General features: G+C 71.5%; 86 protein-coding genes, 1 tRNA gene and 3 pseudogenes (1 of these 90 running past the window's edge). 54 read left to right on the top strand and 36 right to left on the bottom strand.

Annotated elements, in window-relative coordinates; all coding sequences use genetic code 11:
* Both ACFZAM_RS00450 and ACFZAM_RS00445 read left to right on the top strand, forming a co-directional pair.
* Window positions 1-532 carry the 3' portion of a polymorphic toxin-type HINT domain-containing protein gene (locus ACFZAM_RS00450; protein WP_391041615.1) on the top strand. 38 nt of this gene lie to the left of the window's left edge, so only the last 532 of its 570 coding nucleotides appear in the window; the start codon falls outside the window, past its left edge; it ends in the stop codon at window positions 530-532.
* Window positions 529-789 carry a hypothetical protein gene (locus ACFZAM_RS00445; RefSeq protein ID WP_391041614.1) on the top strand — a complete coding sequence of 87 codons (261 nt, stop codon included), beginning with the start codon at window positions 529-531 and terminating at the stop codon, window positions 787-789. The genes ACFZAM_RS00450 and ACFZAM_RS00445 overlap by 4 nt, the downstream gene beginning before the upstream one ends.
* A 108-nt stretch (window positions 790-897) precedes the next feature.
* Here ACFZAM_RS00445 and ACFZAM_RS00440 read toward each other — a convergent pair.
* The 3 genes and pseudogenes from ACFZAM_RS00440 to ACFZAM_RS00430 form a co-directional block, all read right to left on the bottom strand.
* Window positions 898-2,236, bottom strand: a pseudogene (locus ACFZAM_RS00440) (tyrosine-type recombinase/integrase).
* Window positions 2,236-2,421, bottom strand: a complete 186-nt coding sequence (locus tag ACFZAM_RS00435; RefSeq protein ID WP_391041612.1) for a helix-turn-helix domain-containing protein — start codon at window positions 2,419-2,421, stop codon at window positions 2,236-2,238. The pseudogene ACFZAM_RS00440 and the gene ACFZAM_RS00435 overlap by 1 nt, the downstream one beginning before the upstream one ends.
* Window positions 2,418-4,088: a replication initiator gene (locus ACFZAM_RS00430; protein WP_391041610.1), complete on the bottom strand. Its 1,671-nt coding sequence runs from the start codon at window positions 4,086-4,088 to the stop codon at window positions 2,418-2,420. The genes ACFZAM_RS00435 and ACFZAM_RS00430 overlap by 4 nt, the downstream gene beginning before the upstream one ends.
* A gap of 350 nt (window positions 4,089-4,438) precedes the next feature.
* Here ACFZAM_RS00430 and ACFZAM_RS00425 point away from each other — a divergent pair, with 350 nt between their 5' ends.
* From ACFZAM_RS00425 to ACFZAM_RS00395, 7 genes are all read left to right on the top strand, one after another.
* The gene (locus ACFZAM_RS00425; RefSeq protein WP_391041609.1) at window positions 4,439-4,825 is read left to right on the top strand and encodes a GntR family transcriptional regulator; all 387 of its coding nucleotides are present in this window, start codon (window positions 4,439-4,441) and stop codon (window positions 4,823-4,825) included.
* Between the two features lie 1,080 nt (window positions 4,826-5,905).
* A complete protein-coding gene (locus tag ACFZAM_RS00420; RefSeq protein WP_391041607.1) occupies window positions 5,906-6,658 on the top strand; it encodes a hypothetical protein in 753 nt (250 codons plus the stop codon).
* A gap of 56 nt (window positions 6,659-6,714) precedes the next feature.
* Window positions 6,715-7,284, top strand: a complete 570-nt coding sequence (locus tag ACFZAM_RS00415) for a hypothetical protein (RefSeq protein WP_391041606.1) — start codon at window positions 6,715-6,717, stop codon at window positions 7,282-7,284.
* Between the two features lie 225 nt (window positions 7,285-7,509).
* Entirely contained in the window at window positions 7,510-12,108 is a 4,599-nt protein-coding gene (locus tag ACFZAM_RS00410) for an RHS repeat-associated core domain-containing protein (protein ID WP_391041604.1), read from the top strand.
* Between the two features lie 77 nt (window positions 12,109-12,185).
* Window positions 12,186-12,593 carry a hypothetical protein gene (locus ACFZAM_RS00405; RefSeq protein ID WP_391041602.1) on the top strand — a complete coding sequence of 136 codons (408 nt, stop codon included), beginning with the start codon at window positions 12,186-12,188 and terminating at the stop codon, window positions 12,591-12,593.
* Window positions 12,594-13,018: 425 nt separating this feature from the next.
* Window positions 13,019-17,770: a ricin-type beta-trefoil lectin domain protein gene (locus ACFZAM_RS00400; protein ID WP_391041600.1), complete on the top strand. Its 4,752-nt coding sequence runs from the start codon at window positions 13,019-13,021 to the stop codon at window positions 17,768-17,770.
* 80 nt (window positions 17,771-17,850) lie between these two features.
* Window positions 17,851-18,318 carry a hypothetical protein gene (locus ACFZAM_RS00395; RefSeq protein WP_391041598.1) on the top strand — a complete coding sequence of 156 codons (468 nt, stop codon included), beginning with the start codon at window positions 17,851-17,853 and terminating at the stop codon, window positions 18,316-18,318.
* Between the two features lie 89 nt (window positions 18,319-18,407).
* Here ACFZAM_RS00395 and ACFZAM_RS00390 read toward each other — a convergent pair.
* Window positions 18,408-18,481 (bottom strand) — tRNA-Gly (locus tag ACFZAM_RS00390).
* Between the two features lie 406 nt (window positions 18,482-18,887).
* On the opposite strand from ACFZAM_RS00390, the gene dcd reads away from it, so the two are divergent.
* A complete protein-coding gene (gene dcd, locus ACFZAM_RS00385) occupies window positions 18,888-19,463 on the top strand; it encodes a dCTP deaminase (protein WP_355346279.1) in 576 nt (191 codons plus the stop codon).
* Between the two features lie 14 nt (window positions 19,464-19,477).
* On the opposite strand, the gene ACFZAM_RS00380 is transcribed toward dcd, so the two are convergent.
* The 3 genes from ACFZAM_RS00380 to ACFZAM_RS00370 all read right to left on the bottom strand — a co-directional run bounded on the left by ACFZAM_RS00380 (window position 19,478) and on the right by ACFZAM_RS00370 (window position 24,446).
* Window positions 19,478-20,485, bottom strand: a complete 1,008-nt coding sequence (locus ACFZAM_RS00380; RefSeq protein WP_391041596.1) for a YIP1 family protein — start codon at window positions 20,483-20,485, stop codon at window positions 19,478-19,480.
* Window positions 20,486-20,639: 154 nt separating this feature from the next.
* Complete coding sequence (locus tag ACFZAM_RS00375; RefSeq protein WP_391041594.1) at window positions 20,640-22,910, bottom strand: heterodisulfide reductase-related iron-sulfur binding cluster; 2,271 nt, start codon at window positions 22,908-22,910, stop codon at window positions 20,640-20,642.
* 297 nt (window positions 22,911-23,207) lie between these two features.
* Window positions 23,208-24,446, bottom strand: a complete 1,239-nt coding sequence (locus ACFZAM_RS00370) for a nucleotide sugar dehydrogenase (protein ID WP_391041592.1) — start codon at window positions 24,444-24,446, stop codon at window positions 23,208-23,210.
* Window positions 24,447-24,572: 126 nt separating this feature from the next.
* Here ACFZAM_RS00370 and ACFZAM_RS00365 point away from each other — a divergent pair, with 126 nt between their 5' ends.
* The 5 genes from ACFZAM_RS00365 (at window position 24,573) to ACFZAM_RS00345 (ending at window position 29,918) form a co-directional block, all read left to right on the top strand.
* Window positions 24,573-25,448, top strand: a complete 876-nt coding sequence (locus tag ACFZAM_RS00365) for an LCP family protein (protein WP_391041590.1) — start codon at window positions 24,573-24,575, stop codon at window positions 25,446-25,448.
* A 170-nt stretch (window positions 25,449-25,618) separates the two neighbouring features.
* Entirely contained in the window at window positions 25,619-27,496 is a 1,878-nt protein-coding gene (gene dnaK / locus ACFZAM_RS00360; RefSeq protein ID WP_355346264.1) for a molecular chaperone DnaK, read from the top strand.
* Entirely contained in the window at window positions 27,493-28,164 is a 672-nt protein-coding gene (grpE, locus tag ACFZAM_RS00355; RefSeq protein ID WP_355346261.1) for a nucleotide exchange factor GrpE, read from the top strand. Before dnaK ends, grpE begins: the two co-directional genes overlap by 4 nt.
* Before the next feature lie 81 nt (window positions 28,165-28,245).
* The gene (dnaJ, locus tag ACFZAM_RS00350) at window positions 28,246-29,445 is read left to right on the top strand and encodes a molecular chaperone DnaJ (RefSeq protein WP_355346258.1); all 1,200 of its coding nucleotides are present in this window, start codon (window positions 28,246-28,248) and stop codon (window positions 29,443-29,445) included.
* A gap of 5 nt (window positions 29,446-29,450) precedes the next feature.
* Window positions 29,451-29,918 carry a heat shock protein transcriptional repressor HspR gene (locus ACFZAM_RS00345; protein ID WP_391041587.1) on the top strand — a complete coding sequence of 156 codons (468 nt, stop codon included), beginning with the start codon at window positions 29,451-29,453 and terminating at the stop codon, window positions 29,916-29,918.
* A gap of 105 nt (window positions 29,919-30,023) precedes the next feature.
* Here ACFZAM_RS00345 and ACFZAM_RS00340 read toward each other — a convergent pair whose 3' ends face one another.
* The 3 genes from ACFZAM_RS00340 to ACFZAM_RS00330 all read right to left on the bottom strand — a co-directional run bounded on the left by ACFZAM_RS00340 (window position 30,024) and on the right by ACFZAM_RS00330 (window position 33,685).
* A complete protein-coding gene (locus ACFZAM_RS00340) occupies window positions 30,024-31,670 on the bottom strand; it encodes a phosphodiester glycosidase family protein (RefSeq protein WP_391041585.1) in 1,647 nt (548 codons plus the stop codon).
* Window positions 31,671-31,884: 214 nt separating this feature from the next.
* A complete protein-coding gene (locus ACFZAM_RS00335; RefSeq protein ID WP_355346252.1) occupies window positions 31,885-32,289 on the bottom strand; it encodes a TIGR03618 family F420-dependent PPOX class oxidoreductase in 405 nt (134 codons plus the stop codon).
* Window positions 32,290-32,416: 127 nt separating this feature from the next.
* On the bottom strand, window positions 32,417-33,685 hold the full coding sequence (locus ACFZAM_RS00330) for a cytochrome P450 (protein ID WP_391041583.1): 1,269 nt from the start codon (window positions 33,683-33,685) through the stop codon (window positions 32,417-32,419).
* A gap of 368 nt (window positions 33,686-34,053) precedes the next feature.
* Here ACFZAM_RS00330 and clpB point away from each other — a divergent pair, with 368 nt between their 5' ends.
* Window positions 34,054-36,669: an ATP-dependent chaperone ClpB gene (gene clpB / locus ACFZAM_RS00325; protein ID WP_391041582.1), complete on the top strand. Its 2,616-nt coding sequence runs from the start codon at window positions 34,054-34,056 to the stop codon at window positions 36,667-36,669.
* Window positions 36,670-36,876: 207 nt separating this feature from the next.
* On the top strand, window positions 36,877-37,422 hold the full coding sequence (locus tag ACFZAM_RS00320; RefSeq protein WP_355346246.1) for a YbjN domain-containing protein: 546 nt from the start codon (window positions 36,877-36,879) through the stop codon (window positions 37,420-37,422).
* Window positions 37,423-37,456: 34 nt separating this feature from the next.
* On the opposite strand, the gene ACFZAM_RS00315 is transcribed toward ACFZAM_RS00320, so the two are convergent.
* On the bottom strand, window positions 37,457-38,611 hold the full coding sequence (locus ACFZAM_RS00315) for a hypothetical protein (RefSeq protein WP_355346243.1): 1,155 nt from the start codon (window positions 38,609-38,611) through the stop codon (window positions 37,457-37,459).
* A gap of 365 nt (window positions 38,612-38,976) precedes the next feature.
* Between ACFZAM_RS00315 and ACFZAM_RS00310 the strand changes: the two genes are divergently transcribed.
* Entirely contained in the window at window positions 38,977-39,576 is a 600-nt protein-coding gene (locus tag ACFZAM_RS00310) for a GNAT family N-acetyltransferase (RefSeq protein ID WP_391041579.1), read from the top strand.
* Window positions 39,577-39,632: 56 nt separating this feature from the next.
* Here ACFZAM_RS00310 and ACFZAM_RS00305 read toward each other — a convergent pair whose 3' ends face one another.
* The 10 genes and pseudogenes from ACFZAM_RS00305 to ACFZAM_RS00260 all read right to left on the bottom strand — a co-directional run bounded on the left by ACFZAM_RS00305 (window position 39,633) and on the right by ACFZAM_RS00260 (window position 47,329).
* Complete coding sequence (locus ACFZAM_RS00305; protein ID WP_355346237.1) at window positions 39,633-40,010, bottom strand: VOC family protein; 378 nt, start codon at window positions 40,008-40,010, stop codon at window positions 39,633-39,635.
* 101 nt (window positions 40,011-40,111) lie between these two features.
* Complete coding sequence (locus tag ACFZAM_RS00300; RefSeq protein WP_355346234.1) at window positions 40,112-40,372, bottom strand: Txe/YoeB family addiction module toxin; 261 nt, start codon at window positions 40,370-40,372, stop codon at window positions 40,112-40,114.
* Window positions 40,373-40,381: 9 nt separating this feature from the next.
* Window positions 40,382-40,648 (bottom strand): type II toxin-antitoxin system prevent-host-death family antitoxin, encoded by a 267-nt coding sequence (locus ACFZAM_RS00295; protein WP_391041576.1) that lies wholly within the window; start codon window positions 40,646-40,648, stop codon window positions 40,382-40,384.
* A 96-nt stretch (window positions 40,649-40,744) separates the two neighbouring features.
* On the bottom strand, window positions 40,745-42,835 hold the full coding sequence (locus tag ACFZAM_RS00290) for a Fe(3+)-hydroxamate ABC transporter permease FhuB (protein ID WP_391041574.1): 2,091 nt from the start codon (window positions 42,833-42,835) through the stop codon (window positions 40,745-40,747).
* Window positions 42,836-42,855: 20 nt separating this feature from the next.
* Window positions 42,856-43,860, bottom strand: a complete 1,005-nt coding sequence (locus ACFZAM_RS00285) for an ABC transporter substrate-binding protein (RefSeq protein ID WP_391041572.1) — start codon at window positions 43,858-43,860, stop codon at window positions 42,856-42,858.
* Entirely contained in the window at window positions 43,857-44,786 is a 930-nt protein-coding gene (locus tag ACFZAM_RS00280) for an ATP-binding cassette domain-containing protein (protein ID WP_391043459.1), read from the bottom strand. The genes ACFZAM_RS00285 and ACFZAM_RS00280 overlap by 4 nt, the downstream gene beginning before the upstream one ends.
* Before the next feature lie 129 nt (window positions 44,787-44,915).
* Window positions 44,916-45,110: pseudogene (locus ACFZAM_RS00275) on the bottom strand (aminotransferase); the annotation flags it as partial.
* Window positions 45,111-45,128: 18 nt separating this feature from the next.
* Window positions 45,129-45,572, bottom strand: a complete 444-nt coding sequence (locus ACFZAM_RS00270; protein ID WP_391041571.1) for a PIN domain-containing protein — start codon at window positions 45,570-45,572, stop codon at window positions 45,129-45,131.
* Complete coding sequence (locus ACFZAM_RS00265) at window positions 45,569-45,829, bottom strand: ribbon-helix-helix protein, CopG family (protein ID WP_391041569.1); 261 nt, start codon at window positions 45,827-45,829, stop codon at window positions 45,569-45,571. The genes ACFZAM_RS00270 and ACFZAM_RS00265 overlap by 4 nt, the downstream gene beginning before the upstream one ends.
* A 324-nt stretch (window positions 45,830-46,153) precedes the next feature.
* Window positions 46,154-47,329, bottom strand: a complete 1,176-nt coding sequence (locus ACFZAM_RS00260) for a pyridoxal phosphate-dependent aminotransferase (protein WP_391041567.1) — start codon at window positions 47,327-47,329, stop codon at window positions 46,154-46,156.
* Window positions 47,330-47,755: 426 nt separating this feature from the next.
* On the opposite strand from ACFZAM_RS00260, the gene ACFZAM_RS00255 reads away from it, so the two are divergent.
* From ACFZAM_RS00255 to ACFZAM_RS00205, 11 genes are all read left to right on the top strand, one after another.
* The gene (locus ACFZAM_RS00255; RefSeq protein WP_355346222.1) at window positions 47,756-48,280 is read left to right on the top strand and encodes a DUF2617 family protein; all 525 of its coding nucleotides are present in this window, start codon (window positions 47,756-47,758) and stop codon (window positions 48,278-48,280) included.
* Window positions 48,281-48,568: 288 nt separating this feature from the next.
* Complete coding sequence (locus tag ACFZAM_RS00250) at window positions 48,569-50,173, top strand: polyamine aminopropyltransferase (protein WP_391041565.1); 1,605 nt, start codon at window positions 48,569-48,571, stop codon at window positions 50,171-50,173.
* Window positions 50,174-50,490: 317 nt separating this feature from the next.
* Window positions 50,491-51,684, top strand: coding sequence for a CoxG family protein (locus ACFZAM_RS00245; RefSeq protein WP_391041563.1), 1,194 nt, complete (start codon window positions 50,491-50,493; stop codon window positions 51,682-51,684).
* A 23-nt stretch (window positions 51,685-51,707) separates the two neighbouring features.
* Window positions 51,708-52,511 carry an aldose 1-epimerase gene (locus ACFZAM_RS00240; protein WP_355346213.1) on the top strand — a complete coding sequence of 268 codons (804 nt, stop codon included), beginning with the start codon at window positions 51,708-51,710 and terminating at the stop codon, window positions 52,509-52,511.
* Window positions 52,512-52,540: 29 nt separating this feature from the next.
* Window positions 52,541-53,083, top strand: a complete 543-nt coding sequence (gene pyrE / locus ACFZAM_RS00235; RefSeq protein ID WP_391041562.1) for an orotate phosphoribosyltransferase — start codon at window positions 52,541-52,543, stop codon at window positions 53,081-53,083.
* Between the two features lie 336 nt (window positions 53,084-53,419).
* Window positions 53,420-54,442, top strand: coding sequence for a class II fructose-bisphosphate aldolase (gene fbaA, locus ACFZAM_RS00230; protein ID WP_355346207.1), 1,023 nt, complete (start codon window positions 53,420-53,422; stop codon window positions 54,440-54,442).
* Between the two features lie 247 nt (window positions 54,443-54,689).
* On the top strand, window positions 54,690-55,103 hold the full coding sequence (locus ACFZAM_RS00225; protein WP_355346204.1) for a DUF3151 domain-containing protein: 414 nt from the start codon (window positions 54,690-54,692) through the stop codon (window positions 55,101-55,103).
* A gap of 290 nt (window positions 55,104-55,393) precedes the next feature.
* Window positions 55,394-56,152, top strand: coding sequence for a DUF3152 domain-containing protein (locus ACFZAM_RS00220; protein ID WP_391041560.1), 759 nt, complete (start codon window positions 55,394-55,396; stop codon window positions 56,150-56,152).
* A gap of 336 nt (window positions 56,153-56,488) precedes the next feature.
* Window positions 56,489-57,325, top strand: coding sequence for a tryptophan 2,3-dioxygenase family protein (locus ACFZAM_RS00215; protein ID WP_355346201.1), 837 nt, complete (start codon window positions 56,489-56,491; stop codon window positions 57,323-57,325).
* Entirely contained in the window at window positions 57,318-58,610 is a 1,293-nt protein-coding gene (gene kynU / locus ACFZAM_RS00210; protein WP_391041558.1) for a kynureninase, read from the top strand. The genes ACFZAM_RS00215 and kynU overlap by 8 nt, the downstream gene beginning before the upstream one ends.
* A 3-nt stretch (window positions 58,611-58,613) precedes the next feature.
* Entirely contained in the window at window positions 58,614-59,573 is a 960-nt protein-coding gene (locus ACFZAM_RS00205) for an alpha/beta hydrolase fold domain-containing protein (protein ID WP_391041556.1), read from the top strand.
* 80 nt (window positions 59,574-59,653) lie between these two features.
* Here the strand turns inward: ACFZAM_RS00205 and ACFZAM_RS00200 are convergent, their stop codons facing one another.
* Together ACFZAM_RS00200 and ACFZAM_RS00195 are read right to left on the bottom strand one after the other, a co-directional pair.
* Window positions 59,654-60,328 carry a Crp/Fnr family transcriptional regulator gene (locus tag ACFZAM_RS00200; protein WP_033174884.1) on the bottom strand — a complete coding sequence of 225 codons (675 nt, stop codon included), beginning with the start codon at window positions 60,326-60,328 and terminating at the stop codon, window positions 59,654-59,656.
* Between the two features lie 322 nt (window positions 60,329-60,650).
* Window positions 60,651-61,214: a MarR family transcriptional regulator gene (locus tag ACFZAM_RS00195; RefSeq protein ID WP_391041553.1), complete on the bottom strand. Its 564-nt coding sequence runs from the start codon at window positions 61,212-61,214 to the stop codon at window positions 60,651-60,653.
* Between the two features lie 190 nt (window positions 61,215-61,404).
* Between ACFZAM_RS00195 and ACFZAM_RS00190 the strand changes: the two genes are divergently transcribed.
* The 4 genes from ACFZAM_RS00190 to ACFZAM_RS00175 all read left to right on the top strand — a co-directional run bounded on the left by ACFZAM_RS00190 (window position 61,405) and on the right by ACFZAM_RS00175 (window position 66,911).
* Window positions 61,405-63,831, top strand: a complete 2,427-nt coding sequence (locus ACFZAM_RS00190; protein WP_391041551.1) for an FUSC family protein — start codon at window positions 61,405-61,407, stop codon at window positions 63,829-63,831.
* A 79-nt stretch (window positions 63,832-63,910) separates the two neighbouring features.
* Window positions 63,911-64,723, top strand: a complete 813-nt coding sequence (gene nth, locus ACFZAM_RS00185; protein WP_391041550.1) for an endonuclease III — start codon at window positions 63,911-63,913, stop codon at window positions 64,721-64,723.
* A complete protein-coding gene (locus tag ACFZAM_RS00180; RefSeq protein ID WP_391041548.1) occupies window positions 64,720-65,514 on the top strand; it encodes an NUDIX domain-containing protein in 795 nt (264 codons plus the stop codon). The genes nth and ACFZAM_RS00180 overlap by 4 nt, the downstream gene beginning before the upstream one ends.
* Before the next feature lie 197 nt (window positions 65,515-65,711).
* A complete protein-coding gene (locus tag ACFZAM_RS00175) occupies window positions 65,712-66,911 on the top strand; it encodes a MarP family serine protease (protein ID WP_391041546.1) in 1,200 nt (399 codons plus the stop codon).
* Between the two features lie 57 nt (window positions 66,912-66,968).
* On the opposite strand, the gene ACFZAM_RS00170 is transcribed toward ACFZAM_RS00175, so the two are convergent.
* From ACFZAM_RS00170 to ACFZAM_RS00145, 6 genes are all read right to left on the bottom strand, one after another.
* Window positions 66,969-67,151: a hypothetical protein gene (locus tag ACFZAM_RS00170; protein ID WP_223187240.1), complete on the bottom strand. Its 183-nt coding sequence runs from the start codon at window positions 67,149-67,151 to the stop codon at window positions 66,969-66,971.
* Between the two features lie 234 nt (window positions 67,152-67,385).
* Window positions 67,386-68,414, bottom strand: a complete 1,029-nt coding sequence (locus ACFZAM_RS00165; protein WP_391041544.1) for an alpha/beta fold hydrolase — start codon at window positions 68,412-68,414, stop codon at window positions 67,386-67,388.
* A 13-nt stretch (window positions 68,415-68,427) separates the two neighbouring features.
* Window positions 68,428-68,991: a phage holin family protein gene (locus tag ACFZAM_RS00160; protein WP_355346170.1), complete on the bottom strand. Its 564-nt coding sequence runs from the start codon at window positions 68,989-68,991 to the stop codon at window positions 68,428-68,430.
* Window positions 68,992-69,036: 45 nt separating this feature from the next.
* The gene (gene nhaA / locus ACFZAM_RS00155) at window positions 69,037-70,428 is read right to left on the bottom strand and encodes a Na+/H+ antiporter NhaA (protein ID WP_391041542.1); all 1,392 of its coding nucleotides are present in this window, start codon (window positions 70,426-70,428) and stop codon (window positions 69,037-69,039) included.
* Between the two features lie 238 nt (window positions 70,429-70,666).
* Window positions 70,667-72,625, bottom strand: a complete 1,959-nt coding sequence (gene acs, locus ACFZAM_RS00150; RefSeq protein WP_355346164.1) for an acetate--CoA ligase — start codon at window positions 72,623-72,625, stop codon at window positions 70,667-70,669.
* An 87-nt stretch (window positions 72,626-72,712) separates the two neighbouring features.
* Window positions 72,713-74,941 carry a SulP family inorganic anion transporter gene (locus ACFZAM_RS00145; RefSeq protein WP_391041539.1) on the bottom strand — a complete coding sequence of 743 codons (2,229 nt, stop codon included), beginning with the start codon at window positions 74,939-74,941 and terminating at the stop codon, window positions 72,713-72,715.
* A gap of 242 nt (window positions 74,942-75,183) precedes the next feature.
* Between ACFZAM_RS00145 and ACFZAM_RS00140 the strand changes: the two genes are divergently transcribed.
* Window positions 75,184-76,506 (top strand): hypothetical protein, encoded by a 1,323-nt coding sequence (locus ACFZAM_RS00140; protein WP_391041537.1) that lies wholly within the window; start codon window positions 75,184-75,186, stop codon window positions 76,504-76,506.
* Here the strand turns inward: ACFZAM_RS00140 and ACFZAM_RS00135 are convergent.
* Window positions 76,487-77,554: an ATP-binding protein gene (locus ACFZAM_RS00135; protein WP_391041535.1), complete on the bottom strand. Its 1,068-nt coding sequence runs from the start codon at window positions 77,552-77,554 to the stop codon at window positions 76,487-76,489. The two genes, ACFZAM_RS00140 and ACFZAM_RS00135, sit on opposite strands and share 20 nt — an antisense overlap.
* A gap of 106 nt (window positions 77,555-77,660) precedes the next feature.
* Between ACFZAM_RS00135 and ACFZAM_RS00130 the strand changes: the two genes are divergently transcribed.
* The gene (locus ACFZAM_RS00130; protein WP_391041533.1) at window positions 77,661-78,518 is read left to right on the top strand and encodes an oxidoreductase; all 858 of its coding nucleotides are present in this window, start codon (window positions 77,661-77,663) and stop codon (window positions 78,516-78,518) included.
* A 327-nt stretch (window positions 78,519-78,845) separates the two neighbouring features.
* On the opposite strand, the gene ACFZAM_RS00125 is transcribed toward ACFZAM_RS00130, so the two are convergent.
* A complete protein-coding gene (locus ACFZAM_RS00125; RefSeq protein ID WP_391041531.1) occupies window positions 78,846-79,691 on the bottom strand; it encodes an HAD-IB family hydrolase in 846 nt (281 codons plus the stop codon).
* Between the two features lie 438 nt (window positions 79,692-80,129).
* Between ACFZAM_RS00125 and ssd the strand changes: the two genes are divergently transcribed.
* The 7 genes and pseudogenes from ssd to ACFZAM_RS00090 form a co-directional block, all read left to right on the top strand.
* Window positions 80,130-81,239 (top strand): septum site-determining protein Ssd, encoded by a 1,110-nt coding sequence (gene ssd / locus ACFZAM_RS00120; protein WP_391041529.1) that lies wholly within the window; start codon window positions 80,130-80,132, stop codon window positions 81,237-81,239.
* Window positions 81,236-82,390: a TadA family conjugal transfer-associated ATPase gene (locus ACFZAM_RS00115; RefSeq protein ID WP_391041527.1), complete on the top strand. Its 1,155-nt coding sequence runs from the start codon at window positions 81,236-81,238 to the stop codon at window positions 82,388-82,390. The genes ssd and ACFZAM_RS00115 overlap by 4 nt, the downstream gene beginning before the upstream one ends.
* Before the next feature lie 334 nt (window positions 82,391-82,724).
* Window positions 82,725-83,888: a type II secretion system F family protein gene (locus ACFZAM_RS00110; protein WP_391041525.1), complete on the top strand. Its 1,164-nt coding sequence runs from the start codon at window positions 82,725-82,727 to the stop codon at window positions 83,886-83,888.
* 35 nt (window positions 83,889-83,923) lie between these two features.
* Entirely contained in the window at window positions 83,924-84,688 is a 765-nt protein-coding gene (locus tag ACFZAM_RS00105; RefSeq protein ID WP_391041523.1) for a type II secretion system F family protein, read from the top strand.
* A gap of 138 nt (window positions 84,689-84,826) precedes the next feature.
* Window positions 84,827-85,210: a DUF4244 domain-containing protein gene (locus tag ACFZAM_RS00100; RefSeq protein ID WP_391041521.1), complete on the top strand. Its 384-nt coding sequence runs from the start codon at window positions 84,827-84,829 to the stop codon at window positions 85,208-85,210.
* The gene (locus tag ACFZAM_RS00095) at window positions 85,197-85,568 is read left to right on the top strand and encodes a TadE family type IV pilus minor pilin (protein WP_355346137.1); all 372 of its coding nucleotides are present in this window, start codon (window positions 85,197-85,199) and stop codon (window positions 85,566-85,568) included. The genes ACFZAM_RS00100 and ACFZAM_RS00095 overlap by 14 nt, the downstream gene beginning before the upstream one ends.
* Window positions 85,565-85,816: pseudogene (locus ACFZAM_RS00090) on the top strand (Rv3654c family TadE-like protein); the annotation flags it as partial. The gene ACFZAM_RS00095 and the pseudogene ACFZAM_RS00090, both read left to right, overlap by 4 nt.
* 72 nt (window positions 85,817-85,888) lie before the next feature.
* Here the strand turns inward: ACFZAM_RS00090 and ACFZAM_RS00085 are convergent.
* Window positions 85,889-88,375, bottom strand: a complete 2,487-nt coding sequence (locus tag ACFZAM_RS00085; RefSeq protein ID WP_391041519.1) for a DEAD/DEAH box helicase — start codon at window positions 88,373-88,375, stop codon at window positions 85,889-85,891.
* A 160-nt stretch (window positions 88,376-88,535) separates the two neighbouring features.
* Here ACFZAM_RS00085 and bldG point away from each other — a divergent pair, with 160 nt between their 5' ends.
* The 5 genes from bldG (at window position 88,536) to ACFZAM_RS00060 (ending at window position 94,626) form a co-directional block, all read left to right on the top strand.
* The gene (gene bldG / locus ACFZAM_RS00080; RefSeq protein WP_031520166.1) at window positions 88,536-88,877 is read left to right on the top strand and encodes an anti-sigma factor antagonist BldG; all 342 of its coding nucleotides are present in this window, start codon (window positions 88,536-88,538) and stop codon (window positions 88,875-88,877) included.
* Between the two features lie 79 nt (window positions 88,878-88,956).
* Window positions 88,957-89,370 carry an ATP-binding protein gene (locus ACFZAM_RS00075; protein ID WP_355346130.1) on the top strand — a complete coding sequence of 138 codons (414 nt, stop codon included), beginning with the start codon at window positions 88,957-88,959 and terminating at the stop codon, window positions 89,368-89,370.
* 366 nt (window positions 89,371-89,736) lie between these two features.
* Window positions 89,737-92,124 carry a sodium-translocating pyrophosphatase gene (locus ACFZAM_RS00070; RefSeq protein ID WP_355346127.1) on the top strand — a complete coding sequence of 796 codons (2,388 nt, stop codon included), beginning with the start codon at window positions 89,737-89,739 and terminating at the stop codon, window positions 92,122-92,124.
* Between the two features lie 212 nt (window positions 92,125-92,336).
* A complete protein-coding gene (locus ACFZAM_RS00065; protein WP_355346124.1) occupies window positions 92,337-92,912 on the top strand; it encodes a small secreted protein in 576 nt (191 codons plus the stop codon).
* 169 nt (window positions 92,913-93,081) lie between these two features.
* Window positions 93,082-94,626: a methyltransferase gene (locus tag ACFZAM_RS00060; protein ID WP_391041515.1), complete on the top strand. Its 1,545-nt coding sequence runs from the start codon at window positions 93,082-93,084 to the stop codon at window positions 94,624-94,626.
* A gap of 97 nt (window positions 94,627-94,723) precedes the next feature.
* Here the strand turns inward: ACFZAM_RS00060 and ACFZAM_RS00055 are convergent, their stop codons facing one another.
* Both ACFZAM_RS00055 and ACFZAM_RS00050 read right to left on the bottom strand, forming a co-directional pair.
* Complete coding sequence (locus ACFZAM_RS00055; RefSeq protein ID WP_391041513.1) at window positions 94,724-95,173, bottom strand: DUF2752 domain-containing protein; 450 nt, start codon at window positions 95,171-95,173, stop codon at window positions 94,724-94,726.
* Entirely contained in the window at window positions 95,166-95,648 is a 483-nt protein-coding gene (locus tag ACFZAM_RS00050) for a TM2 domain-containing protein (RefSeq protein ID WP_355346118.1), read from the bottom strand. Before ACFZAM_RS00050 ends, ACFZAM_RS00055 begins: the two co-directional genes overlap by 8 nt.
* A gap of 203 nt (window positions 95,649-95,851) precedes the next feature.
* Between ACFZAM_RS00050 and ACFZAM_RS00045 the strand changes: the two genes are divergently transcribed.
* The 5 genes from ACFZAM_RS00045 (at window position 95,852) to ACFZAM_RS00025 (ending at window position 107,817) form a co-directional block, all read left to right on the top strand.
* The gene (locus tag ACFZAM_RS00045; protein ID WP_355346115.1) at window positions 95,852-96,046 is read left to right on the top strand and encodes a hypothetical protein; all 195 of its coding nucleotides are present in this window, start codon (window positions 95,852-95,854) and stop codon (window positions 96,044-96,046) included.
* A gap of 235 nt (window positions 96,047-96,281) precedes the next feature.
* Window positions 96,282-99,116 carry a type I DNA topoisomerase gene (topA, locus tag ACFZAM_RS00040; protein ID WP_391041510.1) on the top strand — a complete coding sequence of 945 codons (2,835 nt, stop codon included), beginning with the start codon at window positions 96,282-96,284 and terminating at the stop codon, window positions 99,114-99,116.
* Between the two features lie 314 nt (window positions 99,117-99,430).
* Complete coding sequence (gene tmk, locus ACFZAM_RS00035; protein ID WP_391041508.1) at window positions 99,431-102,739, top strand: dTMP kinase; 3,309 nt, start codon at window positions 99,431-99,433, stop codon at window positions 102,737-102,739.
* A gap of 951 nt (window positions 102,740-103,690) precedes the next feature.
* The gene (locus tag ACFZAM_RS00030; RefSeq protein WP_391041506.1) at window positions 103,691-106,945 is read left to right on the top strand and encodes a BTAD domain-containing putative transcriptional regulator; all 3,255 of its coding nucleotides are present in this window, start codon (window positions 103,691-103,693) and stop codon (window positions 106,943-106,945) included.
* A 122-nt stretch (window positions 106,946-107,067) separates the two neighbouring features.
* Window positions 107,068-107,817 (top strand): DsbA family protein, encoded by a 750-nt coding sequence (locus ACFZAM_RS00025; protein ID WP_391041504.1) that lies wholly within the window; start codon window positions 107,068-107,070, stop codon window positions 107,815-107,817.
* Between the two features lie 170 nt (window positions 107,818-107,987).
* On the opposite strand, the gene ACFZAM_RS00020 is transcribed toward ACFZAM_RS00025, so the two are convergent.
* Window positions 107,988-110,132 carry a sigma-70 family RNA polymerase sigma factor gene (locus ACFZAM_RS00020; RefSeq protein ID WP_391041502.1) on the bottom strand — a complete coding sequence of 715 codons (2,145 nt, stop codon included), beginning with the start codon at window positions 110,130-110,132 and terminating at the stop codon, window positions 107,988-107,990.
* A gap of 292 nt (window positions 110,133-110,424) precedes the next feature.
* On the bottom strand, window positions 110,425-111,372 hold the full coding sequence (locus tag ACFZAM_RS00015; protein WP_391041500.1) for a TetR family transcriptional regulator: 948 nt from the start codon (window positions 111,370-111,372) through the stop codon (window positions 110,425-110,427).
* 309 nt (window positions 111,373-111,681) lie between these two features.
* Between ACFZAM_RS00015 and ACFZAM_RS00010 the strand changes: the two genes are divergently transcribed.
* Window positions 111,682-113,049 carry an FAD-dependent oxidoreductase gene (locus tag ACFZAM_RS00010; protein ID WP_391041498.1) on the top strand — a complete coding sequence of 456 codons (1,368 nt, stop codon included), beginning with the start codon at window positions 111,682-111,684 and terminating at the stop codon, window positions 113,047-113,049.
* A gap of 113 nt (window positions 113,050-113,162) precedes the next feature.
* The gene (locus ACFZAM_RS00005) at window positions 113,163-114,923 is read left to right on the top strand and encodes a SpoIIE family protein phosphatase (protein WP_391041496.1); all 1,761 of its coding nucleotides are present in this window, start codon (window positions 113,163-113,165) and stop codon (window positions 114,921-114,923) included.
* Window positions 114,924-115,343: the final 420 nt, after the last annotated feature.

Raw genomic sequence — 115,343 nt, 5'->3', positions numbered from 1 at the left:
GAGCGTCACCACCTCCCAGTGGACCGACGCCTCCCACCTCACCCCCGGCACCCACCTCCGCCAGTCCGACGGCACCACCGCCGTCGTCACCGCGGTCCGCAATTACCACACGACGGCAGTGACGTACGACCTCACGGTCGCGAACCTGCACTCGTACTATGTACTCGCCGGTAGCACGCCGGTGCTGGTGCACAATTGCAACGGGACAATCGACCCGAGCTTGGTGAGGTTTTCGCAGGATACTGTCAGCCCACGTTTCGGCAGTGGAGAGACGATTGAGCAGACGGCGGCCGGTCTGCGATCTGGATATATCAAGCCAGAAGATCTTCCCACGGTGAGACTTCAGTACAAGGATGGAAATCTCTTCTCGTTGGACAATCGGCGGCTCGTTGCATTTCAGAAGGCTGGGATTCAGATGCCGTTCCGGATGGCGACTCCCGAAGAAATCGCAGGGGAGGCGTGGAAGTTCACCACTAAAAATGACGGGGCGTCGATCTTGATTCAGCACTTCGACCCAGTGGAGTGGCCGTGAACTGGCCGGACCCAGCATTGAACGTAATCAACACGCGCGAGGATCTCGCCAAATACCTGCAAGGTCTGGCAATCCTTCTGCGCGATGGAAAATTGGAACTGCAGAATCCATCCACCTCGGACTTTGTGGACGCCTCCGCGCGTTGGACTGAATCGATGGACGGATTCTTTAAGAATGTCATCGGCGAGCCGGTTCCTGAGGTGCCCGACTGGGCGTTGATTGCAGCAATCTTTCGTGCGGCAGTCGTGTACGAGTAGAACGCGTTCGAGACTGTCAAGATAGTACTGAGCGGAATTGCAGCGGCCCCACTGGTTTTTTCCAGTGGGGCCGCTGAGGGTCTCTGACAGCAGTAGTTGACGGCAACGTCAGCGGACGGGTGCTGCACAAGTGGGTGGTTCGTCGCTGTCGTCGCATCCAGCGGCGGGCTGGGCGGGGTGGCGGAGGGCGTTGCCGAGGAGGTCGATGGCGTCGCGCTGGAGGCGGAGCCGGACGTGGGCGTATACCGTGGCGGTCACCCCGATGTGGGCATGACCGAGGAGCTCCTTGATCACGACGAGTTCGACGCCCTGCTCCAGGAGGAGGGTGGCTGCTGAGTGTCGGAGGTCGTGGAACCTGATGCGTCGCAGGGCGGCTCGGCGAAGGAGGGCGTTGAAGTGGCGGGTGAGGGTGGTGCCCTCGATCGGGCTGCCGTCGGGCCGGGTGAAGACGTAGCCGCTCGCCTTCCAGCCCGCCCCTGCCGCTTCGCGCTCCTGGCGCTGCCGGTCGCGGTGCTGTTCGAGGGAGTGCAGGCATTCGGTGGGTAGGGCGATGCGCCGTTCCGAGCTCTGGGTCTTGGTCGGCAGTGCGGTCAGGCCGCCGGAGTTGGTGCGCTGCAAGGTGCGGCGGATGCTGGCGGTTCCGCCAGCAAGGTCGAGGTCTTCCCAGCGCAGGCCGAGGAGTTCGCCCTTGCGCAGTCCGGTGCGCAGGGCGAGTTCGAACAGTGCGCTGAGTCGGTGTCCGTCGACGGCGGCGAGGAACGCTCGGGCTTCCTCTGTGGTGAGGGGTTCGAAGCGGCGGGGTCGGGGTGTGCCCATGCGGACGTTGCGGGCGACGTTGCGGGGGATCTCCTCTTCGCGGACGGCGTGCTCCAGGGCGGACTTGAGCACGGAGTGCACGTAGGCCAGCGTCAGCGGGGAGAGCCGCTTGCGGCAGCAGGTCCCGGCCGCGCAGCACTGGGGCTGGTCGCGGGCGGTGTCCAGGCCGCGTGTGCAGCACTGGCAGGTGGTGCGGAGGTGGTCGAGCCAGGTGCGGACGTCCTTGGCGGTGAGCTTGGCGAGCTTCCTCCTGCCGAGACCGGGGATGACGTACAGGCGCACGCAGGCGGTGTAGCGGGTGTGGGTGTTTCTCCCGGAGCCGGTGGACCGCGACGGTCTCCAGCCAGTAGGTGAGGAACGCCGCTACGCTGCCCTGCGCCGAGGGGGCGGCGATGCCGCGGTTGCTGGTGGCGACCTTCTCCGTCAGCAGAGCCAGCGCCTCCTTCCTCGTGCTCCCGTAGACGTGGATGCGCTTGCGGGTGTCGCCTGCGGCGAGGACGTATCCGGCGGCTTCCCAGCGGCCGTCCTTGCGCTGGTAGACGGTGCCGTCGCCGTTAGCGCGGACCCTGCGCGAGCCGGTGCCGGTGCCGGTGCCGGTGCTGCTGGTGGTGTTGGTGTTGGGGTTGGTCATCAGGCTGCCTGTTCGAGTTGGTGGTGGACGAGGGCGTCAAGGGCGTGGGTGGGGATGCGGCGGGCGCGGCCGATGGTGAGGGAGGCGAGCTGGCGGGTGCGGATGAGGTCGTAGACGGTGGAGCGGCTGATCTTCAGGCGCGCCATGACCTCGGGCACAGTGAGGAGCTCGGCGTCGGCGGTCACCCGGTCACCGCACTCCGGACAGGGGCGGTCAGCGGGGCGCCGGAGTGACCGGCCCGGTCACCGGGGCGTCGCGCCTGCCGGGGGCGGGCAGCTTGCTCAGGTGGGGGCTTCGGGGCAGCGCCCAGGAGGTCGGCGAGGTGGGCGAGTTCGGGCAGGAGGCCGCTGCCGGTGTACTGCCAGTGCGAGATCACCAGGGTGGTGTCCGTGCCGGCGCGTCGCCCGCTCTGCGCGTGGTGACCGCTGGGGTGACCGGCGTCGGGGTCGGTGTGACCGGCGGTCAGGTCAGCGCGGTCACTGCGCTGGTCAGTGACCGGCCCGCCCTCACCTGCCCGCTCCTGGGCATCGTTTTGGCGGGTGCGCCAGGCGCTGCGATCGGCTCGGAGCTGGGTGAGAGTGGTGGAGTAGTGGCGGGTGCGGGTGGAGAAGTGGCCTCGGAATCCGAGCATGTGGGCCCACTGCCGCAGGCGCAGGTGGGCATGCCGGAGCTGGGCTCCGAGGTGCCAGGCGGTGTGGATCATGCGGCGCGCATGGTCGGTGAGGTCGTGCTGGGCGAGTTCGGCCAGGAACCGCAGTTGGCGGTCGAGGGTGCCGGTGGTGGTCTCGGCTCCCTTGGTGGCGTACTTGGCGATATAGGCGGCGACGTGCCGGTCGGTGGGGGTTCCGTCGCCGGTGAAGTCGGTACTGCGGATCGCCCGGACGTCGATCTGCTGCCCGAATCGGAACACCGAAGGCTCCGAACCCTGTGCCAGGTCGGCCCTCCCTGCCTGGGAGGGCCGTTGAGGCTGAACGCGGCTGCGCTTTGCGGCGGCGCGGACGGCGTGGTCGAGGAGCCCGGTGGTGGCCCAGGCGGGTGGGGTGCTGGTGGGGCCGGTGGGTCCGTCGATGCGGATGACGGTGTGGAAGTGGATCTGGCCGCGCTTCTGGTACTCGGCGACCTTGGCGTAGGACAGGGGCGCGTGGTGGCGCAGGGGGCGCTGGGTGAGTCCGGCGGCGTGGGCGATCTCGCGCCGGAGGTGGGTGGTGAAGCGGGCCCACAGGGCGGGGGCGTGGGCGTTCCACAGCACCGCGCCGGTGTTGTCGTACCGCTGCGGGTCTAGCGGCGTGCCGAGCAGCGGGTCGCCGTCGGTGTGCCGGGTGCCGCAGGTGCACGGGGACGCGCCGGGTTGGTTGTGGACGGGGCCGAAGCCGGGGGCGGTGAGGGTGGCGAAGACGCGTGGGTGGGTGGAGACGGTGGCCGGGACGGCCTTGCCGCCGCGTAGTCCGGCGGCGATGAGCTGGTAGGTGTCGTAGCGGTAGACGTGCGAACAGGAGGGGCAGCGGGTGGCGCGGCGGTTGCCGCAGCGCAGCAGGAGTTCCCCGGCTGGGAGGCGGCGAGTGTCGAGGTGGTCGAGGATCTGGCCGGTGGCGGCGTCCAGACGGGTGCGGTGCCCGGTCATCCGGATGGGGCGGGCGCAGCCGCCCAGCGAGCCGACCTGCCGGGCCAGGGGTGCGAGGTGTCCGGCGGCAGCGAGCTTGGCCAGCCGGGCGGTCAGCCGCGCCCGGCGTTCCAGCGCCGAGTTCCTGTTCGCTGACGTGTCGGGGCTGGTGGTGCGCGCCGGTGCGGCGAACGCCGTGCTGGCGGGAGTGAAGGTGGTTGCGGGGGTGGGGAGTTGGAGCTGTGCGGGCATGGGGACAGACCTCCGGCAGGAGTCGGGAGAAGAGGAGAGGCGATTGAGGGGCGACCCGGGTGGTCGGCGCACGTGGGCGCGGTGCGCGTATGGCGGGCGCGGATGGTGGGCCGGGGACGTCTGGCCTGGTCAGCGGTGCTGTTCTGCGGCGGTGCGTGAAGGTAGCGTCGCTTCAAGCGCGCATTCAAGTACATCCCTCCTCATCTGTTTCGGTGGTCGGTGGGGACGCGGGTACTGTGGCCCCGGTCTTCCGTTTTGGACGGGCCGGATTTCGGTGGTAGTGGCGCAGAGAGGGCGGGTGACCTGCGGTGACAGTGGGGCGGCGCGGGCGTAGACCGGCTGGCGGCACGGTGTTGCTGACGTTCGAGGTCATCGCCGAGGCCCTGCGGGAGCGGATCCGCTCCGGGGAGCTGAAGCCCGGGGACGCGCTGCCGACGCAGGCCGTGTTGATGGCGGAGTACGGGGCCTCCAGCCTGTCCGTGCAGAAGGCCATGGCCCTGCTGAAGCAGGACGGCTACGCGATCTCCCGCCCTGGCAAGGGAGCCTTCGTCGCCCACCCCGACGACGGCATCGACGGCGACTCAGGTGACGGGGAGGCGGGGAGCACGCCCGTCGGCGGGACGGCGGCGCGCGTCGAGGCACTGGAGCTGGCACTGGCCGAGACGATTGATCAGCTCACCGCCCTGCGTGCCCGCGTCGAAGCCCTTGAAGCGGGCGGCACCGAGCGAGGCTGCTGATCTGTCGGCCGCAGGACGTGCCAGGGGCCGGGGTGCGTCCAGATTTTCTCTACGAGGTTCGAGGTTCAAGGCGGGCCCTGTCCGCCGGAGCTCGCCGACCGTCGCCGACCGACTCGTCACTGGGCAAGCACCCGACGCCCGACGCGGGGTGTCGGCGGAGACCGGGCCCGCGCCGAGGGTGCGGTCCCGACCGATGCCCGCAGGCAGCAAGTTGTGGCGTAAGGACTCCTTGCCCCGTGGCGGAGCAAGTTGTCGCCTGCGACCGTCCTACGGCCGGACCGCAGACAGAGGGCCAGCCAGGGGGCCGACCCTCACGTCCGTCGCCGCGGTCACCGAGGGCGGTGGCCGAGGCTGCCTCCAGCGGGGAGCGAAGCTCCCGACAACCCGCCGTCGCCCGACCCCTCCGCCCCGGGTTGCCCGACCATCGGGGCGCGAGGCAAGCCGTTCGCCCAACGGGGGCCTCGACGGCCAAGCCGCCGAGGCCCCCGGATCACGTGACTGGTCTACACCACCGACGGCAGTAGTGACGGCAACAACCACGAACAACCCCGGCCGACCCCGTACCCCAGCGAGACACCGAAAGTCGCTCTACCTGCGAAAACGCAGGTAGAGAGGGGTCGCATAGCACTCGTACTATGTGCTGGCGGGGGCCACACCAGTCCTGGTCCACAACTGCGACGTAGAGATCACTCAGGAGCAATCGGATACCCTTTCCGTCGGACCCCATGCGAGCGTCGAAGGAATTTCTACGACGGAACCGGACCCCTTGCCCCAAGAAATTCGAGACGCAGTTCAAGATGATGTCTGCCACACCTGCGGCGATACGCAGCCCGGTGCCGGTCCGGTGAAGATTGGCGATCACCAGCCGCCTGTCAGTGTCAGTCCCGTCGGCTTCAGCTACCGCGTTTTCAGTCATTGCTCTGTGTGCAGCGGAATCCAGAGCAGGGCGGTGCAAGTTCTGGCTCGCATCGGAAGAAACCACCAGATCTACGAACCGAAGGGGAACTACGAAGAGTTGATGGAGCTTGCGCGTTCACACGTTTCGGGTGGATAGGCGGAGGAATTGACTGGGAGAAGAATATGAAAATCGGCGAAATCGAGGTGGTCCTGAATCATGGCCTTCTGGTGATTGGGTCAGGCGAGGATCCGGAGTTCGACCTATTGGTGGACTCTCCTCCGGTGAGTGATCAAAGGCATGTCATGGTCGCTACTCGTGCTCAGATCGCACCGGTGAGGGTAGGAGTGTGGCGTGGGACTTCACCAGTCGCACCCCGACCGGTCTTCACCAGTCGGCTGCTCCTCGCTACCGGATATCTGACGTTCAGAGAGAGCTCGGAACAGCCGTTTTTCGCATGGCCGGCCGTGAGTTCGGGGTCCTCGACCCTGGTGTCGGTCGGTACCGACGCGTGGGACGCGGCAACGGACGTGACGGTCGTCATCGATCCGAGCCAGGAGAGCTGGCCGGACCTGAGAAGTCGAGAGGGATTCGTGGCTTCATCAGCCGAGGTTTCCTCCATTTCGCAGATCGACCGGGTACTTGACGGGCACAATTACCCGGAGGAGCGCCTCGCGGCGGCGTTGAGAATTCTGTCCATGGCATCGTCGGAAGACGTCTCGGCGGCGCGTATTCGATATGGAGTTGAATCCGTCAAAGAATGGATGAAGTGGCTGCACCCGGCCATTTCCGCGAACTCCTTCGGTGGGGTTCCGGAGATCATTGAAGACACCGTCACCGGGACGAAAAGCGTGGAGGCGGGTGCGCGAGCTGTCATGATGAGTATTTCGACCGCCATCGGTATTACCATTGATGAGTTGGTTTTGGCTCACCGGTAGGGGCAACTCGCCGATTTGAGGTCGGCCACTGTGTGGTCGAATGGAGAACGTCCCGTTTGGCGCTCTCGAAGAGCGGGATCGAAGACTATGCTGCCGTTCCAATCGATGACCCCAAGCGAGCCTCCCGTGTTGACCTGGTGCTCGACGGAGGCGGCGACGAAATCGAGATCGGCACCGTGGCGGAGTTGCCGATTCCTCGGACCGGCGGTGTCACGGGTACCGTCGATCCCGATGCTGCGCTTCATCTGATGTTGAGCGAGCACGGCCTCCCCCTTCACCGACTGGCCAACGCTCTCGATCTCATCCTCAGAGAGTCGGTGAGCAGTTTGAGCGGTGCGTCACCTCGAGCGGGAGCGCTGAGGTCCGCACGCCTTACCCGACTCGTCCAATGGCTGCACGGGCAAGCTCCATGGGCTTCGCCCAGCACCCTTCTTAATGTCAGGACTTCGACAGAAGAACGGATCGTACAGGCTGGCCGAAGAGGCCTTGAAGATTTCGATGCCGCTGGCACCGCGACCGAGATCATCCGGCTTCTCCAACAAGACCGCTTCCGACGCATCGTGCCAGAATTCGGACCTGGGGCCCTATCAATGGAGCGGATGACGGGAATCGAACCCGCGCTCTGAGGGAGCGATCTCGAACATGGCCCAGTTCGGTGCGAAGGGGATGTGTGGCGATCGCTGTTCGCGAGAGCGGTTGAGATGTTGCGGGTCCGGTCCGCATGGGACCAGATCGTAGGCGGGTTGCTCACGTACCTCTGCTGTCACAGACCTCGGGTGGAACAATGGCTGTTCGCCGAGGCTGACGACGGGGGTGCTGGCGGGGTGACGGGGCGTCCGACGGATTGGGATGTGCTGGATCTGGACCGGGATCCGGTGCCGGGTGATCCGTTCGAGGTGAAGGAACTCGCGCGGAAGCTGGGGGATTTCGCTGATGATGTCGCCTCGGCGCTGCGGTCGGTGCGGGGTCTGAGCGGTGACTCCGTGGTGCAGGAGTGGGCGGGGCTGTCGGGTGACGCGTACCGGCGGCAGTTCGGGGATCTGCCGGGTGAGCTGGACAAGCTGGAGCGGTCCTACCGTCTGGCGTCGGGTGCTCTGGATGATTACTGGCCGAAGCTGGAGACCGCGCAGGGTGACGCGGACCGGGCGCTGGCGCAGGGGCGCACGGCGCGGCAGGAGCTGGACACCGCCAAGTCACAGCTCACGAACGCCGATGCGTGGGTGAAGCGCGCCCAGGACAAGTCCAGGCAGTATCAGGAGGACCCGAAGCCGGACGTGCCGCCGCCGTCGGCGGAGGAGGTGCGTGCGGCGGCCCGTAATGCCACGGACGCTCAGAGCGCCCACACCACCGCCTCGACGGCTGTCCACAGCGCGCAGGCGAAGCTGGACGCGGCCAAGCAGCTGGCCGCCGACGCGGCCCAGCTCAGGGACGACGCGGCGTCGACGGCGCAGCACGCGCTGCATGAGGCGTCGGATGCGGGGATCAGGAACAAGCACTGGTGGGAGAAGGCGGTCGACTGGGTCGCGGACCACTGGGACGACATCATCGCGGTCTGCAAGGTGATCGTCGCGGTGCTGGGCATCGTGGTGCTGATCATCGGCGGCCCGCTGGCGTGGCTGGTCCTGGCCGCCGCTGTCCTGGTCCTGGCCGACACCGTCATGAAGTACCTCAAGGGCCAGGCCAGTTTGTGGGATGTGCTGTTCGCGGCGCTGGACTGCATCCCGATGTTCAAGGGCCTCACCACCGCCGGCGGCCTGTTGAAGATGGCCCGCGAACTCCCCGCCCTCCTCAAATCCGGCAAGGCCCTGGAGAACATCGCCAACAGCATCCGCAAAGGCGGCGCCGCCCTGCGGGACATGCGCGAGACCGCAGTCCGCATGTTCAGACGCTTCAGGTGCGGCGATCCGATCGACATCGCGACCGGCGAAATGGTCATGTCCGCGGTGGACATGCAGTTGCCCGGAGTTCTTCCGCTGGTGCTGGAACGGCACCATGTGTCGTCCTATCGTGCGGGCCGGTGGTTCGGCACGTCGTGGGCTTCCGGCCTGGATCAGCGTCTCGTCCTGGACGATCAGGGAGCGCAGTACACATCCGAGGACGGAATGGTCCTCTATTACCCGATTCCGAACCCGGATTGGGACGTCTTCCCGGCGGAGGGGCCTCGCTGGCCTCTGCGTTGGGACGGTGTTCCGGGCGGGGAGATGCGCATCACGCGCCCGGGTCAGGGCCAGATCCTTGGCTTCCGGGCGCTGCCGGGCGGCCCCCCGGCGGAACTCGTGCTCACGTCCGTCGCGGACCGCAATGGGAACGTCATCGATGTCCTCCACACGGCGGAAGGCGTCCCCCACGAGATCCGGCACAGCGCTGGCTATCGCGTCGGTCTGACGACGCAGAACCGGCGAATAACCGAGCTCAGGCTGCTGAGCGACGCCGACCGGCCGGTTGTGCTCCGCTATGGATACGACGAGCGTGGCGACCTCACCGAGATCATCGACTCCTCCACTCTGCCGTTCCGCCTGAGCTACGACGACCATCATCGTGTCACCGGCTGGGAGGACCGCGGCGGCACGAGGTACCGGTACGAGTACGACACGGAAGGCCGCTGTGTCCGTACGGCCGGCTCGGAAAACGTGCTCGCCTACGACTACGCCTACGACACCGCGAACCGCACCACACGCGTCACCGATTCGCTCGGGCACACCACGACGTACGAGTTCAACGAGCTGGGCCAGCTCGTCCGTACGACCGATCCCCTCGGCAACGCCACCGTCCGGACATGGGACCGCCGGGACAATCTGCTGTCCCGCACCGACGCCCTGGGCCGCAGCACCGGCTACGCCCACGACGAGGCCGGCCGCCTGACCCGCTTCACCCGGCCCGACGGCGCCGTCACCACGGTCAGGTACAGCCCGCTGGGGCTGCCGGAGACGGTCACGCTGCCTGACGGCGCCGAGTGGCGCCACGAATACGACGAGCGCGGCAATCTGATCCGTACGGTCGACCCGCTGGGCGCTGTCACCGGACGCGACTACGACACGCGCGGTCGGCTCGTCCGGATCACCGACGCCCTGGGGGGCGTTCGCGAGATGACGCCGAACGGCGCGGGCCTGCCGACGGCCACCACCGACGTCGACGGCGCGGTGACGGGCTACAGCTACGACGCGTTCGGCCGGATCATCGGGATCGTCGACGCCCTCGGCGCGGAATCGACGCTCAACTGGACGCCGGAAGGCAAGCTTCGCGGCCGGACCCGTCCCGACGGGACGACGGAAGAGTGGATTCACGACGCCGACGGCAATCTCGTCCGGCACACCGATCCGCAGGGGACTGTGACGCGCTTCGACGTCGGGTCCTTCGACCGTCTGATGACGAAGACCCTCGCCGACGGCACGACCCTGCGTTTCGCCTACGACACCGAACTGCGGCTGACCTCGGTCACAAACGCCACCGGCCGGCAGTGGACCTACGACTACGATCCGCGCGGTGTACTCCGCGGCGAAACGGACTTCAACGGCCGGACGGTCCGGTACGTCCACGATGCCGCGGGCCAGCTCGTCGAGCGGATCAACGGCGCCGGTGAGGCTACGCGTTACGTCAGGGATGCCGCCGGACGCGCCGTCGAGTGGCACGACGGCGACAGCGTCACGTACATGGAGTACGACCCGATCGACCGGCTCACTCGTGCCGTCAACGCGGACACGGAACTGCTGCTCGAACACGACGCCCTTGGACGGGCGGTTCGGCAGACCGTCAACGGCCGCACGCTGACCAACACGTACGACCGGCTCGGCCGTCGGACCGAGCGCCGCACCCCGAGCGGCGCGGTGAGCACGTGGGAGTGGGACACGGGGATGCGTCCCACGGCCCTGCGCGCCTCCGGCCGGCACATAACGTTCGGATATGACGTGGGCGGCGTGGAGACCGAACGGGTCCTCGACGGCGGCCTGGTGAGGATCCGGCAGGAGTGGGACAGCAACCGTCGCCTCGCCTCCCTGACTGTGAGCCGCGGGGGCTCGTCGGACGGGCCGGGGACGCCGGCCGCCCGGCGTACGTACGCATACGGGGCGGACGACCACGTCATCCGCGTCACGGACGCGGCGGGCGGACGCGGATTCACCCTCGACGCGATGGGCCGGGTCACCGCGGTGTCCGCCGAGAGCTGGACCGAGCGATACGCGTACGACGCGCTGGGCAACGTCGTGGTCGGTCAGTGGGACACCGGGCGGCTCGGGGACAGCAGCCCGAACGGTGCCGCGGAAGCCTCCGCCGTGACCGGCGACCGTGTGTACGACGGCACGCTGATCAGGCGCGCGGGCCGGACCTCGTACGCGCACGACGCGCAGGGCCGGGTGATCCGCCGCGTGCGCAGGACGCTCTCGGGGACCACGACCGCCTGGCGGTTCCTCTGGAACGCCGAGGACCGGCTCGTCGAGGTGCGCACGCCCGACGGGATCCGCTGGAGGTATCTGTACGACCCCCTGGGGCGCCGTACGGCGAAGCTCGGGATCGGCGAGGACGGCACGGTCGTCAGCAGGACTGACTTCGTCTGGGACGGTATGCAGCTGGCCGAGCAGATCGTCTCCACCGGCTCTGGCTCTGGCTCCGGCTCTGGCGACGGCACGGTCGCCGTCACGACCTGGGACGCCCTGCCCGGCAGTCATCAACCGGTCTGCCAAACCGAGCGGGTTCTGACCGCCGACTCGCCGCAGAGCGACATCGACGCACGTTTCTACGCGATCGTCACCGATCTGGTCGGTTCACCGACCGAATTGGTCGACCCGGACGGCGATGTGGTCTGGCGGGCCCGCGGCACGCTCTACGGCGTCCGCCCGCCCGACGCCGCCGACGGTGTCCAGTGCCCGTTGCGCTTCCCCGGCCAGTACTTCGACGCGGAGACGGGCCTCCATTACAACGTCTTCCGCTACTACGACCCGGAAGTCGGCGGTTACTTCAGCCCGGATCCGCTCGGGCTCGATCCCGGACCCAACCATTACGCGTACGTGCCGAATCCCCTGTCATGGTGCGATCCCCTGGGGCTGAAATGCCTGGAGTTCTTCTCCGTCCAGGGACTCGACGACGCGGCGCGGCTGCGCGGCACGGGTGAGCCCTGGCCGCTGGAAATGCATCGCGCTCACTTCGGTCCGGGCGTCTACTCCTGGGGGTCGCGTGCCGAAGCGGAGAAGTACCTGGCGCTCAAACTCCGGAGGTCGGAGAACGCCGATCTCGAACTCATGCGGTTTACCATCCACGAGAAGGACTTCGCCAAGCTCAAGAAGGTCGACATCTCACAGATGACCGACGACGAGGCGCAGGCGTTCCTCGACCGCTACAGCCTGATGTCCGACACCGGGAAAACGGACCACGGGCTGGAGTACATCACCCGGCCGACCGGCATGGGCCCCGAGCACTTCTTCGACAAATCCGTCTTCGGCCACCTCACATTCGACTAGGGGCCGACCGCCTTGACGAGTTGCGACCAGCCGTGTGACCAGTCATGACCAGCACATCCGACAAGCCTGGAGTTCCGTTGAGTCCCAGCCCCTTCGTCTACCGCAAGATCCTCGGTCCCTGGGCGCTGTACGCCGAACTCTCCGCCGCCGTCTCGACGCCGCCGACGCCGCCCGACGGCGCACGCCGGGTCACCGATCACGTGTGGCTGCACGTCCTCGACGACGCGGCCACCGAAGAGGACGTGACCCAGCTTGAGTTCGGCCTCCGTCAGGTGGCCGCGCAAATCGAGGGCTCACACCAGAGCGACCTCGTCGTCATCGAGGTCAACACGCTCGACTACATGCCGACCGACTACCAGCCGGAGGCCGCCGCCGCGGCCGTCGCCGAATGGAGCGCCCGCGAATTCGGCTTTCCGCCCCCGGCCGTCGAAGTGACCTTCGACCGCGCCACCGGCTACACCCTCACCTGGCCGCCATCCCACTGAAAACACCCTGCGGATCACTTCGGCGCCCCCGCCATGACGTCGCCTCCGGACACGCTTCTGGGGCGCAATTGACGCAGTGGCCGACGACGGAGCGCGTCGCGGTCGAGCGCGCTCACGAGGCGTTGCTGGCATTCGGAGTGAGCGATGGTCGGCCCATGTGGGAGGTCACCGACCTCATCGAGGGAATCGCACATGCAATGGGCGGCCTGGAACAGCGGCTTGTTCATCAGGGCGCGCTACGCGGTCCGGGGTCGGACGTGGAATGAAGGACAACGAGAAAAAGCCCCAGGCGATAAAGCCGGGGCTTTAGTAATGGAGCGGATGACAGGAATCGAACCCGCGCGCTGAGCTTGGGAATCACAGGGGCGCGGCCGGCGAAGCTGCAGGTCGCGACCTATCGGCGGGCGGGCGGTTGCTTGTCGGGTGTGCGGAGCCTGACCGTGGTTGGCCGAGCCGTACCTGTGCGTCTGGCGCGATGTGGTGCGCGGCTCGACCAGAGCGGCACCTCGGCTGTCGGCCGGATCTCGGCCGTGCGTAGTTCCACCGGATACAACGGCAGTACCGAGAACTGGCAGACGGACATGGCGACGGTGTACGACGGCGCCGGCCGCGCCGTCGATGCGCTCGACATCACCGGCCAGGACACTCATACCGACTTCACACCGGCCTGGACCTCCGCAGGCGGAAACACCAACGCCGTCGGCATCACCACCTACAACGCGCAACGGTGGAAGGAGGTCTCCACACTCGATCCGCTGCGCGGTGTGCCGACCGAGGACATCGACGCCAACAACCGCGTCACGGACATCAGTTACGACGCACTTGGCCGACGCACTGCGGTCTGGCTACCAGGCCGTGACAAGGACGGCGGACAGAGCGCGGACATGACGTTCGCCTACTCGATCAACCCGGGCGCGGTGGCCGCCCCGGGGGGCACGATCACCTCTCCGGGTGCCCCGTCCACGGTGACCACGAAAACGCTGCGCGAGGACGGCACCTACGCAACGTCCATCGCGATCTACGACGGGATGCTCCAGTCCCGCCAGACGCAGAGCACCGCTGCCGGAGACAGCAACTCCGGCCGGATCATCTCCGACACCTTCTACGACTCCCACGGCTGGCCGACGGTGTCGTACGCCCCGTACTCCGAACCCACCGCGGTCCCCGGCACCACACTGTGGGCCGCCAACGAGAACGAAGTCCCTTCGGAGACCACCACCGAATACGACGGCGAAGGCCGCGCGGTCACCAGCACGCTGTGGCACCAGGCCGTCCAGCAGTGGCACACCGCCACCACCTATCGCGGTGCCGACGAGACCGACACCACCGCACCCGTGGGCGGCCGCACCACAGCCAGCTTCACCAACGCGCTGGGGCAGATCACCAGCAACGTGGTGAAGAACACCGGTGCGACCGTCACTCTCGCCGCCGGCCAGACCATCCCGTCCGGCACCTCGCTCACCTCCGACAGCGTACGGCTGACGATGCAGGCGGACGGAAACCTGGTCCTCAGCGCATTGGCCACCGGGACGACCATCTGGTCCAGCGGCACGAGCGGCAACCCCGGCGCCTTCGCTCAGTTCGGCACTGACGGAAACCTCGTCGTCCGCACCACGGCGGGCACGTCCAAGTGGACCACCGGTCTCACCGCCACCACTGGCGCAACCTTCCAGGTGCGCAACGACTCCACTGCGGCCGTCGTCTCCAGCGCAGGCGGCACGCTCTGGCACCAGGGAACCGCGGACGCCGTCCGGGCTGCCGACGCCACCACCCGCTACACCTACACACCCGACGGCCAGGTCGAGTCCGTCAAGGACACCGCCGGCAACACCTGGTCCTACGGATACGACTTCCTTGGCCGCCCGACGACCCGGACCGACCCCAACGTCGGGCCGAGCAGTCTCGACAAATACGACATCGCCGGAAATCTGTTGCAAAGCACGGATTCCCGCGGCCAGGTCATGTCGTATAGCTACGACTGGGACAACCGCGTCACAGCCGAGTACAGCGGCGCCTGGTCGGCCACGCCCGACGCCACGAAGGAACAGGCGTCCTGGGTCTACGACACGCTGGCCAAGGGGTACCCGACCTCCGCTACCCGCTACCTCAACGGTGCCACGGGGACGACGAGCAAGGCGTACACCCAGGCTGTGACCGGCTACAACGCCGCCTATCAGCCGTCAGGTTCCACGGTGACCGTGCCCGCCGCGGACGGGTTTGCCGCCGCCGGGCAGAGCCAGCCTCCCGCGAGCGGCACTGTCACGTACAGCACCACCAACGCGTACACGCCGACCGTCGGTCTGCTGTCGACCGTTAAATACCAGGCAGACGGCAAGCTCCCGGCCGAGGACATCGACTTCGGATATACGCAGCAGGGAAACCTCGACGGCATCGGCGGGTTCATCAGCAGTTCCAACACGCCGTCCTACCTCGACACCGCGGTCCACGACCCGTTCGGGCGAGTGCTGCAGACCAACTACGGCCCCACCGGCAAGGAATTGGCGACCTTTGCCCAGTACGACGTCACCACCGGCCGCACCACACAGACATCAACGATGGTGCAGACCTCAGTCACCGCCCTTGATGTCGTCAACTACCGCTACGACCAGTCGGGTCAGCTCACCGCTGCCGACGACCTGCAGAACAACACCACGCACGACACCCAGTGCTTCAGCTACGACTCGTTCCAGCGGCTGACCGCTGCTTGGACCGACACCGCGGGAATCACGAACCCGAGCAGCGCCCCGGTCGGCAGCGTCGGCCGCTGCAACACCGCTTCCGTGCAGACGAGCACCACCACACCCGTCAAGACGACGACCGTCGGCGGCCCGGCACCGTACTGGCAGAGCTACAGCTACGACCTGCTCGGCGACCGTACGGGCATGGTCGACCACGACTCCACCGGCAACGCAGCCGGCGACTCCACTCAAGCCACCTCCTACACCGGCGCCAACGGCACGACCAGCGTGGCATTGCCCGACCAGGCGGGCGCCACCACTACGACAAACCCGACCACCGGCACCGCGACCTCGACGCCCGCGTACACCGACCCGACGCACGGCGGTGTCAACGCGGGCGACACGACCAATCGCAAGGTGGCCTCGACCGGACCGCTGATCAGCGGATTCGCCCTGAGCGGCGGCGGCAGGAAATGCGTCGAGGACGCCGCGTCCTCCACCACGCCCGGCGCCAAGGTACAGATCAACACCTGCGGTACCGCCAACGCCCAGAAGTTGTCGGTCGGCATCGACGGCACCATCCGGGTGATGGGTCTGTGCCTGGACACCACCGGTAACGCCACCACGTCGGGCACAAAGATCGTCATCGACACCTGCTCTGCAGATGTCACCCAGAAGTGGAAGATCACCAGTGCCAACACGGTTGTCAGCGCAGCTGCCACCACGATGTGCCTCACCGACCCGGCGGCCAGCGCCACCAACGCCACCCAGCTGACGCTGGCGGCCTGCGGAAGCAGTGGACAGACCTGGACCAACGCCGCGGTCGGAGCCGTGTCCGCCGGCCAGACGCAGACCTTCACCTATGACGCCGAGGGTCGTACCGCGAGCGTAGCCACCGGTAGCGGAGCACACACCAACACGAGCAAGTACCTCTACGACGCTGACGGCAGCCTGCTGGAGCAGACCGCGGCAGTCGACAGCACCGACACCACCCGGGTCCTCTACCTCTTCGGTGGCACCGAGCAGATCACCCTGAACGTCGCCAACAGCACACTGACCGGCCTGCGCAACATCACCGGACCTGACGGCACCACCGTCACCCGTTCCAGCACCGGCACGGTCACCTACCAGGTCGCCACCGTTCAGGGCACCGCCACCACCGCCGTCGACGCCACCACACTGGCGGTCACCCGCCGTTTCTACGACCCCTACGGCAATCCGCGCGGCGCCAAGCCGACGACCTGGGTGGCTCCGGACGAGAATCGCGGCTTCCTGGGACAACCCACGGACGCGGCCACCGGACTCGACCTGCTCGGCGCCCGCAACTACGACTCCGCTCAGGGCCGTTTCCTGACAGCGGACCCGCTCTTCCAGGCGGGCGACCCCAACCAGATGGGCGGCTACGCCTACGCCGCCGACAACCCGGCCAGTGGTTCCGACCCCACCGGATACGACGACTGGTACAACGAGCCGTCGATGAACACGTGCGCCATCGATTGCGGCCCGCCCCCCGGCAATCCTGACGCGGGTAGCACCTCCACCTCCTCCACCACCTCCAGCGGGAGCACTTCGAGTACTGGCAAGAAGAGCGGTGGTGGCGGTTGCCACAGCTTCTGGAGCTGTGCGGGCCACGTCGTTGAGAAGGCCGCACCATACGTGGCCGTGGCCACGGTCGCAGTTGTCGCAGTGACGGCTGTCGGGGTTTGTACCGGGGAGTCTCTCGGTGTTGCTGGACCAGCTTGTGCTGAGGCCGGAACCGCAGCGGTCGTTTCCTCATGTGCCGCCCTCATGGGCGACTGCGGCCCCGGTGTGGGAGGCGACCCCACCAGCGAGGACTCCGGCGAGGATTCAGGCGCGGCCAAGTCCGCGGAGACCGACGGCGGCAAGGCCAAAACGCCCACGGCCGGCACGAAGGCCTTCGAGGACGCAGCTGGTGATGGCCACCCGGCCCCCGCCGACAACTGGGAAGCGGACCCCGCCCAGAACAGGGCCGTAGCCGAGCCGAGCGATCCGGCTACGGGCACTGAAAAGCCCAGCCCACGGGGAACCACCTCACGCGGACCGCGCGGCGCGAAGTCTCGTCCCGCGTACCTGCACAAGGAAGCAGCCCCCGCAGACTGGTCACCGGCCGAGCGAACCGACCGAGGTGATAATCTCGCCCGTTCCGCGGCCGTCGACAACCGCGTCTCGAAACTCGCCACTCGATCGTATGTCTCGGGTTATCACACCGAGACTGGCGAGATGGCAGTTGCCTCGTCCGGTCCGGATGTCTTGGGCTGCGAAGCCACCTATTGCGCAGAAGGGAATGTGGTCCGCGCACTGGGCGGGGACTGGACGAAGGTGCGTCTTGGCATCGCCTACACAACGAAGGCTGTGACAGGGTCGGATCCAAGAGAATATGAGCCGGCTGCGAAGAGCGTCTGCATAAAGTGTCAACTTGATTATCCACCCAGTGCCTTCGGTCCGGGTGTCGAGGGCGAGCCGGGTGGAGTATGGTGATGTGGCCTTGAGTAAATAGTAAAGTAAGTCGGGTGCTCCAGTACGGCTTGCTCCCATCCTAGTTCGAGGAGCTGAATTAATTGAGTCTTGCGCGAAGAGAACTAGGTCGGCAGGACTGGGATGCGGTGGAGTGTGGTTGCGGAGAATCGGCGGTACATCTGATCGCGCTGCTGGAATCCGCGATCGACGGGAACCCGGGTGTGCTGCGCGCTTTGGACGGGCATGTGTTCATCCAGTCGATCCTGATGCCCCCTGCGCCTGCGGTGTGCACGGTTGTCATGGCGATGTTCGCCGACGGGCTGCCGCCGGCCCAGGTGGAAGAAGCCACATGGGCTGTTCTCGGGTTTGCTGCCGGAGAGGAAGATGGCGATTCGATCGAGTCGGGCTACTATTGGCGCTGCTTTGAGACTATTCGCGATGGTCTTTTGTTGCTGTATCAGGAGTTTTTGAGGGAGCACAGTTACGAAACCGGTGGATATCTCGATGACATTCTTGAGATTATGGAATGGGACGCCTCGCGTCTAGCGCACTATCGAAGCCGGCCTTGAATATCTACCATCGGTCGTCCTTGACCGCGCGTTCCCAGAATCGGTCTTGACAAAAAAAGCCCCGGGTCTTCGACCCGGGGCTTTAGTAATGGAGCGGATGACGGGAATCGAACCCGCGCTCTGAGCTTGGGAAGCTCATGTTCTACCATTAAACTACATCCGCGTGAAGGCCCTGGTGGGGGTGGCTTCGTGGGGGAGTCTACCGCATGTGGGGGGTGGGGTGGGGCGTAGGTTGGGGGCGGAGTGGTGAGTGGGTGCGCGGTGGGTTGATCCCCTAATGTGTGGGTTTGTCGTCCACGCCGGTTGGTTGGGGAAGGGACTTGATGGAGCGCACCGTTGTTCGTTGTGCCGAGGGGCATGTGTTCAGTACGGCTTCGTTCCCGATGCAGCATTTGGGGGCCGAGCGGTTGGGGCCCGGGCGGTTGTTGAGGTGTCCCAAGTGCGCGCGGCTGAGGCACGCGGTGCCGGTGGCCGGGGGCGGGGAGAAGCGGTAGTCGGAGGCCGGTGAGGTGGCGGCTCCGGGCCGGAGGATTGGGTCGGGGCCGCTCCGGGCGCGTAACCTTCGGGGCGTGCTTCTCTCTGACAAGGACATTCGAGCCGAAATCGACAACGGACGCGTGCGCGTGGACCCGTTCGAGCCGTCGATGGTGCAGCCGTCGAGTATTGATGTGCGGCTGGACCGGTTCTTCCGGGTGTTCGAGAACCACCGGTATCCGCACATCGACCCGGCGGTGGAACAGCCGGATCTGACGCGGCTGGTGGAGCCGGAGGGTGACGAGCCGTTCATCCTGCATCCGGGGGAATTCGTGCTCGGGTCGACGTACGAGGTCATCTCGTTGCCCGACGACATGGCGTCGCGGCTGGAGGGGAAGTCGAGTCTGGGGCGGCTGGGGCTGCTGACGCACTCGACCGCGGGGTTCATCGACCCCGGTTTCTCCGGGCATGTGACCCTGGAGCTGTCGAATGTCGCGACGCTCCCGATCAAGCTCTGGCCCGGAATGAAGATCGGGCAGCTCTGCCTCTTCCGGCTGACCTCTCCCGCCGAATTCCCTTACGGATCGCAGCAGTACGGCTCCCGTTACCAGGGGCAGCGCGGGCCGACGCCTTCACGGTCCTTCATGAACTTCCACCGCACCAAGGTCTGAGACCCCGGGGCGGGTCAGATCAGCGGCAGCTTGAACAGGCAGAGCAGCGCGATCAGTTGGATCGACGCCGCCCCGAGCGCCTTCGGCCACGGCAGGTCGTGCGACTTGCTGACCATCGAGGTGAGCAGCGCCGCGCAGCCCAGCCAGGTGAGCCAGCCCAGGAGTTGGACGAAGCTGTTGGCACCGCCGAGGAAGAGCGCGAAGAACAGACGCGGGGCGTCGGTGAGCGTCGTGATCAGGAGCGAGAGCCCGATCGTCGGCGCCCAGGCGCCGTCGCCGCCGAACTGCCGCGCGAGGGTGTTGGTGACCGCGCCGAGCGTGACCGCGGAGATGACGACGGCGACGGCCGTGGTGAGCACCCACGGGATGCTGGTGGTGAGCGTCGCGTCCAGGACGTCGCTGCGGGCGGCGTCGAAGCCGAAGACGGCGAGCAGCCCGTAGAGGAAGGTCACGGTCAGGGCCGGGCCCCAGACCGTGTGGTCGCGCATCTGCCAGAAGGTACGGCCGGGGCGCAGCACGACGCCGCTCAGCAACTCCTTCCAGTGCAGCCGCGGACCGGCCGGCGGCGCGGCGGACTGACCCGCGCGGTACGTCGCCACGTTGTCGCCCGAGTACGAGGGCTGGGCGTACGGGGGCTGGGTGTACGGAGCCTGTGCGTGCGAAGGCTGCGCGTACGGCTGCTGCCCGGCGTACGGATCGACGTACGGCTCCTGGCCCTGGCCCGCGAACCCGGCGCCCAGCGTGAACGCCTTCGTCTGGCCGGGCGACTCGTCGTACCCGCCGGGCTGCCCCGCCGCGGGCGCGTAGTACTCCGGCTCGCCGGGAGGCGTTCCGTACGAGCCCTGCCCGTGACCCGAGCCCTGCCCGTAACCGGCACCCTGCCCGTACCCCGCGCCGTGTCCCTGACCCGCGCCCTGCCCGTGACCCGAGCCCTGCCCGTGACCCGCGCCGTATCCCGGCCCCTGGCCGGGACGGCCGCCCCGGCCACCGCCCTCACCGTGTCGATTCCTGAATCCAGCCACGTCATCGAACGTACCCGGTAAGCCGCCGCACCGCTCCTGTCGGCCGGTCCGCCGCCGCCCATTGCTGCCAACCTGTGACACGCGGCGGCGAACCCGTCGACGGACCCCCGGGCAAACCCCTAGGGGAACCCGTAAGGGCTGGTGAGGCCCCGGATCAGGCCGTCCCGGCCGGCGCTTCCTCGCTCAGCTCGGCCGCGTCCGCCGGCGCCTTCACCGACTGGAGGAGAAGCTGCGAGACGTCCACGACCTGGAGGGCCTCCTTCGCCTGGCCGTCGTTCTTCTTGCCGTTGACGGAGTCGGAGAGCATGACCAGGCAGAACGGGCACGCGGTGGAGATGATGTCCGGGTTGAGGGAAAGCGCCTCGTCGACGCGCTCGTTGTTGACGCGCTTGCCGATCCGCTCCTCCATCCACATCCGGGCGCCGCCCGCGCCGCAGCAGAAGCCGCGCTCCTTGTGGCGGTGCATCTCCTCGTTCCGCAGACCGGGCACGGACGCGATGATCTCGCGCGGCGGTGTGTAGACCTTGTTGTGCCGCCCGAGGTAGCAGGGGTCGTGGTACGTGATCAGGCCCTCGACCGGCGTGACCGGCACCAACTTGCCCTCGTCCACGAGGTGCTGGAGGAGCTGGGTGTGGTGGACGACCTCGTACTCGCCGCCGAGCTGCGGGTACTCGTTGGCGATGGTGTTGAAGCAGTGCGGGCAGGTGGCGACGATCTTCTTCGAGGCGCGCGGCTTGCGCGTGGAGGGGTCCACCGCGCCGTCCTCGTCGAGGGACTCGCCGAAGGCCATGTTGAGCATGGCCACGTTCTCCTGGCCGAGCTGCTGGAAGAGGAATTCGTTGCCCAGGCGGCGGGCGGAGTCACCGGTGCAGTTCTCGTCGCCGCCCATGATCGCGAACTTGACGCCCGCGATGTGCAGGAGCTCGGCGAAAGCCTTGGTGGTCTTCTTCGCGCGGTCCTCCAGGGAGCCCGCGCAGCCGACCCAGTACAGGTACTCGACCTCGGTCAGGTCCTCGACGTCCTCGCCGACGACCGGCACCTCGAAGTCGACTTCCTTGACCCAGGCCAGGCGCTGCTTCTTCGGCAGGCCCCACGGGTTGCCCTTCTTCTCCAGGTTCTTGAGCATCGTGCCCGCCTCGCTCGGGAACGACGACTCGATCATCACCTGGTAGCGGCGCATGTCGACGATGTGGTCGATGTGCTCGATGTCGACCGGGCACTGCTCGACGCAGGCGCCGCAGGTGGTGCAGGACCACAGCACGTCGGGGTCGATGACCCCGTTCTCCTCCGCCGTGCCGATCAGCGGGCGCTCGGCCTCGGCGAGCGCGGCGGCGGGGACGCCCGCGAGCTGCTCGGGCGTGCCGGTCTCCTCGCCCTCGGCGTTCTTGCCGCCGCCGGCCAGCAGATACGGGGCCTTGGCGTGCGCGTGGTCGCGCAGCGACATGATCAGCAGCTTGGGGGAGAGCGGCTTGCCGGTGTTCCAGGCGGGGCACTGCGACTGGCAGCGCCCGCACTCGGTGCAGGTGGAGAAGTCGAGGATGCCCTTCCAGGAGAAGTGCTCGATCTGGGAGACGCCGAACTGGTCGTCCTCGCCCGGGTCCTCGAAGTCGATGGGCTTGCCCGCGGAGACCATCGGCTGGAGCGCGCCGAGCGCGACCGGACCGTCCGCGTTCCGCTTGAACCAGATGTTGGGGAAGGCCAGGAAGCGGTGCCAGGCCACGCTCATGTTGGTGTGCAGGCCGAGCACGATCGCCCAGATCATCGTGACGCCCAGCTTGACCATGGCGACGGCGTAGACGGTGTTCTGGAGGCTGCCGGTGCTCATCTTCCGGAAGGCGGCGACCAGCGGGTACGAGACGAAGTACGCGGCCTCGTAGTGGTCGACGCCGTGCAGGGCGCCCTCCAGGCCGCGCAGCGTCAGGATCGCCAGGCCGATGATCAGAACGACGTACTCCACGAAGTACGCCTGCCAGGCCGTCGAACCGGTGAAGCGGGACTTGCGGCCGGCGCGCGAGGGCAGATTCAGCAGCCGGATCACGATCAGGGTGAGGATGCCGAGGGTGGTGAGCGCCGCGATGAACTCGGTGTACACCTCGTACGGCAGCCAGGTGCCGATCCACGGCAGGATCCAGTCGGCCTTGAAGAGCTGGCCGTACGCGTTGACGATCGTCAGGCCGAGGGTGAGGAAGCCGACCGCCACGAACCAGTGCGCGACGCCGACGACGCCCCACTTGTTCATCCGGGTGTGGCCGACGAATTCCCTGGCCAGGGTCGTGGACCTGGCCACCCAGTCGTTCGTGCGGGAGCCCGCGGGCACGGGCTGGCCGAGCGTGACGAACCGGAAGATCTGCGCGACGGCGAGGCTGATCAGGGCGACGCCGACCGCGGTGAGGACCAGCGACACGATGATCGCGGCGAGTTGCATGTGGGCTCCTCGGGCCTGCGCGGCGGTTCAGTGGGAGGGGGCCGTGGGTTCAGGATCGGGCGGGAAGGCTTCGTGCTGGCAAGGTCGTACGGGCAACGCTTGTACAGGGTCGTACGGGTCGTACGGGTCGTACGGGTCGTACGAGCAAGGTCCCGTACGAGTCGTACGAGCAAGGTCGTACTAAGCGGTAACTTAATCCGGTCTCCGCTGAGATTACCCGCGATCCGCGGGCGCATACAGCCGTGCAACTCGTGATCTGCGTCGCGGTGCGGCCTGTCGCGCCCTGCCGTGACCGGCTCAGAGCCGCTCCACGCTCTCACCCCGGCACCGGTTCCGCGTGTCGAAGACGTACGTCGCCGCCCGCGCGACCATCGTGTAGTCGAAGACGTCGTGGTCGGTCGCGACGACCACCACGTCCGCCGCCGCGGCCTCCTCCTCGGTCAGCTCCACGCACAGCAGGTCGGCGGGGAGCCGGGCCGGGTCCGCGTACGGCTCGACCGCGCGCACCCGGGCGCCGAGCGCCGTCAGCCCGGCCGCGATGGCGAGCGCGGGCGATTCGCGAAGGTCGCCGCTGTCGCGTTTGTAAGCGAGACCCAGCAGAAGGACGCGGCTTCCCTCGACCGGCCGCTGCCTGGCGTCGAGACCGGCCGCGATCCTGTCCACCACCTGGGTGGGCATCAGCCCGTTGATCTCCTCGGCGAGCGCCGCGAAACGCAGCAGACCGCGGGGGACCGGCAGCCGGTGACCGCCGACGCCGGGGCCGGGGTGGAAGGGCAGGAAGCCGTACGGCTTGGTGGCCGCCGCGTCGATCGCCTCGCGGATGTCGGTGCCCATCGGCCCGGTGACGGTGGCCAGTTCATTGACCAGGGCGATGTTCACCTGGCGGAAGGCGTCCTCGATGAGCTTGGTCAGCTCGGCGGTGCGCGGCGACGAAACCGGCACCGTATTGCGCACGATTCGGGAGTAGAAGCCGTCGACGGCGAGGAGCGATCGTACGTTCACACCGGAGACGACCTTGGGGGTGTTCTCCAGCCGCCACCGGGGGTTGCCGGGGTCGGTGCGCCCTGGGCTGTAACCCAGGTGGAAGGCGCTGCCCGCGGTCAGGCCGCTGATCTCCTCCAGGACCGGCCGCAGCAGCTCCTCGGTGGTGCCGGGCGCGGTCGTGGACTCCAGGACGACGGTGGCGCGCGGGCGCAGGTGCGGGGCGACGGCCCGGCCCGCGTCCACGATCGCGCCGCGGTCGGGGACGCCGTCGTGGACCGGTACGGGGACGGTGATCACGCAGACGTCGAAGTCGCGGGCGTCGGCGTAGTCCGTACTGGCCCGGTAGCGGCCGGAGGCGAGGGCCTCGGCCAGCCGCTCCGCGGGGACGTCGCCGACGCGGGAGTCCCCGGCCGTCAGCCGTTTGACCAGCTGTTCGTCGATGTCGATCCCGGTGACCGTGAAACCGGCCTCCGCCGCCCGCAGTGCCAGCGGCAGCCCGACCTGGCCCTGGCCTACGACGACGACGTGCCGGCTGTCTTCGGTGGGTTCCATGACGCTTAAATTAGCCCTAATCGTGACAAGTATGGCAAAGGCGACATTAAGTTCATCGGATGTCGGGCTACCGCGCGAGCGGGCCATGACGGACGAGGCGCCACGATCACGCGGGAGGAGGCGGGCATGCGGGCCGTGCTGCGCTGGGTCGCGATCGGCGCCGGGCTCCTCCTCGTGGTGACGGCGGGTCTGGGCTGGGCGTCCTACCGGAAGTTCAGCGGCAACATCCACACCGACCGGGCCGCGGAGAAGGTGCTCGCCCGGTACGCGAAGGAGCGGCCCCGCGCGCTGGTGCCGCAGGCGCGCAACATCCTGATGCTGGGCTCCGAAAGCGGCCAGAGCGGCCGGGGCGGCCAGGGCGGCAGCGGAGCCCACGGCGGCCAGAGCGCCGAGCGCGGCCCGGGCTCCGGCGCGCCCCCGGATGAAGACACCTCCGACGCCGCCGTCCTGCTGCACCTGTCCGCCGACCGCCGCCACGCCGCCGCCGTCGGCGTACCGCGCTCCCTGAAGGTCGGCGTGCCGAGCTGTCCCCGCCCGGACGGCGGTACGAGCCCGGCCGCGTACGAACCCTTCGGCCGCGCCTTCAGCGGCGGCGGGGCGGCCTGCTCGATCCGCGCCTTCGAACGGCTCAGCGGCATCCGCGTCGACCACCACATGGTGGTGGACCTCGCCGGGTTCGACCGGATCGAGGCCGCGGTCGGCGCCCACACCGGTGAGCGCCGCCGCGAGCTGTTGCGTACGCTGACCCGTGAGGCGCGCGGGGCGGACACGCTGCGCCATCCGGCCCGGTTCTTCGGCCTGGTCGACACGGCCACCTCGTCCCTCACGGCCGATCCCGGACTCAGTACGCTGCCCGCGCTGTACGAGCTGGCGGGAAGCCTGCGCAAGGTGCCGGACGGCGCCCTCGCCTTCCGTACGCTGTCGGCCCGGCCGGCCGAGTCCGGTCCGCTGCTGGCGGCGCTGCGCGCGGACCGCCCGGTGCCTGCCTCTCCAAGCCGCTGACGCGGCACCTCGCCGCACCTCGCCGCACCCCATCCGACCTGCGAGAACATCCGCCCTGCGCACATAAAGCAGAGATAAGTTGAGTGGGGTCGACTCACGTCTGTTGACAGAAGATCCCGGGTCGTGCAGTCTTGAGTCAGTTCCACTCAAGTCAGCAGGAGGATTTCACCATGGCACGTGCGGTCGGCATCGACCTGGGCACGACTAATTCCGTCGTCAGCGTTCTCGAAGGCGGCGAGCCCACCGTCATCACCAACGCAGAGGGCGCCAGGACCACGCCGTCCGTCGTCGCCTTCGCCAAGAACGGCGAGGTGCTCGTCGGCGAGGTCGCCAAGCGCCAGGCTGTCACCAACGTCGACAGGACCGTCCGGTCGGTCAAGCGCCACATGGGCACCGACTGGAAGATCAACCTGGACGGCAAGGACTTCAACCCGCAGCAGATGAGCGCCTTCATCCTGCAGAAGCTCAAGCGGGACGCGGAGTCGTACCTGGGCGAGAAGGTCACCGACGCGGTGATCACCGTCCCCGCGTACTTCAACGACTCCGAGCGCCAGGCCACCAAGGAGGCCGGTGAGATCGCGGGCCTCAACGTGCTGCGCATCGTCAACGAGCCGACCGCCGCCGCGCTGGCCTACGGCCTCGACAAGGACGACCAGACCATCCTGGTCTTCGACCTCGGTGGCGGCACCTTCGACGTCTCGCTGCTGGAGATCGGCGACGGCGTCGTCGAGGTGAAGGCCACCAACGGCGACAACCACCTCGGTGGTGACGACTGGGACCAGCGCGTCGTCGACTACCTGGTGAAGCAGTTCCAGTCCGGCCACGGCGTGGACCTGGGCAAGGACAAGATGGCCCTCCAGCGCCTGCGCGAGGCGGCGGAGAAGGCGAAGATCGAGCTGTCCTCGTCCACCGAGACCTCGATCAACCTGCCGTACATCACGGCGTCCGCCGAGGGCCCGCTGCACCTGGACGAGAAGCTCACCCGCGCCCAGTTCCAGCAGCTCACCACCGACCTGCTGGAGCGCTGCAAGACGCCGTTCCACAACGTCATCAAGGACGCCGGGATCCAGCTCTCGGAGATCGACCACGTCGTCCTGGTCGGCGGCTCGACGCGTATGCCCGCCGTCGCGGAGCTGGTGCGCGAGCTGACCGGCGGCAAGGACGCCAACAAGGGCGTCAACCCGGACGAGGTCGTCGCCATCGGCGCGTCCCTCCAGGCCGGTGTGCTCAAGGGCGAGGTCAAGGACGTCCTGCTGCTCGACGTCACCCCGCTGTCCCTCGGTATCGAGACCAAGGGCGGCATCATGACCAAGCTGATCGAGCGCAACACGACCATCCCGACCAAGCGCTCCGAGATCTTCACCACGGCCGAGGACAACCAGCCGTCGGTCCAGATCCAGGTCTACCAGGGCGAGCGCGAGATCGCGGCGTACAACAAGAAGCTCGGCATGTTCGAGCTGACCGGCCTGCCGCCCGCCCCCCGCGGGATGCCGCAGATCGAGGTCACCTTCGACATCGACGCCAACGGCATCATGCACGTCGGCGCGAAGGACCTCGGCACCGGCAAGGAGCAGCGGATGACCGTCACCGGCGGCTCCTCGCTGCCCAAGGACGAGGTCGACCGCATGCGCCAGGAGGCCGAGCAGTACGCGGACGAGGACCACAAGCGCCGCGAGTCCGCCGAGACCCGCAACCAGGGTGAGCAGCTCGTCTACCAGACCGAGAAGTTCATCGCGGACAACAAGGACAAGCTCCCCGAGGACGTCAGGTCCGAGGTCGAGACCGCGGTCGCGGACCTCAAGGAGAAGCTGAAGAACGAGTCGACGGACGACGGCAACACCGCCGCGATCCGCGAGGCCACCGAGAAGGTCGCGGCCACCAGCCAGAAGCTGGGCCAGGCGCTGTACGCGCAGACCGACGGCGCCTCCGGCAGCGCGACCGCCGACGCCCCCTCCGACGGTCAGGCCGACGCCGCCGCGGACGACGACGTGGTCGACGCCGAGATCGTCGACGACGAGAACGCCAACAAGAGGGACGGTGCCGCGTGACGGAGGAGCCGAAGGGCTTCGAGTCGGAGCCCGACGTCCCTTCAGAGGCCGGCGAGGAGCAGCCGGACGCCGCCGCGAAGGCCGCCGGGTCCGCCGATGAGGCGGGCCCGGCGGCCCCGGCCCCGGACGGGGACGCGAAGGAGCTGACGGCCCTGCGGGCACAGCTGGACCAGGTGCGCACCGCGCTCAACGAGCGCACCGCGGACCTCCAGCGGCTCCAGGCCGAGTATCAGAACTACCGCCGCAGGGTGGAGCGGGACCGGGTCGCCGTCAAGGAGGTCGCGGTCGCCAATCTGCTCACCGAACTGCTCCCGGTGCTCGACGACATCGGCCGGGCGCGGGAACACGGCGAGCTGGTCGGCGGCTTCAAGTCGGTCGCCGAGTCGCTGGAGACGGTGGCGGCGAAGCTGGGGCTGCAACAGTTCGGCAAGGAGGGCGAGCCCTTCGACCCGCTGGTGCACGAGGCCCTGATGCACAGCTATTCGCCGGATGTCACGCAGACCACATGCGTGCAGATCCTCCAGCCCGGGTACCGCATCGGGGAGCGCAATCTGCGGCCCGCCAGGGTCGCGGTCGCCGAACCGCAGCCGGGCAGCCAGGGCAAGGACGAGTCGGCGGCGGAGAAGAAGGCCGACGAAGAGGAGACCGGTGGCCCGGACGAGGGCTGACGGCGTAGAAGTAAGTGGGCGTAGGAGTGTGCCGGTCACCGGCGGCGCGCCTGGAAGTGGTGGAGAGGAGGGACGTCGGGGATGAGCGTCAGTAGGGACCTGTTGGAGAAGGACCTGTACAAGGTCCTCGGCGTGCCCAAGGACGCCACGGACGCCGAGATCAAGAAGGCGTACCGGAAGCTCGCCCGCGAGTTCCACCCGGACGCCAACAAGGGCGACGCGAAGGCCGAGGAGCGCTTCAAGGAGATCTCCGAGGCCAACGACGTGCTGTCCGACGCCAAGCGTCGCAAGGAGTACGACGAGGGCCGCGCGCTGTTCGGGAACGGCGGCTTCCGCCCCGGTCCCGGCGCGGGCGGCGCCGGCGGCTTCAACTTCGACCTCGGCGACCTGTTCGGCGGCACGGGCGGCCAGCCCGGCGGGCAGACCACCGGCGGGCAGGGCGGCGGCTTCGGCGGCGGCCTGGGCGACGTCTTCGGCGGTCTGTTCAACCGGGGCGGCGCGGGCACGCGGGTGCAGCCGCGCCGCGGCCAGGACATCGAGTCCGAGGTGACGCTGAGCTTCACCGAGGCGGTCGACGGGGCCACGGTCCCGCTGCGGATGTCCTCGCAGGCGCCCTGCAAGGCGTGCTCCGGCACCGGCGACAAGAACGGCACGCCCCGGGTGTGCCCGACCTGCGTCGGCACCGGGCAGGTCTCGCGCGGCGGCGGTGGCGGCTTCTCGCTCACCGACCCGTGCGTGGACTGCAAGGGCCGCGGCCTGATCGCCGAGACCCCTTGCGACGTCTGCAAGGGCAGCGGGCGGGCCCGTTCCTCGCGCACCATGCAGGTCCGTATCCCGGCCGGTGTCACCGACGGGCAGCGGATCCGGCTGCGCGGCAAGGGCGCGCCCGGCGAGCGCGGCGGCCCCGGCGGCGACCTGTACGTGGTCGTGCACGTCGGAGCGCACCCGGTCTTCGGGCGCCGCGAGTCCAATCTCACGGTCACCGTGCCGGTGACCTTCGCCGAGGCGGCGCTCGGCGGCGAGATCAAGGTGCCCACACTGGGTGGCCCGCCGGTCACCCTCAAGCTTCCGGCCGGTACGCCGAACGGCCGTACGCTGCGCGCCCGCGGCAAGGGCGCCATGCGCAAGGACGGTTCACGGGGCGATCTGCTCGTCACCATCGAGGTGGCGGTGCCGGAGAAGACCGAGGGCAAGGCGCTGGACGCGCTGGAGTCCTACCGGGAAGCGACCGCGGGGCACGACCCGCGGGCGGAGCTGTTCAAGGCCGCAAAGGGAGCGTGACCTGAATGAGCGTCGACGGAAGCGGTATGAGAGGCCCGCGCGGCCGTAATCCCTACCAACTGACCGAGGAGTCCCCGGTCTACGTCATCTCGGTGGCGGCCGAGCTGTCCGGGCTGCACCCGCAGACCCTGCGTCAGTACGACCGCCTCGGGCTGGTCTCGCCCGACCGTACCGCCGGGCGCGGCCGTCGCTACTCCACCCGTGACATCGAGCAGCTCCGCGAGGTGCAGCGGCTCTCGCAGGACGAGGGCATCAACCTCGCGGGCATCAAGCGGATCATCGAGCTGGAGAACCAGGTCGCCGCCCTCCAGGCCCGTGTGGCCGAACTCTCCGCCGCCGTCGAGGGCGCCGCCGCCGTCATCCAGCAGCGCGAGGCCGCCGTGCACGCCTCGTACCGCCGGGACCTGGTTCCCTACCAGGACGTCCAGCACACCAGCGCGCTGGTGGTCTGGCGGCCCAAGCGCGACGGCTGACGCCCGCTCACCCGTACGGCCCAGGGCTCCTTACGACGGACGGTCCGTCTCCCTCACCCGAGGGGGCGGACCGTCCGTCGTCGTGCGTCCGGTCGGCCGCGCCGGTCAGTGGAGCGCGGCCGGGACGACCTGGACGGAGTCGCCCACGGCGCGCTCTCCCGTCGCGTCCGAGGGGTTGTTGGCGAGGGTGCCGTCGACGGCGAAGGTGGTGGAGCCGCCGCCGTCGAGGTTGAGGGCCTGGACGGCGCCCAGGGAGCGCATGAAGGCGGCGGCCTCCATGAGCGTGAAGCCCTCGCTGCCGCCGCCGGTCTGGCGGCCGTCGACGGTGACCAGCAGCAGGCGGCCCCGGTCGTCGATCCCGGCCAGGGTGCGGGGCTGGCGGCCGTTGGCCCAGACGTAGCCGAAGGACAGGTCGAGCGGGTCGACGACGCCCTCGGCGGCGGCGTCCACGGCGATCCGGCCGTCCTGGACGAGGGTGGGGGCGGCGCTGACGACGCTGTCGTCGGGGCCGAGGGTGAGGATCTCGCCCGCGGTGTCCCGGATGGTCGTCCCGACCGATACGCGCTTACCCGTACGGGCGTACGCGGTCAGCCAGTCGGCGGCCGAGCCGATGCCCTGGAGCACCGAGCCGTCGGCGGGGACCCGGCCGCCGCGCGCGCCGACGGACACCACGTCGCCCCGGGCGTCGAGCACGGCCTGGACACCGGTGCCGGTGGGCAGGGCGGCGCCGAAGGCGGGGGTGAACACCACCAGGTCGTCCTTCTCGTAGCAGGTGATGTCCTGCCAGGGCAGCTCGCTCGGGGTGCCGCCGGGGCGCCCGCAGTCGCGGACCGTGCCGGGCAGCCGGTTGACGCCCTGCACGGCGTAGGACGCGCCGCCCGCGCGGGCGGTGGCCGTGCTGTTCAGGTCGGCGATACGGAAGTGCCGACCGCCGTCGGCGAGCACCAGGGCGGCGCGCGCGCCGGCCGACATCGACTCCAGCCGCCCGTCGTAGGCGCCGAGTCCCGACTGGGTGCCCTGGATGCCGCCGGCGTTGGTGATGACGAAGAAGCCGCCGTTGACGGCGACCAGGGAGCCCAGCTTCCTGGCGACCGACGACGGGGTCTCGCGGCGCGCGACGTCGCCGTCGTGGGTGCCCGCGACCGTGCCGCGGAACACGCGCGGGTCCACGGTCGCGATGTGGATGTTCTGCACGTCGGCGGGCTGGTCGGCGTCGTAGCCGGTCCACTCGACGGCGGTGAGGAAGCCCGCCGCGGTGACGGGCTGCGCGGCGGCCGTGGCGGCGGCCTGCGTGGCGTACCCGCCGATCCGTACCCGCAGGCCCATCGTGCCGTGCGGGGTGTCGCTGTAGGCGGGCCACTGGACGGTCTCGACGCGCGGCGCGAAGCCCGCCGCGCGCAGCCGCGCCGCCGTGTCGTCCGCCCACGCCCTGTCGCTCACTTCGAGCCCGGTCGGCGCGCCGGTCAGCCTGCTGGTGGCCGGCCGCTGGACGGTGACGGTCCAGGACGGCGCCGCGTCCGCGCGCCGGATCGTCCCGGTGCGGACCTGGAGGCCGGGCGCGAGGTCCCGCGTCGTCCACCGCGACGAGACGGGGTTGCGGTGGCCGGTGGCAGCCGAGGGGTCCGGCTGGTGACCGGGCACGGCGGCCTGGGCCGTCGAGTCGAGGGCGAGCGGTACGACGGCGGCGAGTACGGCGACGGCGGCCACGACGGTGCGGACGCGTACCCGCGCGGCACCCTTGGTGTGCTCCATGAAGACCCCTTCACGTACGACGGCTGACGGCTGACGACTGCGGGCGGGCGGCTTCCGCGCCCGATGAGAGCCGTCCTACGCGAAGACCCCGCCTTGTGGGGGTGAGTTCCGGGCGAACAGCCGACGAATGCCGTCATCCGCCGTACGCCGTACGGGCGTTGTGGGTGTTACGCGTGTTGTGGGCGTTACGCCGACGGCGTGCCGTGATACCCCCTCACGCGTTGCCCATCGCCCGGGTCAGGGCGATCTCGATCACGACGCGGTCCGGGTTGGGGGAGGGGGTGCGGCCGTAGCGCTCGGTGTAGCGGCGCACGGCCTCGGCGACGCGGTCCGGGTCGGCGGAGACGGTGGCCACGCCTTCGAGGGTGGCCCAGATCCGCCGCTCGACCTGGCAGACCGCGACCCGCGCGCCGCCGGGGCCCGCCGCCAGGACGTTCAGGGCCTTGGTGCTCCTGCCGTTGGCGATGACGCGGGCGAGCCCCGCCTCGGGGTCGTACGTGACGCCGACCGGGACGACGTGCGGGGAGCCGTCGGGGCGCGGGGTGGTGAGGGTGCACAGGTGCCGCTCGCGCCAGAAGGCGAGGTAGCCGGGTGCGGGGGAGCGGGGATCGGATGCCATGGACGGGACGGTACGCGGAGGCGCGCGGGCGGGTGCGCAGGGGGCGGCCTCGGGCTCGTACGGGCCGGCCTCCGGCTCGTACGGGTCAGGAGCGGGCTCGTACGGGTCAGGCCCGGGCTCGTACGGGTCAGGTCAGGCGGACCGGGAGCGCGGCGGTGCTGTTGCCCACGAAGCCCGGCAGCGGCGGGAGTTCGGCGTCGGGGACGGCGAGGGTGAGGCCGGGGTACGCGGCGTACAGGCCGCGCAGGGCGATCACCGCTTCGAGGCGGGCCAGCGGCGCGCCCAGGCAGTAGTGGCTGCCGTGGCCGAAGGCGAGGTGCCGGTTGGCGGGGCGGGTGATGTCGAAGCGGTCGGCGTCGGGGCCGTACTCGCGCGGGTCGCGTCCGGCGGCGGCGTATCCGGCGAGGACGGCTGTACCACGCGGCACAGAGGTGCCGTCAACCACCAGATCGGTGATCGGGTAGCGGAACGGGAAATTCGCCACCGGGCCGTCCCAGCGCAGCGTCTCCTCGACCACCGCGTCCCAGGACACCTCGCCCGTCAGCACGAGCGCGAGCTGGTCGGGGTGGCCGCACAGGGCGCGTACCGCGTTGACGATCAGATTGAGGGTCGTCTCGTGCCCGGCGACGATCATCAGCAGCAGGGTGCCGGTCAGCTCGGCGTCACTGAGGCGCCCGCCGGAGGCAGCGCGGGAGCCGTCGCGGGAGCCGCCCGAGCCGTCGCCGTCACCGCTCTCCTCGCCGCGCGCCGCGATCAGCGCGCTCGTCAGGTCGTCGCCGGGTGCCGCGCGCCGCTCCGCGACGACCCGGCCGAGGATCGCGTACGTCTCGCGCTGCGCGGCCATCGCGTCGGCCGCGGAGCTGCTGGTGCTGACGATCAGGCGGCTGAGGGCGTGCAGCCGGTCCCGGTGGGCGGGGACGATGCCCAGCAGCTCGCAGATCACGCCCATCGGCAGCGGATAGGCGTAGCACTCGCGCAGGTCGACCACGCCGTCGGCGTCCGCGCGGCCGGGGAGCGCGGCCAGCAGCTCGGCGGCCTGGGCCTCGATCCGCGGGCGCATCGCGGCCACCCGGCGCGGGGTGAACGCCTTGGTGGCCAGGCCGCGCAGCCGCCTGTGGTCGTCGCCGTCCGCCGTCGTCATGCCGTTGACCAGCGCGAAGGCGTTGAGCTGCCACTGCTCGGGGACCTCGCCCCGCTGGAGGGCGGCGAAGTGCGCGGCGTTCTTGGCCACCTTGGGGTCGGCCAAGAAATCGCGCAGCTCCTGGTAACGGGAGACGATCATCCCGGGGACGCCGTCCGGCAGTGTCACGGGGCAGACGGCCCCCGCCTCGCGCAGTGCGGCGGCGTCCGCGTGCAGCGCGGCGCCGGTCGGGTCCATGGAGTGCGCGTCGCTCATGGGAGTCCTCACGGACGGCGGGTATGGAGGAGTCAAGCGGACATGCGGCCGTACGGACAAGCGCAGATGCGGCCAAAACGGCTGGAGCGGACCCCAACTCCGCTGCCTTCCAGCGGAGTTGAAGCAGGCATTGTCGCACCGCCGCCGGGATTTACTCAACGTTCATACAAAAACACATCTGCTCGCCGCGGGGTCCGGCGCACGGACTCTCCGCCCCGTTCCCGACGTCTCCGTGTGACCGTTCCCGAAGTCGCCCCAAAGTCACCTTGAGTGGAATAGACTCAACTTGCCTCATGTTGCTCAAGGCAGGTTTACGCCGATCGCATCGGAGCATCGGACACGTCGATCAAGAGGAGGAGCCGACGCCAGTGGACGCCGAGCTGACCAACAAGAGCCGGGAAGCGCTGAACGCCGCCAACACCCGGGCCGTCTCCGAGGGCAACCCGGACCTGACGCCCGCGCATCTGCTGCTCGCCCTGTTGAGCGGCACGGACAACGAGAACATCCTCGACCTGCTGGCCGCCACCGGCGCCGACCCCGATACGCTGCGGGCGGGCGCGGAGCGGCTGGTCGCGGCTCTGCCGAAGGTGCAGGGCTCCACCGTCGCGCCCCCGCAGGCCAACCGCGACCTGCTGGCCGTCATCGCGGACGCCTCGCAACGCGCCAAGGAGCTGGGCGACGCCTACTTGTCCACCGAGCACCTGCTGATCGGGACCGCCGTCAAGGGCGGACCCGCCGGTGAGCTGCTCGCCGCCCAGGGCGCCAAGGCCAAGAGCCTGCTCGACGCCTTCGAGACCGCCCGCGGAGGGCAGCGCGTGACCACCCAGGACCCCGAGGGCACGTACAAGGCCCTGGAGAAGTACGGCACCGACTTCACCGCCGCCGCCCGCGAGGGCAAGCTCGACCCGGTGATCGGCCGCGATCAGGAGATCCGCCGCGTCGTCCAGGTGCTGTCCCGCCGTACGAAGAACAATCCGGTGCTGATCGGCGAGCCCGGCGTCGGCAAGACCGCCGTCGTCGAGGGCCTGGCCCAGCGGATCGTCAAGGGCGACGTGCCCGAGTCGCTGCGCGACAAGCGGCTGGTCTCGCTCGACCTCGGCGCGATGGTCGCGGGCGCGAAGTACCGCGGCGAGTTCGAGGAGCGGCTGAAGTCCGTCCTGGCCGAGATCAAGGACAGCGACGGCCAGGTCATCACCTTCATCGACGAGCTGCACACCGTCGTCGGCGCGGGCGCGGGCGCCGACTCCGCCATGGACGCGGGCAACATGCTCAAGCCGATGCTGGCCCGCGGCGAGCTGCGGATGGTCGGCGCGACGACGCTGGACGAGTACCGCGAGCGGATCGAGAAGGACCCGGCGCTGGAGCGCCGCTTCCAGCAGGTGCTGGTCGCCGAGCCGTCCGTCGAGGACACCGTGGCGATCCTGCGCGGCCTCAAGGGCCGCTACGAGGCGCACCACAAGGTGCAGATCGCCGACTCCGCGCTGGTCGCCGCCGCCACCCTCTCCGACCGCTACATCACCTCCCGCTTCCTGCCCGACAAGGCCATCGACCTGGTGGACGAGGCCGCGTCCCGGCTGCGCATGGAGATCGACTCCTCGCCCGTCGAGATCGACGAGCTCCAGCGGGCCGTGGACCGGCTGCGCATGGAGGAGATGGCGCTCAAGAACGAGACCGACCCCGGCTCCGTACAGCGGCTGGAAAAGCTCCGCAAGGACCTCGCCGACCGCGAGGAGGAGCTGCGCGGGCTCAACGCGCGCTGGGAGAAGGAGAAGCAGGGCCTCAACCGGGTCGGTGAGCTGAAGGAGCGGCTGGACGACATCGGTACGCGGATCGAACGCGCCCAGCGCGACGGCGACTTCGAGACCGCGTCCAAGCTGCTCTACGCCGAGAAGCCCAAGCTGGAGGCCGAGCTGGAGGAGGCCACCAGGGAGGAGGAAGAGGCCGCGGCCCAGGGTCCCTCGACGAACATGGTCAAGGAGGAGGTCGGCCCCGACGACATCGCCGACGTCGTCGCCGCCTGGACCGGCATCCCCGCGGGCCGCCTGCTGGAGGGCGAGTCGCAGAAGCTGCTGCGCATGGAGGAGGAGCTGGGCAAGCGGCTGATCGGCCAGACCGAGGCCGTACGCGCTGTCTCCGACGCCGTACGCCGCTCGCGCTCCGGCATCGCCGACCCCGACCGCCCCACCGGCTCCTTCCTCTTCCTCGGCCCCACCGGCGTCGGCAAGACCGAGCTGGCCAAGGCGCTCGCCGACTTCCTCTTCGACGACGAGCGGGCCATGGTCCGGATCGACATGAGCGAGTACGGCGAGAAGCACTCGGTCGCCCGGCTGGTCGGCGCGCCTCCCGGCTACGTCGGGTACGAGGAGGGCGGCCAGCTCACCGAGGCGGTACGGCGCCGCCCGTACAGCGTCGTGCTGCTGGACGAGGTGGAGAAGGCGCACCCCGAGGTCTTCGACATCCTGCTCCAGGTGCTGGACGACGGACGGCTGACCGACGGGCAGGGCCGTACGGTCGACTTCCGCAACGTCATCTTGATCCTCACCTCCAACCTGGGCAGCCACTACCTGGTCGACCCGGCGCTGGACCCGGCGCAGAAGAAGGAGCGGGTGCTGGAGACGGTCCGCGCGTCCTTCAAGCCGGAGTTCCTGAACCGGCTGGACGACACCGTGGTCTTCTCCGCGCTCGACCCGACCGAGCTGCGGCAGATCGCCCGGCTCCAGACCGACCGGCTCGCGGACCGGCTGCGCGACCGCCGCCTCACCCTCGAAGTCACCGACGGCGCCCTCGACTGGCTCGCCGAGGAGGGCAACGACCCGGCGTACGGCGCCCGGCCGCTGCGCCGCCTCGTGCAGACCGCGATCGGCGACCCGCTGGCCCGCGCGATCCTGTCGGGCGAGGTGATCGACGGGCAGAACGTACGGGTGGACCGGGCGGCCGACGGCCTGATCGTGGGGCCGACGACGGGGCCCGACCTCAGCAAATGAGGTGCCCGACGGGCAGGTGGTGACGCCCTTCGGGGGCAGGTGGTGACCCCCTTCGCGGGCGGGCGGTGACCCCCTTCGCGGGCGGGTGGTGACGCCTTTCACCGGCGGGCCCCCGGCGGTACGCCCAACGCGTATCGCCGGGGGTTGCCACCGCCCGGCGGGAATGGGGGAGGATGGAGGAGAAACGTCTCGAAGGGAACCTTCACCGTGAGCATCGACCCGTCCTCGATCCCCAATTTCGGGGGCCAGGACCCCGAGCCGAACGGACCCGCCGGCAGCGTGGTCATCCCTGACCAGGAACTGGTCAAGCAGTTGCTCGAACAGATGGAGCTGAAGTACCTCGTCGACGAGGAGGGCGACCTCGCCGCGCCGTGGGAGGAATTCCGCACGTACTTCATGTTCCGCGGCGAGGGTGAGCAGGCGGTCTTCGCCGTCCGGACCTTCTACGACCACGCGTACTCGGTCGACGACAAGCCTCAGCTCCACGAGGTCATCGACGACTGGAACCGCCGCACCCTGTGGCCCAAGGTCTACACGCACACGCACGACGACGGCTCCGTCCGTCTGATCGGCGAGGCCCAGCTCCTGATCGGCCTCGGCGTCGGCCTCGAGCACTTCGTGTCCAGCACGGTGAGCTGGGTGCGCGCGTCCATCGAATTCGACAAGTGGGTCGGCGAGACGCTCGGCCTGGAGAAGGACGTCGAGGGCGGTACGGACGGCGGCGCCGAGGGCGACGGCGGCAGCGACGACTGACGCGGTCCCCTCGCCTCGGAGGGGCACGGGTCCGTCAGAGGGGCACGGGGACGACCGTCAGCAGGTACGTCCCGTAGCCGAGTGAGATCCCGGCCAGCGCCGCCACCGTCACGGCGGCGGTGCGCGGCCGGGCTTTCGCGAGCGCCGCCGCGCACGGCACCAGCAGCGGGAAGGCGGGCAGCAGGAAGCGCGGCTTGCAGGAGAAGAAGCCCGCGCCGCCCAGCGCGATCACCACCAGCACCGCCGCGTACACCAGCAGTGGCAGCGGCATCCGGTCCAGCAGCGCCAGTACGAGCAGGACGGCCGCCGCCGCGCACACCGCCGTCGCCATGTAGGCGGAGAGCGTCTCGGGTTCGAGCACCATGTGCTTGACGTAGTGCAGCGCGTAGTGGCCGAAGTCGAACCGCGAGCCCCAGCGGGTCTGCACGTCGAAGTAGCCGCGGACGGCCCCGGTCCGCAGGCCCACCCACCCGAGGTAGCCGCACCAGCCGAGCGGCGCGGCGACGGCCGCGGCCCAGGCCCGCCAGTCGCGCGGGTCCCTGCGGCAGTGCGCGAGGGCCGCGATCGAGACGGCGGCGGCCACGGCGACGGCGTTCGGCCGGGTCAGCCCGGCGAGTACGGCCAGCAGCCCGGCGGTCAGCCAGCGGCGCGTGACGGCCGCGTACAGCGCCCAGGCGGCGAAGGCCGTCATCAGCGACTCGGTGTACGCCATCGACAGCACCACCGAGTGCGGCAGCAGCCCCCATACGAGGACCAGCGCGGTCGCCGTCCTGCGGCCGTAGCGGTGCTCGGTCACCGCGTAGATCCCCCACGCGGCGGCCACCGCGCCCGCCCACGCCACGAGCAGCGCGCACGCCACCGAGCCGACCGGGAGCACCGCGTCGGCGGCGCGCACCGTCATCGGGTAGAGCGGGAAGAAGGCCAGATCGTCGTACCGCAGGCCCGGCGCCTCCCAGGCCGGGATGAAGGTGCCGTAGCCCCACTCCGCGATCCGGTGGTACCAGAGGCCGTCCCAGCTCAGACCGAGCAGATCGCGCGGGTGGCGGTGGGTGCGGTGCGCCCACAACGTCAGCACCACCAGGCCCGCCATCCGGGCCACGACGAAGCCCGCCACCGCGGGGCCGGCCCCCGTCGCCGCCCGCACGGCCAGTGCTTTCGGCGACGACGTCACCGGTTCGACGACGACCAATGGACCCGGCTCCTCGGGGGGCTCGCGAACTTCTCTTAGTCGGACAAACCGACTATCGCGCTCCGCGCCCCGTGGTCCGGGTCTGACACGCCCGAGGAGGACGCACGTTCACCCACGGTCGGGGGTGCCGGGGGGTCGCTTTTGCGGTCACCGGGTGGTGGCGGGGTGACCGGTGTGGGCGGTTGCCGGGTGATGGCGGGTGACCGGCGTGACGGTCGCTGGGTGGTGGCGGGTGACCGGCGTGGGCGGTTGCCGGGCGCCGGTGGGTGCCGACCTGACCGTCGCCGAGCGGTCCCGGGGCGACCGCCTCGGGCCGTCGCCGGGTGATCGTCGGGCCGCCCCGGCACCCGGCTTAGGGTGCGGACATGACTTCCGCATTCGCCCGCAGCCTCACCCCGCACGAGCTCACCGCAGGTGACCTGCGTCTGCGCCCCTTCGCCGAGTCCGACGAGCCCGCCGTCGCCCGCGCCATGCAGGACCCGGAGATCCTGCGCTGGGCCGGTGGCCTGGCCGTCAACGCCGCGCCGGTCGCGGACCGCGCCGCCATATGGCTGGCGCCGCGGCTGGTCTCCTGGCAGAACGGTTCGGCCGCGCTCGCCGTCACCGACGCCGCCTCGGACGACCTGCTCGGCTACGTCACCATCCGCGACGTCCACCGCGTCCCCGGGCAGGCCGAGGCCGCGTACTGGGTCACCCCGGCCGCCCGTGGCCGCGCCGTCGCCGCCCGCGCCCTGCACGCCGCCGCCGGCTGGGCCTTCGCCGTCCCCGCCGCGGGCGGCCTCGGCGTGTACCGCATCAGCCTCGACCACTCGCTGGCCAACCCCGGCTCCTGCCGGGTCGCGGCCCGCGCGGGCTTCCGTGAGGAGGGCCTGATGCGGGCCTTCTTCCTCGACCCGGCAGGCGCGCGCCACGACTCCCATCTGCACGCGCGCCTCGCGACGGACGCGGTCGTGCCGCCCGCGTGAGGCCGTCGTGCCGCCCGCGTGACGCGGTCGTGCCGCCCGCGTGAGGCCGTCGGGCCCTACGCGTCCTGCTCCAGCACGGACAGCACATTCCCGGCCGGGTCGGTGAACCACGCGATCAGCGGGCCGCCGCCGCGGAAGATCCCCTTCTCGTCCGTCGGCATCCCCTCGTACCGCTCGAACCGCACGCCCCGGCGGCCCAGCTCGTCCACGGCCGCGTCGATGTCCGGCACGGGGAAGTTGAGAATCGTGAACGTGGCGGGCCGGTGGTCCGCCCCCTTCGGGTACACCAGCACGTTGCGGTCCCCGGCGAGGTGCAGCGTCAGCAGCCCGTTCGCCTCGGACACCCGGATTCCGAGCGTCTCCCCGTAGAACTTCCTCGCCGCTTCCACGTCGTCCACCGAGAATCCGCTGAACGCCTGCGTCTGTCCGAACATGACCGCTCCCTGTTCCTCGTAGGTACACCTCCCCCTACGACCGCCGGGGCACGGAAAACTCATCGCTCCCGGGAATCGGTCCGTCCTGTCGGTCCTCGAGGTCAGCTCTCGTAGTGGTACCGGCACTGTGCGATCAGGACGCTGTCCTCGGTGACGCGGTAGATCAGGCGGTGCTCGTCATTGACGCGGCGTGACCAGTAGCCCTGGAATCCGTGCTTGAGGGGTTCCGGTTTGCCGATCCCCTCGTTCCCGTTCCGGGCGATATCCGCGATGAGGGTGTTGATGCGCTTGAGGATCTTCCGGTCCTGAAGCTGCCACCACAGGTAGTCCTCCCAGGCGCGGGAGGAGAAGGTGATCTTCACGTGCGGCCCTTATTCGTCCGTCGTGTCCGTCACGAGTTCGCGTACCGTGCCGCCGCCGTTCTCCAACTCGTCGATGGACGCGAGGAGGCGCCGGGCATTCGCCGGGCTGCGCAGCAGGTAGGCCGTCTCCTTCAGGGACTCGTAGTCCTCGAGGGAGACGATGACGACCGGGTCGTGTCCGGCCCGGGTGATGACGACCTCTTCGCGGTCGTCGTTGACGGAGTTGAGCACTTCGGCGTACCGCGCGCGCGACTCCGAGTACGTCATGGTCTTCATAGTCGGCCTCCTTTACGTACAGGAAATTGTACGTCGATCTCCTGGGGTGTGACAAGCGCCGGAGCGCCCGGCGCGACTGTCACCGTCGTGACCGTGTCACCGCCGCGTCCTGACCAGCAGATACACGAAGTACGGCGCCCCGATGACCGCTGTCATCAGGCCCGCGCCGAGCTGGGCGGGGGCGATGACCGTGCGGCCGAGGAGGTCGGCGACGGAGACGAGGGTGGCGCCGAGGAGGACGGCGACGGGGATGACACGGATGTGGCGGCGGCCGACGAGGGCGCGGGCGGCGTGCGGGGCGACGAGGCCGACGAAGCCGATCGTGCCCGCGGCGGCGACCGCGGTGGCGCTGAGCAGGACGCTGACGGCGAGCAGGCCGAGGCGGGTCGGCCCGAGGGCGAGGCCGAGCAGGCGCGGGGTGTCGTCGTCGAGCGAGACGAGGTCGAGTTCGGCGCGGCGGGAGAAGGCCACGGCGGCGCCGACGACGAGGACGGCCGCGACCGGCAGCACATCGGGCATGGTCCTGCCGTACGTCGAACCGGACAGCCAGATCAGCGCCTTCGTCGCGTTGAACGGGTCGGTGAGGACGATGAGCAGGCTGATCAGGGCCGAGGTCCCGGCGGCGGCGCCGACACCGACCAGGACGAGCCGGTTCTGCTGGAAGCCGCCCCGGGCACAGAGCCCGAAGACGACCGCGGCGGTGGCCGCCGCGCCCGCGAAGGCCGCGCCCGCCACGCTCCACGACCCGGCGGTCGGCACGGTGGTGACCAGCAGCACGGCGCCGAGACCGGCGCCGCCCGAGACGCCGAGGATGCCGGGCTCGGCGAGCGGATTGCGGGTGACGGCCTGGACGAGCGTCCCGGACAGGGCGAGCGCGGCGCCCGCCAGGAGCGCGGCCAGCACGCGGGGCACGCGGGTGTCGAGGACGAAGGTGACGACGTGGTCGGCCCTGCCCTGCGCCCAGTTCACGACGTCGCCGAGCAGCAGCTTGGTGTCGCCGAGAAGCACCGCCGCGACGGCCGCGGCGACGAACACGGCCACGAGTACGGCCAGGACGGCGACGAACGCCGCCCGGCTGGGGATACGCAGCCGGTCCGGCGCGGCGGACGCGCCGGAGCCGCGGGTGCGCAGCGCGATCACGACGAGGAACACGGAGCCCGCGACGCTCGTGATGACCCCGGTGGGCACGGCGACCGCCGACTCGGCGCCGACCGTGGCCCGCAGCAGCACGTCGGAGCCGAGGACCAGCGCCGCGCCGGCGAGCCCGGCGACCGGAACGGCCGCCCGCGCCCTGACCAGACCGCGGAACCGCCGGGCCAGCGGGCGGACGAGCGCGGGCGCGCACAGGCCGACGAAGCCGATCGGCCCGGCCAGCGTCACCGCCGCCGCGGACAGCAGCGTCGTGAGCAGGACGACCGTGACGCGGGTGCCCAGGACCGGCACGCCGAGCCCGCGGGCCGCGTCGTCGCCGAGCGCGAGCGCGTCGATGCGGCGGCCGGCCAGCAGCAGCCCGAGCAGGGCGAGCAGGGCGATCGGCGCCATCTGGTTCACGCCGTCGAAGCCGTTCTGGCTGATGCTGCCCTGGCTCCACTGGTAGAGGCCGTTGGTCTGCTCGGGGAAGAGCAGGAGCAGCGCGTCGGTGACCGAGCCGAGGCCGAGCGCGAGGGCGCTGCCCGCCAGCACCAGCCGTACGGTCCCGGCCCCGAGCCCGGACAGCGCGAGCACCAGCGCCGCCGCCGCGAGACCGCCGACGAACGCGACGCCCGAGGAGGCGAGCAGCGGCAGCGAGGCGCCGGTGACGGTGAGGATGCCGAGCGCCAGGTACGAGCCCGCGTTGACCGCGAGCGTGTCGGGCGCGGCGAGTACGTTCCGGCTGACCGCCTGGAGCGCGGCGCCGGCCGCGCCGAGCGCGACGCCGACGACGAGGCCCGCGACCATGCGCGGCAGCCGCGAGGCGATGACCACGGAGGCGTCGCCGTGCTCCGCGCGTCCGGTCAGCGCCTTCCACACCTCGCCCGCGCCGACGTCGGCGGTGCCCTGCGTGATGTCGACGACGGCGAGGACGGCGACCGCGAGGACGAGGACGAGGACCAGTCCGGCCGTCACCGCGGCCGCGCCCTGGGCGGGCGCGGGCGTCCGTGCGTCGGCCGCGGGCTCGGTGGTGCGCGGGGGAGTCGTGACGCTCACGGCGCTGCTTCGCCCTTTCGCTACTTCGTGAGGGCGGCGACGACGGCGTCCACGTACGCCTCCATCGACGCGGGACCGCCGAACATCCAGACGCCGTCGGGCAGTCGGCTCACGTGGCCCGCCTTGACGAAGGGCAGCGACTTCCACACGGCGTTCTTGGCGAGGGTGTCGGCGAAGGGGTCGCCGTCGGAGGCGTTCGCGATGTAGGTGAAGCGGATGTCGCCGAGCCCGGTGAGGCCCTCGACGTCGGTGGTGGCCAGGCCGTAGTCCTTGTCGCCCTTGACCTTCCAGGCGTTCGTGAGGCCGATCCGCTCGTTGACGTTCCCGATCAGGGAGCCGCTGGTGAACGGGCGTATCGAGACCTGGTTGGCCTGCACGTACCCGTCCCCGAAGGCGTACGGGGTCCCGGCGAGACCGGCGTCCGCGAGGGCCTTCTTGCCCTCCGCGAGCTTCGCGTCGAACGCCTGCTTGACCTCGGTCGCCTTCTGCGTGGTGCCGGTCGCCTGCGCGATGAGGTCGAGGGACTTCGTCATCAGGCCGATCTGGTCGGTGGAGTCGGCGGACCTGATCTGGAGGACGGGGGCGATCTTCCGCAGTTGGGTCACGGCGGACGAGGTGAGGTCGGTGGTCGCGACGATGAGGTCGGGCGACAGGGCCGCGATCGTGTCCATGCTCGGCTCGCCGCGGGTGCCGATGTCCTTGGGGGAGTTCTTCAGCGGGGCGGCCTTGTCCCAGTCCGTGTACCCCTTCACATCGGCGACGCCGACCGGGTCGACGCCGAGCGCGACCAGGTCCTCGACGACGTTCCACTCGGTGCCGATGACCTTGGTGGCGGGCGCGTCGAGGCGTACCTCCGTACCGCTGGCGTCGGTGAGGGTGATCGGCCCCGAGGCCGAAGCGGAGACGGAGTCCGTGGTCTTGACCGACTCGTCGGCGGCGGAGTGCGTCGTTCCGCATCCGGTCAGGGCGAGGGCCGCGACGGCGGCGACGGTGGCTGCGGCGGCGGGTACGGGGAGGCGTCTCATGAGGTGGGGTGGAGCCTTTCGCTTCTGGTCCGGTCGCTTGTGGTCCGGTCGTTTGTGGTCCGGTCGTTTGTGGTCGGGTCGTTTGTGGTCGGGTCGTTTGTGGTCCGGTCCTCGGTCTGGCTTCTGCTGTGGTGGCGGCCGACGGCACGGGTCCGCAGCCGGCCGGTCGAGGGGTCGGTGTCGACGTCGACCCGGATGCCGTAGACCTCGGTGAGGCGTTCGGGGGTCAGGACGTCCTCGGGGAGGCCGTCGGCGACGATCCGGCCGTCGTGGAGCAGCGCGACGCGGTCGGCGACGGCCGCGGCCTGGTCGAGGTCGTGCAGGACGACGCCGACCGCGATCCCGTGGTCGTCGGCGAGGTCGCGGATCAGGTCGAGCAGTTCGATCTGGTACCGCAGGTCGAGATACGTCGTCGGCTCGTCGAGCAGCAGCACGCCGGTCTCCTGCGCGAGGCAGCTCGCGAGCCAGACCCGCTGGAGCTGTCCCCCCGACAGGTGCTCGACGCCCCGCGCGGCCAGGTGCTCGACCCCGGTCAGCGTCAGCGCCCGCTCCACCGCGCCGGTCCCGCCGGGGTCCGGCCGCCCCCAGCGCCCCCGGTGCGGATACCGGCCGAACTCCACGACGTCCCGCACGCTCAGCCCGCTCGGCGTCGGCCGCCCCTGGGTCAGCAGCGCCACCTGCCGCGCGAACTCCCGTGACGTGAGCTGGAATCCGTCCGTCCCCGCGTCCAGCGTCAACGCGCCCTCCCGGGCCCGCTGCAACCGCGCCAGCGTCCGCAGCAGCGTCGACTTCCCACTGCCGTTCGGCCCCACCAGCGCCGTCACCTCGCCCGGCCGCAGCGACACGGCGGCGTCATGCACGACATCCACCCGGTCGTACGCGACCGTCATCCCTGTGGCCGCCAACTCATGCCCCCGCGAGGGCATCCCGCCGCCAGCACTCTCCCCAGCTCTCACACCGCTTAGGTTAGCCTAACCTAATCCCCCCTCGCCGTCGGGGTCACCTTTGCCTCTCCGGGACCCTCAGCCGTTGAACGCCATGCGAAGGCGGTCGGCGGCGTCGCGCAGGCCCGCCGCCAGCAGGTCGCGCTTGGCGCGGAGGTCGGCGGCGAAGTCGGCGTAGTAGGCGTCGGGCAGGGCGAGGGCCTCGGCGACGGCGTACTGGAAGGGCCCGGAGGCGACGTAGGTGAGGAACTGCTTCGTCGTGCGGACGGCGGCCACCAGCTCCCGCGACCCCGTCACCCAGGCCACGCCGTTTTCACGCACTCATTACAGCGGTAGGTCGTCGGGCAGGACGCGGAAGGATTTGTGCCGGCTCAATGGGCGGACGGCACGGAAGTCCCGACGGTCGAGCGTGAGAACGGCGTCAGTGTCGTACTCGGCAGCGAGTGCGACGTTCACGGCGTCGGCGAGATCGAGGCTGAGCGCGGCATACCGGGCGCGCAGCGTTTGTGCGGCTGAGAGGTGAGCCTCGGTGATTTCCGGCACGACGATCCGGCTTGTCCGCATCCACCGCCGGATGTCGTCGATCGCGCTGACAGCCGCTTCCCGTCCCAGCTCGCGGGTCGCGACATGATCGATCTCGGCGAGCAGCAGTGGGGACATCACGAGGAGTCCGGCAGCCATGATCGCCTCGTTGGCCCCCTGGTGTTCCGGGTGCGTGGAGTCGAGCGCGGCCAGCAGGCCCGATGTGTCGGCGATGACGATGATCACGCCGTGACCTCGGAATCGCCCTCGCGCAGGACGCCGTCGGCGACCGCGTTGCGGACGTCGTCCTTGGAAGGAGTACGCCCCGAACCTTCAAAGGTGCGGGAGAAAAGCGGTTCGTCCCAGACGCGGTTCGCCATGGCTGCGAGATGGATGCCCTGCCGGATGATCTCGGCTTCACTGACCCCGCGCCGGGCGGCGGCTTCCTTGATGATCGCCAGATCTTCCGGGTCGGCGTAGACGTTGGTGCGCTTCATAGGCATGTACCAAGATTAGTCCATGTACCACGAATGGTGCATGTCGGTTGGCGGCATAGTTAAGCAGCGCCTGGCTGCGAAACGCGTCCCCTGGCCTCCGGGCCATGGATGACTGGGGGCCGGGGTGCTCTGGCACGTGCTGGAGGAGGTTCCACCCGGGCGGGAACACATACCCGGGCTGCGGGACGGGCCGCTGGTGGCCGCGGAGCGGCGGACCTCGTGGGCACGCCGCCCGGGAACGGGTCAGTCACATGGCACTGCACGGCGCAATCACGTGCCTGTTCTTCGATGGGCTGCGGCTCCTGGCAGGCACGGCCAATGGGGCGGCTCTCAGCCGTTGAATGCCTTGCGGAGGCGGTCGGCGGCGTCGCGGAGGACTTCGGGGCGTTTGCAGAAGGCGAAGCGGACGTGGGTGCGGCCGGCGGTGGGGTGGTCGTAGAAGACGGAGTTGGGGACGGCGACGACGCCGCAGCGTTCGGGGAGGGCGCGGCAGAAGGTCAGGGCGTCGGTGCCGGGGGCGAGTTCGGTGATGTCGGTGGTGATGAAGTACGTGCCCTGGGGCTCGTAGGTCCGGAAGCCGGCGTCGCGCAGGCCCGCCGCCAGCAGGTCGCGCTTGGCGCGGAGGTCGGCGGCGAAGTCGGCGTAGTAGGCGTCGGGCAGGGCGAGGGCCTCGGCGACGGCGTACTGGAAGGGCCCGGAGGCGACGTAGGTGAGGAACTGCTTGGTGGTGCGGACGGCGGCCACCAGCTCCCGCGACCCCGTCACCCAGCCGACCTTCCAGCCGGTGAAGGAGAAGGTCTTGCCCGCTGAGGAGATGGAGACCGTGCGGTCGCGCATGCCGGGGAGCGAGATCAGCGGGATGTGTTCGCCGCCGTCGAAGACCAGGTGTTCGTAGACCTCGTCGGTGACCACGAGGAGGTCGTGGTCGACGGCGATGGCGGCGATCTCGGTGAGTTCGGCGGGGGTGAGGACCATGCCCGTCGGGTTGTGGGGGGAGTTGAGGAGCAGCAGCCGCGTACGAGGCGTGACGGCGGCGCGCAGGGCGGCGAGGTCGGGGCGGAAGTCGGGGGCGCGCAGGGTCAGGGGGACGCGGACGGCGCCCGCCATGGCGATGCAGGCGGCGTAGGAGTCGTAGAACGGCTCGAACGCGATGACCTCGTCGCCCGGTTCGAGCAGGGCGAGCATCGCGGCGGCGATGGCCTCGGTGGCGCCCGCGGTGACCAGGACCTCGGTGTCGGGGTCGAAGTCGAGCCCGTAGAAACGGCGTTGGTGGTCGGCGACGGCGCGCCGCAGCTCGGGGACGCCGGGGCCCGGCGGGTACTGGTTGCCGCGGCCGTCGCGCAGGGCGCGGACGGCCGCCTCCCGTACGGACTCGGGACCGTCGGTGTCGGGGAAGCCCTGGCCGAGGTTGATCGCGCCGGTCGAGAGGGCCAGTGCCGACATCTCGGCGAAGATCGTCGTACCGAGGCCGTCGAGGCGGCGGTTCAGCAGCGGCCTGTCCCGCATGCGCCCACCTGCTTCCAGCCCGCCCGCTTCCCGCCCGCCCGCTTCCAGCCCGGCCATTTCCAGCCCGTCCGCTCCCCGCCCGCCCGTTTCCCGCCCGCCCATTTCCCGCACCCACTCTCCGTCGGAACCGTACGGGGACCGTACCGGGACGCGTCCCGGGTTCCGTACCGTACGGCGTCCGCCGCCGGGGGTGTGCGCCGGGCGCGCCCGGAAGCGGTGTGGGAACGACGTAGTGAACACGTGAGCCCTTAAGCGCTCCAAGGGATGGAAAGTACGCACAGATGGGTAAAAACGCTGAGGACGGCGCGAGTTTCATGATTCCGTAGCTCTCGGATCTACCGGACCCCACGTGGGCACCGAGCCGCCGCGTCTCTCCGTCAGACGCGGGTCGGCCCATCATCCACTGCGTGCTTGCGGAGCCGACCCATGCTCACCACCCTCCAGACCGCCTACACCGACACCCGTGCCGGAGACCTCGCGTGGTGTCTCGGGAAGGACCCGCTGCCCGCGCTCGCCGTGCTCGACCTCGAAGTCGGCGACACGCGCGGGCTGCGGGCCAAGGTCCAGATGCGGCTGCTCGGCGCGTCCCACCAGGTACTGGTCGACACCGGTCGTGACGGCGGGTGTTCGGAGACCGTCGCGTGCATGCCGGGCAGCCAGGCGCCGCTGCCGTTCGGCGTGGCACGCAGGGTCGGCGGCTGGGACTACGAGTTCGCGGCCCGGATCGAGACGCTGTCGCAGGGCTCCTTCGCGGGCCGCGCCCAGGAGTTGCTCGCGCTGGTCGCCGACCACCCCAATGGTCTCGCGGGCACCTTCCCCGGCGACCCGCACGCCTTCACCGCGATGCTCGTGCAGTGCGCGGAGGGCAGTGTGCGGTGGCGCACCTGGCACGCGTACCCGCAGGAGGGACGGCTGGTGACCACCAGGACCCGGGTGAACGCCCTTCCTTGAAGGGGTGTTGGGGCGTACGGCGCCGGTCCGCGCGGAGCCGCGCCTTCCGACCCGTGCGGTACGGACGTACGTCGGCGGCACCCGCGCGCGGGCGGTCCGGCGCGCGAACCGTACCTCCGTACGCACCGACGGACGAACGCCCGTACGGCCGACGGTACATACGTCCACACCGTGCGCCGCACCCGTACCCCCGTGCGCCGGTGCGGTCCGCGAAAGCGCCGTCAACCGCCCCTGATTACACCCCTGTGGGTGACTTGTGCCGCCACCGGACTGACATAGCGTGCACTCATGATCGACCAGCCAGGCCGCACCGCGGCACCACTCGACCTGCGGCTTCCCGTGGCCGCGGGCGCCGCACGCGCGCTGGTCCTGGCCGCCGTCTTCGTCTGCGCCGCCTGCGGCCTGGTCTACGAGCTCGAACTCGTCGCGCTCGCCTCCTACTTGGTCGGCGACTCCGTCACCCAGGCGTCGGTCATCCTCTCCGTGATGGTCTTCGCGATGGGCTGCGGCTCGCTGCTCGCCAAGCGGCTGCGGATACGGGCCGCGGCCGGTTTCGCCGCCGTCGAGACGGCGCTCGCGCTGGTCGGCGGGCTGTCGGTGATGGCGCTCTACGCCTGCTTCGCGTGGGCGGGACAGGCCCGACTGGCCATGATCGGCTGCGCGTTCGCGATCGGCGTGCTGATCGGCGCCGAGGTGCCGCTGCTGATGACGCTCGTCCAGCGGATCCGGCGGCAGGACGCGGGCGGCGCCGTCGCCGACCTCTTCGCCGCGGACTACGTGGGCGCGCTCGTCGGCGGCCTCGCCTTCCCCTTCCTTCTCCTGCCGCACTTCGGGCAGTTGACCGGCGCGCTGGCCACCGGCGTGGTCAACGCGGTGGCGGGCGGCGCGACCGTGCTGTGGCTCTTCCGCGGCGACCTGTCCGCCCGCACCCGCTGGTGGCTGCTGGCCGCGAACGTCTCCGTGCTCGCGGTGCTCGGCGCCGCCGCCGCTGCCGCCGGGCCCTTCGAAGCGGCGGCGCGGCACGCGGTGTACGGGGGACAGGTGCGCGTCGCGGAACAGACCGCCGTGCAGGAGATCGTCCTCACCGGCGGCGGCAGGACCGGAGCCCCGCTCCAACTCTTCCTGGACGGACGGCTACGGGTCTGCGGCACGGACGAATTCCGTTACCACCAGGCCCTGGTGCACCCCGCGATGAACGGCCCGCACGGCCGCGTCCTCATCCTCGGCGGCGGCGACGGCCTCGCCCTGCGCGAGACGCTGCGCTACAGCGGGGTCCGCGCCGTCACCGTCGTGGACCTCGACGACGAACTCGTCCGCCTCGCCCGTACCGACCCCGGCCTGTCCGCGCTCAACCGGCACGCGTACGACGACCCGCGCGTCACCGCCGTCACGGCCGACGCCTTCGACTGGCTGCGCGAGGAGCGGCGCGGACCGTTCGACGTGATCATCGCCGACCTGCCGGACCCGGGGATCTCGCGCAGCGCGAAGCTGTACTCGGAGGAGTTCTACGGGCTCGCCGCGCGCACGCTGGCCCCCGGCGGGCGGCTCGCCGTCCACGCGGGCACGCCCAGCGCCTCCACGCACACCTTCTGGACCATCGAGGCCACCTTGCGGGCGGTGGGGCTGCGGACGGCGCCGTACTGGATCACCGGCCGCACGTGCGGGGCGCAGGCGGGGCCCGACCGCTGGTCGGGCTCGGTGCCGCCGTCCGCCACGAACTGGGGCTTCGTGCTGTCCGGCCTCACCACCCCCGCCATCGCCCTCCCGCCCCGCCACCCCCCTGACCTCTGGCTGACCCCCGCGCTGCTGCGCAAGGCCGCCGCCGCCCCGCTGGCCGGCCGCCCCACCGAGTCCCTCCCGGCCTCGACGTTGCTGCGCCCGAGGGTGCGGTGAGACGGCCGGCCGGCGGGGACGCCGGGTGGCGTAAGGGGACGGGACGCCCGCGTACGGGTGCGGGGGCGGATGTACGGCGCCGGGCGCGTCGACAGGGGGACGGGCGTACGGCGCCGGGCGTGTGCACAAGGGGGAGTGTGTACGGCGGCGGCGTACGGCGGCGGGCGCGTCCGTACGGGCCCGGGCCCGCGGGTGTACGGCGGTGGCGTACGGCGGCGGGCGCGTCCGTACGGGCCCGGGCCGCGTGCCACGTATGCCCGTAAAAAGTTCCGCCCGCGAAGCCGCGTGGCACCGTCCCGGTGGGTAGGCTCCGCCGCATGGAGCACGAGGTCTTCGTCCCGGTCAGCCCCACCCGCATCGGCCACGCCCTGCGCAGCCCCGCGCGCGTGACCGCGAGCCTGCCCGGCTGGCAGCCGGACGCGTCCGGCGCCGCGGACGGCGCCGACGGGGCTGACGGGTCCGCGCCGGAAGGCGGCGCCGCGGGCCGCCTCCGCCTGCGCGTGGGCGGCTCCACGATCACCTACCGCGGCACGGTCCGCGTCACCGGCACCTCGTCGCCCTTCGCGGTGGAGGCGAGCGGTACGGAGGTGCGCGGTACGGGCACGGTCAAGGCCACGCTGGAGATCGTCGTGGCCGAGGCCACGCACCCGGAGCCGGGCGCTCTGCTGATCTTCCGCGGCGCGGCCCAGGCCGAGGGCCGCCTGGCGTCGTACGAGCCGGACGTCGTGGAAGCGGCGGTACGGCGGCTGCTGGACCGTTTCTCCGCGGACCTGGCGGCGCACGCGCCGGAGGAGGAGACGGCCCCGGACCCGGCGCCCTCGGACGTGACCGTCGAAGAAACGATCGTGCCGGTCGTGGAGGCAGGGGCGGCCTCGGAGCGGCCGGAATCCTCGGAGCGGGCGGAATCGCTGAAGCAGGCGGAATCGTTGGAGCGGCCGGAATCCTCGGAGCGGCCGGACGAGCCGGGCGCCGAGGCGGGAGCGGCGGACGCCGTGGCCGAGGAAGCCGCCGACACCGCTGGCGATACGGCTGACACCGCTGATGACACCGCGGAGGACGCCGCCGACACGCCCGCCGGGGACCCCCGGATCACCACGGAGTCCGACCCCTCCGACACCGACTCGGACGAGGCCGACTCCGCCGAGGCCGACTCCGATGAGGACGCCGAGCCCGCCGAGCCCGAGGCGGACGTCGTGGACGACCTCGGCGAGCCCGCCCCGCCGTCCGACCTGGACGACTTCGAGCTGGTCGAGGTCGAGGTGGAGGTCCCGGAGAGCGCCGCCGCCCTGGACGACCTGGTGCCGCCCGCCGAGGCCGCGCACGCCCGCCGCACGATGATCGGCCGCAGCGCCGAGGAGGTCGACCACGCGCCGCCGCGCGGACGCTACGCGCCCGTACCCGCGCCGGACGCCACCTCCGCGGCGGCGACCCTGCGCTGGGCGGCCCCCGCCGCCGCGGCTCTCGTCGCGTCCGCCGTGGTCGTCGGCCGGGTGCTGCGACGCCGCAGGTAACACAGCCCGGTTACTCTCGTTCCGTGTCGAACGAGACGAAGCTGACGGCGGGCGACGCCGAACTGATCCTGCGGCCCCACGACGGCTGCCGGATCGCCTCATTGAAGGTCGGCGGGACCGAACTCCTGCGCCAGGGAGACAAATTCGGCGCCTTCCTGATGGTGCCGTGGTGCGGCCGTACGGAGAACGGGGTGTTCCGCAACGGCGGTGTCACCCATCAACTCCCCGTCGACGCGCCCCCGCACGCCATCCACGGCACCGGGCGCCACACCGCCTGGCAGGAGGCCGCGCCCGCGACCGAGACCACCGCCGCGTACTACTTCGACCTCGCCGAGCCGTGGCCGTACCCCGGACGGGTGACGCACACCGTCGAGTTGGCCCCGCACTCGGTGAAGCTGACGCTCAGCGTCGAGGCCGACGCGTCCGGCGACTCCTTCCCCGCGCAGGCGGGCTGGCACCCGTGGTGGCTGCGCAACCTCGGCCAGGGCGGCCAGGACGTCGAACTGGCCTTCACCGCCGCCTGGCAGGAGGAGCGCGGCGACAACCACCTGCCGAACGGCAACCGCGTCGACCCCAGGCCCGGCCCCTGGGACGACTGCTTCGGCATGCCCGACGGCGTGGACATCACCCTCACCTGGCCCGGCGAGATGACGGTCCGGGTGACCAGCCCCTCCGAATGGGCGGTCGTCTACACCGAGCCGACCGAGGCGGTCTGCGTCGAGCCCCAGTCCGGCCCGCCGAACGGCCTCAACACCCTGCCCCGCCTGGTCACCCCGATCGACCCGCTGGAGATCAGCACGGAGTGGACCTGGCACCGGATCGGCTGAGCCCCCGGCCTGCCGGGATACTGGTCGGCATGAGTGACCAGACGCGAGACGCGCTGCTGCGGCAGATCAAGGACAAGGCCGTGGTGCACGGCAAGGTGACCCTCTCCTCGGGGCTCGAGGCCGACTTCTACGTCGACCTGCGCCGGATCACCCTGGACGGCGAGGCCGCGCCGCTCGCCGGACAGGTGATGCTCGACCTCACCGCCGAACTGGACTTCGACGCGGTGGGCGGGCTGACGCTCGGCGCCGACCCGGTGGCCACCTCGATGCTGCACGCCGCCGCGGCGCGCGGGCAGCGGCTCGACGCGTTCGTGGTCCGCAAGGCCAACAAGGCGCACGGCTTGCAGCGCCGTATCGAGGGCGCCGAGGTCAAGGGCCGCCGCGTGCTGGTGGTCGAGGACACCTCGACCACGGGCGGTTCGCCGCTGACCGCGGTCGAGGCGGTACGGGAGGCGGGCGGCGAGGTGGTGGCCGTCGCCGTCATCGTGGACCGCGGCGCGGCCGGGGCGATCGCGGACGCGGGACTGCCGTACCTGGCCGCGTACTCGCTGGACGACCTGGGCCTCGCCTGAGTCGCGTGAGCCGCCTGAGTCGCGTGAGCCGCCTGAGCCGCGCAGCCGTGTCGCGGTCCTGAGCCGGTCCTGAGTCAATCCTGAGTCGGTCCTGAGTCGGCGCGGAGCGGGCTCCGAGCTTGCCCCGACCGGGTCCTGAGCGCTTTCGACCGGCTCTGACCTGCGTTTTTCCGGCCTCTGGAGTGTTTCACGTGAAACACTCCAGAGGCCGTCGTCCACTGGGTGTGCACGGAGGTGGTGTATCCGTTCGAGTCTGGGAAGATGGGGGCGACAAAGACGTCGCCACGCCAGTAAGGCCACAGCAGGACCACCCGCAGATCATGAGGAGCGGACACGATGCCCATCGCAACCCCCGAGGTCTACAGCGAGATGCTCGACCGGGCGAAGGCAGGCAAGTTCGCCTACCCGGCCATCAATGTCACCTCGTCGCAGACCCTGCACGCCGCGCTGCGCGGCCTCGCCGAGGCGGAGAGCGACGGCATCATCCAGATCTCCACGGGCGGCGCGGAGTTCCTGGGCGGTCAGTACAACAAGGACATGGTGACCGGCTCGGTCGCGCTCGCCGAGTTCGCGCACATCGTGGCCGAGAAGTACCCGATCACGGTCGCGCTGCACACCGACCACTGTCCCAAGGACAAGCTGGACGCGTACGTGCGTCCGCTGCTGAAGGTCTCGCAGGAGCGCGTGGCCGCGGGCCGCGACCCGCTGTTCCAGTCCCACATGTGGGACGGCTCGGCGGAGAACCTGGACGACAACCTCGCCATCGCCAAGGAACTGCTGGCCGAGGCCGTCAAGGCCAAGATCATCCTGGAGATGGAGATCACCCCGACCGGCGGTGAGGAGGACGGCGTCTCGCACGAGATCAACGACAACCTCTACACCACCGTCGACGACGCCTACCGCACCGTCGAGGCCGTCGGCCTGGGCGAGCAGGGCCGCTACCTGCTGGCCGCCTCCTTCGGCAACGTCCACGGCGTCTACAAGCCGGGCAACGTCGTCCTGCGTCCGGGCATCCTCAAGGAGCTCCAGGACGCGGTCGCCCAGAAGTACGGCAAGGCCAACGCCTTCGACTTCGTCTTCCACGGCGGCTCGGGCTCCACGCTCGAGGAGATCAACGAGGCGCTGGAGAACGGCGTCGTCAAGATGAACATCGACACCGACCTCCAGTACGCCTTCACCCGGCCCGTCGCGGACCACATGTTCCGCAACTACGACGGCGTCCTGAAGGTCGACGGCGAGGTCGGCAACAAGAAGACCTACGACCCCCGCGTCTGGGGCAAGGCCGCCGAGGCCGGCATGGCCGCCCGCGTGGTCGTCGCCGCCGAGAACCTGCGGTCGGCGGGCAACAAGCGCAAGTAGTCCTCCGGACGGTTTCCGGGACGGCGTTCCGGACGGGACCGGCTTCCGGACGGTTTCCGGGACGGCGTACTGCACAGGACCGGCTTCCGGACGGGTTCCGGGACGGACCGCATGACGTTGTCGGCCCTCGTACGGCTGCGTGTGCGGGCGGCCTCCGGGCCTCCCCGCGCGGTTTCGGGCTCGTCGCCGAAGGCCCCTGGCATCTGCCGGGGGCCTTTACGGTGGGGGCTCGGGCAGACTGGAACGCATGGCCATCAACGAGAACCTGCTCGGGGGACCCGCCCCGACCCATCTGCCCGAAGACCCGGAGCCGCGCGAACTGCTCGCCTCCGGTACCGCGCCCGCCGAGGTCGCGGCGAAATACCCGGCCTCCTCCCTGGTCTGGGCGCAGCTCGCCGACGACGCCTTCGAGGCCGGCAGCGTCGTGGAGTCGTACGCCTACGCCCGTACCGGCTACCACCGCGGCCTCGACTCGCTGCGCCGCGCCGGGTGGAAGGGCCACGGTCCCGTGCCCTTCGAGCACGAGCCGAACCGCGGCTTCCTCCGCGCCCTGCACGCGCTGGCCCGCGCCGCCCAGGCGATCGGCGAGCAGGACGAGTACGAGCGCTGCACGGTCTTCCTGCGGGACAGCTCGCCGACCGCCGCCGACACCCTGACCTGACGGCCGGCCCGCCCTTCTTTTCCTGTTTCCCCCGCGTTCCCCCTGGGTCTCACCAGGGGGAACGTGCTTTGTCGCAGTCGTGCCACAAGGGCGGACCGACGCCTCAGCCCCCGTATCCATGTGCGATTCTGATCCGGTTGTCCACACGCAGCACGGGGTGAGACCGGCCGGGGAGCCGGGGCCTCGACGACCGCTGCGCCAGCGCAGGGGGAGTCTTGGCACAGCCACGCCGTCAACCGGGCCGACGTCGGACGAGGGGCCGCGCCGCGATAGTCGGCTCCGCCCTGGCCGTGGGACTGATCATGGTGACCGCGGGCGTCGGGTACGCCACCTGGAACCACGGCAGGAACGTCGACTCCGCCGCCGCCATCGACCACGGCCTCGGCGCCACCACGGCACCGGCCCGCGACGCCAGCGGCAGTGACGGTGACACCGGGGGCGGCACTCCGCCGTCCGCGAGGGACAAGGCGGAGCCGCCGAAGGTGCCCGTCTCCGGCACCGGCCGCTTCAGCACCGCCGACGCCAGCGGCAAGGCCACGGGACACGGCACCATCCGCCGCTACAAGGTCGAGGTCGAAGGCGGTATCGACCTGTCCGCCGCCGACGCCGCCCACGAGATCGCCGCCATCCTCGCCAACCCCCGCGGCTGGACCGCCGACGGCCACGACGGCTTCCAGCTCGTCTCCTCCGGCCGCGCCGACTTCGTCGTCAAGATCGCCACCCCCGACACCGTCGACGACATCTGCGGAGCCGCCGGTCTCCTCACCCGCGGCGAGGTCAACTGCGACGTCGGCTCCACCGTCGTCGTCAACCTCAAGCGCTGGCTGCTCGGCTCCCCCGAGTTCAAGGGCCCCATCGAGGGCTACCGCGCCCTGATCATCAACCACGAGGTCGGCCACCGCATCGGCCACGGCCACGAGGGCTGCCCGGGCCCGGGAAGGCCGGCCCCGGTGATGATGCAGCAGATCAAGGGCCTGAACGGGTGCCGAGCGAACGAGTGGCCGTACGACCCGAAGGGGACGTACGTGGGAGGTCCGGGGGTGGAGTGAGGGGTGATCCCTCTGGCGCCCCCTTTTTGCCGCCCTCTCGCCTCCGGCGGCTTAAATCCGGTGTCGACGGTCGATCGTGCTCGCTCCCTCGTTCCTCGGTCGCTGTGCGCGTTCTCCCTTTCAACACCGGCGCCGCCTTTGGCTCGCTGGCTACCGGCGAACCCGCCTGCGCAGCGGTGCCGGAGGGGCGCAGCCCCTCGCGCGAGCGCACCCCGGGGGGCGCTGGCCCTTGCGCAGGGGCACCCTGGGGGGAGCCGGGCCTTGCCGGATTGGGCCGCACCGCAGATGATCTCGGCGTAGCCCGGTGATCCCGGGTCCGCTTCTGGAGGTAAGACCATGTCCGACGCACCGACCGATGAGGCGGCGACCCCGAACCTCTCGTTCGAGGGCAGCACGCCGTACGAGGACTACGTGCAGGCGTCCGTACTGACCCACTTGCAGCACCCGTTGTCCGACGAGCCCGGCGAGATGGCCTTTCTGGTCACCACGCAGGTGATGGAGCTGTGGTTCACGTTGCTGGTCCACGAATGGACCACCGCGGCGGCGGCGCTCAGGGAGGACGACCTGCCGACGGCGATGGCGGCGCTCAAGCGCAGCCTGCCGGAGCTGGAGTCGCTGAACGCCTCGTGGAAACCGATCGCCAATCTCACCCCCGCGCAGTTCAACGCGTACCGGTCGGCCCTCGGGGAGGGCTCCGGGTTCCAGTCGGCGATGTACCGGCGGCTGGAGTTCCTGCTCGGGGACAAGTCCGCGTCGATGCTGGTGCCGCACCGGGGCACCCCCAGCGCGCACGCGGAGCTGGAGAAGGCGCTGACCGAGCCGAGCCTGTACGACGAGGTGCTGCGGCTGCTCAGCCGCCGCGGCTACGCGGTGCCCGCCGAGGTGCTGGAGCGCGACCCGGCGCTGCGGTACGAGCCGCACGCCGAGGTCGAGCGGGCGTGGCAGAGCGTGTACGCGGACGCCGACCAGGACACCGAGCTGATCAGGCTCGGCGAGGCCCTGACGGATGTCGCCGAGCTGGTCTGGCGCTGGCGCAACGACCACCTGGTGGCCACGCGCAGGGCGATGGGCGCCAAGTCGGGCACGGGCGGTTCGGCGGGGGTGGCCTGGCTGGAGAAGCGCGCCACGAAGAACGTCTTTCCCGAGCTGTGGACGGCGCGCAGCCATGTCTGAGGCCGTCGCGGCACGGGATGCCGCCCTTCAGGACCGCGCGGACGCGCTGGACGCCGCCGATCCGCTGGCCGCCGTGCGGGACCGCTTCGTGCTGGACGACACCGTCTATCTGGACGGCAACTCGCTGGGCGCGCTGTCCACCGCCGTGCTGCCCCGGCTGAGCGACGTCGTCACCCGGGAGTGGGGCGAGCTGCGCATCCGGTCCTGGGAGGAGAGCGGCTGGTGGACCGCACCCGAGCGGATCGGCGACCGGATCGCGCCGCTGGTGGGCGCCGCGCCGGGACAGGTCGTGGTCGGGGACTCGACCAGCGTGAATGTCTTCAAGGCGCTGGTCGCCGCCGTGCGGATGGCGCCCGCCGACCGCACCGAGATCCTGGTGGACGCGGCGACCTTCCCCACGGACGGCTACATCGCCGCGTCGGCGGCCCGGCTGACCGGTCACACCGTGCGCGCGGTGGACGCGGCCGAGATCGCGGACGCGGCCGGTGACCGTACCGCCGTGGCGCTGGTCAACCACGTGGACTACCGCACCGGGCGGCTGCACGACCTGTCCGCCGTCACGGCGGCCCTGCACGCGGCGGGCGCCCTCGCGGTCTGGGACCTGTGCCACAGCGCGGGCGCGCTGCCCGTCGCGCTCGACGCGGACGGCGTGGACCTCGCGGTCGGCTGCACGTACAAGTACCTCAACGGCGGGCCCGGCGCGCCCGCGTACCTCTATGTGCGGCGTGAGCTTCAGCCCCGCTTCGACTCGCCGCTGCCGGGCTGGAACTCGCACGCCGACCCGTTCGGCATGGCCCCGGCGTACGCCCCGGCGGACGGCGCGCCCCGCGGGCGGGTCGGCACGCCGGAGATCCTGTCGCTGCTCGCGTTGGACGCGGCGCTCGACGTCTGGGACGGTGTCGCCGTCGCGGACGTGCGGGCCAAGAGCCTGGCGCTGACCGACTTCTTCCTGGACTGCGTGGCCGCGCTGGTGCCGTACGGGCGCGCCGAGCCGATCACACCCGCCGACCACGCGGAGCGCGGCAGCCAGGTCTCGCTGCGCTGCGCGGGGGCGGGCGAGGTGATGCGCGAGCTGACCGCGCGCGGCATCGTCGGCGACTACCGGCGCCCCGACGTGCTGCGCTTCGGCTTCACACCGCTCTACACCCGGTACGCCGACGCCTTGCGCGCCGCCCGCGTACTGGCCGACGTCCTGGCCGGCGGACCGGGCACGCCCGTCGCGGCCCGACCCACCGCCGTACCGCAGGAAACCGACCCGCTCGACGTACCCGAAGGGACCACGTAACCGATGTCCGCTGCCGACCCCTCCACGTCCCCGCCCGCCGCCGATGCCGCCTCCGGGCGACGGGCGGCGGCCGAGGAGGCGTCGGCGTTCGGCCACGCTCCGGTGCCGCCGGACGCCACCGCGTCCTACGGCGACCACCCCGACCAGGTGGTCGACTTCTACCGGCCCGCCCCCGCCGAGGGCGCCCCCACCGGCCGTCCGGCCCCGCTGGTGGCCCTCTTCCACGGGGGTGCCTGGCGCGCCGCCCACGACCGCGCCCACGTCTCGCCGCTCGCGGCCCACCTCACCACCCACGGCTACGCCGTCGCGTCGGTCGAATACCGCCGCGGCCCGGCCCTTGAGGCGCCGCAGGAAGGCCGCGACGGCTCGGACCCCGCGCCGGACGCGCTGCCACCGGCCGGGCGCTGGCCCGACACCTTCGACGACGTGGCCGCCGCCCTCGACGCGCTGCCCGCGCTCGCCGTGCGGGCGCTCGGCGCCGACGTGGTCGACCCCCGCCGCACCGTCCTGACCGGCCACAGCGCGGGCGGCCACCTCGCGCTGTGGGCCGCCGCCCGTCATGTCCTGCCCCCTGAATCCCCCTGGCACCGCCCCTCACCTCCCCCCGTACGCGGCGTCGTGGCCCTCGCCCCGATCGCCGACCTCACCTCGGCGATCCGGCTGGGTGTCTGCTCCGGCGCGGTCGTCGACCTGCTGGGCGGACCCGAGCACCTGACGGCACGTCTGCCCGACGCCGACCCCGCCGCGCTGCTGCCCACCGGTATCGCCACAACCATCGTGCACGGCACCACTGACAATGAGGTTCCGTCGCAGGTCAGCCAGGCTTTCGCCCGTGCCGCGGCGGTCGCGGGCGAGGAGGTCGTCGCCGCGTGGCTGCCCGGCACCGGCCACTTCCCGCTGATCGACCCGTCCACGGCGGCCTGCGCGGCCGTCGCGGACGAGATCGCCCAACTCGCCTGGTAGCCGGGGCCGCCCGGCAGCGCGAAGGCCCCCGCCCGGTTCGACCGGGCGGGGGCCTTCGTGTGCGTGCGGTGCCGAGGGGGTCAGCGGGAGCGCTTGGCCAGCCGCTCGACGTCCAGGAGGATCACGGCGCGGGCCTCCAGGCGGAGCCAGCCGCGGCCCGCGAAGTCCGCGAGGGCCTTGTTGACGGTCTCGCGCGAGGCGCCGACGAGCTGGGCCAGCTCTTCCTGCGTGAGGTCGTGGACGACGTGGATGCCCTCTTCCGACTGCACGCCGAAGCGGCGGGAGAGGTCGAGCAGCGCCTTGGCGACGCGGCCGGGGACGTCGGAGAAGACCAGGTCGGACATGACGTCGTTGGTGCGGCGCAGGCGGCGGGCGACGGCGCGCAGCAGGGCGGTGGAGACCTCGGGCCGTACGTTCAGCCAGGGCTGGAGGTCGCCGTGGCCCAGGCCGAGCAGCTTCAGCTCGGTCAGCGCGGTGGCGGTGGCGGTGCGCGGGCCGGGGTCGAAGAGCGACAGCTCGCCGATCAGCTCACCGGGGCCGACCACGGCGAGCATGTTCTCGCGGCCGTCGGGCGAGGTGCGGTGCAGCTTGACCTTGCCTTCGGTGACGACGTACAGCCGGTCCCCGGGGTCACCCTCGTGGAACAGCGAGTCGCCACGCGCGAGCGTGACCTCCGTCATGGAGGCGCGCAGTTCAGCGGCCTGCTCGTCGTCGAGCGCCGCGAAAAGCGGGGCACGGCGCAGAACGTCGTCCACGAGCTCTCTCCTTGTCGACATCGCTGGGATTTCCCCATGATGCATGACGTCTCAAACAGTGCGATCAATCACAAGGATGTCTTATCCAGGCCCGTAGCCGTGCTCCGGGGGTCCGATTGGGGGTCCGATCGGGGTCCGTAAACGGCTCAGGAAGGGCCGAACGGGTGGCCCCTGAGCCGGATTCCGCTATGAGCGAACAACATAACGGCTGGGGCGTCGGAGTGGGCCCTTCGCGCACGGCCGTACGAATTTCGTACGAATTCCTGCGCGCCTGACGGCTCGAACGCCCGCGTCGGCGCGGGTTTACCGGACCTTCGCGGATTTACGGCACCGGCACCGGTTCAGGTGCCGGTACCTGCGCCGCGGTGGACGTGCCCTCGTGGGGGGTCCCCGGTGCTGCCGTCCCCGGCGCCGTCGTCAGGAAGCGCGCGGTCACCGACCGGTTGTATTTGGTGAACATCGCACCCAGCGTGCGTCGTTCCTCCTCGGTCCAGCCGTCGAGCAGCCCCGCCAGGCTCTCCGCGCGCCGGGCGCGTACCTCCTCCATCCGCCGCAGCCCCTCGGCGGTCGGCGTGACGATGCTGCGCCGCCGGTCGGTGGGGGCGGGGGAGCGGGCGACCAGGCCCTGGGTCTGGAGCGCTGCCGCCTGGCGGCCGGCCGTCGAGGGGTCGAGGCCGAGCGCGGCGGCGAGCGAGTTGATGTCCTGCGGGCCGCCCCCGGCCAAGGTGCGCAGCAGCAGGTACTCGGCCCGGTCCAGGGTGTCGTGGATGTCGGTGCGCCGGTAGAACAGCTCGAAATTCCTGACGAGCACGGCGGTCTGATGCTCGATCACATCGAGCGCGGCGGAGGTCCCGTCGGCCCCCTCTGCCTTCTCGGTCCCTGCCACGGCCACTCCAGATCCAGATATCGGTACGATGCACGTGTTAATATCGGCATCATACCGATGAATTCGGCGAGGCCGAGCGGGAGGGGACGCGGTGGGGTCGAGCGGCTGGACGCGCGAGGTCTGGGACCGGATAGTCGGATCGGACCCGGGCCTGCAAAGACTCCGCACGGCGTTCGGCGCGGCGGTCGCCATGAGCACCACCCTGGCGATCGAGTACGGCTACGGGCGCGCCACGCACGCGGGCCCCCAGGGCACCCTCGTCGGCATGCTGCTGGGCACCGTCATGGCGATGATGGGCTCGATGGCGCTGGACGGCACCCAGGTGCTGCCGAAGATCCGCACGGCCGTGTTCTTCCCGGTCGCCATCGGCACCGGCATGGTCATCGGCGTCTCGGTGGCCGGGCACACCGACGCGATGCTCGCGGTCTTCGTCGCCGTCATGTTCGTGGCCGTCTTCATCCGCCGCTTCGGACTGCCGTACTTCTTCTACGGCTTCATGATCTGGATGGGCTACTTCTTCGCCGCCTTCCTCGACGCCCGCCTCGCGCAGCTCCCCGACCTGCTCGCCGCGGTCGGCATCGCCACCGGCTGGGTCCTGCTGCTGTCCACCACCGTGCTGCGCGCCCACCCCCAGCGGACGCTGACCCGCGTCCGCCGCGCCTTCGGCGCACGTGCCGGGGCCGTCGCCCGGGTCTGCGCCGACCTGCTGGAGACCGACCCCGAGGACGTGCGGCGGCTGGCCCGGCTCCGCCGCGAGCTGCACTCGCGCCAGCTCAGGCTCGCCGAGACCGCGCTGGTCATCGAGGGCTGGTCGGCCCACCCCGGCACCCTGCCGCCGGGCCGGTCCGCGGCCGGAATACGCCGCAGGACGCTGGACGCGCATCTGGCGGTGGACGCCGTGGCGACCGCGGCTGACGCGCTCGCGGGCACCGGAGGGCGCCTCGCGCCCGAGGCCGCGGCCATCGCCGCGCACCTGGCGCGCAGCGAATACGCGGCGGCCGAACGGCGGGCCAGGGATGTACTCGCCCTCGTCGACTCCGACGACCCGGTGACGGCCGCGCGCGCCGAACCCGCCACAGATTGCTTCGCCTATCACCTGGCCACCGCCGCCTGGGAGTTCACGGTGCTGGTCAGGGAGGTCAGGCGCGCCGCGGAGGCGGACGTCGGACGATCCCACAACGGAAGCGGGCACAAGGTGCGGCGCCCGAAGGCCGCACAAGGCGCGGCAGACGGCCCCGGCCGCGACCCCCGTCCCGCTCACGGCACCCACGACGACGCTCTCGACGCCCCGGCCGACTTCGCTCCCGCTGTGACCCTGGCCATGGGCGGGCTGCCCGGCTCCGCCGCGGTCGCGGGCGGTGTCTCGGCGCGCGGCGGCTGGCGGCGGCTCAGCGGCCTCTCGCTGACCACGCGGCAGGCGATCCAGGTGGCCGTCGCGGGCACCCTGGCCATCGTCATCGGCCGCGAGCTGTCGGAGGCCCGCTACTACTGGGCGGTGATCGCCGCCTTCATCGCCTTCACCGGCACCGCCACCCGCTCGGAGACCTTCATCAAGGCGACCAACCGCGTCGTCGGCACCCTGCTCGGCCTCGGCGCGGGCATCGGCCTCGCGCACCTGACCGCGGGCCACACCCTGTGGGTGATCGCGGTCATCGTGCTCAGCATGTCCTGCGGCTTCTACCTGGTCAGCCTCTCCTACGCGGCCATGATCTTCTTCGTCACGATCATGGTGTCGCAGCTCTACACCCAGCTCCACGAGTTCTCCGCCGGTCTGCTGATGCTGCGTCTCGAAGAGACCGCCATAGGCGCCGCCATCGGCATAGCGGTCGCCCTGGTCGTCCTGCCGACCAGCACGCGCGACACCGTCAGCAGCGCGCGCGGCAGCTACTTCGCTGCCGTGGGCGAGCTGCTGCACGCCGCCGCCGCGCGCCTGGAGCACGACGGCCGCCCCGACCGCGAGGACGGGTCCGCAAGCCCCGACGGCGCCGACCTCGACGCCCTGGTGCGCGTGGTGGACCACCGCCTCCAGCAGCTCGCCCTGGTGGCGCGCCCGCTGACCCGCCCCCTGGTGTGGGGCAACGACCCGCGCCTCGTACGGCACCGGCTCACCCTCTACGCGGCCGTCACGCGGCAGACCAGGGCCCTGGCGCTCGGCCCGCGCCGCTCACCCGGCCTCGCGCCCGCGCCGCACCTGGCGGAGGCCAGCCGCGCGCTCGGCCACGCGGCCACCGCCCTGGCGCTCGCGCCCGCCCCGCAGGGCCGGCCCGCGGCCGAGGTCGCCCGCGCCCTGCGTACCGCCGACGCGGCGCTCCTGACCAGGCTCCCCGCCGCCGGTACGGTGCTCCCGCCGGTCACCAGGCCGCTGCTGCGGCTACGGCAGCTCCTGCACGAGCTGGCCGTACTCCCGCCGGGACACGGCGTCGGCCGCGGCTTCACCGGGCGCGGCGCGGGCCCCGCCGACACTTCGCGGATCGTCACCGGCTCGCATGCCGCCGGGCCCGTACCGGACAGGCCGCACGGCGTGACGGCCGGTGCCGCGGGGGAGCGCCCCGGACCGGGGGACGACCTCCCGCACGCGTCCGGCGCGGCCGGTGACGGCGCGCCCCGCCGCCCCTGAGCCGCCGGTCGCGGCCCGGCGACACCGCGCCCCGATCGTTGTGGCGCCCTGTGTCGGCGGCGGCCCGTAGGCTGGCGGCATGGCGACGAGTGGTGCGGTGGTCAAGAAGATCAAGAAGGCGAAGGTCGCGCAGACGCATGCGGGACTGGTACGGCAGGCGCGGCGGATCAACCGCGAGCTGGCGGAGGTTTATCCGTACGCGCATCCAGAACTGGACTTCGAGAATCCCTTCCAGCTCCTGGTCGCCACGGTGCTGTCCGCGCAGACCACGGACCTGCGGGTGAACCAGACGACGCCCGCGCTGTTCGCGAAGTACCCGACGCCCGAGGACATGGCGGTGGCCGACCCCGAGACGCTGGAGCAGATCCTGCGCCCGACGGGCTTCTTCCGCGCCAAGGCGAAGTCCGTGCAGGGGCTCTCGGCGGCGCTGCGGGACCGGTTCGGCGGTGAGGTGCCCGGCCGTCTCGAGGACCTGGTGACCCTGCCGGGCGTCGGCCGCAAGACGGCCAATGTCGTACTCGGCAACGCCTTCGGTGTCCCCGGCATCACCGTGGACACCCACTTCGGCCGCCTCGCCCGCCGCTTCGGCTGGACCGCGTCGCAGGACCCGGAGAAGGTCGAGGAGGACGTCGCCGGGCTCTTCCCGAAGTCGGACTGGACGATGCTGTCGCACCGCGTCGTCTTCCACGGCCGCCGTATCTGCCACGCCCGCAAACCCGCCTGCGGCGCCTGCCCGATCGCCCCGCTCTGCCCGGCCTACGGCGAGGGCGAGACGGACCCGGAGAAGGCGGAGAAGCTGCTCAAGTACGAGAAGGGCGGCGCCCCCGGACAGCGCCTGAAGCCCCCGCCGGACTACCCGGGCCAGCCCGCGCCCCCGCTGGCGGCCTCATGACCCACGCGCGGGGGGCGGGCACCGGAGCGGACACGGGTGCCGGGCCGGACATGGGCGCGGGCTTCGGCACGGACCCGCGAGCGGGCCTCGGCGCCGACGCGCGAGCCGGCTTCGGCGCCGATGCCGGAGAAGGCACCGGGGTCGAGATCAGCACGGCCGGGCTGCCGCGGTGGCTCGAACCGGTGGCCGACGCCGTCGCCGGGGTCCGGCCGGAACAGCTCAGCAGCTTTCTGCCGCCCGAAGGCGGCGGGCGGCAGTCCGCCGTCCTGATCCTGTTCGGCGACGGCGACCGGGGCCCCGAGATGCTGCTCATCGAGCGGTCGAGGGCGCTGCGTTCGCACGCGGGCCAGCCCTCCTTCCCCGGCGGCGCCCTCGACCCCGAGGACGGCGACCCGGACGGCGACGGGCCGGTGCGCGCCGCGCTGCGCGAGGCCGAGGAGGAGACCGGCCTCGACCCGACGGGCGTCCAGGTCTTCGGCGTGCTGCCGCGGCTCTACATCCCGGTCAGCGGCTTCGTCGTGACCCCCGTGCTCGGCTGGTGGCGCAGGCCCACCCCGGTCGGCGTGGTCGACCCGGCCGAGACCGCACGCGTCTTCCGGGTGCCTGTGGCCGATCTCACCGACCCCGCCAACCGCGCGACCCTGACCCACCCCAGCGGCTTCCTCGGCCCGGCCTTCCTGGTCGAAGGCGCGCTGGTCTGGGGTTTCACCGCGGGGCTGATCGACAGGATCGTGCAGTTCGCGGGCTGGGAGCGGCCCTGGGACCGCGACCGCAAGGTGCCGCTCGCCTAGGGCGTGTCCGCGCCGTACCCCGCCTCTGCGGGGCTCGTACGGCGGTCCCCGGGCGCGCGTGCCGGGGCTCCGCCGAGGGGTGTTCGGGGGGTGTCCGGGGCGAGTTCGGCCCCCTGGTGCCGGTCATCGGCCGTACCGCGCAGGTCACCTGGGCCGTACGGTGCCGTCGGGCGGGGCGGCCATGAGACCGTGTCCAGGTGAACGTGCTGGACTTTCTGCTCATCCTCGCCGCCGTCTGGTTCGCCGTGGTCGGTTACCGGCAGGGCTTCGTCGTCGGAGTCATGTCGGTGGTCGGCTTCCTCGGCGGCGGTCTCGCCGCGATCTATCTGCTGCCGCTGTTCTGGGACAAGGCGACGGACCACTCCTCGCCGGGCTCGGTCGCGGTGATCACCGCCGTGGTGGTCGTCATCGTGTGCGCGTCGGTGGGGCAGGCGTTCACCACGCACCTGGGCAACAAGCTCAGGACCCGCATCACGTGGTCGCCCGCCCGCGCCATCGACGCGGGCGGCGGCGCGCTGGTCAATGTGCTCGCCATGCTGCTGGTGGCCTGGCTGATCGGCAGCGCGCTGGCCACCACCGCGCTGCCGACGATAGGCCGCGAGGTGCGCTCGTCCAAGGTGCTGCTCGGCGTCTCCAGGGTGGTGCCGCAGGAAGCCGACACCTGGTTCACCGACTTCAGCTCCACCCTCGCGCAGAACGGCCTGCCGCAGGTCTTCGGGCCCTTCGGGTCCGAGCCGATCACCTCGGTGCCCCCTCCCGACCCGAACCTCGTGCACAGCGCCGTCGTCACCGACGCCCGCCGCAGCATCGTCAAGATCGTCGGCACCGCGTCGGGCTGCGGGAAGGTCCTCGAAGGGTCCGGCTTCGTTTTCGCCAAGGACCGCGTGATGACCAACGCGCACGTCGTCGGCGGCGTCTCCGAGCCCACCGTGCAGATCGGCGGCAAGGGCCGCCTGTACGACGCCCGCGTGGTCCTCTACGACTGGCAGCGCGACATCGCCGTCCTGGACGTGCCGCGCCTGAACGCGCCGGCGCTCACGTTCACCAGCGGCGACGTACAGTCCCGCGACGACGCCATCGTGGCCGGTTTCCCGGAGAACGGCGCCTTCGACGTACGCGCCGCCCGCGTCCGCGGCCGTATCGAGGCCAACGGCCCGGACATCTACCACCGCGGCACCGTCCACCGCGACGTCTACTCGCTGTACGCGACCGTCCGCCAGGGCAACTCCGGCGGCCCGCTGCTCACCACGAACGGGCAGGTGGCGGGCGTCGTCTTCGCCAAGTCACTCGACGACTCGAACACCGGTTACGCGCTCACCGCTGACGAGATCCGCCCGGACATCGCGGCGGGCAGGGCGGCGAGCCAGCAGGTCGACACGGAGAACTGCGCGCTGTGAGGTGACCGACGGACGGCCCGGCGTACCTGTCGGCCGGGCCGTCCGTCGGCCGGGCGGTCACTGCGCCCTGGCGTGCCGCAGTCGGGCGCCGACCCAGCGGGCCCGGCGCCGCAGGATGCGCGGGATTCCGATCTGGGGCTCCCCCGGCGGGAGCACGGCCAAGGGCGCCCCGCTGTTGACGGAGACGGAAGTGTTACGGCGATTGCGTGATACGTCACGGTAGTCGTGCGTCCAACCCATACGAAGCTAAGTGCCCGCAGCCCTTGGTCGGTAATCGCCCTTCGGTCGCCCGGTTGGCGTATGCGTCCGGCATTTTGCGGATCATATGACCGACACGCGGACGCCTGATGCGTACGGGGCGGGCGCGCTGGCAGAGGGACACCTGATGGCGGGTCAGAGCCTCGCTGAGGGTGAGTCAGCTACGGCGCGAGGCCGTGCGGAGGCGGCGGCTTGGGCCCGTCGGGAGCGTACGGCTCAGCGGTCCGGCTCCGGGTCCTTCAGCCAGTTGATCAGCTCGGTCGAGAACGCGGCCGGGTCCTCCTCGTGCGGGAAGTGCCCCAGGCCGTCGAAGAGCCGCCAGCGGTACGGCGCCTCGACGTACTCCCCGCTGCCCGCCGCGCTGCGGCTGCGGATCGCCGGGTCGAGCGAGCCGTGCAGGTGCAGCGTCGGCACCCGGACCGGCCGCTTCATCCGCCGGTTGAACTGGATGCCGTCGGGCCGCGCCATCGACCGCACCATCCAGCGGTACGGCTCGACCGCGCAATGCGCCGTCGAGGGGATCTGCATCGCGCGCCGGTAGACGTCCACGGCCTCGTCGTCCGGCAGCCGCGGCCCCGACCACTGGTGGATCAGCCGGCCGACCAACTCCGCGTGGTCCGCCACCAGGTGACGCTCCGGCAGCCAGGGCGACTGGACGCCCCAGATGTAGGCGCCCGACTTGCTGTGCCGCAGATCGGTCAGCATCGCGTTGCGCCAGCGGCGCGGGTGCGGCATCGACTCGACCGCGAGGCGGCGTACGAGCTTGGGCCGCATCGTCGCGGCCGTCCACGCCAGGTAGCCGCCGAGGTCGTGGCCGACCAGCGCGGCGTCCGGCTCGCCCAGCGACCGGATCACCCCGGTGACGTCGAGCGCGAGGTTGCCCGCGTCGTAACCGCGCGGCGTACGGTCGCTGCCGCCCACCCCGCGCAGGTCCATCGCCACCGCGCGGAAACCGGCCTCGGCGAGTGCGGGCAGTTGGTGCCGCCAGGTCCACCAGAACTGCGGGAAGCCGTGCAGCAGGAGGACGAGCGGCCCGTCGCCCATCTCGGCGATGTGGAAGCGGGCGCCGTTCGCGGCCACGTCACGGTGGGTCCACGGCCCTTCGAGGCGGGGGACGGAACCGCCGCCGCCCGCACCTGACGGCCCGGTTCCCGGCCCGTTCCCCGAGCCGTTCCGCGACTCTTCTCCCGAACCGCTTCCGCTGTCGTTTCCCGTGGCACTGCCCGACCTGCCGACGACCCTCATGGTGGAGAGAGTGTCACATCTTCAGGTCGGGTGCTCTGGTCGAACCGGCCATCGAATCCGGCCCGGCGCCGGACACCGAATCCCGGACGCCGCCGCGTCCCGCGTCCCTGTCCGCGCGGGGCAGCGCGGGCTTGGCGGCGGCCTTGTCCAGACTCGTGGCCGTGTCCTGCGGACGCGGGTGCGGCTTCGCGTTCTTCATCACCGCGGCGGTCTGCTTGGCCGACTCGATGGAGCGCTCCGGCTTCTTCACCTTCTTGAACCGGCCGTACGCGATCAGGCCGAGGAGCGCGGCGATCAGCACGTACGCCCCGGCGACGATCAGGAACGACCACCCCAGGGTGATCCCGAGCGCGTGGATGCCGTACGCGGCGGCCATGCTGAACATCGGCATGGCGAAGAAGGCCAGGGTCAGGGCGACACCGATCGCGCCGCTGCCGAACAGCGCCCGCTTCACGTCCTGCCGCAGTTCCACCTTGACGAGGGCGATCTCGTCGTGCACCAGGGCGGAGACATCCGCCGTGGCGGAGGCGAACAACTGGCCGAGGCTGCGCCCGTCGTCGTCGTGGGCTGCGCTCATTGCGTCCTCCGTCGTCAAATCGTTGTCGTTCCGTCAGATCATGCCTCAGCCGGAGTCATCTCCGCCGTCGCCCCCGGCCAGACGGGCGAGCCTGCGGTGTTCCGCGGCCTTCCGTTCCAGGATCTCGGCCATCCGCAGGTGGTAGGCGGGCTGGTCCTGCTCGTACACGTCGGGGACCCCGTCGCCGTCCTCGTCGCGCTCCTCCTCGTCGCACAAGGCGCGGTATTTGTTGTTCCGCAGCTTCAGCAGAATCGTCGCCAGCACCGCGGAGAGCAGCGAGCCGACCAGGACGGCGGCCTTCGCCTCGTCGGCGAGCAGCGCATCGTCCTTGAAGGCGAGTTCGCCGATCAGCAGGGAGACGGTGAAGCCGATCCCGGCGAGCGAGGCGACCGCCAGGACGTCGGGCCATTTGAGGTCGGCGTTGAGCCGCGCCCGGGTGAAGCGGGCCGCCAGCCAGGTGCCGCCGAACACGCCGACGATCTTTCCGACCACCAGTCCGATCAGCACACCGAGCGTCTCGGGCTTGGTGAACACATCGCGCAGCGAGCCGCCCGAGACCGCGACCCCGGCAGAGAACAGGGCGAACAGCGGTACGGCAAGGCCCGCCGAGATCGGCCGCACCAGGTGCTCGATGTGCTCGCCGGGAGATTCGCGCTCACCCTCGCGCCTGGTGCAGCGCAGCATCAGTCCCATGGCGACGCCCGCGATGGTGGCGTGCACGCCGCTGTTGTACATCAGGCCCCAGATGACCAGCGCCAGCGGCACGTACACGTACCAGCCGCGTACTCCCGAGCGCAGCAGCAGCCAGAAGACGACCAGCCCGGCCGCCGCTCCGCCGAGCGCGGCGTAGTTGATCGAGGAGGTGAAGAAGACGGCGATGATCAGGATGGCGAAGAGGTCGTCGACGACGGCGAGGGTGAGCAGGAAGGCGCGCAGCGCGGCGGGCAGGGCGGTGCCGATGACGGCGAGGACCGCGAGCGCGAAGGCGATGTCGGTGGCGGTGGGGACGGCCCAGCCCTTGAGGGAGCCGCCGCCGGTGGCGCTGACGACGGTGTAGAAGATCGCGGGGACCGCCATGCCGCACACGGCCGCGATCACCGGGAGCGCGGCGGCCGAGGGGGTGCGCAGCTCGCCCGCGACCAGTTCGCGCTTCAGCTCGATGCCCGCCACGAAGAAGAAGACGGTGAGCAGGCCGTCCGCCGCCCAGTGCGCGACGGACAGGTCGAGGCCGAGCGTGGAGACGCCGAAGTGGAAGTGGCTGACGCTCTCGTAGCTGTGGTGCAGGGTGTTCGCCCAGACCAGCGCGACCACGGCGGCCACCAGGAGCAGGACTCCGCCGACGGTCTCCGCGCGCAGCGCGTCCAGGACGAAGGTGCGTTCCGGGAGCGGCAGCCGTCCGAGGACGGTGTCGGCGCGACGGCGCGGTTGCTCAGTCACGCGGGTACTCGGTCATGGGGGCGGCCTCCTGGGCGGGTGCGGCTGGCTGCGGACACAGGTGTCCCGTGTGCCGACCAGACTTCCCGGCGCGCCCTTAAGTTTTGTCGCGATCCTGCCGCGATGTGTTGTCAGCCTAACCCGAACGTGTGAGGGGCGTCCCGGTGGTTGCCGGGGCGCCCCTCACGGGTGTGGTCGCGCGGGTGTGGCCGCGCCGGGTGTGTGCCGGGGGCCGGGGGTGTCAGTCCTCGCTGGGCGCGCTCGGCAGCTTGCTCTGGATGAGGTCCATCACCGTGGAGTCGGTGAGGGTGGTGACGTCGCCCAGCTCGCGGTTCTCCGCGACGTCGCGCAGCAGGCGGCGCATGATCTTGCCGGAGCGGGTCTTGGGCAGCTCGTTGACGATGAGGATCCGCTTGGGCTTGGCGATCGGGCCGAGCGCCTTGCCGACGTGGTCGCGCAGCGCGCCCGCGAGGTCCGCGCTGTCCTCCGCGGTGCCGCGCAGGATGACGAACGCCACGATGGCCTGCCCGGTGGTGGCGTCGGCGGCGCCGACGACGGCGGACTCGGCGACCTTCGGGTGCGAGACCAGCGCCGACTCGACCTCGGTGGTGGAGATGTTGTGGCCCGAGACGAGCATGACGTCGTCGACCCGGCCGAGCAGCCAGATGTCGCCGTCCTCGTCCTTCTTGGCGCCGTCGCCCGCGAAGTAGCGGCCGGGGAAACGGGACCAGTAGGTGTCGATGTAGCGCTGGTCGTCGCCCCAGATGGTGCGGAGCATCGACGGCCACGGCTCGGTGAGGACCAGGTAGCCGCCGGAGCCGTCCGGCACCTCGTTGGCCTCGTCGTCCACCACGGTCGCGGCGATGCCGGGCAGCGCGCGCTGCGCGGAGCCGGGCTTGGTCTCGGTGACGCCGGGCAGCGGGGAGATCATCATGGCGCCGGTCTCGGTCTGCCACCAGGTGTCCACGATCGGGGTCCTGCCGCCGCCGATGTGCTCGCGGTACCAGACCCACGCCTCGGGGTTGATCGGCTCGCCGACGCTGCCCAGCACGCGCAGGCTCGTCAGGTCGAACTTCGCGGGGATGTCGTCGCCCCACTTCATGAACGTACGGATCGCGGTGGGCGCGGTGTAGAGCAGCGTGACGCCGTACTTCTGCACGATCTCCCAGAACCGGCCCTGGTGCGGGGTGTCCGGCGTGCCCTCGTAGATCACCTGGGTGGCGCCGTTGGAGAGCGGGCCGTAGACGATGTACGAGTGGCCGGTGACCCAGCCGATGTCGGCGGTGCACCAGTAGACGTCGGTCTCCGGCTTGAGGTCGAAGACCGCGTGGTGGGTGTAGCTGGCCTGGGTCAGGTAGCCGCCCGAGGTGTGCAGGATGCCCTTGGGCTTACCGGTGGTGCCCGAGGTGTAGAGGATGAACAGCGGGTGCTCGGCGTCGAAGGGCTGCGCGGTGTGCTCCGCGGACTGGCGCGCGGTGATCTCGTGCCACCACACGTCCCGGCCCTCGGTCCACTCCACGTCCTGGCCGGTGCGGCGCACCACCAGGACGTTGGTGACCTGCGGGGAGCGGGAGACGGCGTCGTCGATGGCGGGCTTGAGCGCGGACGGCTTGCCGCGCCGGTAGCCGCCGTCGGAGGTGATGACGAGCTTGGCGTCGGCGTCGGCGATCCGGGACGCGACGGCGTCGGCGGAGAAGCCGCCGAAGACCACCGAGTGCGCGGCGCCGATCCGGGCGCAGGCCAGCATCGCGATGACGGCCTCGGGGATCATCGGTAGGTAGACCGCGACCCGGTCGCCCTTCTCGACGCCCAGCTCGGTCAGCGCGTTGGCGGCGCGGGAGACCTCGTCCTTCAGCTCCGCGTAGGTGATGCTGCGGCTGTCGCCGGGCTCGCCCTCGAAGTGGATGGCGACCCGGTCGCCGTTCCCGGCTTCCACATGGCGGTCGACGCAGTTGTACGCGACATTCAGCTCACCGTCGGCGAACCACTTCGCGAACGGCGGGTTCGACCAGTCCAGGGTCTGCGTGGGCTCGGTGGCCCAGGTCAGACGGCGGGCCTGCTCGGCCCAGAACCCCAGCCGGTCGGCCGCCGCCTGCTCGTACGCGTCCGCCGTGACGTTGGCGGACGCCGCCAGTTCGGCCGGGGGAGCGAACCGCCGCTCCTCCTTCAGCAGGTTGGCCAGGCTCTCGTTGCTGCTCACGCCAGCTCCTTGTCAGGGTGTCCCACATGTCCCAGCACTACCTCACCAGTCCTGGGCCACCCTGACAATAGCTACCCGAAAAATGGTTTAGACCTTTGCGGCCTCCCGGGCGGTGTCCGGTGCGGCGTCGGGCCCCACCGCCGCGAACACACTCGTCGAACCGTCCAGGATGTACGCCTGCGCCTCCGCGACATGGAAGTACATGCCGTGCAGTTGGAGCGTGCCCTCGCTGACCCGACGCGCCACGCAGGGGTGCGCCATCAGGTGTTCGAGCTGCTGCATCACATTGACCAGGCTCAGCCTTTCGAGGTCGTCGGCGACCGGCCGGTCCGCCAGCGCCACCTCGCCGCGGCCGAGTCTGCCGATCCGGTTGAGCCGCGCCAGGCTGGGGCGGCCGTGCCGCAGCCACCGGGCCAGCGGGGTCTGCGCGCCCGGCTCGTGGTCGGAGCCCAGCAGCGCCTGCATCGCGCCGCAGCCGGAGTGTCCGCACACCGTGATGCTGGAGACCTGGAGCACGTCCACCGCGTACTCGACGGCGGCGGCCACCGAGTCGCAGGAGGCGTCGGAGCCGGGCGGCGGCATCAGATTGCCCACATTGCGCACCGTGAAGAGGTCACCGGGACCGCTTGAGGTGATCATGCTGGTGACCAGCCGGGAGTCCGCGCAGGTGAGGAAGAGCTGGCCGGGCCGCTGTCCTTCGCGGGCCAGCCGCGCCAGCTCCTCGCGGACCAGCGGCGCGGTGTTGCGCTGGAAGGCGCTGACGCCGCCGAGCAGTTGACCGCCGCTGGTGGCGGGCACGGTGCCGGAGCGGGTGCAGTGGTGGTTGCGCCACGGCGTCCAGGGGCGGCAGGCGTGCGCGCTCACCGGTTCGCTGACGGTCCGTCCGACCGCGTCGCCGAGCGTCGCGTGTCCGCCGCGCGAACGGTGCCTGGCGCACCAGGCGTTCAGCGCCTCGTAGGCCGCGTGGTCCATGAAGGAGCCGTCCAGCTCCACCACCGCGTTGGCCCCGTCGGGGACCTGGGCGAAGGCCCGGGTCAGCCGGGGCACCGCCAGGAACGTCAACTGGCCGGTGACCCGCACCCGGTGGCACTCCGGCTCCTCGGTGACGGTGATCCGCGTGTGCGTCAGGCGGCGCAGCGACAGGCACAGCGCGACCACGATCCCCGCGATCACGCCCTGGAGCACACCGAACAGCACCACGGAGCCGAGCGTGGCCGCGTACACCGGGAATTCGCGGTGCCGCTGGACGTGTCTGATGTGCGCGAAGCTCACCATGCGGACGCCGACCAGCATCACCAGGGCGGCGAGCGCGGCCAGCGGGATCAGCTCCAGCGCCCAGGAGGCGAGCCCGGCGCAGAGCAGCACCCACACGCCGTGCATCACGGTGGCGCGGCGCGTCACGGCGCCCGCTTCGACATTGGCCGAGCCGCGGATCGCGCCGCCGGCCACCGGCAGGCCGCCGAGCAGGCCCGACACCATGTTGGCCGCGCCCTGGCCGAGCAGTTCGCGGTCGAGCTTGGCCGGCGGGGCGTGCGGTCCCGGCCGCCGGCCCTGGAGGGTGTCGATGGCGACCGCGGACAGCAGCGACTCCATGCTCGCGACCAGGGTGACGGTGAGCACGGCGGCGACCACCCCGAGGACCGGCCCCGAGGGCAGGGTGGGCAGCACGGGCGCGCTCCACGCGGGCAGATTCACCCGCGGCAGCGACAGTCCCGCGCTCACGGCGGTGGCCAGGACGACTGCGGCCAGCGGCGCGGGAATCGCGCCGAGCAGCCGTCCCGCCCTGCCTCTCAGCCGCCGCCAGCCGAGCAGTACGGCCACGGTGATCGCGCCGATGGCGGGTGTGGCCGGGTTGGTGACCGCCAACTGGCCGGGCAGCGCGGTGATGTTGTCGAGGGCGGAGCTCTGCGGGCTGCCGCCGAGGACCACATGGAGCTGGCCGAGGGCGATGACCGTACCGATGCCCGCGAGCATGCCGTGGACGATGGCGGGACTGACCGCGAGCGCGGATCTGGCCACCCGCGCCATGCCGAGCACGAGCTGCGCGAGCCCGGCGAGCACGGTGATGGCGCAGGTGCTGCGCCATCCGTAGCGGTGGACGAGATCGGCGGTGACCACGACCAGGCTGGTCGCGGCGCCGCTGACCTGGAGGGGCGCCCCGCCGAGCAGCCCGGCGACGATGCCGCCGACGACCGCGGCGACGAGGCCGGACTGGAGAGGCGCCCCGGTCGCCAGCGCGAGGCCGAGCGACAGCGGGACGGCGATCAGGAAGACCGTGATCGAAGCGGACAGATCGGACCGGTGGATTCTCTGCATAATTCCCGTCTCCTTCGGTGGGCGGCGGGACGTGATTGCGGAGCGTTATCGCTCGCTACTCTCAAGCGTCAGTAAATGGAGAGTAATCGACTGACTGCGGAGAGTGAAGTCCAGAGGTCTGATCGGGGCTTTATTTACTGCTATCGAGTGAATTGGCAGATAAACGGCCAGGTCGTTGCGGTCACGACAAGGCCGCATGTCACTTTTTGGGTAAATCCCTTTTTCTGTGATGTGAGGTACGAATGCACTCCCTGCGCAAGGCACCGGCGCTACTCGCCGTAGCCGCGCTGGCCGCGGGCGCGGTCGCGTGCTCCGCCGCCGGCGGCTCGGGCTCCGGCACCGGATCAGCCGCCGGGTCCGGCCCCGGCGCCGCCCCGGCCGTCGGCCGCGCCGAGCCCGGCAACGCGGGCACCCGCCCCGAAGCCGCGGCGCCCCACGCCGTCCGGCTCATCGGCGACGGCTCGACCGCCGACACCGGCCCGCAGCCCCATCAGCCGGTCTTCACGCGCCTCAAGCCGGGGGAGCGACCGCCGCAGCTCGTCGTGTTCTCCTGGGACGGCGCGGGCGAGGACAGCCAGAAGCTCTTCTCGCACTTCCGCGAGGTCGGCGAGCGCTACAACGCGGCGATGACGTACTTCCTCAGCGGCGTCTACCTGCTGCCCGGCGACCACAAGGACGTCTACGCCCCGCCCAAGCACCCGCGCGGCGCCTCCGACATCGGCTTCAACGACCGCCAGGGCATCACCGACACCCTGCGCGAACTGCGCCTCGCCTGGCAGAACGGCAGCGAGATCGGCACCCACTTCAACGGCCACTTCTGCGGTCCCAACGGCGGCGTCGGCACCTGGTCGAGCGACGAGTGGTCCAGCGAGATCCAGCAGGCCGAGGGCTTCGTGAAGAACTGGAAGACCAACTCCGGCCTCACCAAGCTCGACCCGCTGCCCTTCGACTACAGCAAGGAACTGGTCGGCGGGCGCGCCCCGTGCCTGGAGGGCCAGCACAATCTCATCCCGGCCGCCAAGGCCGCGGGCTTCCGCTACGACGCCAGCTCGATCGGCGGCCGGCAGACCTGGCCCTCCAAGATCGACGGCGTCTGGGACTTCCCGCTCCAGGACATCCCGGTGCCGGGACGCGCCTTCGAGACGCTCTCCATGGACTACAACTTCCTCGCCAACCAGTCGGGCACCGTGCACGGCGACCCCGCCAAGCAGGCCGCCTGGGGCAAGCAGATGCACGACGGACTGGCCGCCGCCTTCGAGCGCGCCTACAACGGCAACCGCGCCCCGCTCTTCATCGGCGACCACTTCGAGTCCTGGAACGGCGGCGTCTACATGAAGGCCGTCGAGGACACCGTCAAGGAGGTCTGCGGCAAGGAAGGCGTGCGCTGCGTCAGTTTCAAGCAGGTCGCGGACTGGATGGACGCGCAGGACCCTGCGGTGCTCGCGCGGCTGCGGACGCTGGACGTCGGCCAGGCGCCCAAGGGCGGCTGGAACACCTTCATGGGCGGAGCGCCCGCCGCCGCGACGGCGGGCGGTCCCGAGCGGATCAGGCCGGCTGTGCGCTAGCGGCCGCTGCGGGGCGGGGCAACTGCTCGTGCTGTTCCCGTTCGCCGAGTACGAAGTCGGGGTCGACCTGCGCCGCCAGGTCGGCGCCCGTCTTCGCGTTTCCCCAGCTCTCCGCGTTCTTGAGGTGGAAGTGCACCATCTGCTGGGTGTAGCGCGCCCAGTCCCTGCGCTCATACGTGGCGTCCGCCCGTTCGTGCAGCGTGCGCAGCGCGCGGCGGTTGTCCTCCTCCAGCCGCGCGAACCGCGGCGGCCTGCCCTTCTCCATCGCGCGCACCCAGTCCGAGTGCCCGACGGTGACCAGCAGGTCGTCGCCGACCTCGGCGCGCAGGAAGGCCAGGTCGTCCGCGTCCCGCACCTTGTTGCCGACGACCGCGAGATCGACGCCGAAGTTGCGGGCGTACTCCTTGTACTGGCGGTAGACGGCCACACCCTTGCGGGTCGGTTCGGCGACCAGGAACGTCATGTCGAAGCGGGTGAACATCCCGGAGGCGAAGGAGTCGCTGCCCGCCGTCATGTCCACGACCAGGTATTCGTCGCGGCCGTCCACCAGGTGGTTCAGGCAGAGTTCGACCGCGCCGACCTTGGAGTGGTAGCAGGCGACGCCGAGATCGGACTCGTTGAAGGGGCCGGTGACCATCAGCCGCACGGTGTCGCCCCCGGTGTTCCCCGCGCTCTCTGTGTCCCCGTCGTCTCCGTGGCCTCGGTCCAGGTGCACGGTGCGCGCGCAGGCCGCGTAGACGGGGTTGTCCTCGACCAGCCGCAGCAGCCGGGATCCGTGGCCGGGCGGGGTGGTCTTGATCATGGTCTCGGCGGAGGCGATCCGGGGGTTGGCACCGCGCAGGTATTCCTTGATCTCCGGCAGGTGCGCGCCGAGCGCGGGCAGCGCGGCGGCGTCGTCCTCCGCCAGCCCGAGCGCCGGGCCGAGGTGCTGGTTGATGTCCGCGTCGATCGCGACGACCGGTACGCGGGAGGCGGCGAGATGGCGGATGAAGAGGGAGGACAGCGTGGTCTTGCCGCTGCCGCCCTTCCCGACGAAAGCGATCTTCATGTTCGCCAAGCGTAGTGGCACGGATACGGATCGTGAGCGTTTGGAGTGGGGAAGGCCACTCTTTCGGGGTCGTTCCGCGGGTTGGGGGGTGGCTAGGGTCGGAACCATGGCTACGAACGCTGATCCCGCTCCCGCCGCCGGTCGGACGGACCCGATGGCTGTCCTCGGCGCGCTGCCGGGCGTACCCGAATCGGTGGACGCCGTACGGCAGGCGGTGGACAAGGTCTACGGGCACCGAGTGATGCGGCGCCGCTCCACCGAGGTCACATCGGAGGCGGCGCTGCGCGGTGCCCGCGGGTCCGCGGCGCTGGCCGGCGCCGACTGGCCGCTGGAGGAGGTGCGCAGGCGCAGCGACTTCTCGGCCGACGAGCAGGCGCGCACGGTCGGCGCGGCGCTGCGGCTGACCGCCGAGGCCGGTCAACTGCTCAGTGTCTGGCGTCAGTCGCCCGTGCAGGCGCTCGCCCGGCTGCACCTGGTGGCGGCGGGCGGAGTGGCGGACGAGCCGACGGTCGGCCGCCCGCGGCGGGCAGGGGAGCCGGTGGACGAGCCGCTGGTCGAGATCGCCGAGATCCTGCTGCCCGACCCCGCCGAGGTCGCCGCCCGGCTGGACGGTCTGACCGGCCTGCTGCGGGCGGGCACCGACGCGCCCGCCCTGGTCGTCGGCGCGGTCGTGCACGGCGAATTGCTGTGCCTGCGGCCCTTCGGCTCCTTCAACGGGCCGGTCGCGCGGGCCGCCGAGCGGATCGTGCTGGTCGGCAGCGGTCTCGACCCGAAGTCGATCTGTCCGGCCGAAGTCGGTCACGCGGAGTTGGGCCGGGCCGGTTATCTCAAGGCGCTGGAGGGATACGCGTCCGGTACTCCGGAAGGCATGGTCCAGTGGATCAGCCATTGCGGGCGCGCGCTGGAACTCGGGGTCCGCGAAAGTGTCGCGGTGTGCGAAGCGCTTCAGCGGGGCGCCGCCTGAGCGGTCGACCGCCGGATGTGTGGTGGCTGAAAAGAGATGCGGCGGCACCGTGAGGTGCCGCCGCTGCCATGTCCGTCAAGTTACCAGTGCGTGCACGGTAATTGCCGATCAGGCCGGGATCTTCGCCCGTCACCTGGTGCGGCTGGCCCGATAAGCGGGTCGGCTCCGCGTGGGTGCCTGACTTCCATGCTCGGTCCGTGGGGCCTGGTGCTGTGAACTGCGGTCTTCCTCTCGGAACTCCGTGGTCTCGCGGGCCGCTACAACCTTTGTACCGCCGTGGGAGGCGCAGGGGAACCCCTCGCCCGACTTCTTTACTTTTGGGATCAATCAGGACATAAGGGCGGGCCGATGGCGTCGGGACGCCAGCCACACCAGCCCGGCCGTCGCAGCCGCCGCCCCCACGGCAGCCGCCGCGAGCACCGGCCGGGGCGGCATCGACAGCGACGGAATCCGCTGTCTCAGCCGCACGGGACGGCTGAAAGTCAGCACTGGCCAGTCACGTGAGACGGCCTCCTTGCGCAGCGCCCGGTCGGGATTGACCGCGTACGGATGACCGACCGACTCCAGCATCGGGATGTCGGTCACCGAATCGCTGTACGCGAAGGACCGCTCCAGGTCGTAGCCCTCCGACTTCGCCAGCTCGGCGATGGCGTCCGCTTTTGCGGGACCGTAGACGTAGTGCTCGATCTCCCCGTTGTACGCGCCGTCCTCCACGACCATCCGTGTGGCTACGACATGGTCGGCACCCAGCATCGCGCCGATCGGCTGGACCACCTCGGAGCCGGAGGCGCTGACGATCACCACGTCGCGGCCCGCGGCGTGGTGCTCCTCGATCAGCGAGGCCGCCTCGTCGTAGATGATCGGGTCGATCAGGTCATGCAGCGTCTCCGCCACGATCTCCCGCACCTGCTGGACATTCCAGCCCCGGCACAGCTCGGAGAGGTATTTGCGCATACCTTCCATCTGGTCGTGATCCGCGCCACCGACCAAGTACACGAACTGGGCATATGCGGTACGCAATACCGCACGTCTGTTGATGAGACCGCCCTGGTAGAAGGAGCGCCCGAAGGCGAGCGTGCTGGACTTGGCGATCACGGTCTTGTCGAGATCGAAGAACGCCGCGGTGCGCGGTGGCAGGTGGTTTTCCACGTGACGAGCATAGGCAACCACCATTCGGCGTAAGCTCGGGCGTGTGGGTTTGCCTGAGAAGGGCTTCGGGTACACCATGGAAGTCACGGATCGTTCGCGACCGTGCTAACCCGGTCTGGCTCCTCCCCCCCGAGTCGGACCGTGGGGACGACCCCCGCTCTCCCCCCCGGCGGGGGTCGTCGCATGTCCGGATGCCTTTTCCCGGTTCTCGCGACGTCCTTCCACTCGCATCCTCATGTCGTTCCCCCTCGCGTGCGGCACGGCTGTGATGCGTACGACGTGTGACGGTCCGTAATCGTTGCCAGCCGTCGGCGAACTCACCCGTGAGAGTGGCGGAGTTATCCACAATCGCTGAGTTGTCCACAGATTCCGACCAAGATCATCTCAATTCTCCCGTCTGCCCCAACCTGATCGCAGGCGATGCACACCGGTGCTCGCGTCAGAAGCGACGGGGGACAGGAAATGACGGGATCGACGACACCCGACCAGCGGCCGACCGCCATCGAAGGGCCGGCCGGCCCGCTGATTGTCACCGAGGACGAAACGCTCCTCGACGACCTGCTGCGGCTGTGCGCCGCGGCCGGTACGGAACCGGAGGTGGTCTTCACCGCGCCCCCGCGCGCGACGAGTTGGGACACAGCGCCCCTCGTCCTGGTCGGCGCCGAGGCCACCTCGCGGGTCCAGGACACCGTCCGCCGCAAGGGAGTTCTGGTCGTCGGGCGTGATCTGCACGACCACGACGTGTGGCGCAGAGCCGTCGCGATCGGCGCCGACCATGTCCTCTTCCTGCCCGACGCCGAGACCTGGCTGGTCGACCGCATCGCCGACATCGCCGAAGGCGTGAGCGAACCCGCCCTGACCGTAGGGGTGGTGGGCGGCCGGGGCGGCGCGGGCGCCAGCACGTTGGCCTGCGCGCTCGCCGTCACCGCGGCCGGTACGGGCAGGCGCACCATGCTCATCGACGGCGATCCGCTCGGCGGCGGCCTCGACATCCTGCTCGGCGCCGAGCGCGTCGGCGGCCTGCGCTGGCCCGACCTCGCCGACTCACGGGGCCGCGTCAACAGCGGGGCACTGGAGGAATCCCTGCCCAGGCTCGACGCGTTGAGCGTCCTGAGCTGGGACCGCGGCGACTCCGTGCTCATCCCGCCCCAGGCCATGCGGTCCGTGCTCGGCGCGGCCCGCCGCCGCGGCGGAGTCGTCGTGGTCGACCTGCCACGGCGCGTGGACGACGCGGTCGCCGAGACCCTCGCGCAGATCGACGTCGGACTCCTCGTCGTACCCGCAGAGTTGCGGGCGGTCGCCGCGGCCACCCGCGTCGCCGCGGCGGTCGGCATGGTCCTCAAGGACCTGCGCGTCGTCGCCCGCGGCCCCTTCGCCTCCGGCCTCGCCGACGACGAGATCGCCCGTCTCGTCGGCCTGCCGCTGGCGGGCCAACTCCCTCCGGAACCAGGCTTGTCGGACGCCCTGTCCGGCAGCGGACCACCGGGCTCCGCGAGCCGCGGCCCGCTCGCCCGCTTCTGCACCGCCTTCCTCGCCCAGGCCCAGCCCAGTGGCGGGAGCGTGACGGTATGAACGCCGAACTCCTCGACGCCGTACGGCTGCACCTCGCGGAACACGGCGGTGAACCCACCCCGGCACGCGTGGCCGCGGCGCTGCGCGCCCGCGGACGCCTGCTCGGCGACAGCGAAGTCCTCGACGTGCTCGCGGCACTGCGTTCCGAACTCGTCGGCGCGGGCCCGCTGGAGCCGCTGCTCGCCGACCCCGCCGTCACCGACATCCTCGTCAACGCACCCGACCAGGTGTGGATCGACCGCGGCAGCGGTCTCGAACGCGCCGCCGTCCGCTTCACCGACACCACCGCCGTGCGCAGGCTCGCCCAGCGCCTCGCGACCACCGCCGGCCGCCGCCTGGACGACGCCCACCCGTGGGTCGACGCCCGACTGCCCGACGGCACCCGGCTGCACGCCGTCCTGCCGCCGGTCGTGGTCGGCTCGCCGTGCCTGTCGCTGCGCGTGGTGCGGGCCCGCGCCTTCACCCTCGCCGAACTCGTCGCGGCCGGAACGCTCGACACCGAGACCGCCCGGCTGCTGCGCGCGGTCCTCGACGCCAGGCTGTCGTTCATGATCAGCGGCGGCACCGGGTCGGGCAAGACCACACTCCTGAGCTGCCTGCTCGGCCTCGTCGACCCCGCGGCCCGCATCGTCCTGGCCGAGGACTCCGCCGAGTTGCGCCCCGACCACCCGCACGTCGTCCGCCTGGAGACCCGCCCCGCCAACCAGGAGGGCGCGGGACACGTCACCCTGCGGGACCTCGTCCGCCAGGCGCTGCGCATGCGCCCCGACCGGCTCGTGGTCGGCGAGGTCCGCGGCGCCGAGGTCACCGACCTGCTGAGCGCGCTGAACACCGGCCACGAGGGCGGCTGCGGCACCGTCCACGCCAACGCCGCCGCCGACGTCCCGGCCCGCCTCGAAGCCCTCGGCTCCACCGCGGGCCTCGACCGGGCCGCCCTGCACAGCCAGTTGGCCGCCGCACTCGCCGTCGTCATCCACCTCGTCCGCGACAGCTCGGGCCTGCGCCGCCTCGCCGAGATCCACGTACTCAAACGGGGCTCCGACGGCCTGGTCGCCACCGTGCCCGCCCTGCTCCGCGACGCCTGCGGCCACCACGAACGCGGCCCCGGCTGGGACCGGTTGGCGGCACTGTGCTCGGCGGGTGCGTCATGAGCGCCCTGCTTTCTCAACCTGATGTCGTGCGGGCTGCCGCCCGGCGTGGTGTTTCTGTTGCTCGCGGGGCTTCGCTGGCGCGCCTCGAATCCCCCTGGCCTGGGCTGCGAGCTGCGGGTCGCGCATCGCTGGGCGGGTGCGTCATGAGCGCCCCGGTCTGTCCACCCTCGGTCGTGTGGGCTGCCGCCCGGCGCGCTGTTCTGGCGGGGGCGGGGGTTCGCTGGTGCCGCGGTCCGGGCCGTGAGCCGGGGATCGGACATCGCCGGGCAGGCGCGTCATGAGCGCGGCGACCTTTCAGCCCTCGGTCGTGTGGGCCGCTGCCCTCTGCGCTGCCTTGGCCCTCCTCGTGACGCGCTGGCGCACCTCCGATCCTCGCCGCCGGGCGCGCGATCTGCTCATCGGACCAGGACCTGAAGAGGTGGGGGAGGGCGAGCGGGGACCGGTCACCGGCGAGCAGCGGGCGAATCCGCTGGCACGGCTGAGGAAGGCGGGGGAGACGGCTCGCCGCGAGTGGACGATCCGGCTTGCGCGGTGGCGCGACGGACGGACGGCGAGCCGTCGTCGGGCGTGGGAGCCGCTGCGGATCGCCGCACGGTTCGCCGGTCGGCGCGGCCGGGTCGGGCCCGAGGCGGTGTGCCTGCCGGTGGGCGGTGGGCTGGGGCTGCTGACGGGATCGGTACTGCCGGTGGTCGCGGGCGCCGTGGCGGTGCCCCTGGTGGGGCGGGCGTTGCGACGGCGGGGCGAGCGGGCGGCGGCCGAGCGCCGGGCGGTCGCGGTGAGCGCGCTGTGCGGCACCGTGGCCGGAGACCTCAGGGCCGGACGGCCACCGCACTCGGCGCTGACCGACGCGGTCGAGTCGGCGGCTTGGCCCGCCTCGCCCGACCTCGCCGACGCGGCACGAATGGTGCTGTCGGCGGCCAGATTCGGCGGCGACGTGCCGCACGCGCTGCGGGAGGCGTCCCGGCTCGGCGCGGGGACGCACGGGCTCGCCGCGGTCGCCGCCTGCTGGCAGGTCGCGGTGGACGGCGGTGCCGGATTGGCCGCCGCGCTCGACCGGGTCGCCGCGGCGCTACGGGCGGACGCCGATCAGCGCGACGATCTGCGCGCCCAGTTGGCGGGTCCGAGGTCCACGTCGGTGCTGCTCGCGCTGCTGCCGCTGTTCGGCGTCGTGCTCGGCGCGGGCCTGGGCGCCGACCCCTCAAGAGTGCTGCTGCACACCCCGGCGGGACTGCTCTGCCTGGTCACGGGCGGCTGCCTGGAATGGGCGGGGCTCGCGTGGACGGCGCGGATCATCCGCGCGGCGGAGGGCGGACCGACGGCGGCCAGAACTCGGCCCCCCGGTCCTGCGAAGGGCGCTTCGACAGCCGCCGTTTCCGTGAGGGACGGTTCCTCGGGGGGCGGCTCTCCAGCGGCCGGTGGCGCGGTGCTCGATTCCGCGGCGGCCGGCCGGGGAAAGGCGGCGACCCCGGCGGGGTCGCGGGACCGGGGGCGGCCGTGAACGGCGGGAGTGTCCACAGCCTGGGGACAGCCCTCGTGGCGCTCGCGTTGGTGGCGGCTGCGGTGGCCGCCGTCGGCGGGGCGCTGGCCGAGGCGCGGAGGGAGAAAGCGGCGACGCGACGGCTGCGCGCGGCGCTGGGGACCGGGCGGTCGCGGAGGTCCCCCCGGCGGGCGCTCCGGCGGCTCAGGGGACCGCTGCGCGACTGGGGTCCGCCGGTCGCGGCCGGGCTGGGGGCCGCGACGTTGATCAGCGGGGTGCTGGGCGGCCTGGTGGGGGTCCTCACGGCCCTCGGGGTCAGGAGATCACTCCGGGGGCGGCAGAACGCCACAGAGAGCTCCGAGGCGGACGAGAAGCCCGATCCGTCGGAACTCCCGCTCTGCGCGGACCTGATGGCCGCCTGCCTCGCCGCCGGGGCGTCACCCGGAGAAGCGGCGGGCGCCGTGGGCCGGTCGTTGGCCGGGCCACTCGGGACCGCGCTGATACGAGTCAGGGCCGAGCTGCGGCTGGGCGGCGACCCGGCGGAGTGCTGGCAGCGGTTCGGACGCCTGCCCGCCGCCCGCGAGATGGGGCGCTGCCTGGCCCGCGCCTCCACGACGGGCAGCGCGCCGGTCGCGGAGATGTCCCGGCTGGCCGCGGACTACCGGGCCGCGTACGCCCGTTCGGCGCTCGCCAGGGCCCGGCGGGCCGCGGTGCACGCCACCGCGCCCCTGGGGGTCTGCTTCCTCCCGGCCTTCCTGTTGGTCGGCGTCGCCCCCGTGGTGATGGGCCTGGCGGGCACCGTCCTCGGCCGCACGGGCTGACACCCCCGCCCCAGACCGCCCGGGCTGACACCCCCGCCCCGGACTGCCTGCGCCCGACGCACCACCCGAAGCGAACGACTCGAACAGCCATGTCCACACGCACACCCACACGCACATCCACGACACCAGGAGATCCCGATGACGCATCAGACGATGGACCAGCACCTCGCCCGGACGGCCCAGCCGGCCGTGGCGAAATCGATCAACTCGATCAACTCGAAGAACGCGCCCAGTGCGAGGGCCTCGGCTCCGCCCGCGCTCCGGGTGCCGCCGGTGCCGCGCGCGGTTCGTCTGGCGCGGGCCGAGCGGCGGCGGTGGGTCGCCCGGATGCGGCGGAGGGCGGCGCGGTACAGGGACGTGAGTCGTACGGCGGCGGAGGCGGGGATGAGCACGGCCGAGTACGCGGTGGGGACGATCGCGGCGTGCGGGTTCGCGGCGGTGCTCTACAAGATCGTGACGAGCGGGCCGGTGCGCTCGGCGTTGACCGGCGTGATCGTGAAGGCACTCCATGTCCCGTTCTGAGCGGGGCCGCCCGCCGCGCGACCAGGGGTATGTGACGGCGGAGGCCGCCATGGTGATCCCGATGCTGGTGGCGCTCACCGCCGCCCTGATCTGGGGCCTGATGGCGGCTGCGGCGCAGGTGCGGTGCGTGGACGCGGCGCGGGCGGGGGCGCGTGCCGCGGCGCGCTCCGAAGCGCCGGGCGAGGTGCTGCGGGTGGCGCGGGAGGCCGCGCCGTCCGGAGCGCGGGTCGGCGTGGAGCGGTCGGGCGACCTGATCCGGGTCCGGGTCACCGTCCCGGCGCCGCGCTTCCCCGTCACCCTGCGGGCCGAGGCCGTCGCGCTCGCCGAGGACGCCGTGGGCGGGGGTGGGCAACCGTGAAGGCCCCCGCGCCCCGCGGGGACCGGGGCTCCGCCACCGTGTGGTCACTGGGGCTGATCGCCGTGCTGGGCGCGGTCTTCGCCGCCGTGCTCTTCATGGACGAGGCGGTCATCGCCCGGCACCGGGCGGGCGGCGCCGCGGACCTGGCGGCGCTCGCCGCGGCCGACCACGCGCTGGAGGGCCGTACGCGGGCCTGCGGGCTGGCGGCCGAGGTGGCGGCGGCGCAGGGCGCCCGGCTGGTGAGCTGCGTGGTGGCGGGCGAGATCTCCGACGTCACGGCGGAGGTCGACGGCGCCCGTGTGCGGTCCCGCGCGGGACCGTCACTCGACCCCGGTCCCGACCCCGGCCCGGCCACCGTCGGCGGCACCGGGCGCGGCCCCGGGACCGGTCTCGGCCCCGGACCCGGCCCTGTCCCCCGCCTCAGGACCGGCCCCGGCGCCGTCAGCGGCCTCGGCGGCGCCCGCCGTCAGCAGGCAGTCCAGGAGGCGGACGGCGGCGGCCTTGTCCAGGGGGTCGTTGCCGTTGCCGCACTTGGGGGACTGGACGCAGGAGGGGCAGCCGAATTCGCATTCGCAGGAGGCGATGGCCTCGCGGGTGGCGGTGAGCCAGGTGCGGGCGGTGTGGAAGGCGCGTTCGGCGAAGCCCGCGCCGCCGGGGTGGCCGTCGTAGACGAAGACGGTGGGCAGGCCGGTGTCGGCGTGCAGGGGTATGGAGACCCCGCCGATGTCCCATCGGTCGCAGGTCGCGAAGAGCGGGAGGAGACCGATCGCGGCGTGCTCGGCGGCGTGCAGGGCGCCGGGCAGCTCCTCGGGGTGGATCCGGGCGGCGTCCAGCTGCGCGTCCGTGACGGTCCACCACACGGCCCGGGTGCGCAGGGTGCGCGGGGGCAGGTCGAGCTTGGTCTCGCCGAGGATCTCACCGGTGATCAGCTTGCGGCGCAGGAAGGACACCACCTGGTGGGTCACCTCGACGGAGCCGAAGTGGATCCGCGCCTCGCCCCACGGCTCCTCCAGGTCGCCGCTGAGCACCCGGATGTCGGTGGTGTCGCGGGCCATCGTGGAGTAGGACGGGTCGGCGGGTTCGACCAGCGCCACGCCGTCCTCCAGGTCGAGCCGCTTGACCAGGTAGGTGCGGCCCTGGTGGAGGTGGACGGCGCCGTCGTGGACGGCGGTGTGCGCCGAGGAGGCGTCCACCGTGCCCAGCAGCCGTCCGGTCGCCGTCTCCACGACCTGCACGGGACTGCCGCCCTCGCCGCGGATGTCGGTGAGGTCCGCGGCCCGCTCCCGGCGGGTCCAGTACCAGCCGGAGGCGCGCCGGCGCAGCAGCCCGCGCTTCTCCAGCTGCGGCATCAGCGACGCCGCCTCGGGGCCGAACAGGACGAGGTCGTCGTCGGTGAGCGGCAGCTCGGCCGCGGCGGCGCACAGGTGCGGGGCCAGCACGTAGGGATTGTCCGGGTCCAGGACGGTGCTCTCGACGGGCTGCTCGAAGATCGCCTCGGGGTGGTGGACGAGATACGTGTCCAGCGGGTCGTCCCGGCCGACCATGATCGCCAGCGCGCCCTGCCCGGTCCGTCCGGCGCGGCCCGCCTGCTGCCACAGCGAGGCCCGCGTGCCCGGGTAGCCGGCCAGCAGGACCGCGTCGAGGCCGGAGATGTCCACGCCCAGTTCGAGGGCGGAGGTGGAGGCGAGGCCGAGCAGGCGGCCGGAGTGCAGGTCGCGTTCCAGGGCCCGGCGCTCGTCGGCGAGGTAGCCGCCGCGGTAGGCGGCGACCCGCCCGGGAAGCGAGGGGTCGATCTCGGCCAGGCGTTCCTGGGCGATCAGGGCGACCAGTTCCGCGCCGCGCCGGGAGCGGACGAAGGCCACGCTGCGCACGCCCTGGACGACCAGGTCGGTGAGGAGTTCCGCGGTCTCGGCGGTCGCGGTGCGGCGCACGGGAGCGCCGTGCTCGCCGGACAGCTCGGTCAGCGGCGGCTCCCACAGCGCGAAGGCCAGGCCGCCGCGCGGCGACGTGTCCTCGGTCACTTCGGCCACCGGCACCCCGGTGAGCCGGGAGGCGGCCCGCGCCGGGTCCGCGGCCGTCGCGGAGGCGAGCACGAACACCGGCTCGGCCCCGTACCGCGCGCAGACCCGGCGCAGGCGTCGCAGCACCTGGGCGACGTGCGAGCCGAAGACACCGCGGTAGGTGTGGCACTCGTCGATCACCACGTAGCGCAGCTGGCGCAGGAAGGAGGCCCAGCGGGCGTGGCCGGGCAGGATGCCGCGGTGCAGCATGTCGGGGTTGGTGAGCACGTAGGTGGCGTACTGCCGAACCCACTCGCGTTCCTCGACGGGGGTGTCGCCGTCGTAGACCGCGGGGCGGATCGCGGTGCCCAGGGGCGCGGCGAGGCGGGTGACGGCGCGGCGCTGGTCGGCGGCCAGGGCCTTGGTGGGGGACAGGTAGAGCGCGGTGGCGCCCCGGCCGTTCGGCGCCTCGGAGCCGTCCAGCAGGGCGCTGAGCACCGGTGCCAGATACGCCAGCGACTTCCCGGAGGCGGTTCCGGTGGCCACCACCACCGACTCGCCGCGCGCCGCGTGGCCCGCGGCCAGTGCCTGGTGCTCCCAGGGACGGTCGATCCCGGCCGCGCGGATCGCGTCCACGACCTCGCTTCTGATCGTGTCGGGCCAGGAGGCATGGCGGCCGACCCGCGGGGGCAGGTGCTCCGTATGGGTGATGCGCGCGGCTCGGTCTGCCCCCCTGGCGAGCCGCTCCAAAGCGGTTCGGGGGGACGGGCGGCCGTGCGCCGACTGCGGAAGATGATCCTGGGCCATCGGCACTCAGTGTGTCACCGGCGTGACGGACAATCGCAGTAAGGCGTCGTGCTCGCCCGCTGCGAAGTGATTGAATGCCATCGCGGCCGTCGATCCGTCCCCTACCTTCTGGTGGGGGCCCCAGGGGGGCGCCGCGTCGATGCAAGGTGCTGGAGGATCCGTGGACCTGTCCCTGTCGACCCGAACCGTCGGCGATCGTACGATCGTCGAAGTCGGCGGCGAGATTGATGTGTACACCGCGCCCAAGCTGCGGGAACAGCTTGTGGAGCTTGTGAACGACGGGAGTTACCACCTGGTCGTGGACATGGAGGGAGTGGACTTCCTCGACTCCACCGGCCTGGGTGTGCTCGTCGGCGGGCTGAAGCGGGTGCGTGCTCATGAAGGATCGCTGCGACTGGTGTGCAACCAGGAGCGCATCCTGAAGATTTTCCGTATCACCGGTCTGACCAAGGTGTTCCCGATTCACACCTCGGTCGACGAGGCTGTCGCGGCGACCGACTGACGATCGCCGTCGAGGGGTACCGGACGGGATCACCGTCCGGGCCCCCGTGATGCCCACCCAAAGGACCGAAGGGGAGGCCATGCCCACCGTAGAACTGCTCTTCAGCGCCCAGCCGGAGCATGTGCGAACAGCACGGCTCGTAGCGGCGGCGGTGGCGCGCCGGGCGGGGGTGGACGAGGCGGTTCTGGACGAAGTACGGCTCGCGGTGGGCGAGGCGTGCAGCCGCGCGGTGGGCCTGCACCGTGGCAACGGTGTGGAAGAACCGGTCCGGGTGATGCTGACCGAGGAGGAGAAGAAGTTCTCCATCGAGGTCGCCGACGAGGTTCCGGGCAACGCCTCGGGCTCCGCGTCCGACGCCGCGGGTGACGAGCTGAGCGACGAGGGCGAGATGGGCCTCGCCGTGATCAGTGGCCTGGTCGACGACGTCGAGGTCACCGAGACCGCCACCGGCGGTGTGATCCGCATGAGCTGGCCGATCGTCCCGCCCGTCTGACCGTAGCCTGTCCCGCCCGTCCGACCGTGGACCGGCGGCCCCTTGAGCGGCGCACCGGCTCGACCGGCGGACCCGCTCGACCGGCGCACTGGCTCGACCGGCGGCCCGGCCAGACCGGCACACCGTTCTGAGCGCGACGCGGCCCCCGGCCGCCCCTCAGATCATCTTTCTCGCCTGATCACAGGCGACACTCACTCCTGTTCACAGGCGAACGCCGCGTTCACGAATATCCTTTTTCGACGCGGCACCCTGTTTTGAAGTGCTGCGGCTCCCTACAATCCGTCCATCTTGCTCAGCTCGCCTGAGCGTTGCGGCTTGTCGAGCCGTGAAGCCGCACGCCCATGCGCCAAACGTCAAGGAGGACGAATGGCGGGGCCACTTACCCCTCACACGCTTGCCGCGACACCGGTACTGACCGACGGAAATCGTCTCCTCGTATGGATCATCGCCGTCGTCGCACTGGGCGCACTCGCGCTCGCCGCGGTGTTGGTACGTCAAGTGCTCGCAGCGGACGAGGGCACCGACAGCATGAAGAAAATCGCGGCTGCCGTGCAGGAAGGCGCCAACGCCTACCTCGCACGGCAGTTCCGTACTCTGGGAATTTTCGCCGTGGTGGCGTTCTTCCTGCTCATGCTGCTGCCCTCGGACACCACTTCGCAGCGGATCGGCCGGTCGATCTTCTTTCTCGTGGGCGCCGTGTTCTCCGCGGTCACCGGATATGTCGGAATGTGGCTGGCGGTCCGCAGCAATGTGCGGGTCGCCGCCGCGGCCAGATCGGCGACGCCGGCACCCGGCGAACCCCCGGCCGACCTGACCGACGTGTCGCACCGGGCGATGCGGATCGCGTTCAGGACCGGCGGCGTCGTCGGCATGTTCACCGTGGGCCTCGGCCTGCTCGGCGCGTCCGCCGTCGTCCTGATCTACAAGGCCGACGCGCCCAAGGTGCTCGAAGGATTCGGATTCGGCGCGGCGCTGCTGGCGATGTTCATGCGCGTCGGCGGCGGCATCTTCACCAAGGCGGCCGACGTCGGCGCCGACCTGGTCGGCAAGGTCGAGAAGGGCATCCCCGAGGACGACCCGCGCAACGCCGCGACCATCGCCGACAACGTCGGTGACAACGTCGGCGACTGCGCGGGCATGGCGGCCGACCTCTTCGAGTCGTACGCCGTCACCCTGGTCGCCGCGCTGATCCTCGGCAAGGTGACCTTCGGCGACTCCGGCCTCGCCTTCCCGCTGCTCATCCCGGCGATCGGCGTCCTCACCGCCATGGTCGGCATCTTCGCGGTCTCCCCCCGCCGCAGCGACCGCAGCGGCATGACGGCCATCAACCGCGGCTTCTTCATCTCCGCGGTCATCTCCCTGATCGGCGTCGCCATCGCCGTCTACACCTACCTGCCGTCCTCCTACGCCGACCTCAAGGGCGTCGACAGCGACATCTCCGGCCACGCAGGCGACCCGCGCACCCTGGCGATGGTCGCCGTCGCCATCGGCATCGTGCTGGCCGCGGTGATCCAGCAGCTCACCGGCTACTTCACCGAGACCACCAGGCGCCCGGTCCGCGACATCGGCAAGACCTCGCTGACCGGCCCCGCCACCGTCATCCTGTCCGGGATCTCACTCGGACTGGAGTCCGCGGTCTACTCGGCGGTGCTGATCGGCCTGTCCGTCTACGGCGCCTTCCTGCTCGGCGGGACCTCCGTCTGGCTCGCGCTGTTCGCGGTCGCGCTGGCGGGCACCGGCCTGCTGACCACCGTCGGCGTCATCGTCGCCATGGACACCTTCGGACCCGTCTCCGACAACGCGCAGGGCATCGCCGAGATGTCCGGCGACGTGCACGGCGAGGGCGCCCAGGTGCTCACCGACCTCGACGCCGTCGGCAACACCACCAAGGCCATCACCAAGGGCATCGCCATCGCCACCGCGGTACTGGCCGCCACCGCCCTGTTCGGCTCCTTCAAGGAGGCCATCGACACCGCCGTCGCCAAGGCCCATCCAGCGGCCTCCGACGCCCGCTGGCTGTCCCTGGACATCTCCCAGCCCAACAACCTGGTCGGGCTGCTGCTCGGCGCGGCCGTCGTCTTCCTCTTCTCCGGCCTCGCCATCAACGCCGTCTCCCGGTCCGCGGGTTCGGTGGTCTACGAGGTGCGCAGGCAGTTCCGCGAACACCCGGGGATCATGGACGGCACCGAACTGCCCGAGTACGGACGGGTGGTCGACATCTGCACCAAGGACGCGCTGCGCGAACTGGCCACCCCCGGCCTGCTCGCCGTCCTCGCGCCCGTGGCGGTCGGCTTCACCTTCGGCGTCGGCTCGCTCGCCTCGTACCTGGCGGGCGCGATCGGCGCGGGCACGCTGATGGCGGTGTTCCTGGCCAACTCCGGCGGCGCCTGGGACAACGCCAAGAAACTGGTCGAGGACGGCCACTACGGCGGCAAGGGCAGCGAGGCCCACGCCGCGACCGTCATCGGCGACACGGTCGGCGACCCGTTCAAGGACACCGCGGGCCCGGCCATCAACCCGCTGCTGAAGGTGATGAACCTGGTGGCGCTGCTGATCGCCCCCGCGGTGGTCAAGTTCAGCTACGGCGTGGACGCGAATCTCGGCGTACGCGTCACCGTCGCGGTGGTCTCGATCGCCGTCATCGTCATCGCGGTCTACATCTCCAAGCGGCGCGGCATCGCGATGGAGGGCGACGACGACGGCGACGGCGGGGACACCGGGACCCGCACCCCGGACACGGCCGCAGTGGCCTGATCCGACGCACCGTCAAGGGCCGGGCCCGTCAAGGGTTCCGGTCCGTCGAGGGCCCGGTGGGCGACCGTACGTGATCCGGTACGTGTGCGGTCGCCCACCGCACCTTAGTGCGAATGGCTTGAATGTCGGACGAATCACCTCACGGATTCACGGTGACCACCCGTCAGCCGTGTATGTTCCGGGGCCGTAAGGCCACGGAAGGGACCCATCCGGTGAAGGTGAACAAGAAGCTCCTGGCCGCGCTCTCCGGTGCGGTCATGCTGCTCGCGCTGTCGGGGTGCAGCGACGACTCCAACAAGAAGCTGGACAACTGGGCTAAGGGCGTCTGCGACCAGGCCGCGGCCCAGACCAAGAAGATCAACGACGCCAACACGGCGATCACCCAGGTGAACAGCAACGGCAAGCCCCAGGACGTCAAGTCCGCCGACTCCGCCGCCTTCCAGTCGATCTCCGAGGCGTACAAGTCGCTCGCCGACATCGTCAGCAAGGCCGGCGCCCCGCCGGTCAAGGACGGTGCGAAGATCCAGCAGGACGCGGTGAACGACCTCAACGGCCTGTCCACCCAGTACGGGACGCTCAAGAAGCAGGTCGACGGGCTCGACACCAGCGACCAGGCGAAGTTCGCGGACGGCCTCAAGGGCGTCTCCAACTCGCTGGGCAAGGTCAGCCAGAACGGCGAGCAGGCCCTCGACTCGCTCCGCCAGGGCGACGTCGGCAAGGCCATGGCCAAGCAGCCCGGCTGCAAGCAGGCGTCCGGCTCCTCCTCGGCCTCACCGTCGGCGTCGTAGGCCCCCGGCCCCCTCAGGCCCCGGCCCCGGGCCCCCGGCCCGTGGCCACCGGACCGCGCCCACGAAGGCCCCGCGCCCACGACCGCGCCCCCGTAGCACCCCCGCTGTCCGATACGCCACGGCCCGCCGCCCCGCACAAGGGGCGCCGGGCCGCGGCGATTCCGCGACAATGGCCGGTGTGAGTACGCCCCTCCTCCCCGCCGCCCGGAACGCCCCGTCCCTGCGCGACGACCTGCGCGCCGCAGCCTTCACCGCGGACGGCTGTCTCGACCTCCTCGGAGCCGCCGCCTACGCGGCCCTCTCCCGGGCCGAGACCGTCCCCGCCCTGCGCGCCACCCGTGGCGGCAGCCCCCTGGAGACCCTGGTCAGGCTCTTCCTCCTGCAACGCCCCGTGTCCTACGCGCGGGCCCGCGCCGCCCTGCCCCGGATCGACGACTACGCGACCGACGGCTGGCTGGCGCGCGACGGCGACGACGTACGCGCCACCGTGGACGTACGCCCGTACGCCGGTGAGGAGGGCGCGGACTGGTGGATCGTCTCCGACCTCGGCTGCGCGGTCGGCGGCGCGGGCGGTATCGGCACCGGGACCGGGACCGACGGGGAGAGCACGCCCGGCGTCGACCGGGCCGACCTGGTGCTCGGCGTCGGCGGCGCCTCCACGACGCTGGCCGGGCTGACCGTGCGCGAGCCGGTCGGCAGCGCCCTGGACCTCGGCACCGGCTCCGGCATCCAGGCGCTGCACGCCTCCCGGCACGCCACCCGCGTCACGGCGACCGACGTCAATCCGCGCGCCCTGCACTTCGCCCGGCTCACCCTCGCGCTGTCCGGCGCCCGCGAACCCGACCTGCGCGAGGGCAGCCTCTTCGAACCGGTCCGCGACGAGCGCTTCGACCTGATCGTGTCCAACCCGCCCTTCGTGATCTCCCCGAGCGGGCGCTTCACCTACCGGGACGGCGGTATGGCGGGCGACGACCTGTGCCGCACCCTGGTGCAGCAGTCGGCAGACCATCTCAACGACGGCGGCTACTGCCAGCTCCTCGCCAACTGGCAGCACACCGAGGGCCAGGACTGGCGCGAGCGCCTGGTCTCGTGGATCCCGCGCGGCTGCGACGCCTGGATCGTGCAGCGCGAGGTCCAGGACGTCACGCAGTACGCCGAGCTGTGGCTGCGTGACGGCGGCGACCACCGTACGGATCCGGCCACGTACGCCGCCCGCTACGACGCGTGGCTCGACGAGTTCGAGCAGCGCAAGGTGAACGGCGTCGGCTTCGGCTGGATCACGCTGCGCAAGTCCGGCGCGGACCAGCCCGTGATCACCGCGGAGGAGTGGCCGCACCCGGTGGAGCAGCCGCTCGGCCCGCACATCGCCGGGTGGTTCGACCGCCAGGACTTCCTGCGCACCCATGACGACGCGGCGCTGCTCAGCTCCCGTTTCGCGCTCGGCGACGGGGTGGTGCAGGAACAGGTGGGGCTGCCGGGCGCCGAGGACCCGGAGCACGTGGTGCTGCGCGCGGCCCGCGGTATGCGGCGCGCGACGAAGGTCGACACGGTGGGCGCGGGCTTCGCGGGCGTCTGCGACGGGACGCTGACCGCGGGGCGGATCGTGGACGCCATCGCGCAGCTGCTCGGCGAGGACCCGGTGGTGCTGCGCGACCGCACGCCGGAGTCGATCCGGCTGCTGGTGGAACAGGGGTTCCTCGACCCGGTGGAATGACGCGGCGGAGTGACGCGGGGAGTGGCCTGGCGAGCGGCCCGGGGACGCCACGGAGAAGGGGCCCGGCGGACTGACGCGCGGTGGAGCGGACGACGCGTCAGAACACGTTGCGGACAACCGTCCACGTCACGGCCACGCACAGCACGGCCAGTGACACCCGCGGGCTCACCACCAGCCGTCGGCGACGGCCGCGCAGCCCCTCGACCATCCAGCGCCCGCACAGCCACAGCGCCAGGGGCGCGGCCAGCAGCAGGACGGCGTTGTCGTGGAAGGCGCGCCCCACGTCGCCGTGCATCAGGTCGTACACCATGCGCGTACCGCCGCAGGCCGGGCAGAGCAGCCCGGTCGCCCAGTTGAACGGGCAGCGCGGCAGCCAGTGGCCCGGCTGGTGCGGGTCGGTGCCGTAGAGATAGACGGCGCCCGCCACCCCGGCGGCGAGCGTCGCCAGGGGAGCGGTGGCCGGGTGGCCGAGAACCGCCGACGGGCGGCGCGCCCCCGGGGAGACCGGGGGAGCGCCGACCTGTGGCCGACGGACTCCGTCAGCCACGCAGCACCCGGCCCTGCGCGTCGGTCGGGTTGTCCCCGGCCAGCAGCATGATGCCGTCGATCAGCGCCCAGATGCCGCAGCCGCCGCACGTGAAGAGCTGCCCCAGCGCCATGCCGGTGTGCCCGGTGTAGAAACGGCCCACGCCGAAGCTGCCGAGGAAGAGCTGAAGCACTCCCGCGACCACCTTGGACTTGTCCGAGTACGGCCGCCCGTAGGGGTCGTAGCCGTACGGCGCGGACGGGTCCGCGGCGTACGCGGCACCGGGCGGCGCGTACCCGCCGCCTTGCGGCGGGTAGCCGTAACCGGGTGCCTGGCCGCCGCCCTGGGGCGGGTAGCCGTAACCGGGAGCCTGGCCCCCGGGCTGCTGCGGGTATCCGTATCCGGGCTGGCCCCCGGGCTGCTGCTCCCCGTACGGATTGTCGCCCTGCGGCTTGTCACCGTACGGATTCTGGCCGTACGGATTCTGGTCGGACATGCCCCGTCCCCCTGTGCTGAACGTCGTTGAACGTCTTGTTGTGTACCGGTCGTTGCCGGACATCTTTGCAGGACGGCCCCCGCCGCGTCCCACCCCCTGGGAGCGGAGACCTGTGTTCACCCGTGGTTCGCGTGCCGGACGCCCTGGCGTGGCAGCGTCCGGGAGCACACACCTGGACAGGACGAGACGGGACGAGGGGACGCATGGAGCGGGTGCCCGCACTCTTCGCCGGAACGGTCTTCGCCGTCTTCGGGGCCGCGCTCCTGCTCTGGACGGCCGCCCGGCTGCGCGCCCGGCAGCCCGTGACGGCCGCGGGATCCACCGCCGCAACTGTCATGTCCATTTTCTTCGGCGCGGTCGCGCTCCTCACCGGCGTCTGGTGTCTCACACAGGTCTGACCGCCACCGCCCTTCCCCGACCCTCCTGACGTGCGTGAAATCACGCACGCGCCCCCGGGAACGCGCCCCCGCGCCCCTCCGGGAAACCGACCGGAGCGGCCGTCCATGCGGCAGACAGACCGGTTGTCGGGTTACCGTTCCAGTGGCGTTGTGGACTTTTCCCGTTTGACACGGGACAGGGAGGTACGGTCACACTCCGCAGCGACACACCTTCGACCGGGAGAGAAGAGCGACGTTGTCCCCGACCCGCGAGACCGCACACAGCGGCCAGCGACTCGTCATTGTCGAGTCGCCTGCCAAGGCGAAAACGATCAAGGGATATCTGGGCCCTGGATACGTCGTCGAGGCCAGCGTCGGGCACATCCGCGACCTCCCCAACGGGGCCGCCGAAGTGCCGGCGGAGTTCAAGGGCCAGCCCTGGGCGCGGCTCGGCGTCAATGTGGACAGTGATTTCCAACCCATCTATGTGGTCAATGCCGATAAAAAGGCACAGGTCAAGAAGCTCAAGGACCTCCTCAAGGACTCCACTGAACTCTTCCTCGCCACCGATGAGGACCGCGAGGGCGAGGCCATCGCCTGGCATTTGCAGGAAATCCTCAAGCCCAAGGTGCCCGTTCACCGGATGGTGTTCCACGAGATCACCAAGGACGCCATCCAGGAGGCCGTCCGCAATCCGCGCGAGCTGAACCAGCGCCTGGTCGACGCCCAGGAGACCCGCCGCATCCTCGACCGGCTGTACGGCTACGAGGTCTCGCCGGTGCTCTGGAAGAAGGTCATGCCGCGGCTGTCGGCCGGCCGCGTGCAGTCCGTCGCCACCCGGCTCGTCGTCGAGCGCGAACGCGAGCGGATGGCGTTCCGTACCGCCGACTACTGGGACCTGACCGGCACCTTCGCCACCGGCCGCACCGGTGACGCCTCCGACCCCTCCACGCTCGTCGCCCGGCTCACCACCGTCGACGGCCGCCGGGTCGCGCAGGGCCGGGACTTCGACGCGGCCACCGGCCAGCTCAAGTCCGGCTCGCAGGTGCTCCAGCTCGACGAGAGCGCCGCCCGCGACCTGGCCGCCGCGCTCGCCGACACCCAGTTCGCCGTACGCAGCGTCGAGTCCAAGCCGTACCGCCGCTCGCCGTACGCCCCCTTCCGCACCACCACCCTCCAGCAGGAGGCGTCGCGCAAGCTGGGCTTCGGCGCGAAGGCCACCATGCAGGTCGCGCAGAAGCTGTACGAGAACGGCTTCATCACCTACATGCGTACGGACTCCACCACGCTCTCGGAGACCGCCGTCCGCGCCGCCCGCGCCCAGGTCACGCAGCTCTACGGGGCGGACTACCTGCCGGACAAGCCGCGCGTCTACGCGGGCAAGGTCAAGAACGCGCAGGAGGCGCACGAGGCGATCCGCCCCTCGGGCGACCGCTTCCGCACCCCGGCCGAGACCCGTCTGACCGGCGACCAGTTCCGGCTCTACGAGCTGATCTGGATGCGTACGGTCGCGTCCCAGATGAAGGACGCGGTCGGCCAGTCCGTCACCGTCAAGGTCGGCGGCGCCTCCGCCGACGGCCGCGACGCCGAGTTCAGCGCCTCCGGCAAGATCATCACCTTCCACGGCTTCCTGAAGGCGTACGTCGAAGGCGCCGACGACCCCAACGCCGAGCTGGACGACCGCGAGCGCAGGCTGCCGCAGGTCACCGAGGGCGACGCGCTGAGCGCCGAGGAGATCACCGCCGACGGCCACTCGACCAAGCCGCCCGCCCGTTACACCGAGGCGTCGCTGGTCAAGGAGCTGGAGGAGCGGGAGATCGGCCGCCCGTCGACGTACGCCACGATCCTGGGCACGATCCTCGACCGCGGCTACGTCTTCAAGAAGGGCACCGCGCTCGTCCCGACCTTCCTCTCCTTCGCGGTCGTCAACCTGCTGGAGAAGCACTTCGGCCGTCTGGTCGACTACGACTTCACCGCCTCCATGGAGGACGACCTCGACCGCATCGCCCGCGGCGAGGCCCAGGCCGTGCCGTGGCTGCGCCGCTTCTACTTCGGCTCCGACGACGGCAGCGCCACCGTCGGCTCCGCCGCCGACGCGGGCAACGGGGACGGCGACCACCTCGGCGGCCTCAAGGAACTCGTCGAGGACCTGGGCGCGATCGACGCCCGGGAGATCTCCTCCTTCCCGATCGGCGACGGCATCATGCTGCGCGTCGGCCGCTACGGCCCCTACATCGAGAAGGGCGAGCGCGGCGAGGACGACCACCGCCGCGCCGACGTACCCGAGGACCTGCCGCCGGACGAGCTGTCCGTCGAGTACGCCGAGGAGCTGTTCGCCAAGCCCAGCGGCGACTTCGCGCTCGGCGACGACCCGGCGACCGGCCGCCCGATCATCGCCAAGGACGGGCGCTACGGTCCCTACGTCACCGAAGTCCTGCCCGAGGACACCCCGAAGACGGGGAAGAACGCGGTCAAGCCGCGTACCGCCTCGCTCTTCAAGTCGATGTCCATCGACACCGTCACCCTTGAGGACGCCCTCAAGCTGATGTCCCTGCCGCGCGTCGTCGGCAAGGACGCCGAGGGCGTCGAGATCACCGCGCAGAACGGGCGCTACGGGCCCTACCTGAAGAAGGGCACCGACTCGCGCTCGCTCGAGACCGAGGACCAGCTTTTCTCGATCACCCTCGACGAAGCGCTCGCCATCTACGCCCAGCCCAAGCAGCGCGGTCGCGCCGCCGCCAAGCCGCCGCTCAAGGAACTGGGCACCGACCCGGTCAGCGAGCGTCCCGTCGTCGTCAAGGACGGCCGCTTCGGTCCCTACGTCACCGACGGCGAGACCAACGCGACGCTGCGCCGCGACGACGAGGTGGAGTCGATCACGCCCGAGCGCGGGTACGAACTCCTCGCGGAGAAGCGGGCGAAGGGGCCCGTGAAGAAGAAGACCGCCGCCAAGAAGGCACCGGCCAAGAAGGCTCCCGCCAAGAAGACGGCGGCTTCCGGCACCGCGAAGAAGACTGCCGCGAAGAAGGCGCCGGCCAAGAAGGCGGCTGCCTCCGCGGCGGCGAAGAAGTCGACGGCCTCAGCCGACTAGGGCGTGTCCGGCACACCGGGCCGGTGGGCGGGCGACGACAGCGCCTGCCCCACCGGGCCGGCGGTGAACCGCGCGCCGGTCATGGGCCGGTCGCGCGGTTTCCCGCGCCCCTGAGGAGCTGGCCATGCGTCAGCGCGCCGTACCTTCCGCCTCTCCTGCCTCCCCTTCCTCCCCCTTGAAGGGCCTGCGGAAGGGCCCCTCGAAGGGCGGTCTTCGCCCAGGTGAGTGCGCTTCCCCGCCCTCCTTGAGGGGTGGTCCGCCCGGGAGTGGGACCGGCTCCGTGTAGGGCGTCGTAAGGCGGATAGGCTGTTGGGATGACGCCATCCGAGCAGCCCAAGCCGCCCGCCGCAGACGTCACGGCCGCAGATGTCAGGGCCGAGGACGTCGAGGGGGACGTGACCGACGCGTTCGCCACCGACCTCGCCGCTGACAGCCGTGAGCGAGCGGTCGGTGCGCTGCTGAAAATCCCGGCGCTGCGCAAATTGTGGAGCGCGCAGCTCACCGGGGCGGTGGCGGACCGACTGGGTCTGCTCGTCCTGCTGTGGCTCGCCGTGCAGGCGGCGGTGGCCGACCACGCGTACGGCGGCGGCTACCGGGGCATCGCCTTCGCCACCGCGGCCGTCTTCGGGGCGCGCCTGGTCTCGACGCTGCTGTTCGGCGCCGTCCTGCTCGGCCCGCTGTCGGCGCTGACGTCCGAGAGCGGCCGGCTGGACCGCCGGTGGACGATGATCGGCGCGGACGCCGTACGACTCGGGCTGTTCATCGTCGCGCCGCTGTGGATCACCTGGTCGCAGCACACCGCGCTGACCTGGCTGCTGGTGACCGCCTTCGTCACCGGGGTGGCCGAGCGGCTGTGGGCCGTCGCCAAGGACGGCGCCGCCCCGCTGCTCCTGCCGCCGCCCGGCGACACCTCCGTGCGGCCCGCGCCCGACCACCTGGCGACGCTGCACCGGCTGGACCTGCGGACGAGCTTTGTCGCACTGCCGCTGGCAGCGGCCGGTCTCGTCGTCGTCACACTCGTGAACACGCTGATCGCGGTCGGCGTCACCTGGTTCGACCAGCACCAGGTGGCGCTCGCCTCGTACGTGGCGGCCGGGCTCTTCTCGTCCTCCATGTCGGTGCTCTACCTCCTCGAACTGCCCTCCGGCACGGTGGCGCGTCCTCGCTCCCCGCTCGAAGGGCTGCGGCTGCCCAAGGGCCCCGCGGGCGCCGAGCGCGGCAGGACCGGCGTACTGCCGCTGCTGGTGCTGGCGACCGCCGCGGTCGTCGGCGCGATCGGCGCGGCCGTGGCCGTGGCCGTCCTGCACGCGCTCGCCCTCGGCTTCGGCCCGACCGGCTTCGGCCTGCTCGTCCTGGCCCTCACCGCCGGTACGGTCATCGGCATCCGCCTCGCCCCCCGTACGCTCCCGGCGCTGTCCAGGCGCCGGCTGCTCGCGCTGTCCATCGGCGTCACCGGGCTCGGCCTGCTCCTCACCGGCATCGTCGCCGACCAGACCACCGTCCTGCTGCTCGCGCTGCTGGCCGGCGCCGCGGCGGGCGTCACCGCCAACACCGGGCACATCCTGATCGAGCAGGAAGCCGAGGCGGGACGGCGCGGCCGCACCACCGAGCACCTGCACGCGGTCTCGCGCGCCGTTCTCGCCCTCGCCGTGATCGTCGCGCCGCTGGTCGCCGCCGCGATCGGCCCGCACCGCATCCAGAAGGGTCACTTCACCTTCGACCACGGCGGTGCCGCGTACACGCTGATGCTGATCGGCGCCCTGCTGCTGCCGGTCGCCGCGCTCGTCCTCGGCAAGACCGACGACCGCAGCGGCGTACCGCTCCGGCGTGACCTGCGCGAGGCCCTGACCGGTGCGGAACCGGCCGTCGCCCCCGCCGCCACCGGATTCTTCATCGCCATAGAGGGCGGCGACGGCGCGGGCAAGTCCACCCAGGTCGAAGCCCTCGCCGACTGGATCCGCGCCAAGGGCCACGAGGTCGTCGTCACCCGCGAGCCCGGCGCCACCGCCATCGGCAAGCGCCTGCGCTCCATCCTCCTCGACGTCTCCTCCGGCGGGATCTCGCACCGCGCCGAGGCGCTGCTCTACGCCGCCGACCGCGCCGAGCACATCGACTCCGTCGTCCGCCCCGCCCTCGAACGCGGCGCCGTCGTCATCTCCGACCGCTACATCGACTCCTCCGTCGCCTACCAGGGCGCCGGACGCGACCTCGCCCCCACCGAGATCGCCCGCATCTCCCGCTGGGCCACCGACGGACTCGTCCCGCACCTCACCGTGCTCCTCGACGTCAGCCCCGATGCCGCCCGCGAACGCTTCACCGAAGCGCCCGACCGCCTCGAATCCGAACCCGCCGCCTTCCACCAGCGCGTCCGCGCGGGCTTCCTCACCCTCGCCGCCGCCGACCCCGGCCGCTACCTCGTCGTGGACGGCGCCCAGGACCCCGCCGCCGTCACCACGGTCGTACGCCACCGCCTCGACCAGCTCCTCCCGCTCTCCGCCCAGGAGATCGAGGCCCGCGCCGAGGCCGAGCGCCAGGCCGCCGCCGAGGCCGCGCGCCTCGCCGCCGAAGAGGCCGCCCGCAAGGCCGAGGAAGAGCGCCAGGAGCGCGAGCGGCAGGCCCAGCTCGAACGGCTCCGCCGCGAGGAAGAGGAGCGCCGCCTCGCCGCCGAGGAGGCCACCCGCCGCGAGATCGCCGAGCGCGCCGCCGCCCGTGAGGCCGAGGCCGAACGCCTCCGCGCCGAGGAGGCCGCGCGCATCGCCGCCGAGGAGACGGCTCGCCGCGAGGCCGAGGAGGCCGCCCGGGCGGCCGAGCAGGAACGGCTCCGCCGCCTCGCCGAGGAGCAGGCACGCCTGCGCTCCGAGGCCGACGCGCGCCGCCTCGAAAAGCAGCGCAAGGCGGAGGAGGCCCTTCTCCGCGCCGAGGAGGCCCGCACCGCCGCGGCTGCGGCTGCCGCAGCCGCGAGTGCCGGTTCGGCCGGTTCGGCTGGCTCCTCCGGCTCCTCCGACTCCGAGAAGACCACCGAGCTGCCGCAGACTTCGGACTCGGCCGAAACCACGACGGTCAATGTCGTGCCTCCGCCGCCTTCCTCGGCTCCCGCCGAGGACGAGACGACGGTTCTCCCGGCCGTTCCGGCCGAGCCGGACGTGCCCGCTGGTCCGGGCGCCGATGAGACGGCGGTTCTCCCGGCCGTTCCGGCCGAGCCGGAGGATGCTCCCGCGGAGGGCGCCTCGTCGGCTGACGGCACCACTTCTGACGAGTCGGCTTCGGATGAGGACGGTTCTCGCGAGGACGGTTCTCGCTCTCGCGGAGACAGCCCTCGTGAGGACAGCCCTCGTGAGGACAGTTCCGAGACCACGACGGTGCTCCCGCCGGTCGTACCCCCGGTCGGGTCCCCGGCCTCGGACGACCCGACCGACCGGGTCCCGCCGTGGCTCTTCCGCCCCGAGGATCAGCCGGGCAACGAGCGCACCCGCGAATTCCCCACCGCAGAGACGCCCTCGGCCGCTCCGCGCCGTCCTCGCCCCAACTGGGCCGAGGAGACCCCCCTCGACGACCTGCCCACCCTCGCCGACGAACTCCTCGGCCCTCACGACGACGACCGTCGGCCGCCGGGGCGCTCTTGACCTTTGTCTTTCCCGCCCGCCCACCCGTGCGGGTGTGTTGTCGTCTGCGGGTGCCGCTTGTGCCTGGGTCGGTGCCGGTCCGGGGTACCTCCTCGAAATCCGTATCACCTGGCCTTTCCGCATTCGGTACCCGGTCGTCAACGTATTTCTGCGGGGGCACCCCGCCCCGTCCCCTCCCGGTACGTCGGCGTCCGGCGGTCCGATGGGGGTTGCTGGGGAGGGTAGGGGGTCTTTCCGGCGTGCCGCCCTGCGCCGGTGTGCCCCCTCCGAGTGGGTCGGAGAGCTAGGGCCCTTCCCCAACCGCCCAACAAACCCCTCCGATCACGCCCCCTCCGACTCCCCGCCAACCACCTAGCCCCCGCCATACTGTCGGCTCGCGCAAATCCCGGCCCCCTACCCACCCCGGCCGAACGTCAGGCGTGGCGGGTCCCAGCCCCGGCACCCCACCCACCCCTTCCGCCTGCCCCGGCTGGACGTTGGGGGGAGCAGGTCCCGGTCCTCACCCCCCTCCGCTCACCCCGGGGCGGACCGTCGGCCGTACAGGTCCCGGATCCCCACCCCCCCTCCGCCCACCCGGCTGGACGTCAGGTGAGGCGAGGCCCGCACCCCACCCAGCCCCTTTCGCCCACCCCGCCGGGAGGTCGGGGGGCGCAGGGGCCGCACCCCCACCCACCCCCCTCCGCCACCCCCACCGGACAGGCGGACGCCGACGTACCGGGAGGGGACGGGCCGGGGTGCCCCCGCAGAAATGCGGTGACAGGGAGGGTGCCGGATACACAGGTACCAGGTAGCCGCATTTCGAGGAGGTGCCCCGGACCGGCACCGACCCAGGCACAAGCGGCACCCGCAGACGAAAAAGCACCCGCACGGGTGGGCGGGCGGGGAGAACCCCCACCCCCACCCAAGGGCGAAGGTTCGCTCTTTTGGGGCGCCGTCCGCGAAGATGACCCCGTGCGGTATCGGATTCTTGGGGTCACGGAGGCCCGCCCCTCCGACGACGGGCCCGAAATCGGCCTGGGCGGCAGCCGCCTGCGAGCCGTCCTCGCGGTGCTGGCCCTCAACGTGGGCCGCCCCGTACCCCCCGAAGCCCTCATCGAACAGGTCTGGGCGGCCGACCCCCCGGCGGACGCCGCCGGCGCCCTGCAAGCCCTGATGTCGCGGCTGCGACGAGCCCTGGGCCGGGACGCCGTCGTCTCGGAACCCGGCGGCTACCGCCTGGTCACCCCCCGCGACTCGGTGGACCTGTACGAGTTCGAACGCCTCGCCCGCGAGGGCGATACGGCCCTGGCGGCCGGAGACGCCGCGACGGCGGCCGACACCCTGACCCGCGCCCTCACCCTGTGGCGCGGCCCGGCCCTGGCCGACCTCCCGGACCGTGCGTCCGCCGCGGCCCGCCCCGAAGCCCTGAAACTGGCCGCCCTGCGGAACAGGGTGGAAGCCGACCTCCGCCTCGGCAGGGCGGCGGACACCCTCCCCGGCCTGCGCGCGGCCGTGGCAGAGCACCCGCTGGACGAGTCGTTCAGGGCCCAGTTGATGCGGGCGTTGCACGCGGAGGGCAGGACGGCCGACGCCCTGGCGGCGTACGAGGAGACCAGGACCGTACTCGCGGAAGCGCTCGGCACCGATCCGGGCCCGGAACTGCGGTCGCTGCACGGCGAGTTGCTGCGGCGCAGGCCGCCGCCCCCCGCGCAGGGCAACATCCGCGCCCGCCTCACCAGCTTCGTCGGCCGCGAGGCCGAACTCGACGACATCAGAAGCGACTTGGCCGCGGCCCGGCTGGTGACGCTGACCGGCCCCGGCGGGTCGGGCAAGACGCGCCTGGCGCAGGAGGCGGGCGACGCGGCGGCGCGCCGCCACCCTGACGGCGTGTGGCTGGTCGAACTCGCCCCGCTGGACGACCCCTCGGCGGTCCCGCACGCCGTGCTGAGCGCCCTCGGTCGCCGCGACACGCTGCTGCTCGGCGGCGCGGGCCGCGACCAGTTCCTGTCCGAGGCGTCGCACGGCGAGGACCCGCTGGCCCGGCTGCTCGAACACTGCGCGCAGCGCCGCCTGTTGCTGGTGCTCGACAACTGCGAGCACCTGATCGGCGCCGCCGCCTCCCTCGCCGCCGAACTGCTGGCGGCCTGCCCCGGCGTGGCCGTACTGGCCACGAGCCGCGAGCCGTTGGGCGTACCGGGCGAGGTCGTACGCCCGGTGGAGCCGCTGCCGCCCGCGACCGCGTACCGGCTGTTCGCCGACCGCGCGGCGACCGTACGCGCGGACGCCCGCCTCACCACGGCGGAGAACGACGCTGCCGTACGCGAGATCTGCCGCCGTCTCGACGGCCTGCCGCTGGCCATCGAGCTGGCCGCGGCCCGGCTGCGGGCCCTGTCGCCGCGGCAGATCGCGGACCGGCTGGACGACCGGTTCCGGCTGCTGACCAGCGGCAGCCGTACGGTGCTGCCGCGCCAGCAGACGCTGCGGGCGGTGGTCGACTGGAGCTGGGAGCTGCTGACCGAGCGGGAGCGTACGACGCTGCGCGGGCTGAGCGTCTTCTCCGGCGGCTGCACGCTGTCGGCCGCCGAGGCGGTGTGCGGTCCCGACGCGCTGGAGACGGTGGCCCAACTGGTGGACAAATCCCTGGTGGTGGCGGTCCACGCGCCCACTCCCGGCCAGGACGTCCGCTACCGCCTGCTGGAGACGATCCACGAGTACGCCGGCGAGCGCGCCGCCGAGCGGCCCGAGGAACTGGCCGCGGCCGAGCGACGGCACACCGCGTACTTCCGCGAACTGGCCCGCACGGCCGACTCCGAACTGCGCGGCGCCGACCAACTCCACTGGCTGGAAGTGCTGGAGACGGAGCTGGACAACGTCCGCGCCGCGCTGAACCGCCTGGTCGAGCCGCCCTCAGGCGGGAAAGAGGACACCGGGAGCCAGGACGCGGAGCTGGACGCGATCACGATCGCGCTGTCCATGGGCTGGTTCTGGTGGCTGCGCAATTACCGCGACGAAGCGGACGCCTGGTTGGAAAGGGTGACGGAGCTGGGCGGCGACCCCCCGCCCGACCCGGCGGACCGGATGTTCTGGCCACGCCTGGACCTGCGGATGCTGCACTTCTTCGTGAAGAGCGACCACGCCTCGGAGGCGCAGTGGTCCTCGGCCGACTCGCGGGCGATGGCCGCGCTGCTGGCGGCGGCGTACAGCCAGGGCGGCCCGCCCGCGGCGCGCTTCCCCGGCATGCTGTGGCCGTTCACCACGTATCTGCTCGGCAGGGACGAGGAGATCGGCCGGCACGCCGACACCGTCGTCGCCAACTGCCGTGAGTACGGCGGCGAGTGGGAGATCGCGGTGGCGCTGATGCTCCGTACGCACATCGCCGTGGACACCCCGGGCGGGCTCGCGCGGATCGACGCCGACTGGGCGGAGCTCCAGGAGCGCAGGGAACGGCTCGGCGACCGCTGGATCCGCGCCCAAGTGCACGGCGCGAGCGCCGAGATCGAGGTCGTCCGCGGGCAGTACGCGGCGGCGCACGCCGACTTCGAGGCCGCGCACCGGCTCGGCCGGGAGCTGGGCGCGGACGGCGAAGGGGCCTTCCTGCTGGCCCGGATGGGGGAGTTGGCGCACCGCCGCGGGGACGACGAGGAGGCGCGCAAGCTGGTCGAGCAGGCCGGGGAGGAAGCCGAGCTGTACAGCGTGTGGGACGCCCGCACGTACATCCGCTACCTCAAGGCGCTGCTGCTCCTGCGCCGGGGCGAGCCGCGGCAGGCCAGGGAGCTGTGCGAGACGGCGGTCGGGCACCTGGCGGACGGTACGCCGCCGCCGACGTTCAAGGTGCTGCTCGCGAGCCTGGGCGCGCGGATCACGGCGGCCGAGGGCGACCCGGTGGCGGCGCTGCTCGGTCTCGCCGAGTCGGCGAGCCTGGCGCTGGCGGAGGGCTGCACGGAGCCGGTGGTGGGCGCGCAGCTCGACTCGGCGGCCGAGGTGCTGGTCGAGCTGGGCGACCTGCGGTCGGCGGCCCGGATGTCGGCGGCGTCCTCGGCCGTACGCGGGCCGCTGCCGCGCACCGTGCCCGAGCTGGTCACCGCCGACGCCGTGGAGGAGCGGGCCAGGGCGGGCCTCGGCGACGGCGAATGGGCGGCGGCCTGCGCGGAGGGCGCGGTGCTGGACGCTTCAGAGGCGGTGGCGGCGCTGCTGGAGACGGCGCACGCGATGGCGGCGGGCTCGTAGGCGGAGCGGGGGCGTACGGCCGTACGGGAATAGGTCCCGCGCGCGTCCTCGTTGACGACACAGACCTTGATTGAGCATTCAAGGAATAGCCAGCGCCCGCCTACGCCCGGAAGTGAAAAGCCTTGAAAGTTGAGATCTACTCCGATATCGCCTGCCCCTGGTGCTACCTCGGAAAATCCCGCTTCGAGCGCGCCCTCGCCGCTTTCCCGCAGGGAGATTCGGTCGAGGTGGTCTACCGGCCATTCCAGCTCGACCCGACCGCGCCCGAGAGCCCGCAGCCGCACCGCGAGGTGCTGGCGAGGAAATTCGGGCCGCAGGCCGTGGCCATGGACGACCGGCTCGCCTCGATGGGCGCCGCCGAAGGGCTGACCTTCGACTTCGACACGGTCGTGGAGAACAACTCGCTGCTCGCCCACCGCCTGCTGCGCTTCGCCCTGGACACGTACGGCCCCGAGACCCAGAACCGGCTCAAGGGCCGCCTGATGACCGGGCACTTCGGCGAGGGCCTGGACATCGGCGACCGTACGGCCCTGACGGACGCGGCCGTCGCGGCCGGCCTCGACCGGGACGCGGTCGCCGCCTTCCTCGCCGGTGACGACCTGCGCGACGAGGTCGTGGCGGAGATCGACCAGGCCCGGCAGATCGGCATCACGGCCGTGCCGACCTTCGTCTTCGAGGGCAAGTGGGCGGTGCAGGGCGGCCAGGAGACGTCCGTCTTCCTCCAGGCGCTCGAACAGGTCGCCAAGGACTCGGCCGCCGAGGCCGCTGCCCTCGCCGGTACGGAGGACGCGGCCGCCGACGCCGCCTGCGCCGACGGCGTGTGCGCGGTCCCGCCGGCCACCACCGCGGACGCACCGGCCGCGAACAGCTAATCGGTTCATGACCGCAGAGCGCTCATCGCCGAGAGCGCTCGTGACCGCAGAGCACTCATCGCCGAGAGCGCTCCTGGCCGCAGAACCCATGGCCCGGGCGCTCTCTGTACGAAAACGCCCGGAGCCCGCGGACCGGCCGCCCGCGGACCGGCCGCCCGCGGACCGGCCGCCTACGAGCAGCTGATCACCGAATCCGCCCAGTCGGCCAGATTCGCCAGCCCGAGACCGGGCCCGCCGCCGTGCCGCCCCTCGGGATCGACCACCAGCCGGATCGTCTTGTACCCGGTGATCCCGACGTGCACGGGCACGGCCGCGTCGCCGCCGCGTACGACACCCGACCGCCACAGCCGGGTGTCGTCGCCGTACACCGAGAAGCTGGCCGCGCCGAAGCGCCCGGTCAGGCCGTCGATCCCGGCCCGCGCGTCATAGGTGACGCATGCCTGGTTCAGGTCGATGGTCAGCGACGACGGCGCGTGGACGGTGATGCCGTGCTCGTACTGCGTACCGCCGATCGTCAGGCCCCAGCGGTTCCACCACCAGCTCGTGACCGACGGCCGGATCGTCGGCCCGGAGGTGTCACCGAAACCGCTGATGCCCAGCGAATTGACCTTGTACGCGGTCGGCGCGGGCGGCGGAGGGGTCGGTGTCGGTGTCGGGGTCGGCGTGGGGGTCGTCGGGGCTGGCGCGGGCGGCGGAGGGACGACCGGCTTCGGCTTCGGCTTCGGCGCGGGCTTGGGACTCGGCTTCGCCGGGGTCGGCTTCGGCTTCGGCGGCGGAGTCGTCTTCTCGACCGGCTGGACGGGCGGCGGAGGGACGACCGGCTTCGGCTTCGGCGCGGGTTTCGGCGCGGGCGGCGGGGGAGTGGTCACCACCGCGACCGGCGGCGGCTTGGGCTGGGCCTTCGGCGGCGCCTTCTCGTGGCCCCCGGTGAGGGCCAGCGCGAACGCCGCCGCCGCGGCGGCGACCACCACGGCCGCGGCGATACCGACCTTGGCGGGCGCGCCGAGCCCTTCGGACGCGGCGCCTCCCGCGGCCGCGCCGCCCGCGCTCGACGTCGTACCCGACCCGGCAGCGGCGGCGGCCACGCCTCCCGCGGCCCCCGCCGCGCCGACCGCTCCGCCGACCGCGACGATCCCGGCGGCCTTGGCGGCGTAGACGGCGGCGAACCAGCCGATGTACGCGACCGGCAGCAGCCCCTTGAGCGCCGAGTTGAGGTCGGCCAGCTCCAGCGAGGCGGCCGTGCACCGCTCGCACTCCTTCAGGTGCCTGCTCAACTCGCGGTCCGCGCGCATCCGCAGGCCCCCGCGCGCGTGCGCGCCGAGCCGGTCGGCGTACCGCGCGCACTCGCCCTCGGCGGTCAGCGTGGAGCTGACGTGCGCCTGGAGATACGCCTGGCGCAGGCCCTCGCGGGCCCGGTGGGCCAGGACGGCCGTGGCGTTGGGCGTGAGGCCGAGCAGCGGCGCGATAGCGGACGGCGACTCGTCCTCGACGGCGGTGTGCCACAGCACGGTCTGCCAGCGCTCGGGGAGCGTACGGAACGCCTGGATGGCCAGCGTCTGCTCGGCCTCCTGCATGGCCCGTACGTCCGCGCCGAGTTCGTTGGTGTCCTCGGTGGCCGTCGAGCCCGCCGCGGAGACGGCGAAGACGGCGAAGTCCTCGACCAGGTGCTCACGCTTGGCGGTGTTGCCCCAGGACGCGGCGACCCGGCGCACCGTGGTGAGCAGATACGCGCGGACCGCCGACTCGGGGCCGCTGCCGCCGCGGATCGCCTGGAGCGTACGGGCGAAGACCTCGCCGGTCAGATCCTCCGCGGTGTGCGCGTCCCGGCAGCAGGTGCGTGCGTAGCGGCGAACCGATTCGGCATGCCGCCGGTACAGCTCCTCGTAGGCGCTGTCCTGCCCGCCGCGCACCCGGGCCACCAACTCGGCGTCGGACAGCGCGGATTCGAGGGCGTCGGCCTCGGCGGAGGCGGTGTGCGCGGGATGGCCCTGGACGGAGAGCAGGTCGTCGTCGGCCGGCGCCTCGGTGGCCGGTGCCTTGGTGCCCGGTGTCCCGGCGGACGGCGGCGCGGCGGGGGCGGGTACGCGGCCGGGCTCCGGGTCGGCGGTACGGCCCGGCTCGCGGTCCGTGCCCCAGTCGGTCTCACGCGCGCCGTCGCCAGTCCCCTCGCGGGCTTCCTCGCGGACGTCGTCGCGTGCGGCCGGGTCGCGCTGCCCCGGCACTTCGCGCTGCCCCGGCACCCTGCGCGAGGGCAGCCCGTCGCCGGTCTCCGGGCCCGCGGCGGGAGCGCCGGACTCGCCGTTTGCCTCTTCCACGGGGCAAGCGTGGCACAGGAGGGCGGGCCGGGGTCACGGGATACCGGGGAACCACTCATCCGTGGAGAGATCGTTCACGATTCCTCTACGTTCACCCGATCGGTGGAGCGCGTGACGCCGACCCGAGTGGCGCCGGGTCGCGCGACGTCCCGCCGCGTGACTCCGAGCGCCCTGTGCCGAGCCGTTTATATCGAGCCGGGTCCTTGAGCCGAGCCGTGTTGCTCGGCTGATCCGAGTCGCTGAGCCCGGCGCTGTCGTAGCGCCCCGGCCCCGCGGGGTGAGCCGCGCCGCGTTACGCCGGCTCCTGACCGTCCGTCACGCCCTCGCCCCGCGCCGCCGCGCCCTCGCCCCGCGCCGCCGCGCCCCCTGACGGGGTGTCGGCGGCCCGCTCGCCGGGCCGCGAGCGCAGCCCGTCCAGCAGGATGTCCAACAGCCGCGCCGAGGCCGCCGCCTGCTGCTCGGGGTCGGGCAGCGAAGGCGCCGAGGTGGCGATGACCAGCAGGACGTCGGCCACCGACACGTCGAGGCGCAACTCGCCCGCCTCGCGCGCCCGGTCCACGAGCCGTCCGACGACGTCGAGCAGTGCCCGTATGCCGTCCTGGTCGCTGCTCCGGTCGGCGCCGCCGTCGCTTCCGCCGATGTCGTCACGGCCCGCGTGGTCCGCGACCTCACCGGCCGTACCCGTGACCGTGCCCGCAACCGGACCCGTGCCCGCTGACGTCGGCGCCGCGACGCTCCCGGCCGCCGTCGCGAACGGATTGCGCTGCTGCGGCACCCGGTTCGGCTCGACGCCCAGCGGCGACGTACCGCCGTGCTCCGTACCGGCGCCCGTCGACGGACTCTGCACCCGCAGTACCTGCGGCGGCAGCAGCCGCCCGGCGCCCGAGGCGACCGAGGTGCGCAGGAAGCGCGCCAGCGCCGACCACGCCTCGTTCTCCTGGCCGAGCGCCGTACGCGCCTGCTCGGTCAGCCGCGCCGTCTCCTCCTCGGCGATCCGCCTGACCAGCACGTCCTTGCTCGGGAAACGGCGGTAGACCGTACCCACGCCGACCCGCGCGCGGCGGGCGACGTCCTCCATCGGAGCCCCGTACCCCGACTCGCCGAAGACTTCACGCGCGGCCCGCAGTACGTGTTCCAGATTGCGCTGCGCGTCGACGCGCAGCGGTGCCGGACGGTTTCCGCCGACGGCGCCGTCCGAACCGGCCGCGGCCGTCGTCCACTGAGAGTCCTGAATGTGCATATACGTATCCCCCGGAAAATTCGCGTCTCCCCCCGGAGACTCCCCGCTCATGGGCGATCATCAGTACGCGTCCCCCGCAGTACTACGAGATACGAACATAGTTGAGCCCACGTCAAGAAAGAAGGGGGTTGTGATCCGACCGGCGCGCGCCCCCGATCGGAGCAACGGGCACCGTGCACTTCCGCGCGGCCTTTGCCCGGTGATGGGTGCACCGCTGACCTGCTGCGTCGCCGAACCCGTCGAAGAAACCGGGGAATCATCACGTCCGCGCTGTGGACAAACGGCTATGGTCCATTGCGTCATGGAGCAATGACGGAGTCGGCAGCGAGGAACAGAGCAGGCATCCCGCGCATTCTCGTGGTGGGCGGTGGCTATGTCGGGATGTACACCGCACTGCGGTTGCAGCGGAAGCTCAAGCGCGACGAGGCCGAAGTCGTCGTCGTCGAACCGCAGCCGTACATGACCTACCAGCCCTTCCTGCCCGAGGCCGCCGCCGGATCCATCTCCCCTCGCCATGTCGTCGTACCGCTGCGGCGGGTGCTCGGCAAGTGCCGGATCGTGGTGGGCGAGGCGCGCGGCATCGATCACGCCAAGCGCGTCGCGAGCATCGCCACCCCGGTCACCGACGAGGAGGGCGGCGACCTGCTGGAGCTGGCGTACGACCAGCTCGTGATTGCGCCGGGCTCGGTCTCCCGCACCCTCCCGGTCCCCGGACTCGCCGAGCACGGCATCGGTTTCAAGACCGTCGAGGAGGCGATCGGGCTGCGCAACCACGTGCTGGAACAGCTCGACATCGCCTCCTCCACCCGTGACGTCGACGTCCGCGAGGCCGCGCTGACCTTCGTCTTCGTCGGCGGCGGATACGCGGGCGTCGAAGCGCTCGGCGAGCTGGAGAACATGGCGCGCTACGCCGTGCGGTACTACCACAACATCCGCCCCGAGGACATGAGATGGGTCCTGGTCGAGGCATCCGGCCGGATCCTGCCCGAGGTCGGCGAGGAGATGGGCAAGTACGCGATCCGCGAGCTGCGCGGGCGCAACGTCGACATCCGGCTGGAGACGCGGCTGGAGTCGTGCGAGAACCGGATCGCCGTACTGTCCGACGGCGAACGGCTGCCCACCAGGACGGTGGTCTGGACGGCGGGCGTCAAACCGCACCCGGTGCTGGCCGCGACGGACCTGCCGCTCACCGACCGCGGACGGCTGCGCGCCGAGGCCACCTTGCGGATCGCCGGTTCGGAGACGGCGTGGGCGGCGGGCGACGCGGCGGCCGTGCCCGACCTGACGGCGCGGGAGCCCGGCACCGACTGCGCCCCCAACGCCCAGCACGCCCTGCGGCAGGCCCGCGTCCTGGCCGACAACGTCCTGGCGACCCTGCGCGGCCGGCCGCTGACCGAATACCGCCACAAGTACGCGGGCTCGGTCGCCTCGCTCGGGCTGCACGAGGGTGTCGCCTTCATCTACGGGCGCAAACTCAAGGGTTACCCGGCCTGGTTCATGCACCGCGCCTACCACCTCAGCCGCGTCCCCACCTTCAACCGCAAGGCCCGTGTCCTGGCGGAATGGCTGCTCGCGGGGCTCTTCAAGCGCGAGATCGTCTCGCTCGGCTCACTGGAACACCCGCGCGCCGAATTCGAACTGGCCGCCGGATCGCACCGCGATCCCGACGCCCCCTGACCCGCCCCGGACGCCGCGCGATTCCCCCCGGGGGCGCCAGTCGGCCACACTGGTGGTGTGACCACGCGTGCGCCAGCACCTGCAAAGAGTGACAAATACGAGGAATCGGACGTTTGAACCTTACGCGTTGGAGCGCCCGGCTCCCCGGAACACAGCGACGCAGTGCCGTACCCGCGGCGCGCGCCAAAGTCGGCGACCCCGTGCGCGCCGACGCGGCCGACCCCGCGACGGCACCGCAGGACGCGGGCAGCGGCGCCGCCCCTGACGCCGACCCCGAAGGCACCCGCCAGGCCCCCGGCCCACCGGCCGGTCGGGCCACGGGTCCCGTCCCCGCCGCCGCCGGCGCCGGCGCCGTCACCGACGAACCGTCAGTCACCGGCGTCCTCAGCCGCCTTCCGGCCCTCATCGCCGTCACACACGGCCCCGCCCACCGCGTGGACTTCGTCAACGACGCCTACACGGAGGTCTTCGGCGCCCGCACCACCGGCGCCTCGGCCCGCGAGGCGCTGCCCGAACTCGACGAGCTCGGCCTGCTCCCGCTCATGGACCAGGTCCACCGCAGCGGCAAACCGCGCACCGTCAAGGCCCGCAAGGTGGTCGGCGGCGACGACCGCTCACCCGCCAAGCCCGGCTACTTCACCTTCACCTGCACCCCCGTCAGGGCGGGCGACCCCGACCCCGAGCGCCGCGGCGTCCTGGTCTTCGCCGCCGACGTCACCGACCAGGTGCACTCCGCCGAGCGCCTGCGCGAGAGCGAACGCCGCCTCCACGAGACCGCCGTCACCCTCCAGCGCAGCCTCCTCCCGCAGGAGCTCGAACAGCCCGACGACCTCCGCGTCGCCGCCACCTACCAGCCCGGCGGCACCGACGCGGCCGTCGGCGGCGACTGGTACGACGTGATCACCCTCGGCGCGGGACGCACCGCCCTGGTCATTGGCGACGTGATGGGCCGGGGCGTCCGTGCCGCGGCCGTCATGGGCCAGCTCCGTACCGCCGTACGCGCCTACGCCCGGCTCGACCTGCCGCCGCACGAGGTCATCCAGCTCCTGGACGGCCTCGCCTCGGAGATCGACGCCACCCAGATCGCCACCTGCGTCTACGCCGTGCACGACCCCAGCGAGGGCCGCCTGTCGTACGCCACCGCGGGACACCTGCCGATCCTGATCCGCGACCCGGACGGCACCGTCCGCCGCGCCGACGAACCCACCGGACCGCCGCTCGGCACCGGCGGCTGGATCCACACCTCGGGCTCGGTCGCCCTCGGCCCCGGCTGCACCGCCGTCCTGTACACCGACGGCCTGATCGAGCGGCGTGGCGAGGACATCGATGTCGGTGTGGACGCCCTGATGTCGGCCCTGTCCGGCGCCACCGGCGCGCCCCAGGTGATCTGCGACCGCCTGATGCGCGCCCTCGGCGTCACCTCGGAACACGACGACGACGTGGCCGTCCTCGTCCTCCAGTACCCGGACCACACCGGCAGCGAGGCCGAGCTCTTCCGCAACGCCTCGCTCGAACTCCTCGGCGGCGTCGAGGCCGCACCCCGCGCCCGCGCCTTCGCCTCCGGGGTGCTCGCCTCCTGGCGCTTCCCCGTCGAACTGCGCGACCTCGGCGTCCTCGCGGCCAGCGAACTCGTCGCCAACTCCCTCAAGCACGGCACCCCGCCCATGCGGCTGCGGCTGCGCCGCACCGACCGGCGGCTGATCATCGAGGTCACCGACGGCGACGACCACCTGCCGCGCCGCCGCCGCGCGGAACCCGGCGACGAGGCCGGGCGCGGCATCTCGATCATCGCCACCGTCGCCTCGTCCTGGGGCTCCCGCCGCACGCCGGGCGGCGGCAAGGCCGTCTGGTGCGAATTCGCCCTGCCGGGCTGAGGGTGCCCACGGGGTGAGGCGGGCGGGGTGACGGTGTCCCCGCCGCTGGGCCGGGTCCGGGGCCGTTGGGGGTCCGGATCCGTTCGGGTCCGAGTCCGTTCGGGTCCGAGTCCGTTCGGGTCCGGGGCCGTTCGGGTCCGGGGCCGACCGCCTGGCCGAGGGCCGGGAAGGCCCTCGGGCCGGAGGGGCGGGGGCGGCGACTACCGGGAGACGGTCGTGGCCGGTTCCGGTCGCGCTTCGGCCGTGGCGCCGACGGGCGCGGCCGGTATTCGGGCCGCCGGGTCGGCTGCCGCGGTCACCCGCGAGTCCAGGTCTAGGTCTAGGTCTAGGTGTATTGACCTGGAGGGTTGTTGACGCGGGTGATGGGTGGCTGGCCGCCGAGTGCGGTGTGGGTGCGGTGGTGGTTGTAGGTGTGGAGGA

The organism is Streptomyces sp. NPDC008079, assembly GCF_042957385.1.
Lineage (GTDB): Bacteria > Actinomycetota > Actinomycetes > Streptomycetales > Streptomycetaceae > Actinacidiphila.
Note: the sequence above shows the minus strand (reverse complement) of the source record. Positions and strands in the feature narration are given on the sequence as shown.

Bases quoted from the DNA above. Each gene is read 5' to 3' on its own strand.
- ACFZAM_RS00015 (WP_391041500.1), bottom strand. From the start codon at position 111,372: ATGCACATTCAGGACTCTCAGTGGACGACGGCCGCGGCCGGTTCGGAC.
- ACFZAM_RS00285 (WP_391041572.1), bottom strand. From the start codon at position 43,860: ATGAGACGCCTCCCCGTACCCGCCGCCGCAGCCACCGTCGCCGCCGTC.
- ACFZAM_RS00135 (WP_391041535.1), bottom strand. From the start codon at position 77,554: ATGAAGATCGCTTTCGTCGGGAAGGGCGGCAGCGGCAAGACCACGCTG.
- ACFZAM_RS00340 (WP_391041585.1), bottom strand. From the start codon at position 31,670: ATGGAGCACACCAAGGGTGCCGCGCGGGTACGCGTCCGCACCGTCGTG.
- dnaJ (WP_355346258.1), top strand. From the start codon at position 28,246: ATGAGCGTCAGTAGGGACCTGTTGGAGAAGGACCTGTACAAGGTCCTC.
- ACFZAM_RS00215 (WP_355346201.1), top strand. From the start codon at position 56,489: ATGTCCGACGCACCGACCGATGAGGCGGCGACCCCGAACCTCTCGTTC.
- ACFZAM_RS00205 (WP_391041556.1), top strand. From the start codon at position 58,614: ATGTCCGCTGCCGACCCCTCCACGTCCCCGCCCGCCGCCGATGCCGCC.
- ACFZAM_RS00165 (WP_391041544.1), bottom strand. From the start codon at position 68,414: ATGAGGGTCGTCGGCAGGTCGGGCAGTGCCACGGGAAACGACAGCGGA.
- ACFZAM_RS00180 (WP_391041548.1), top strand. From the start codon at position 64,720: ATGACCCACGCGCGGGGGGCGGGCACCGGAGCGGACACGGGTGCCGGG.
- ACFZAM_RS00305 (WP_355346237.1), bottom strand. From the start codon at position 40,010: ATGTTCGGACAGACGCAGGCGTTCAGCGGATTCTCGGTGGACGACGTG.
- ACFZAM_RS00430 (WP_391041610.1), bottom strand. From the start codon at position 4,088: ATGCCCGCACAGCTCCAACTCCCCACCCCCGCAACCACCTTCACTCCC.
- ACFZAM_RS00310 (WP_391041579.1), top strand. From the start codon at position 38,977: ATGACTTCCGCATTCGCCCGCAGCCTCACCCCGCACGAGCTCACCGCA.
- ACFZAM_RS00060 (WP_391041515.1), top strand. From the start codon at position 93,082: ATGGCCGGTGTGAGTACGCCCCTCCTCCCCGCCGCCCGGAACGCCCCG.
- ACFZAM_RS00145 (WP_391041539.1), bottom strand. From the start codon at position 74,941: ATGCAGAGAATCCACCGGTCCGATCTGTCCGCTTCGATCACGGTCTTC.
- ACFZAM_RS00255 (WP_355346222.1), top strand. From the start codon at position 47,756: ATGCTCACCACCCTCCAGACCGCCTACACCGACACCCGTGCCGGAGAC.
- ACFZAM_RS00260 (WP_391041567.1), bottom strand. From the start codon at position 47,329: ATGCGGGACAGGCCGCTGCTGAACCGCCGCCTCGACGGCCTCGGTACG.
- ACFZAM_RS00095 (WP_355346137.1), top strand. From the start codon at position 85,197: ATGTCCCGTTCTGAGCGGGGCCGCCCGCCGCGCGACCAGGGGTATGTG.
- ACFZAM_RS00075 (WP_355346130.1), top strand. From the start codon at position 88,957: ATGCCCACCGTAGAACTGCTCTTCAGCGCCCAGCCGGAGCATGTGCGA.
- ACFZAM_RS00125 (WP_391041531.1), bottom strand. From the start codon at position 79,691: ATGGTGGTTGCCTATGCTCGTCACGTGGAAAACCACCTGCCACCGCGC.
- ACFZAM_RS00085 (WP_391041519.1), bottom strand. From the start codon at position 88,375: ATGGCCCAGGATCATCTTCCGCAGTCGGCGCACGGCCGCCCGTCCCCC.
- ACFZAM_RS00280 (WP_391043459.1), bottom strand. From the start codon at position 44,786: ATGCCCTCGCGGGGGCATGAGTTGGCGGCCACAGGGATGACGGTCGCG.
- ACFZAM_RS00190 (WP_391041551.1), top strand. From the start codon at position 61,405: ATGAGCACCACCCTGGCGATCGAGTACGGCTACGGGCGCGCCACGCAC.
- ACFZAM_RS00130 (WP_391041533.1), top strand. From the start codon at position 77,661: ATGGCTACGAACGCTGATCCCGCTCCCGCCGCCGGTCGGACGGACCCG.
- ACFZAM_RS00375 (WP_391041594.1), bottom strand. From the start codon at position 22,910: ATGCAACTCGCCGCGATCATCGTGTCGCTGGTCCTCACCGCGGTCGGC.
- ACFZAM_RS00160 (WP_355346170.1), bottom strand. From the start codon at position 68,991: ATGAGCGCAGCCCACGACGACGACGGGCGCAGCCTCGGCCAGTTGTTC.
- ACFZAM_RS00050 (WP_355346118.1), bottom strand. From the start codon at position 95,648: ATGTCCGACCAGAATCCGTACGGCCAGAATCCGTACGGTGACAAGCCG.
- ACFZAM_RS00250 (WP_391041565.1), top strand. From the start codon at position 48,569: ATGATCGACCAGCCAGGCCGCACCGCGGCACCACTCGACCTGCGGCTT.
- ACFZAM_RS00115 (WP_391041527.1), top strand. From the start codon at position 81,236: ATGAACGCCGAACTCCTCGACGCCGTACGGCTGCACCTCGCGGAACAC.
- ACFZAM_RS00225 (WP_355346204.1), top strand. From the start codon at position 54,690: ATGGCCATCAACGAGAACCTGCTCGGGGGACCCGCCCCGACCCATCTG.
- ACFZAM_RS00330 (WP_391041583.1), bottom strand. From the start codon at position 33,685: ATGAGCGACGCGCACTCCATGGACCCGACCGGCGCCGCGCTGCACGCG.
- ACFZAM_RS00170 (WP_223187240.1), bottom strand. From the start codon at position 67,151: ATGGGTTGGACGCACGACTACCGTGACGTATCACGCAATCGCCGTAAC.
- kynU (WP_391041558.1), top strand. From the start codon at position 57,318: ATGTCTGAGGCCGTCGCGGCACGGGATGCCGCCCTTCAGGACCGCGCG.
- ACFZAM_RS00245 (WP_391041563.1), top strand. From the start codon at position 50,491: ATGGAGCACGAGGTCTTCGTCCCGGTCAGCCCCACCCGCATCGGCCAC.
- ssd (WP_391041529.1), top strand. From the start codon at position 80,130: ATGACGGGATCGACGACACCCGACCAGCGGCCGACCGCCATCGAAGGG.
- ACFZAM_RS00420 (WP_391041607.1), top strand. From the start codon at position 5,906: ATGAAAATCGGCGAAATCGAGGTGGTCCTGAATCATGGCCTTCTGGTG.
- ACFZAM_RS00345 (WP_391041587.1), top strand. From the start codon at position 29,451: ATGAGCGTCGACGGAAGCGGTATGAGAGGCCCGCGCGGCCGTAATCCC.
- ACFZAM_RS00010 (WP_391041498.1), top strand. From the start codon at position 111,682: ATGACGGAGTCGGCAGCGAGGAACAGAGCAGGCATCCCGCGCATTCTC.
- ACFZAM_RS00265 (WP_391041569.1), bottom strand. From the start codon at position 45,829: ATGCCTATGAAGCGCACCAACGTCTACGCCGACCCGGAAGATCTGGCG.
- fbaA (WP_355346207.1), top strand. From the start codon at position 53,420: ATGCCCATCGCAACCCCCGAGGTCTACAGCGAGATGCTCGACCGGGCG.
- pyrE (WP_391041562.1), top strand. From the start codon at position 52,541: ATGAGTGACCAGACGCGAGACGCGCTGCTGCGGCAGATCAAGGACAAG.
- ACFZAM_RS00100 (WP_391041521.1), top strand. From the start codon at position 84,827: ATGACGCATCAGACGATGGACCAGCACCTCGCCCGGACGGCCCAGCCG.
- ACFZAM_RS00070 (WP_355346127.1), top strand. From the start codon at position 89,737: ATGGCGGGGCCACTTACCCCTCACACGCTTGCCGCGACACCGGTACTG.
- ACFZAM_RS00295 (WP_391041576.1), bottom strand. From the start codon at position 40,648: ATGAAGACCATGACGTACTCGGAGTCGCGCGCGCGGTACGCCGAAGTG.
- ACFZAM_RS00045 (WP_355346115.1), top strand. From the start codon at position 95,852: ATGGAGCGGGTGCCCGCACTCTTCGCCGGAACGGTCTTCGCCGTCTTC.
- nth (WP_391041550.1), top strand. From the start codon at position 63,911: ATGGCGACGAGTGGTGCGGTGGTCAAGAAGATCAAGAAGGCGAAGGTC.
- ACFZAM_RS00370 (WP_391041592.1), bottom strand. From the start codon at position 24,446: ATGGAACCCACCGAAGACAGCCGGCACGTCGTCGTCGTAGGCCAGGGC.
- ACFZAM_RS00335 (WP_355346252.1), bottom strand. From the start codon at position 32,289: ATGGCATCCGATCCCCGCTCCCCCGCACCCGGCTACCTCGCCTTCTGG.
- tmk (WP_391041508.1), top strand. From the start codon at position 99,431: ATGACGCCATCCGAGCAGCCCAAGCCGCCCGCCGCAGACGTCACGGCC.
- dnaK (WP_355346264.1), top strand. From the start codon at position 25,619: ATGGCACGTGCGGTCGGCATCGACCTGGGCACGACTAATTCCGTCGTC.
- ACFZAM_RS00365 (WP_391041590.1), top strand. From the start codon at position 24,573: ATGCGGGCCGTGCTGCGCTGGGTCGCGATCGGCGCCGGGCTCCTCCTC.
- ACFZAM_RS00140 (WP_391041537.1), top strand. From the start codon at position 75,184: ATGCACTCCCTGCGCAAGGCACCGGCGCTACTCGCCGTAGCCGCGCTG.